The following is an 88109-nucleotide window of genomic DNA, read 5'->3' as shown; positions in this document are numbered from 1 at the left end:
AACTTGGACGCCAGAACGGTCGTGATCGCCGCCGTCAGCGTCGTCTTGCCATGGTCCACGTGGCCGATCGTGCCTACGTTGACGTGCGGCTTGGTCCGCTCAAATTTGCCTTTTGCCATTTTTCTCTCCAGATAAAGAACATGCCCGTGTACGGTTTAACGTCTGCACTGTATTGCTGATTCCCTCACCACGGGCAGTGAGGGGCACACAATCGCAGACAAGAAAGGATGGTGCCGGGCCCTTGCGGAACCGGCACCGTTTTTTTACTTGGCGCGCGAAGCCATGATGGCTTCCGACACGTTGCGCGGGGCTTCAGAGTAGTGCTTGAACTCCATGGAGTACGTTGCACGGCCCTGCGACATCGAACGCAGCGTCGTCGAATAGCCGAACATTTCAGACAGGGGCACTTCAGCCTTGATGGCCTTGCCGCCACCGACCATGTCTTCCATGCCCTGCACCATGCCGCGGCGTGAGGACAGATCGCCCATCACGTTGCCGGCGTAGTCTTCAGGCGTTTCCACTTCAACGGCCATCATGGGCTCCAGAATCACGGGGCCGGCCTTGCGGCAGCCTTCCTTGAAACCGAAGATGGCAGCCATCTTGAAGGCCAGCTCGTTCGAGTCCACATCGTGGTACGAACCGAAGTGCAGCGTGACCTTGACGTCGACCACCGGGTAGCCSGCCAGCACGCCGGACGTGACGGCTTCGTTGATGCCCTTTTCGACCGCGGGGATGTATTCGCGAGGAACCACACCACCCTTGATGGCGTCGATGAACTCGATGCCCTTGCCGGCTTCGTTGGGTTCGATCTTGAGCACGACGTGGCCGTACTGGCCCTTGCCGCCGGACTGGCGCACGAACTTGCCTTCAGCGTCTTCCACCGTCTTGCGGATGGTTTCGCGGTAAGCCACTTGCGGCTTGCCCACGTTGGCTTCCACGCCGAATTCGCGCTTCATGCGGTCGACAATAATTTCCAGATGCAGCTCGCCCATACCAGCGATCAGGGTCTGGCCGGACTCTTCGTCGGTCTTGACGCGGAAMGAAGGATCTTCCTGKGCCATRCGCTGCAGWGCGATRCCCATTTTTTCCTGGTCGGCCTTGGTCTTGGGTTCCACGGCCTGGGTAATCACAGGCTCAGGGAACACCATGCGCTCGAGCATGACGATGGCATCGGGATCGCACAGGGTTTCGCCGGTGGTCACATCTTTGAGGCCCACGCAGGCCGCAATGTCGCCGGCGCGGATTTCGCTSACTTCTTCRCGSTTGTTGGCGTGCATGTGCACAATACGGCCGATACGCTCTTTCTTGCCCTTGATCGGGTTGTAAACGCTGTCGCCTTTTTTCAGGACGCCGGAGTAAACGCGCACGAAAGTCAGCTGACCCACAAACGGGTCGGTCATCAGCTTGAACGCCAGCGCGGAGAACTTCTCTTCGTCGTCGGCCTTGCGGGTGACGGGCGCTTCGTCTTCGTCCATGCCCTTGACGGGTGGAATGTCGATAGGCGACGGCATGAATTCAATCACAGCGTCCAGCATGCGCTGCACGCCCTTGTTCTTGAAGGCGGAACCGCAGTACATCGGCTGGATTTCGCTGGCGATGGTACGCGTGCGGATGCCCAGCTTGATTTCGGCTTCGGTCAGGTCGCCTTCTTCAAGGTACTTGTTCATGAGTTCTTCGGAAGACTCAGCAGCGGCTTCGACCATTTTCTCGCGCCATTCCTTGGCCAACTCGACGAGCTCGGCGGGGATGTCGCTGTAGGTGAACTTCATGCCTTGCGAAGCTTCGTCCCAGATGATGGCCTTCATTTTCAGCAGATCGACCACGCCGGTGAAGTTTTCTTCGGCGCCGATGGGGATCACCATGGGCACGGGGCTGGCCTTCAGGCGCAGCTTCATCTGCTCGACGACCTTGAAAAAGTTCGCGCCGGTGCGGTCCATCTTGTTGACGAACGCGAGGCGGGGAACCTTGTACTTGTTGGCCTGGCGCCAGACGGTTTCGGACTGGGGCTGGACGCCGCCCACGGCGCAATACACCATGCAGGCGCCGTCAAGCACGCGCATGGAACGCTCCACCTCGATGGTGAAGTCCACGTGGCCCGGGGTGTCGATGATGTTGATGCGGTGCTCGGGCAGGGACGTGTCCATGCCTTTCCAGAAGCAGGTCGTGGCGGCGGAGGTGATCGTGATGCCGCGCTCCTGCTCTTGCTCCATCCAGTCCATGGTGGCCGCGCCGTCGTGCACTTCACCAATCTTGTGGTTCACGCCGGTGTAAAAAAGGATCCGCTCGGTGGTGGTCGTCTTGCCGGCATCAATGTGCGCGGAAATGYCGATGTTGCGGTATTGTGAAATGGGGGTAGCGCGGGACATAAATTACTTTCAGTTCGGGGTTACGAACAAAGACTCGTTGAAAGACTGCCCGGCACCCGGGCATCTTTCATTTTTTCTACGCGTCTGCCGGCCGGAAGTGATGTTGTGCACGACACCCGGCTGGCAGAAACTGGGGTTGAACCGTCGGCAATCAAGATGACATCACCTTGAAGCCGCCCGGCAACCCGTCAATTCAGCGCAGCAAATACTGCAATCGAAAATTAGAAGCGGAAGTGGCTGAACGCCTTGTTGGCTTCTGCCATGCGGTGAACTTCGTCACGCTTTTTCATGGCACCGCCGCGGCCTTCGGTTGCTTCCATCAGCTCATTGGCCAGGCGCAGGGACATGGACTTCTCGCCACGCTTCTTGGCGGCTTCCTTCAACCAGCGCATGGCGAGAGCCATACGGCGGACGGGACGCACTTCAACCGGCACCTGGTAGTTGGCGCCGCCGACGCGGCGGGACTTCACTTCAACCATGGGCTTGATGTTGCCGATGGCCATGTGGAAGGCCTCGAGCGGATCTTTGCCGGGGTTCTTTTTCTCGATAAAGTCGAGCGCGCCATAAATGATGCGCTCTGCGACGGCCTTTTTGCCGCCTTGCATGATCACGTTCATGAACTTGGCGAGATCAACATCACCAAATTTCGGATCAGGAAGAATTTCACGTTTAGGGACTTCGCGACGACGTGGCATTTTTTCACCTCTTTGCTTCAGTTGGCATTGCCTTTGGCAACACCGCGAGAGTTATCAAAACCCTCACTTACTCGACCGGCACAACTATTTGCGCTTGGGTCACTTCGTTTCAAACACCTGCCAGGGCGAGTGAAACACCTGCTTTTGAAGAACTATCACAGACTTCCGTGACAACTTCTTCTGGCGCGAGCTCTCAGTGAAGAGAAAACCCCGAGCCGGTTTGGCTTATTTGGCCTTTGGCTTCTTCGCACCGTACTTGGAGCGCGACTGCTTGCGGTCTTTCACGCCTTGCAAATCGAGCGAACCACGGACGATGTGGTAACGCACACCGGGCAAGTCCTTGACACGACCGCCACGAACCAGCACCACGCTGTGTTCCTGCAGGTTGTGGCCTTCGCCGCCGATGTAGGAAATGATTTCAAAACCGTTGGTCAGGCGCACTTTGGCGACCTTACGCAGAGCGGAATTGGGCTTTTTAGGCGTCGTGGTGTACACACGGGTGCACACACCGCGGCGCTGCGGAGAATTCTCCATCGCAGGGCTCTTGGACTTGATCTTTTCGACCTCGCGCCCCTGACGGACTAACTGATTAATGGTTGGCATTGAAAACGTCCCTAAACGTCTGAAAACTGATTTACCGTGTTGATACGGCCACAAATATTTCCCGCCATGAAAGCGGAAAAGCCTTCTAGTATAAACCGGTTAGGGAAAACGCTCAAGCAAAAGGCGACGAGTGCCAAGCCTGTCCGTAGACAGAGCCTCGCAAACCCAACGCTTTTCCCGGGTTTTGCAGCCCTTACGAGCTCAGCCCCAATGAATGTTAGCGCACACTCCGGTTAAATCGCCGCAGAAGCTATTTAATCCAGAGCCGGATGGCATCCCAGGCGCGGCCCAGAATGCCGGCCTCTTCCACCGTTTCCAGAGCGACCAGCGGCACTTCGGCCACCGGCGCCGGGTTGTCGCCCAGCATCACCTTGAGCGTGCCGAGCGCCTGCCCTTTGGTGAATGGAGCGACCAGCGGGTCGGGTCGGGCCACCTGGGTTTTGACCTTGGGCGCGCTACCGGCCGCGACGGCCACCACGATGGCCTGGGGGCGGCCCAGCTTCACGGTGGACGACTTGCCCTTCCAGACGGACGGCGTAACTACGGCCTGACCGGCGTCAAACAGCTTCACGGCTTCATAGGCGGTATAGCCCCAGTTCAGCAGTTTCTGCGATTCGTTGGCGCGCGCGCTGTCGCTGGACGTGCCCAGCACGATGGCCAGCAGGCGCCGGCCGCCCGGCGCGCCGGCCGCGCCCAGGTTGGGAAAGTCGCGCTTGGCCGTGGCGATCATGCAGTAGCCGGCGGCGTCGGTATGGCCGGTTTTGAGGCCGTCCACGGTCGGGTCGCGGAACAGCAGGGTATTGCGGTTGGTGTCATTGGCCGCCGGCGTGCCGGGATAGCGGTATTTCTTGATAGCCGAATAGCCGATGTAATCGGGGAAATCCGTCATCAGGCGCGTGGCCAGGATGCTCAAGTCGCGCGCCGTGGTGGTGTGGCCGGGTTCTGTCAGGCCTTCGGGGTTCTTGTAGGAAGTCGATTTCATGCCCAGGGCCTTGGCCTGCTCGTTCATGAGCTGCACGAAATGCTCGGCCGTGCCGCCCACGCCTTCAGCCAGCGCCATGGTGGCGTCATTGCCCGACTGCACCACCATGCCCTTGATGAGGTCCTCGACGGGCACCTGCATTTTCGGGTCGATAAACATGCGCGAGCCCGGCATTTTCCAGGCGCGTTCGCTGACGCCAAAGGTCTGCTTGAGGTTGATCTTCTTGGACTTGAGCGCGTCGAACACCAGGTATTCGGTCATCAGCTTGGTCAGCGAAGCCGGTTCGACCGGGGAGTCGATGTCCTTGGCGGCCAGTATCTGGTTGGCGGTCACATCCAGCAGCAAATAGGAGCGCGCGGCGATTTCCGGCGCTTGCGGCACCTGGGCGTGCGCCAGCGGCAGCACCGCGGAGAAAACCAGGAAAACGGCGGCGGTGAAGGCGCGCAGGCCCTGGATGGGTCGGAGAGCCTTGAGGGAAGCTTGCATTGGAGGTATCGCTGAAAAGTAGGAATTGAACGAAAGGTCTGGCGGCGCGGGTCAGGCTGGGGGCGAAGACAGGTGGCGAACCACGAGATTTTTCAACAGGGGCAATTGTCCATGAAAGAAATGGCCGCCCCCGGGGACAACCGTAACAGGCAGCGCCTGCGGGCGCGCCCAGTCGAGCACGGCGGAGAGCAGAACGGTGTCGTCCTGCTCTCCGTGCACGACCAGGGTCTTGAGGTGCGCAGTCTCGTCAATCGGCGCGGCCGGCGCACGGGTCACGCTGGTACCGACCAGCACCAGCTTTTCGATGTCGCGGCTGGCGGCCAGGCGCTGGAATGCATGCGTGGTGACGAAGGCGCCGAAGGAAAATCCGGCAAGCGCCAGCGGCTGCGCGGCGCTTGCCGGCGCGGCGTGCTCCACCACCGCCAGCAAATCCYCGAGCTCGCCCCGCCCTTCGTCGTGGCTGCCGGCGCTGCCGCCCACGCCGCGAAAGTTAAAGCGCACCGCCGTCCATCCGCAGTGCACAAAGGCTCGCGCCAGCGTCTGCACCACCTTGTTGTCCATGGTGCCGGCAAACAGCGGATGCGGATGTGCGATGACCGCCACGCCGCGCGAAGCGCCGGCGGGAAGGTCCAGTGCGACCTCAAGCGCGCCCACCGGGCCCTCGATGATGGATTTTTGGGTTTGGGAGTTCACGGAAACACTTTCGATCGAGAGGCCTAGCGCCCCAGGTGCGCGGGTGTGAGCAGGCGCTCAACCACCTTGCCGTTCTTGAGATGCGACTCGACGATTTCATCGATGTCGCTGGCGTCCACATAGGTGTACCAGACTGCTTCCGGGTAGACCACGGCCACCGGGCCGGCAGCGCAGCGGTCCAGGCAGCCGGCCTTGTTGACCCGCACCTTGCCCGGCCCGGCGAGCCCGGCGGCCTTGACCTGCGACTTGCAGCGATCAAAGCCTTCCTGCGCGCGGTGGTCGGCGCAGCAGTCTTCACCGTTGGCACGCTGGTTCAGGCAAAAGAAGATATGGCGTTCGTAATAGGAATTTTGTTCAGGCATGCAGTGACTTTAGAGGATGTTGTGTTCGATATGTTCCGCAGGCTCAGGCGGCCTCGACGACGAAGGCCGTCGCCTTCTTAACCAGCGGGAGAAGCAGCAGCAAGGTCGGGAAAGCAATGACCCAGGAGATAGCCCAGGCGCCCAGCCAGGTGCGCAGGACACCGGGCGCGATGCCCACGCCCTTGAGCGTGCTGATGAGGGAGACGATGCAAGTCATGAAAAGCGATAGCAGCAAAGGTGTGACCCAGCGCGCGCTGCGTGCGGGGAGCTTGGCTAAACCGAAAAGGGTGCGCGACGAAGATTTCGAAGAGTTCATAGATGTTTCCATAAGCCGTCCAGTCAAGGCGCCTTTCCCGCAGCCGGAAGGCCGAAGGGAAAACACACGCCCGGCATGGCCGGCGGTGGTAGGCGCGTTGATTGACGTAAACGCTTACGGCAACTCTTGAGGGAGATCGCGCTGCGATAGTAGCAGAAGACGGCGATTGCGGCATCAAGCCCGCGGTTCGCGGCCCGACAGCCGCACCAGCACGTAGAGCAAGGCCGCATACGGCCAGAGCCAGCCCAGCCACTGCACCACCCCGTGAAAACGGATGAAGCGGCCTTGCTCCCAGGTCTGCAGCGTCTGCGCGAAGTAGGGGTCCGCGGGCGCCTGGTTGAGCAGCCCCAGATGGATGGCCAGCGCCAGCAGCGCGAGCGCCGCCGCGGCCCGGCGCGGCACCGCCAGCAGCAGCAGCGCCAACACGGCCGCCAGGCCAATGCCAGCCTGCACCGGGATGTCCAGCCAGGCCCAGGCGTGGTCAGGCCCGTAACTCAGGGCGGCGGACAGCGCCGACGCGCCAATACCCACCGCAATCGCCGCCGCCGAAAACGCCGCCCGTTGCCAGAGCGTGCGGATCACGCAATAGCCAAGCAGGCAGGGAATCAGCGCACCCAGCGCCACGCAGATCAGCTCGGCGATAGGCACCAGGGGCTGCAGCTCCACATCGCGCACCGGCATCCACTGCAGGAAAGGGGTGTCCGTCAGAACATCGGCCAGGGCCGCCTCCAGCCGCTCGAAGACCTGCCCCAGGCCCATGGGCACGGACGCCGGAAACAGCAGGGCCAGCGGCCAGAGCAGCAGCAGCACCAGCGCACCCCGCGCGTCGTGGGCAAACCAGCGCGCCCGAAAGCGGCCCCAGCGGTCCACCACGCCGGCTTTCTCCAGGGTCCAGGCAAAACACGCGCCCAGCCAGGCGCCCAGCGTATTGAGCAGCAGGTCGACATTGGAGGGGATACGCGACGGCAGATAGCTTTGCAGCGTCTCCATCGCCAGCGACAGCAGGCCGCAGGCCAGCACCGCCACCGTCACCGCCCAGGACACGCGCCGGCTGCGCAAGGCCGACAGCGCCAGTAAAAAACCCAGCGGCGCGTAACCCAGCAGGTTGGCGCCCACGTCAAAACCCGTCCAGTACTGCGGCAGCGGCGCCGTCAGGAAGCGAAAGGGAGAAATGCCCTGGTCGCGCCAGTCCGCGAAGGGATAAAGGCTGGCGTAAACAATCAGGCAGATGGCGGCCAATGCGAGCGGCCAAGCAGCCGTTCTGTGCACACCCCCTGGATGTGGCGCACCCCCGTCGTTCTCACTTCGCTGCGCTTCGTGTAGTTCCTTCCCCCCTTGCAGGGGGCGACGCAAGGCGCCCGGCGAAGCCGGTTCGCCCGCGTCTGCTGGGTTGGGGGGGGCCTTCTTCACTGTGATGCCCGGTTGGTGATCCTAAAAGGGCTTCACAACGACCAGGATGACTGCCGCTAATAACAACAGCACCGGCACTTCATTGAACCAGCGAAACCACTTGTGGCTGCGCGTATTGCGGTTGGCGACGAACTTTGCCAGCAGGCGGCCGCAGGCGTGGTGGTAGCCGATCACCAGCGCCACCACAGCCAGCTTGGCATGCATCCAGCCGTTGCCCGGTCCGCGGCCTATGCCGTAACCCAGGTACAGCCACAGGCCAAAAACCAGCGCCGGCACGGCCAGGATGGTCGTGAATCGCATCAGCTTGCGCGCCATCAGGACCAGCCGCTCACGCTCCGCCACACTTTCCGGTGGCACCATCGCTAGGTTCACAAAAATGCGCGGCAAATAAAACAGCCCGGCAAACCAGCTGGCGATAAAAACGATATGGAGTGATTTGACCCAGAGCATGAAGCTAGTTTAGTCCGCATACCCGTCAGCACCCGGTCTCGCTGCAGGATTGGCGAAGGACGCTACGGCGCGTTCAGAAATCCGTTTACCGGGATGAAGCGCAAGGCGCCCGGAGCACAGCAACCGGAATGGACTCAAGTCCATGAGGATTGCGAGCACCGCGGCAACGCAGCGATTCGCCCGGCAAACGGATTTATGAATGCGCCGGGCAAAAAAATGCCCGGGGCACTGGGCCACCGGGCTGGCAAGCCTTTTTGCTGTCACACGCAAAGGCCCCGCTCAGGGAGGAAAAGCGGGATGTAGCTGCCAAATTGGTAACCACACGTATTAATTCTAACCACCGCCGTCGGCCCTTGGCAATGATTTAATAAGTAACCTAAGAAACTTTCATGTAAAGCTGGACAAGCGCAACCCAGGCAGGACCGCGCGCCAGGTGCTTCATGGCGTTCGTAAAAGCCCTTCCCGGTTTCAGCGGGCCGCGTTTAAACAGTGAACAGCTTGCTAAAGCTTTGGCACAATTTGCCCATGACTTTCCACGCCTCCAACTTCGCCCCCTTTCCGGCGGGCCGCCCCCGTCGCCTGCGCCGCGATGCCTTTACCCGCAATCTGGTGCGCGAGCACACACTTACCTCAAGCGACCTGATTTATCCGGTATTTGTGGTGGACGGCAAACAGCAGCGCCAGCCGGTGGCCTCCATGCCCGGGGTTGAACGCTTGAGCCTGGACTTGTTGCTGCCGATGGCCGAAGAGTGCGTGAAGCTGGGCATCCCGGTGATGGCGCTGTTCCCGGTGGTAGACGCCTCGCTCAAGACCTACGACGGCAAGGAGGCCACCAACCCAGACGGCTTGATTCCGCGCGTGGTGCGCGAACTCAAGAAGAATTTCCCCGGCCTGGGCGTGATGACCGATGTCGCACTGGACCCTTTCACCACGCACGGCCAGGACGGCCTGCCTGACGAAAATGGTTACATCCTGAATGAAGAGACAGTGGCGATGCTGGTCAGGCAGGCGATGTGCCAGGCCGAGGCCGGCGTCGACATGGTCGCGCCCAGCGACATGATGGACGGCCGCATCGGCGCCATCCGCCAGGCGCTGGAAGCAAAAAAGCTGATCCACACCCGCATCATGGCCTACAGCGCCAAATACGCGAGCGCCTTCTACGGTCCCTTTCGCGATGCGGTCGGCTCGGCCGGCAACCTCGGCAAGGCCGACAAAAAGGTCTACCAGATGGACCCGGGCAACAGCGACGAAGCCTTGCGCGAGGTGGCCATGGACATCGCCGAAGGCGCCGACATGGTGATGGTCAAGCCCGGCATGCCCTACCTGGACATCGTGCGCCGCGTGAAGGACGAGTTCAAGGTGCCCACCTTCGCCTACCAGGTCAGCGGCGAATACGCCATGATGAAAGCCGCCGCGCAGAACGGCTGGCTGGACCACGATGCCGTCATGATGGAAAGTCTGCTGGCCTTCAAGCGCGCCGGCGCCGACGGTGTGCTGACTTATTTCGCCATCGACGCCGCCCGCAAGCTGCAGCAAGGCTGAGCGGTGCGCGTTTTCACCATCAGCGCCGGCGGCAGCCCTGGGGTCACCGAGACAGACGCCCTGCCGACCCAACTGCCCGCCCAGGGCTTTGTCTGGGTCGCCTGCGCCCGCCGCGAGTTCGAGGTGCTGCAGGCCCAGATCCAGGCCAGCCTGCAACTGCTGTGCGGCACCCAGCTGGTGGACCTGCATGTCTCCGACCTGCTGAACAACCAATTGCCCTCGCACTACGACTACACCTCGCAGTACGACATCCTGGTGTTCCGCCGCCTGGCGGCCGGCCAGACCGAGACCGATCCCGGTCGGCCCGGCGAACCGCTGCAGGAGCGCATGAAACGCGGCGGGCCGCCGGTGCTCAAGCGCATAGACACCAGCCCCGTCGGCTTCGCTGTGTTCGACAAGTTGCTGCTGACGGTGCATCCCGCCGATTGCGTGGTACGCGATGCCTACGCGTCACGGCTGCTGAACGCCACCACGGCCGAGTCGCGCTCCAGCGGCGTCAAGCTGCCCGCCAGCCCCGCCGACATGATGCTGCGCATCGTCAACCAGATCGTGGACGGCTACCTGGAACTCAGGCGCGAACTCACACGCCAGCTCGACCACTGGCAGTCCGAACTGCTCCGGCCCGGCACGCGCTTTACCAACTGGAGCTCGGTGCTCGACGCGCGGCTGGCCATGCACCAACTGGACGAAATCTGCGAGGACCAGCGTTCGGCCGTGCAGGACTGGATCGACTCCGTGGAAACCTGGCCCGAGGGTGTGACGCCCGCCGCGGTGCGCGAACGCGAACTGTTGAAAGTGCGCTCGCGCGACGTTCTGGAGCACATCGAGCGCGTGGTCCACCATGTGCGCCGCATGGAGCAAAGCGCCGAGACCGCCGTGCAGATGCATTTTTCGGCGCAAAGCAATCGCACCAACGACATCATGCGCACGCTCACGGCGCTGACCGCCATCTTCCTGCCGCTGAACCTGATCACCGGTTTCTTCGGCATGAATTTCGAGTTCATGCCATTTCTCCACACCAGCAAGGGTTTCTGGTGGACCTTCGGCTTCATGGTCCTGATCGTCGCCGTGGTCGGGACAGTGTTCTGGCGCAAGCAATACATAGCCCGCACCCGCGGATAGGCGCGCCGCAATCCCCAGTCCATTCGCAGGAGACACCGCCATGCCCGCTGCCTTCACCCGCCTCTTCTTCGCTGGCGCTTCCCTGCCGCGAGCGGCCTGGCCGGTCGTGCTGGCGGTCTCGGCGCTGCTGGCCGGCTGCGAAAGCCTGAGCCCCGCCGAATGCGCCACCGCCGACTGGCGCCAGCTCGGCGTGCAGGACGRCAGCCGCGGCCGCACCGACCGCGCCGCCGACTACTACGAGTCCTGCAGCAAGGCCGGCGTGCCCGTGAATGTGGCCGTTTACCGCGCGGGCCGCACGCAGGGCCTGCAAAGCTACTGCCAGCCGGCCAATGCCCTCAACGAAGGCCTGGCCGGCAACAGTTACGAGGGTGTGTGCCCCGCGCCCATGGACCAGAACTTCCGCAACATCCACGGCATCGCCTGGCGCGACCAGGAGGCTCGCAAAAACCTGGCGCGGCTGCAGCGCGAACAGGACCAGATGGAGGCGGAGCTGCGTGACAGCAAAACCGCCGATGACCGCAAGCGCACGCTGCGCGAGCAGCTTTCGCGCTCGGACCGCCGCATTGAAGAAGCCCGCTACGCGGTGCGCGACGCCGGCTACCAGCTCGACCGCCTGCGCAGCGACATGCGCCAGCGCGGCCAGTACTGACACAAGAGTCCCCCATGCAGCCCGGCACCCGGCCCAGCGCAATCGCAGGCGTGCGGGTAGGCTGCGCAGGCTGGAGCCTGCCGCGCGAAACCTGGCCGGAATTTCCAGAGGGCGGCAGCCATCTGCAGCGCTATGCCGCGCGCTTTAACGCGGTGGAGATCAACTCCTCCTTTTACCGCCCGCACCAGCCGGCCACCTACGCACGCTGGGCCGGCAGCGTTCCCGAGGATTTCCGCTTTTCCGTCAAGCTGCCCAAGACCCTCACCCATGAAAAACGCCTGCGCGGCGGCGAAAGCCTGCTGGACGCCTTCCTTGAGCAGGTCAATTGCCTTGGCGAAAAGCTCGGCTGCCTGCTGGTGCAACTACCGCCCAGCCTGGCTTTCGACGCGGCCTCGGCCGGCGATTTTCTGGCCGGGCTGCGTCGGCGCCACGCCGGCGACGTCGCGCTGGAGCCACGCCACGCGAGCTGGTTCACGGCGCCGGCCGACAACCTGCTGAAAGAACTGAAGATCGGCCGCGTGCTGGCCGACCCGGTGCTGTTCGACGCGGGCCGCGCGCCCGGCGGCGACCCGGCCCTGGTCTATGTGCGCTTGCACGGCTCACCGCGCATGTATTACTCGGCCTATGCGCCGGACGTGCTCGATGCGCTGCTTGTCCGGCTCAAACGCGCGGCGGCGTCTGACGCCTCGGTCTGGTGCGTCTTCGACAATACAGCCAGCGGCGCCGCAGTGCCTGACGCCCTGTACCTCGCGCGAGGGCTGGCACAGCGCTGATCCCCCGCCCGCGCCGCCCTGCGAAAGGAGGACACATGAAAAACCGCTTCAGCGGGAAGACCCCGCCCAAGGTCTGCGCGGACGACCTCACCCGTGAAAACGTTCAGTCCATGCGGCGCGTGGAAGAAATGGCGATGGCCAACCGCAGCCGCGCCGACCGCATGGCCGCCTTTATCGCCGGCTTCTGCGGCTCCATGCCTTTTGTCTGGCTGCATGTGGCCGCCTTCACATGCTGGATTGCCTTCAACACCTGGCCGGGGTTGGCGCATTGGGACCCCTACCCCTTCACCTTCCTCACGCTGGTGGTGTCGCTCGAAGCGATTTTCCTGTCGTCCTTCATCCTGATCAGCCAGAACTACGAACTGCGCGTTAGCGACAGGCGCAACCAACTCGACCTGCAGATCAACCTGCTGACGGAGCAGGAAAACACCAAGATGATCCAGATGCTGGAACGCATCGCCAAAAAAGTGGGCGCCGACACCCCCGACCCGGACGTTCGCATCCTCAAGGAAGACACCGACCCGGAAAAGCTGGTGGCCCAGATCGAGCAGGCACAGAACGAGAACCCGCCGAAGTAGACTCCCCACTCCCAAGAGCCGCTTACAAAATCCAGCGAAGCGGTCCTGGCTAGGCGCGTCGCCGCAGACAGTACACCAGTACGGCAAGGCGGCGCAACAACGCCAGGAGGGTTTTGTGAGTGGCTCCGCCTCAGACCCAGGGCTGGGCCAGCCCTTCGGCCTCAAAAGCCTTGATCACCGCGGGGCGTGCCAGCGCACGCTTCAAGTAAGTGCCGAGATATGCGCGGTCACGCGCCGGCTTGGAGGCGAAGTTGCGCGTCCAGCGGCACAAGGTCAGCGTGTAGATGTCCACCGCAGAATAGTTCGCGCCCAGCAGCCAGGGCTGGTCCTGCGTTTTTTCCAGCCGGGCGAGCTCCGCGTCCAGCTGGTCCAGCATCAGGCCGACCTTGGCCTCGGCATGCGACTTCAGTTCGGCCACGCCCGCGCTGTTGCCCGCATCCATCCATCGGTCGGTGTAGAAATAAATGATCAGGGTGGACTGCACGGTATTGGTCAGCCAGACCAGCCACTTGTAGAAATGCGCGCGCTCCGCTGTGCCCAGCGCCGGGGCCAGGCCGGCCTCGGGGTGCCTGTCGCACAGGTGCATGCAGATCGCGGCGGTTTCGTAGAGCACCAGATCGCCATCGACCAGCGTCGGGATCAGGCCGTTGGGGTTGAGCTTGCGGTAGGCCTCCGAGCGGTGCGCGCCCGTGCTGGTGTCGACCAGGATTTTTTCAAACGGAACACCCAGCTCCTGGAGCAGGATGTGGGGGGCCATGGCGGCAGAGCTTGGAGAAAAATGGAGTTGATACATCAAGCTATTGTGCCGTGACACCAAAGATACCGGCCGCATTGCCCCAGGCTATTTTTCGCGCCACATCAGCGGGCAAATCGCCCAGCCAGGCCCGGTAGCCCTTCATGAGTTCGTCGTAATACAGCCACCGCTGGTTGACCCAGGTGTCGGAGCCGACCATGAAACGGCCCGGATACTTGAGCAGCAGCGCGCGCCATTCGGGACACAGCTTTCCAGCGTCACAGGTCAGGCCCGGACGGTAAGACAGCTCGCCCATAAGCTGCGGGTATTTGCCCAGCAGCGCATCAACCCGCGCCACCGGCGCGCCGCCTATGCCGGTGTGCGCCCACACCAGCCGCGCATCGGGCGCGTGGGCCATCAACAGGTCGATGGCCGTGTCGTCCACATGCGCCAGCACCGCGAGTTTGTTCTTCGCGGCAAACTGCATCAGCTTGCGTGCCACCGGGCCGTTGGCGTTGGCGCTGTCGTAGAGGTGGAATTCGCCTATGCCTTTGTACGGCCCGGCCTGGTCGCCGGCCACGCCGCGCGCGAACTCGGCCTGCACCATTTCGTAGATGGACTCATCGCGAAACCAGTTGTCGTAGTCGGCGCGGTTGCGGTACAGCCGGATGAAAGGCACAACGGTGACGCCGGCCTTGCGCGTCTCGGGCATGGCGGCCAGCGACTTGGTGCCGTCGTTGGGCCGCGAATTGGCGACGATGGCCTTGACACCGTTGCGCTGCATGCGCGCCAGCACGTCGGCCGGCGAATGTGGACCACTGTTGCCGTTCCACGCCTCCTCGTTGTAATGCAGGTGCGTGTCAAACAGCGGCCCGGCATAGTCGGCCGCGAAGCCCGGCATGGCGCATGCCGCCAGGACGAGGGCTGCTGCAAACGCGCCACGCATATTCAGGCCAGCTTCGCGGCGAAGAAGGCCAGCGAACGCTCACGCGCCAGCTTGGCCGCCGCCTCGTTGTAGGAGCCGCGCTGGTCGCAGTTAAAGCCGTGGTTGGCCGGGTAGACATGCACCTCGACCTCGGGATGCGCCTTGGTGAAAGCCTCAATGCCTTCCATGGGAATCCAGTGATCCTGGTCGCCGAAGTGGGCCATGACGGGGCACTTGGGCTGGCGCTCGATCTCTTCCTCGGCCGTGATGCCGCCGCCGTAATAGGGGATCGCCGCCGAGAGCCCGTCCAGCAGGCAGGCCGCGCGCCAGGTCAGCAGGCCGCCCCAGCAAAAGCCGATGATGCCGACCTTGCCGCCGCCGGCCTTGGCCGCATGGTCGATCGCCGCCTGCAGGTCTTGCAACACGCCGGCGCCGGGCAAGGCGCTGACGGCGGTTTTGAGCTCGAAACCGGCTTTCATGTCTTCTTCGCTGTAGCCCATGTCGACGCCGGGCTTGACGCGCTCAAAGGTGGCGGGCGCAACCGCCAGGTAGCCCTGTTCCGCGAAACGGTCGGTGACGGCGCGGATGTGCGAATTGACGCCGAAGATTTCCTGCACCACCACAACACCGCCGCGCGGCTTGCCTTCGGGTTTGGCGACATAGGCCGGCACGGAAAAACCGTCGGCCGCGGTGAGTTGGATGAATTGGCCCATGGTGTGATGCTCCTTCAAGAATGGATGTGCGATGGATGACTGAATCAACCGGCGAACCGCTACGCGCCCGCCATCAGTTTGCGCTCGACGAAATCAAGCCGGTCCTGGCCCCAGAACAGTTCGCCGTTCACGACATAGCTGGGCGCGCCGAACACGCCGGCGTCAATCGCCTGCTGGGTGTTGGCCTCATAGCGCTCCTGTACCGCCTGGCTGAAGGACTGCTCCAGCCGCTCGGCGGGCATGCCGCATTCGGCGAGCAGCTCGGCCAGCACCTTTTCGTCGGCGATGTGGCGTTCACGCACCCATACGGCGCTGAAGATCGCGCCGCCGATTTTCATCGCGGCCTCGCTGCCGTCATGCATGTCCACCGCGATGATGAGGCGTGAGGCATCGTCGCCGGAGACCGGGAAGTACTTGGGCTTGAGGTTCAGCGGCGCATGCAGGTAGTCCGAATAGCGCTGCAGCTCCAGCAGCCGGTAGGCCTGGCGCTGCGGCGCGCGCTGGCCCAGCGGCAACCCGCCGGAGATCGGGAACACCTTGCCGCCCAGGTCTATGGGCAACACCCGCACGGTGGCGCCCGCCGCGCGGGCAATTTGCGCAAAGCGCTCGTGGCCCAGGTAGGTCCAGGGGCTTTGCGGGGTGAAATAGTAATCAATGGTGGTGCTCAAGTTTGTCTCCGTCAGGGTCTCTGGATGGGGCTACGCGCCGCCGGGCGGCCGGGCGTTGCACAAGGTACGGCTTAGGGTACATTGATCCGCCAAGCCCCTGTTTTTAACCGGGATTGCCATTTTTTGCTGGAGGTGTGGTTTGTCAAAAGTTGTTCTGATCACGGGCGGTTCGCGCGGCATAGGCGCGGCGTCGGCCCTGCTGGCGGCGCGCCAGGGCTGGGCGGTGGCTGTCAACTACGCCAGCAATTCGCTGGCGGCCGATGAAGTGGTGCGGCAGATCCGCCAGGCCGGCGGCCAGGCCATCACGGTCCAGGCCGACGTGGCCGATGAGGCGCAGGTGCTGGCGATGTTCGAGAAAGTGGATGCCAAGCTCGGCCGGCTGGACGGCCTGGTCAACAACGCCGGCGTGGTGGACCGCACCACTCGCGTCGACGCCATGACCCTGGCGCGGCTGCGGCGTATGTTCGAGATCAATGTGTTCGGCTCCTTCCTCTGCGCGCGCGAAGCCGTCAAGCGCATGAGCACCCGCCACGGCGGCGCGGGCGGCTCCATCGTCAACGTCTCCAGCGCGGCGGCGCGGCTGGGCGCCCCGGGCCAGTATGTGGACTACGCGTCCGCCAAGGGCGCCATCGACACCTTCACCGTCGGGCTGGCCAAGGAAGTCGCCACCGAGGGCATACGCGTGAACGCCGTGCGCCCCGGCATCATTGACACCGACATCCACGCCTCGGGCGGCCTGCCCGACCGCGCCCGCGACCTGGCGCCCCAGGTGCCCATGCAGCGTCCAGGTACCGCCAACGAGGTCGCCGCCTCGATTGTCTGGTTGCTGGGGGACAATGCGGGCTACACAACCGGCGCATTGCTGGATGTAGCAGGAGGCCGCTAGATGGATTTCAAACCGCTTGTCACGCTGCTGGCCATCGTCAACCCGCTGGCCATCGTGCCCTTCTTCATCCACTACACGCAGGATTTTTCCGACGAGCAGCGCCGCCGAACCGTGCTGGTGGCCTCTTTCACGGCCTTTGTCGTGATTGCGATCAGCGCGCTGCTGGGGCTGCAGATCCTCGACTTCTTCAGTATTTCGCTGGCCAGCTTCCAGGTGGGCGGCGGCATGCTGCTGCTGATCAGCTCCATGAACATGCTGAACGCCCAGCCGGCCGAAGCCAAGCCCCAGACCAACGAAATGGAAGACGGCGCGGCCAAGGCGGCGCGCGGCGCCAGCATCGCCGTGGTGCCGCTGACCATCCCGCTGCTGACCGGTCCAGCCACCATGTCCACGGTCGTGATCTATGCCGAAAAAGCCAAGACCGCCCTGCAGCTGTCCATGCTGGTCGGCTACGGCATCGTGATCGCCCTGGCCACCGCGATCTGCTTTTCGCTGGCAGAGCCGATTGCCCGCGTGCTGGGCAAAACCGGCATCAACGTGATGACGCGGCTGATGGGCCTGATCCTGGCCGCGCTGTCCGTCGAGGTGATGGCCGACGGCCTGGGTAAGCTGTTCCCTATTCTCAGGTCCTGAACACAGATGGCCGGTGCGCGCATCCTGCTGGTGGAAGACGACCCGGCGATTGCCCGCTCCATCATCTACACGCTGGAGCGCGACGGCCTCAGCGTCACCCATAGCCTGCTGCTCAGCGATGCCCGCGCCCAGATCAGCCGGCAGCCGCCCGACGCCGTGATCCTCGACGTGGGCCTGCCCGACGGCAGCGGCCTGGACTTGTGCCGCGAGCTGCGCGCCGCCGGCAGCCTGCCGGTGCTGATTCTGAGCGCACAGGGCGAGGAGATTGACCGCGTGCTGGGGCTGGAGCTGGGCGCCGACGACTACGTGAGCAAGCCCTTCAGCCCGCGCGAACTGCTGGCGCGCGTGCGCAGCCTGCTGCGGCGCGCGCGCATGCCGGCCCCCGCGCCAGCGCTTGCGGGCAACCCTTTCGAGATCGACCCCGCGGGCCAGCGCGTGAGCCTGCACGGCCGCCCGCTTAACCTGACGCGCCGCGAGTTCGGCCTGCTGGCCGACCTGCTGCGGCATCGCGACCGCATCCGCTCGCGCGACGACTTGCTGGGCGCGGTCTGGGGAACGGACTCGGACAGCACGGACCGCACGGTGGACACCCACATCAAGACCTTGCGCGCCAAACTGCAGGAAATAGCGCCAGAGCACGACTACATCGTGACTCACCGGGGTATGGGCTACTGCCTCGATCTAAACCGCGTCAAAGGCGGCTGACATGCGCCTGGGCATACGCCTGCTGTTCGGATTTTTCCTGGTCACCGGGCTGGCGGCGGTTTTCACGCTGCGCGTCTTTGTGGCTGAAGTGAAACCCAGCGTCCGCGAAGTCATGGAAGACATGATGGTGGACACCGCCAACATCCTGGCCGAGCTGGCCGGCGACGACCTGGCGGCCGGCGCCATTGCCGAAGGCCGCTTTGCCGGTCATGTGCGCAACTACGCCAGGCGGCCGATCGACGCGCAGATCTGGGGCCTGGCCAAGCAGTCGCTGGACTTCCGCGTCTACATCACCGACGCGGGCGGCAAGGTGGTGTTCGACTCGGAGAACGTGGCGACCGGCCAGGACTATTCACGCTGGCGCGACGTGGCCCTGACCCTGCGCGGCGAATACGGCGCGCGCGCCACCCGCGAGGTGCAGCAGGACGACCGCACCTCGGTGATGTACGTGGCCGCGCCGGTGCAGCGGGACGGAAAGATCATCGGCGTGCTGACCGTCGCCAAGCCGATGTCCACCATCCAGGCCTTCATCGACCGGGCTGAGCGGAAAATCCTACTAAGCGGCGCGCTGTTGCTGGTGCTGTCGCTGGCCATCGGTGTGGCCGTGACGCTGTGGGTGGTGTGGAGCATTCGCAAGCTGCGCCGCTATGCCAACGCCGTCGGCCAGGGCGGCAAACCCGCGGTTCCGCAGATATCGGGCGAGCTTGGCGAGCTGGCCATGGCAGTCGATGCCATGCGCCTGAAGCTCGAGGGCCACGAGTACATAGAAGATTACGTGCGCGCGCTGACGCACGAGCTCAAGAGCCCGATCGCCGCGATTCGCGGCGCGGGCGAGCTGCTGCAGGACGAGCTTCCCGAAGACGCGCGCCGCGAGTTTTCGGGGCAGGTACTGGCCCAGTCCGCCCGCATGCAGGCGCTGGTGGACCGCATGCTCGAGCTGACGAAGCTGGAGCAGCGCCATGCACAGGTAGAGCGCGAGCGCCTTTTGTGGGCCGGCGTCCTCCACCCCTTTGAGGCGGCGGCCGGCGGCCGGGCCCAGCATGTCGTCAAAATCGTAATCAGCCCGGAACATGCCGGCGTGCATGCGGAGCCCGGCCTGCTGGGCCTGGCGCTGAGCAACCTGCTCGAAAACGCGCGCTCGTTCGCGCCCCAGGGCTCGACCATCACGCTGGAGGCCGGGCCGGACCGCATCGCCGTGCAGGACAACGGTCCCGGCGTGGCCGACTACGCCCTGCCCCGGCTGGGCGAACGCTTCTTCTCGACGGTACGCCCCGACGGCCACACCAAGGGTTCGGGCCTGGGGCTGGCCATCGTGCGGCAGATCATGCAGCTGCATGGCGGCCGCATGGTAGTGAGCAACACCCGGCCCGGCCTGCGGGTCGAGCTGTACTTCTAGCCTGGCCGCGCCCATCACACTGCCGCCTTCGCAGGCTCAGGTTTGGCCGGGTCGGCCTGCTTGAAGCGCGCGTACCAGTCGACACGGCGCGTCAGCATCATGATGGCGGCGAGCACGGCGAACAGGGCCACGGCGCCGAGCAGCAAAGCGGTTTGCTCCATCCGTAACAACACAAACAGCATGCCGTACAGGGTGGCGATGCCCAGGCCGAAGGGCAAGCCGCGCGACCAGCGCCCCAGCATGTGGCTGGCGTAAAAGGTGAGCAGCAGCACGCAGGCCGTCGAAGCAATGGCGTAGGCGGTTTCAAAAGGCATGTGCTCCGAGAGGCTCACCAGCAGCAGGAAAAACATGCTCATCGCGGCGCCGACCAGCAGGTACTGGATGGGATGCACGCGCAGCGATTTCATGAACTCGAACAGCCCCACCGCTAAAAAGGTGAGGCCGATGAACAACAGGCCGTACTTGGTGGCCCGGTCACTGAGCGCATAGGTGTTGGAAGGGTCGACAAAGGTCACGTTGAAAGCCTCGACGCAGCCGTTGGTGGCCGAGCCGTCGCTGTAAGACGGGCAAACGGCCTTGCGCTTGCCCGCATCCACCTGCGTCACGTCCTGCTGCGCGGTGCTGGCCAGGGAGCTGACGCGCCAACTGGCCTCAAAGCCGTCGTCCGTGACTTTGCGGTCCACCGGCAAAAACTGCCCGCCGAAACTCGGGTGCGGCCAGTTGGAAGTGAGTTGCACCCGGGTGTCGCCACCCAGCGGCACGACTGAGATGCTTTCGGTGCCCACCAGCTCCAGCGTCAGTTGTGCCTGCAGCGGCGCCGCGCCCACCATGGTGATGGGCAACGGCGCGTGCACGCCGCGCGGGTAGCTGCCGTAAAAAGTACCCGGTTTGAGCGCCAACACCTGCTCGCCGATTTTCACGCTGGCATGCCGGATGCCGCGCGAGTCGGACACAGCCATCATCAGCAGCGGCTGGCCGCAATTCATGCGTGAGCCGGCATGCTCGGCCACGGGCTTGAGCGCTTCGGTGTCGGCCCATTCGGCCACGATGTCGGCTTTGAGGTTAAACACCTGCGTCGCATGCAGGCCGCGGGCGCGCGCCTCGAGCTTGCTGYCGCCCTTGAGCGTGAGGGAGGCCGGTGCAGCCACCAGCAGGAATTCACGGCGCTCGGTCTGCACCTTCTTGCCCTCATACTTGACGTCCCATTCCTCGGTACAAGCCCGATGGATCAGCGGGCCCGTCAAAGTCTGCGGGCCGGCCAGGCTCTGAGCCACGCTCTGGATGGCGATCTGCCGGTAGGTCTGGCGGTCGTGCACCACGCCGCTGATCTGGAACAAGGCGAGGACCAGCAAGACCAGCACCAGGGCCAGCGCGAGGAGTTTTTGTTTCATGGCTTCCTTTCGTTTGAACAACGAAGGGAAGTGTGCAAAGCGTGTGTGAGGTCAGGATGAGCTACAAGGCGCTTGTGTGAACTGTGTGTGAAGTGGGATATTTACCAACGGGCAGCCGCGGAACCGGCTTTGCCGGGCCGCAGGCGCCGCCCCCTGGAAGGGGGGTACGGGCTACACGAAGTGAGCCTGGGCGGGGGTCAGCGCCTTAATAGTTTCACCAGCTGGTTGCTGGTGTTGCGCAGGCGCTGCGCCATCATCTGCGTGATCTTGACCAACAGCTTGGCGCCCACGCCGGGATGGTCGCGGATCAGCAGGGCGATTTCGTGGCGGCCCCAGACGCCGGCCTCGACCGCCTCGATGGCGGTGCAGGTGGCGTAGCGCGGCTCGCTGTCGAGCATGGACATATCGCCGATCGCCGCCCCGCCCCGCACCACCGCCACGCGCGACACCGCCGCTTCGCCACCGCCACCGCCACCGCCACCGCCACCGCCACCGCCATCGGCCTCGGCCTGGGCTGCATCGGCCGCAGACTCCAGGCGCTTGGTGACGTCGACCGTGCCCTTGAGGATCAGCATCATCCAGTCGCCGGCCTCACCCTCGCGGATCATCACCTGGCCCGGCTCGGCGCGCACCAGCAGCATGGAGGCGCCCAGGATGTCGGCCTCCGCGGGCGTGAAGTCCTGCAGCAGCTGCGAGGTCTGCAGCAGGTCGGGGCCGTAGGCGCTCAGGCGTTCGCAGCAGCCGAAGACGTGCAGCCCGGCGGCGTCCAGCTGTTCTTCCAGCGTTTTCATGGCGCAGGGCGCGTCAGCGCGCGGGGGTTTGTTGCAGCCACTGGTCTATCTCCTCGATGGCCGCGTCGGTGGCGGCCGTCAGGGCCTGGACGCCGCCGGGCGCGTCGCTGCTGGGTGCGGGCCGCTGCACGATGACGTTGCGCTGGCCGACCAGCTTGTCGCCGGCCGGCGTGACTTCCACCAGCGTGGCGCGCAGGCGGATCAGGCCGACGCTGGTATTGGGCGCGGTGAACAGGTGGCTGAATTCCTCGAGGTCCAGGCGCAGCATCAGCGGCAGCACTGCGTTCTGGCTGCGGTTCAGCGCCACGCTGGCCCCGGCGTCGAACACGGCGCGGCGCTGGCCCAGTTGCAGGCGCACGCGCTGGCGCACCAGTTGCGCGGGCGGCATGCTCCAGCGCGCCTGCGAGTAGGGACGTAGCTGCTGCGCGTCGGCATAACCCAGGCGGTACAGCACGGCCATGTTGTCCAGTGCGCCGCCCGGGGTCGAGATGTCGTCCAGGGCCAATGCGGGCAGCGGTGCCTGGCGCGTCGTGGGAGGTGTCGCGAGCGGACCCGGCCCGAAATCGTACATGGTGGCGCGCGTGGGCTTGTCGGGCAGGCCGGAGCAGGCGCCCAGCGCCAGGGCGGCCAGCAACGCACACAGCAGACCGGCGGCCCGCGATGATGGTTTGGAAAAAGCGCTCATCATTTTTTCACTCCAGAAGCGGAAAAGCCGGGTTCGCCCGGCCCGGGCACAGGCGGGCCGTTGCCGAAGATCAGCGACTGCGGGTTGTCGTCGACCGCGCTCACGGTGCGGCGCAGCTGGCGCATGGCGCGCGCGGTTTCGTCGGCGACCTCCCCGAGCTTGGGCAGCGTGCCGGCACTGAAGGTCTCCACGCCGGTGGCCAGGGCGGTTCCGCCTTCGGACAGCTTGTCGAGCGGCCCGCCTTTTTCATTGAGGCGCGTGGCGGTCACACTGATGTCGTCCGCGGCAGTCTTGACGGAGTTCAGCGTGGCCGTGGTGTTGCGGGACAGGGCCGGCAAGGACGCCACCGTCGGCTCCAGGCCTTTGGCGACACGGTCTATGCTGCCGGCGGCATCGCCGAGCTGCTTGACGGCCGCCGTCAGGGCCTGCTGGTTGTCGTCGGACAGCAGCTTGTTCAGCCGAGTGCTGGCTTCCTCGACCTGGTTGAAGATCACTTCGCTTTGTTTGAGCAGCTTGTCCAGGCCGCCGGGTTTGAGCGGGATGCGCGGCGGGTCGTCGTCGTTGACCGCCAGCCGTTCAGCCGACTTGCCGTCGTCGTCGAGCTGGATGAAACCCAGCCCGGTGACGCCCTGCGAGGCCACGGTGGCGAAGGTGGACTTGGTGACGGGCGCGCCGCGGTCTATGGAGACGCGGATCAGCACATTGCCCTTGACCTTGGTATCGAAGCCTATGAGCTCGACCTTGCCCACCGGCACGCCGCGAAAGCGCACCGCCGCCTGCGGCTGCAGGCCGGACACGGTTTCGCCGGTGCTCATGTCGTAGAGGTCGCGCTGGGTGTTGTCGCGCGTGAGCCAGACAGCCAGCAGGGCCAGCAGGGCGGTGACCACCAGTACAAACGCACCGGCGGCCATGGCATGGGCTTTGTTTTCCATAGTGATGCCTTTCTATACCGTAAAAGGGTACTCGCGTAATAGCTCCATTGCGCGCTGTCCCCTTTCACCGAGGAAAAATTCGTGGATGAAGGGGTGCGGGAAAGCCACCACCTCCTTGGGCACGTCGTTGACAATGACCTTCTGCTCGGCCAGCACCGCGATGCGCGTGCTGAGCTCGAACAACGTGTCCAGGTCGTGCGTCACCATCACCACCGTGAGTTCCATGTCACGGTGCAGCGAGCGCAGCAGCGAGACGAAGCTGTCGGAGCTTTCCGGGTCCAGGCCGGCGGTGGGCTCGTCAAGCAGCAGCAGCGGCGGGTCCATGATCAGGGCGCGCGCCAGCGCCACCCGCTTGACCATGCCGCCCGAGAGGTCGCTGGGCAGCTTGTCGGCCGCGTCAGGGCCCAGCCCCACCATCTGCAGCTTGACCATGGCCGCCTCGTAGACCAGCGCGCGCGGCAAAGTCTTGAGTTCGCGCAGCGGAAAGGCGATGTTCTCCAGCACGGTGAAGGCCGAGAACAGCGCCCCCTGCTGAAACAGCATGCCGACGCGGCTGGCCGCGCCCTGCTTGCCGAGCTCGGCCGCCGGCCGGCCCAGCACGGTGATCTCGCCTTGGGTCGGCTTCTCCAGCCCCAGCATCTGGCGCAGCAGCACGGTCTTGCCGGTTCCCGAACCGCCGACCAGGGACAGCACCTCGCCGCGCTGCACGCTGAGGTCCAGGTCCTTGTGCACCACGGCCTTCTTCTCGCCGTTGGGGAACACGGTCCAGAGCTTTTTGATGTCGACGATGGGATCAGTCATGGAAAACCGCCCCAGAAACGATGCGAAGCGAGTCGGCAGAAGGCCAGCATGAGCCGCGGAACTGGCTTTGCCAGGCCGCAGGCGGGCGGCCCCCTCGGGGGGCAGAGAGCCACACGCAGTGGGCGAACGTGGGGGCTCCAGTCATATGCCGACACTTTTAAAGAGAACGGCGAACAGAGCATCGACCAGGATCACGACGGTGATGGAAGTCACCACTGAGGCCGTGGTCCCCTGCCCCAGACTTTCGGTATTGGGCTTGACGCGCAGGCCGTAGTGACAGCCGATCAGCGCGATCAGCACGCCGAACACCACCGACTTGGCCGTGGCCAGCGAAAGGTTGGCCACGTCGACCGCGGCCGGCAGCGAATTGATGAAGTAGGCCGGTGTGACATCCATCGAAATGTCGGCCGCCAGCATGCCGCCCAGCAAGGCGGCGATGGTGGTCCAGACGCTGATCAGCGGCATCACCACCGCCAATGCCAGCGCGCGCGGCATGACCAGGCGAAAGCCGCGCGGGATGCCCATGACGCGCATGGCATCGAGCTCCTCGGTGACGCGCATCACGCCGATCTGCGCGGTGATGGCCGAGCCGCTGCGACCGGCGATCAGGATGGCGGCCAGCACCGGACCGAGTTCGCGGATCAGCGAGATGCCCAGGATGTTGACGATAAAGGCGTCGGCGCCGAACTGGCGCAATTGCTGCGAGATCAGGTAGGCCAGCACCACACCGATCAGGAAGCCCACCAGCGCGGTGATCGGCAGCGCGGTGGCGCCGATATGGAACAAGTGACCCGAGAGGTCGCGCCAGGGGCCTTCATGCGGGCGCCGCACCAGGCGAATGATGTCCAGCAGCAGCTGCCCGATCAGGCGCACCAGGCCCTTGAGGTGATCCAGCAGCCGCAGCACGCGGATGCCCAGCAGGATGAAGGGTTCGCTCCAGTCGGTTTTTCGGGGTTTGGGCGGGTCGGTGCTGAATTTGGCGACCGTCTCCAGCACGGCTCGCTGGTTGGGCTCAACCTGCAGCTGCGCCGGCCAGTTGCGGCCCCAGTGGTTCCAGAGCACCTGCGCGCCCAGGTGGTCGAGTTTGCCGACCTGTTCAAGATTCCAGCCGGACTGAGAAGAGGAGGCGTCACCGAATCCCTGGAGCTGCACGGTCAGCGCTTCCCACACGTGCTCACCGGTGAGGCCGGCGGCCGTCCACGCACCTTGCACGACAAACAGCCGGCCTTGCGGCGTGTCCTGCTGTTCGATGCGGGGCGTAGAGTCTTCCATAAGCATTCAGTCAAGCCAGGCGCGAACCGGCAGTTTGCAATGTACGAAACACAAAGTTGCATGGTAACTGCTGAAAACACCATTGCCGACCGCGCTCCTTGCGCTGTCGCCCTGGTCCTACACCAGACCTGGAGGGCGGCCAGAATCCCACGCCGTGCGGCCTGCAGCGGGTAATCCCCTCCGCGCCGCAGCCCGGCTTTTGCCACAATCGGCCATGCTGCGGCGGTCAGCCCCGCGTTAGGCTGGGCTGGCAGGATGGGGCCACGCAGCGTGTTTCGGCCGCTGCCGCCAACCCGGCTTCCGCGAAAAACACCGCCTAGAACAAAGAGACAAGACACCCATGCAAGACGAAAGCCAGGTTTTTGACTACATCATCATCGGCGCCGGCACGGCGGGCTGCCTGCTGGCCAACCGCCTGAGTGCCGACGCGTCCAAGCGGGTGCTGCTGATCGAGGCAGGCCGCAAGGACGACTACCACTGGATTCACATCCCGGTGGGCTACCTGTACTGCATAGGCAACCCGCGCACCGACTGGCTTTACAACACCGAGCCCGACGCCGGCCTCAACGGCCGGGCGCTGCGCTACCCGCGCGGCAAGACCCTGGGCGGCTGCTCCAGCATCAACGGCATGATCTACATGCGCGGCCAGGCGCGCGACTACGACCAGTGGGCGCAGCTGACCGGAGACATGGCCTGGCGCTGGGAAAACTCCCTGCCGCATTTCAAGCTGCACGAAGACCACCACAAGGGCGCCGACGCGATGCACGGCGCGCGCGGAACGGCGCCCGAGCTGATGCAGGACAAGAGCCAGCCCTACCAGAAGCTGCTGCGCCATCACAACTCCGGCGGCGAGTGGCGCGTGGAAAAGCAGCGCCTGCGCTGGGACATCCTGGACGCATTCGCCGAAGCCGCGCAGCAGGCCGGCATACCGGCCACCAGCGACTTCAACCGCGGCGACAACGAAGGCGTGGGCTACTTTGAAGTCAACCAGAAGAACGGCTGGCGCTGGAACACCGCCAAAGCCTTTTTGCGGCCCGCCTGTTATGCACGCCCCAACTTTGAACTCTGGAACAACGCCCAGGTCTGCAAGCTGGTGGTCACGCCGCAGCCGGACGGCAGCCAGCGCTGCACAGGCGTTGAAGTGTGGGCGGGCGATGAGCGCGTAACCGCGCATTCGACGCGCGACTCCGGCCACATGGGAGAGGTCATCCTGTGCGCGGGCAGCATAGGCTCGCCGCAAATCCTGCAGCTCTCGGGCATAGGCCCGGCCGCCCTGCTGCAGCAGCACGGCATCCCGGTGCTGCAGGACCTGCCCGGCGTGGGCGCCAACCTGCAGGACCACCTGCAGATCCGCTCGGTCTACAAGGTGCAGGGCGACAAACGCTGGGGCCTGTCGCTCAACACCATGGCCAATTCGCTCTGGGGCAAGGCTCGCATCGGGCTGGAGTACGCACTGCGCCAGACCGGGCCCATGAGCATGGCGCCGTCGCAGCTGGGTGCGTTCACGCGCAGCTCACCCGACCAGCCCTATCCCAACATCGAGTACCACGTGCAGCCGCTGTCGCTGGAAGCTTTCGGCGAGCCGCTGCACGGCTTCAACGCCTTCACCGCCAGCGTCTGCAACCTCAACCCGACCAGCCGGGGCACGGTGCACATCAAGAGCGGCCGCTTCGAGGATGCGCCGGCGATTGCGCCCAACTACCTGAGCACGGCGGAAGACCGCAAGGTGGCGGCCGATTCGCTACGCGTGACGCGCAAGATCGTGGGCCAGAGCGCACTGGCCAAATACCAGCCCGAGGAGTACAAACCCGGTGTGCAGTTCCAGACCGACGAGGAACTCACGCGGCTGGCGGGCGACATCGCCACCACCATCTTCCACCCGGTGGGCACGACGAAGATGGGACGCGACGATGACCCGATGGCGGTGGTGGATTCGCACCTCAGGGTGCGCGGCATTCGCGGCCTGCGCGTGGTCGATGCCGGCGTGATGCCGCTGATCACAAGCGGTAACACCAACTCGCCGACGCTGATGATCGCCGAGAAAGCGGCGGCCTGGATCCAGGCCGGAATCTGAGCAAGAGCTGCCGGTGCCCGATGCGGTTCAGCGGTAGATTTTTTGCAGAAGGCGCATCAGCGTCTTCTTTTCCGCCGGGCTCAGGCGCTGGGTCGCCTCTGTTTCAAGGCTGACGGCGGTGCCTTCCGCATCCCGCATCAAGGCCTGGCCCGCATCGGTCAGGTAAAGCCCCACGGCGCGGCCGTCCTGTGGGTGCGGCCTGCGGTGCACCAGCTCGCGCTTTTCCAGCGCGACGATTTTCCCGACGAGGTTGGGCGGCAGGATGCTCAGCGCGCCGCACAGCTGGCGCGAGGTGATGCCGGGGTTGTGCATGATCAGCGACAGGATCGAGAAATCCACATGCCTGAGGTCGTAGACCGCCATGCGCCGGCTGAACAATTCAATGACCTTGAGGGAGGCGCGCGTGGCGTTGTAGCCCATCAAGGTTTCGAGATAGGAGGTATCAACCTCCTCTACCGCGGGAGCGGGTTTGGGCGACGCGGGCATAAGGGATCAGGGCGCTTTCGTTATCTGGCAACGCTGCTGGCACAGGCATGCGGCCAGACTAGGAGCCTGGGCGGCAGAAGGAGCATCGGCTGCAAAGCGAGCGCAGCGGTCCATTTTTCACCGGCTTTTTGCCCCACAGCTACGGCTATGAGTCTGCAAATCCGGCAAAAACTGTCCTCGCTGGGCCCGCTTTTCGCTTTGATGCCTTCTACCGCCCAGGCTCCTAACCCCGATTATGCCAATGCCGCCCGGACCGGCCCGCCAGGGCCGGCCCTCCATCTCTGCATCAGGATTCCGCGGTGAAGCCGACTTTTTTGATCAGCGGGCCCCAGCGATCGAACTCGCGCTTCTGGCTGAACGCCATGTCGTCCGCGGTGCCGCCGTAGGGAATCAGCCCGACTACCGTGAGCGAATCGATGACGGATTTGTCGCGGATGGCGGCATTGATGGCGGCGTTGGCCGCGGCCACCATGTCGGCCGGCGTTTTGGCGGGTGCGTAGAAACCGAACCACTCCTCCACCGTCAGGTCGGCAAAACCTTGCTCGGCGAAGGTCGGCACTTCAGGCACGAAGGGCGAGCGCTGCTTCCCCGAGGTGGCCAGGATGCGCAGCTTGCCGGCCTTGTGGTTGGGGATGAAATCGCCGTGGGGCGTGACCATCGCGGCGAGCTGGCCGCCGACCACGTCGGTCACGCCGGGCACCGAGCCGCGGTAGGGCACATGCTTGAGCTCCACCTGATTGTTCAGGCCCAGCAAGGCGCCGATGAAGTGCGGGGTCGACCCGGCGGCGGGCGAGCCGTAGCTGGCATCCTTTGGATTGGCCCGGGCCCAGCCGAGAAAGTCATGCACGGTCTTGACCGAGGCCGGCACCAGCGGGCCGACGGCCAGCCCGTGGTGGATCATGGAGGCGGTCCCCACCGCGACGAAATCCGAGGGGTCGTAGGACAGCTTTTTGTAGATGTGCGGGTACAGCGACAGGCAGGAGAACGGCGTCATCGCCAGCACAGAGCCGTCCGCCGGCGCCGTCTTGAGCAACTCCAGCGCGATACGCCCGCCGGCGCCGGTCTTGGTTTCGACGATGCCGTTGTTTTTGGAATAGGCGGTGCCGCCGAAACGGTCGCCCACACGGCGCGCGCAGATGTCGCCGGCGCTGCCGGCCGGAAAGCCATAGAGGATCTTGACCTGCTCGAGCGCCCGCGCCAGGGCCGGGAAAGGCGCGAGGGCGGCCGCCGAGAGCGCCGCGGCGGCCTGTACGAAATGACGACGTGTTTGCATGAGATGTCTCCTTGTAGTAGTTAAGTCCACGGGTCGAAAAGCAAAATCCGCGAAAAAGCGCCGGGCAGCCCGGGCGCGTCAGCTGCGCCCGCTCAACTGCATTGGCTGCGGATGTCGGGGGGCACGGCAATGGCCTTCATGCGTTCGGGTTTGTCGGGGTGGCGTATGCAGAAGGCGCGGGTTTCCAGGCCCTCGCAGATCAGGTCCTCACCGCGCCGGATCACGTGTTTCTGCAAAAAGACCTTGTCCCGCCACTCCTGCACGCTGGTGTGGATGCTCAGGGTTTCGCCGTAGGTGGCGGGCAGGCTGAAGCGGGTGTTGATCTCCAGCAGGGGCGTACCGATGATGCCGGTGGTCTTGACCAGTTCCCGCCAGGGCGGCACGCCGCAGGCGGCGAAAAAATTCAGCGAGGCGGCGTCCATCCAGCGCGAGAAGTTGGGGAAAAACACGATCCCCGCGGGATCGCAGTCGCCGAACGCGACCTTCACTTCATAGACCACGGTTTTTTCCATGCGGCTCACCTCGGCGCCATGCGCAGCGCACCGTCCAGGCGGATCACTTCGCCGTTCAGGTGGTCGTTGTTGACGATGTGCACGGCGAGCTGCGCGAACTCTTCGGGCTTGCCCAGGCGCGGCGGAAAGGGAATGCTGGCGGCCAGCGAAGCCTGCACCGCTTCGGGCAATTGCGCCATCAAGGGCGTGGCGAACAGCCCGGGCGCCACCGTGCAGACGCGGATGCCGTGCTGCGCGAGGTCGCGCGCCATGGGCAGCGTCATGCCGGCCAGCCCGGCCTTGGAAGCGCTGTAGGCCTGCTGCCCGACCTGGCCGTCGAAGGCGGCGACCGACGCGGTAAACATCATGACGCCGCGCTGGCCGTCCTCCAGCGGGGGCAGTTTGGCGCAAGCGGCTGCGAACAGGCGGCTCGCGTTGTAGCTGCCGACCAGGTTGATGTTGACCACCCTGGCAAAGTCCTCTAGCGGCGCAGGGCTGCCGTCCTTGGCCACGATGCGCTTGGCGGAGCCTATGCCGGCAATGTTCATCAGGATGCGCGCCGGGCCGTGCGCGGCGGCGGCCTTGTCCAGCGCGGCCTGCATGCTGGCGCTGTCGGTGATGTCGCAGTGGCAGGCCAGCGCGGCGTCGGCGCCATGGGCCGCGCGAATGCTGTCGGCGACTTTTTCCGCATTGGCCAGGTTGATGTCCAGCACGGCGACCTTGCCGCCCAGGCGTGCCAATTCCCGGGCGGTAGCTTCGCCCAGCCCCGAGCCGCCGCCTGTCACCAATGCCGCGAGTCCTTGAATGTTCATGTCAGGGTTCCAGAAATCTGTCGGGGAAGGCTCATGCCGCCTCCGGGTTTTCAAGCAGCAGGGCAATGCCCTGGCCGCCGCCCACGCAGGCGGATGCGATGCCGTAGCGCACGCCCGCCCGCTGCATTTCCCGCGCGACGGTGATGGTGAGGCGCACACCGGTGACCGCTAGCGGATGGCCCATGGCGATGGCGCCGCCGTTGACGTTGAGCTTGCCCAGGTCCAGTTCCAGCTCGCGGGCCACCGCCAGTGTCTGCGCGCCCTGGGCTTCGTTGATTTCAAAACGGCCGATCTGGTCCAGCGTCAGGCCGCAGCGCTCCAGCAGCAGGCGGATCGCGGGGGCCGGGCCTATGCCCATGATCTCGGGCGGCACACCGACCACCGCTGCGGCCACCACACGCGCCAACGGTTTGCCGCCCTGCGCTTTCACATAGGCGCCGGAGGCCACCACGGCGGCCGCGGCCGCGTCCACCAGCGCCGCGCTGTTGCCGCCGGTCTGCACCCCGCCGGCATGGACCGCCCTGAGTTTGGCCAGTACCTCGACGGGGGACAGCCGCGCGTGGGTGTCCTGCGCGACTTCCATGACCTTGCCCTGCAGGCGTATGCCGCGCGCGGCATAGCCGGGAAGCTCGAACGCCTCGGTGACCACCGGCACAATTTCACCGGCGTGAAACCCTGCCTCCCGAGCCGCCACCGCTTTCGCAAACGAGCTGGAGGCAAATTCATCGACCGCTTCTCGCGTGATGCCGTATTTCTTCGCAAGGTTTTCCGCGGTCTGGATCATGTCGATGCCGGCGGCCGAGTCCTTGAGGGCTTCCCACATGAAGTCCTTGAAGCCGACCGGCGCGCCCAGCTTGAAGCCGGTGCGGTGCTCGAAGGCGGCGATCGGGTTGCGCGTCATGCTTTCGGCGCCGACGACCAGCGCCACGCTGGCCGCGCCGCTCTGGATCTGCTCGCCGGCTTGCCTGAACAGTTCGAAACCGGTGCCGCAGATGCGCTGCACCATGATGGCCGGCACCTCCACGGGCACCCCGGCGTACAGGCCGATGTGGCGCGGCAGCATGAATTGTTCGAAGTCGCCCGGGGCCATGTTGCCGGCGATCACCGAGTCGATGTGGCCGGCGCTGACGCCCGAGCGCTGCAGCACGGCGCGCGCGGCCTTGATGCCGAGGTCGGTGGGCGACACGTGGCCGATGGCACCGCAGTAGTCGACCATGGGCGTTCTGACGCCGTCAAGCATCCAGACGTCCTGGAAGGCGGAGAAAAATCCTTTGTGCTGCATGCAAATCCTGCTGTGTCTAGGGAGGTGTGGGGTGTCCGCGGGCCTGGCGTCAGCGCGCGCGCGGTTTCAGGACGGGATGGGCGGTGTCGCCGTGCAAGGCCTCCACCAGCGCCGCGCGCTGCGTGAGGACGGCTCGCTGGTTGATGGAGCCTTTGTCGGTGACCTCGCCCTTGTCGAAGGAGGGCGGCTCATGCATCAGGTGCAGGCGCGCGATGCAGCTGGCGCTGCCGGTGGCGCAGAGCGCGAGCTGGTCCAGCATCTCCTGGAAATGCGCCAGCACCGGCGCGCTGTCGAGCACTTCCCGCCAGGGTGCATCGGGCGGCAACCCGGCCAGCGCGCGCACGGCCTGCGTCGGGAATACCAGCGCACCGACTTCCTTGAGGTTGATGCCGGTGAGCACCGCATCCTGCACATAGGGCGTACCGGCCGCGACAATCTTCGCGCGCAGGGGCCCGACGCTGACGAAGGTTCCGGTGGCGAGCTTGAAGTCCTCGGCGATGCGGCCGTCGAACTTCAGGCCCCGGTGGATGTCCGCGTCGTCTATCCACTTCACGGCGTCGCCGGTGCAAAAGAAACCCTCTTCATCGTAGGCCTGCGCCGTGTCCTGCGGCGCGCGCCAGTAGCCGGGAGAGACGTTGGGGCCTTTGTAGCGCACCTCGGTTTTGCCCTGCATGTCGACCAGCTTGAGCTCCATGCCGGGTGTGGGCACGCCCAGGTCGCCGGACTTCACCTCGGGGCTGGTCACGAAGATGGCAAAGGGCGCGGACTCGGTCATGCCCAGGCCGGTCACCATGACGATGCGCTCCCCGATTTCCTTTTCCTGCGACTCGTAGAGGCTGTCCCAGACAGACTGCGCCAGCGCGGCGCCGGCGTAGAAAAACATCTTCACGCGCGACAGCAGCTGGCGCCGCAGCTGCGCGTCCGTCTTCATGGCCAAGGCGATGGCCTCAAAGCCGGTCGGCACGTTGAAGTACACCGTGGGAGCGATCTCGCGCAGGTTGCGCAGGGTCTCGTGCATCAGCGCTGGCGTGGGCTTGCCGTCGTCGATGTAAAGCGTTCCGCCGTGGAACAGCACCATGCCGAAGTTGTGGTTGCCGCCGAAGGTGTGGTTCCACGGCAGCCAGTCGACCAGCACCAGCGGTTCTTCCTGCAGCACCGGCATGGACTGCGCCATCTGCTGCTGGTTGGCGCACCACATGCGCTGGGTGTTGATCACCGCCTTGGGCATCTTGGTCGAGCCGCTGGTGAACAGGAATTTCACGATGGTGTCCGGCCCGGTGGCCTGCATGGCGCGGTCCACTGCGGCCGTCGCCAGTGTGGCGGCCAGGTCCGCGAACCGCGTGCTGGCGCGCCCCTCCATCTGCCCGGCGGCCAGCACCACCTCGACGCCGGGCTCCACCGCGGCCTGGATGGCCTTGGCATAACGTTCGGCGTCGGCGGCAAACACCAGGCCCGGCGTCACGGTCTTGAGCACATGGCGCAGCTTGTCGTAATCCTGGCTGACCAGCGAATACGGCGGCGACACCGGCACGAAGGGCACGCCGGCCACGAGGCAGCCCAGGGCCAGCTGCGCGTGCTCCAGGCCGTTTTCGGAAAGTATCACCACGGGCCGCTCGGCGCTCAGGCCTCGGTCCAGCAATCCCTGGGCGATGCTGCGGGCCGCCGCCCAGGCCTGGGCGTAGCTGAGGTGCCGCCATTCGCCCGTCGTGCCGTCCGCGAGCTTTTCGCGCCGCGCCATGAAGCTGCGTTCGGGTGCGACTTGTGCCCAATGCTGCAGCCGGTCGGTGATGCGGGCGGGGTAGTCTTTCAGGTCCTGGTCGGCACGCAGGTAGCCGACGCCGGGTGCGCCTTCGCGCAGGACGGCACGGGTCACGCCAAAGCGCAGGGGGCGGAATTTGAGGGCGCTCATGATGGTGTTGTCTCTTCTGTCTCTTTGTCTTTTCGGCTCTTTGGCTCTTGGCTCTTTGGCTTTTCGTCTCTTTCGCGCCGGACCCTCACGCGGGCCCACCGGCGCCGCTCAGTCTTTTTTCACCTTGGCGGCCTTGCCGTCCAGGAAATCCCTCACGCGACCCTTGGCCTCGGGCGCGCTTTGCGCGATCGCCGCCATCAGCGCTTCGGTAAAGAAGCCCTGGTCCGCGGGCTGTTCCGCAATGCGCGGCAAGGCATGCATCAGGGCATAGTTGGTCAGGGGCGCATTGGTCGCCACGCGGGTCGCCAGTTCGAGCGCCTTGTCGAACGCCTGCCCCTGCGGCACCAGGTACTGCGCCAGGCCTATGCGCTCGCCGTCCTGGGCGTTGTAGACGCGGCCGGTCAGCATCATGTCGGTCATGCGGGCAGTGCCTATCAGGCGCGGGATGCGCACCGCGCCGCCGCCGCCGACGAAGATGCCGCGCGATCCTTCGGGCAACGCGTAAAAAGTGCTCTCGTCGGCCACCCGGATGTGGCAGGCACTCGCCAGCTCCAGGCCGCCGCCGACCACGGCGCCGTGCAGGGCCGCAATCACCGGCACGGGCCCGTACTGCAGGCGGTCCAGCGCGGCGTGCCACATGCGCGAATGGTGCAGGCCCTGGCTGGCGTCGCGTTCCTGGAGTTCTCCCAGGTCGAGCCCCGCGCAGAAGTGCTCTCCTTCGCCGTGCAGCACGGCGGCGCGGGCGCCGGCGGGCAGGTTTTCAAACAGGTCGCGCAGGGCCAGCACCTGGGCGTCGCCCAGCGCATTGCGTTTGGCGGGGCGTGCCAGGCGGATCACGGCAACGTCGCCGCGCATTTCGAGTTGGAGGTGTTTTTGGGTCATTTGGAGGTTTTCAGTGAGGTCGATTATGGTTATGAATGATAACTAATGCAACGAAGCGAGACTGCTTTTTTTCAGTGAAAACCCTAGGGTTTGGGCGGGCTCGGCCAGCCGCCCGCCTGACGCCGGCACGCGGCGCAGGGTGTTGACGAGGGAAGGCGGCGGCCCGTGCCGGACCAGGAAGACAGCAGCGGCAACTGGGTGCCGCGCCGGAAACTGGACCTGGCTAGGCTAAATGTTCAGCCACTTGAGCAGATCGCGCATGCGAGCTTCGGACGTGGTGTCGAACTGTTCGACCCCGATGCGTTTGAGCACGTCCTTGCCGGCATCGCTGCCGGGCAGGGCCAGCAACTCCTCCTGGATGGCCTTGAGCTGCTCGGGCTTGATGCGCTTATGGGCCACCATCGGAAAGTAGGGCTGCGCCACGCTCTTGTGCAGGATGCGGCCGCCTTCTTTTTCCCACTTCTTGGCGATGCCTGAATAAGAGGCCACGCCGCCCACGTCGGCGAACTTGTTGTCCAGGTAGAAGCCGACGGCGGCCTGTTCGCGCACGAACTGCACGTTTTCCTTGTCTACCAGGATGCCCTTGTCGCGCAGCTCGGCGGCGCAGAAGCGGGACATGTAGGCGATCTGCTCGGGCAGGGCGATGCGCTTGCCCTTGACGTCGTTGATCGTCTTCAGCTCGGATCCCTTGGGCGCGATGATGAAACACTGCCCGTCGGGCTTGGTGCTGGCGATGTAGCTGTAGCCGTAGTCGCGCATGCCGCGCGCCGGGTAGTCGCTGGGGCGGGCCATCACCAGGTCGAAGCGGCCGGTCTGCATGCCTTCTTCAAGCTGCTTGAATTCGCGCGCGAACACCACGCTGACCTTGGCTTTCATGGCCCGGCCTATCACCTCGGCCAGGCCCTGGTATTTGGCGATCACCTGGGCATGGTCCAGGCCGCCCGAAGTGCCTTCGCTGATGCCCAGCACCAGTTGCTGAGCCGGGGCCTGGGCCTGGGCCTGGGCCTGGGCCTGGGCCTGGGCCTGGGCTTGCGCGGGACTGGATCCCAGCAGGCTTGACGCCAAGGCCAAGGTCAATGCCGTGGATGTCATTGCAGTGCGCGCCATAAGCTCCCCCTTGGTTATTGAGTTGCATGCTAAGGCTTGCGTTTGCAGCAGGCCAGTTGTGCTTACCCTTAATCGATTTTCCTTACATCCCCGCGGCGTGGCACCTGCCGCCTGGGTTCATGCGCCGATGACACAATGCGACGCATGAAGCCGCTTCCCTCTTGCTTTCCGCTGATCACCGCCCTGCTCCTGGCCCTGCCCGCCTGCGGCTCTGCGCCCAAGGCCAGCCATGACCCGCTGTCGATCGCCCGCGCGCCGGTGGCGACGGCCATCAACGACTACCAGCGCTGCGCGGACAAGGCCCTGCTGCCGCTGAAGGACGATGCGGCCCGGTCTGTCTTTGTGCTCGCCGACACGGCCCTGGCCGCCTGCGATGCCGGCCTGGAACAGGTGCGGCGCAGCATCCTGGCGGACAACGTCGGCCACCCCTATGTGGCGGCCTTCGCGGACGAAGCCAGCGCCAATATCCGCGCGCGCACCCGCAACATGCTGGCGCACAGCCTGAACCGCACACGGGAAGCACAGCCGGCGCAATAAGCCGGCCGGGCCGGCGGCAAGTTCAGCGCAGGCCCTTCACATAACGCGGCGCGTTCGGGTCGCGGTGCCTGCGCTCGCGCTGGCCCTCTTCGCCGAAGATCGCGCCAAAGGTGGATTCGATAAAACCGGACTCCGGGTAGATCTCTTCCTCGGTGTCTATCGAGCGCGCGCTCTGGCGGTCCGGCTGGGGCGGCGGCGCCATGACGGGCGCGGCGCGCTCCTTCACCGCCTCCGACACCATCTGGACCAGCGGCAGGCGCGGCTTGGGGTCGGGCACGGCCATGATCTCCTCGAGCCTGTCGGCCCAGACAGCCAGGTCGGGGTGCCCCTCCTCGGCCGCCTTCTCGCGCGCAAAACGGGCGATCTCGGCCGCGTATTCAAGGTTGCCGGCCATCCACTCGGTGTCGGTCACCCGGCCGGTCTTTCGGCGCAGCAACACGTGGAGATGGGCGGCGATGGCGATTTTTTCGCTGGAAGGCATGGTCTGTGTCCTTCAAAGTGAATGCCGGCACATCAGGTGCCAAGGCGTTCGGCATGCTGGGTGATGTCCAGGCCGTCGCTCTCCGAGGCCTCGCTGACGCGCAGGCTGACGATCAGCGAGGTGATCCACAAGGCCAGCGCCGTCATGAACAGGCTGTACAGCATGACCGCGCCCGCGCCTATGGCCTGCGTCAGCACACTGCCTTCCGCGCCCGAAATCGCCTTGCTGGCGAACACGCCCGTGAGCAGCGAGCCCACGATGCCGCCCACCCCATGCACGCCGAACACGTCCAGCGAGTCGTCGGCGTTGAGCAGGCGCTTCAGGCCGGTGGCGCCCCAGTAGCAGGCCAGCCCCGCGGCCACGCCGAACACCAGCGCCGCGCGCGGCGAGACAAAACCGGCCGCCGGCGTGATCGCAACCAGGCCGGCCACCAGGCCCGAGCACAGGCCCAGCAGCGAGGGCCGGCCGCGCACCGCCCACTCGGCCGCCATCCACGACAGCGCGCCGGCCGCGGCCGCGATGTGCGTGACCGCCATGGCCAGGCCCGCCCGGCCGTCGGAAGCCACCGCGGAACCGGCGTTGAAGCCGAACCAGCCCACCCACAGCATGCCGGCGCCGGCCATGGTCAGGCCCAGGTTGAAGGGCGTGAAGGGCTCACGGCCGTAGCCGTGGCGCGGGCCGAGCACGTAGGCGCAGACCAGTCCGGCGATGCCGGCATTGATGTGTACCACGGAGCCGCCGGCGAAATCCAGCGCGCCCATGCGGGCCAGCCAGCCGTTGGGCTCCCAGACCCAATGGGCGATGGGGGCATACACAATGACCGTCCACAGCGACATGAAGATCAGCATGGCGGAAAAGCGCATGCGTTCGACAAAGGAGCCGACCACCAGCGCCGCCGTGATGATGGCGAAGGTCAACTGGAACATCGCATAGACCGATTCCGGGATGTTGGGCGCGACGTGGCTGACCGCGACCTTCTGCGCGTCCTTCACGTAATCCAGCCCGGCGAACCAGAAGCGCTCGGTGCCGCCGAAGTAATGGCCCCAGGCGCTGCTGCCGGGCGTAAAGGCGATCGAATACCCCACGGCGAACCACAGGAGACTCACCACCGCGCAAATGGCGACGACGCAGGCCATGACGTTGAGCACGCTCTTCTTGCGCACCATGCCGCCGTAAAAGAGGGCGATGCCCGGCAGCGTCATGAGCAGCACCAGTGCGGTGGAGGTCATCATCCAGGCGGTGTCGGCGCCGTTGAGGGTCTCCGCCCCCACCAGGCCGGGACGGGTCAAGGCTGCGGGCGGCGGCGCGGATGCCGGCGCGGCAGGGGCGAGTGCCGCAGCCACAGACGCGAGAGCCGCCGGCGGTGGCGCGGGAGCGGCGACGGGCGCCGCAACTTCGGTAACGACGCCGGAAGCCGCCGCCGAGGGAGCGGCAGCCGGCGCGGCAGGCGCCTGCGCCATGGCCTGCTGGCAGGCCATGGCCATCCAGATCGACAAGCCCCACGCCATAACGCTCTTCAGGTGCATACATGCCCGCCTTTCTTGCAGTCAGCCAACAATTGGTAACAACCGGAAGGCAGCAGGCATAAGTCATGCCAGCGCTTTATAGGGAAGATTTGGGCACTTTTCAGTGCAAATGCGTACACGCGGTGCACGCCGGGCGCCATGCTGTGGCACGCCGCACCAGGGGCCGCAGCCGCCCATCCGCGGAATCCGGGGGCGGGAAACCCCCAATGCACTATGTCAGTGCGCGGGCTACATTGGACGACTTGCTGACGAGCCTTGCTGCTCGCAACGCGAGGAGCCGAGGAGACACGAGAGAGCCATTAGAAGTACACATAGGCAGCAAGGCATTCCACAAGATGCCCTGCTGCAAAAAGCGCTGGTAACCCCAGCGCTTTTTTTATGCCTGTCGTTTTCCAGGGGAGAGCCAGGGCTCAGTCGGGATTGATGCCGGCCGCAGCCATGGGCGGGACCAGCTTGCTGAGCGCTTCGGCGATGGCCGCCGCCTTGGCCTTGGCGGCCGCCGCTGCGGCGGCGGTGGTGGGCCCGGAGGTCGGGGCTGAAAGCAGGCTGGCCATCTCGGCCGCCTGGCGCGGCTTGCCGACGGGCGCGGCGGCCAGGCCTTTTTGCACCGCCACCATGTCTTCTTCGCTGGGGTACTGGCCCAGCAGCACGTAGTCAAATACCCGGCGCGCGATGGGCGCGGCCACGCCGGCGCCCCAGCCGGCGTTTTCCACGATCACGGCCAGCGCGATCTTGGGATCTTCGGCCGGCGCGAAGGCCATGTACACCGCATGGTCGCGCTGGTGCTCTTCCATCTTGGCGCCGTTGTACTTGTCTTTCTGGCCTATGGTGACCGCCTGGGCGGTGCCGGTCTTGCCGCCCGAGAGGTAGCCCGCGCCGGCAAACACCCGCGCCGAGGTGCCCTCCTGCGTGACACCGACCAGCGCCTTACGCACGATGGCCACGTTCTCCGGCTTGTAGCCAAGGTCCTCGGGCGGGCTGGCCTGCAGCGGGTGCATCACCCGCGTGACTGGGTCCTGCGTGCCGATGACCAGGCGCGGCTTGTGCTTGACGCCGCCGTTGGCCAGCGCCGCCGTGGCCTGCGCCAGCTGCAGCATGGTGAAGGTGTTGTAGCCCTGCCCTATGCCCAGGGAAATCGTTTCGCCGGGATACCACCTTTGCTGCTCGGGCCGCTTGTAGGCCTTGCGCTTCCATTCCTGGCTGGGCAGCACGCCGCGCACCTCGCCGTTGATGTCGATACCCGTGATCTGGCCGAAGCCCAGCGGCTTCATGAAGTCGTGCATGGCGTCCACACCGAGCTCATTGGCCAGCGAGTAGTAATACACATTGCTGGACTTGACGATGGACCGGTACATGTCGACCGCGCCCAGCGCGATGTCGCCGTGGCTGCGGAAGGTGTGGCCGCCGAAGGTCCAGGAAGCGTTGTCGTTGACGATGAAGGTCGGCGAGCGCTTGCCGGTCTGCAGCGCGGCCATGGCCATGAAGGGCTTGTAGGTCGAGCCCGGCGGGTAGGTGCCGCGCAGCGCGCGGTTGAGCAGCGGCTTGTCGATGGACTCGTTGAGCGCCTGCCAGCTCTCGGTGTCTATGCCGTCGACGAAGAGGTTGGGATCGAAGGTCGGCTTGCTGACAAAAGCCAGCACGTCGCCGGTTTTCGGGTCCAGCGCCACCAGCGCGCCGCGCCGGTCGCCGAACATGTCTTCCACCAGCTTCTGCAGGCGGATATCGAGCGACAGCATCACCGTGTTGCCGGGCGTGGCCGGGTTGCTGGCCAGCTTGCGCACGGCGCGCCCGCCGGCCGAGGTCTCCACCTGTTCGACGCCGGTGGTGCCGTGCAGCTGCTGCTCGAAGCTTTGCTCGACACCGAGCTTGCCGATGTAGTCGGTGCCGCGGTAGTTGCCCTCGTCGTCGCTGCCCTCGATGTTTTCCTTCTCGGCCTGGTTGATGCGGCCTATGTAGCCGACCACATGGCTGCCGAGTTCGCCGTAGGGATAGCTGCGAAACAGCCTGGCCTTGATGTCGACGCCGGGAAAGCGAAAGCGCTGCGCCGCGAAACGCGCCACTTCCTCGTCCGTCAGCCGGGTGCGTATGGGCAGGGACTCGAAATTCTTGGACTCCTCGCGCAGGCGCTTGAAGCGCCGCTTGTCGCGCAGCTGGATATCGACCACCTTTTCCAGCGCGGCAATGGTTTCCTCGAGGTTCGCGACCTTGGACGGCGTGATCTCCAGCGTGTAGGCCGAATAGTTGGTCGCCAGCACGATGCCGTTGCGGTCCAGGATCAGGCCGCGATTCGGCACGATGGGCACGATGGCCGTGCGGTTGCTCTCGGCCTGCTCGTTCAGGTCGGCGTGGCGATACACCTGCAGGTACACCAGCCGCGCCGCCAGCAAGGCAAACGCGCACAACACCACCAAGCTGGCCACCAGCACCCGCGCGCGGAACCGCGACAAATCCGCTTCAACATTCCGCAGTTCAGTCATGGTGATGCGACTCTACAACCGCCACAAAGTGCCCGCAAGACGCGCGATTAACCCCGGAACAGCAAAGGCGATGCGAAGCGAGCCGCCCAGGCCAGCAGGGGCCGCGGGACTGGCTTTGCCAGACCGCAGGCGCAGCGGCCCCCGAGGGGCTGGAGCCCGCGGCTCCAAGCCTGCCTGCGCAGGCTTGGACGGGCGACAGAGGCGAAGCGTCCCGCGAGCCGCGGCCTGCAAGGCCTCGGGAGCACGCGAAGTGAGCGACCGTGGGGGCCATATCTACAGTGGTCTGTTCTGATCAGGGTCGGGCGCTCGCCGCTGCGGCACCAGCAGCAGCACACTGACGACGGGCCACAGCAGCGCCTCGATCAAGGGCGCCAGCAGCATGACCCATCCGGGGAAAATTCCGCCGCCTATCATGCGGATCACGAGCTCCACGCCATGTGCCATGGCGAACAGCGGCAGCACCTGCAGGGCCTGCGAAGGCACGGTGAACCAGAGCAGGCGGCGGTGGATCATGGTGGCGAAAAAGCTCAGCGCCGTGTACGACAGCGCATGCTGGCCCAGCAGCGAGGACTGGTGCACGTCCATGCCCAGGCCGAACATGAAGGCCACGCCTATGCCCACACGCAGCGGCTGGTGCACGTTCCAGAACACCAGCACCAGCGCCAGGAAGTCGGGCATCCAGGGCACGCGGCCCAGGGGCAGCATGTCCAGCAGCAGCGCCGCGATGAGGCTGCACCAGATGAACACCGGGTTGGCGGGCAGCAGCAGCTGCTGGCCGGAGCGCATGATCATTTAGCGGCCCCTTTCTTCTTGGGCGCGGCTTCAGGCGCGTCGGGCTCGGGCCGCGGCGGGATCAGGCCCGTGCCGGGCTTGACCACCATGACGTGCCGCGCGCCGGTCACCAGCGCTTGCGGCGTGCAGAAAATCTTGGCGAAAGCCGACTCGGCGCGCCGCTCGATGCGGCTGATCTTGGCCACCGGCAGGCCGGCCGGGTAGACGCCGTCCACGCCGCTGGTGGTCAGCAGGTCGCCCTGCTGCACGTCCGAATTGCTGCCCATGAAACGCAGCTCCAGGCCGCTGCCGGAAACCGTGGGGTCGCCATAGGCCACGCTGCGCGCGCCGGTGCGCACGTTGAGCACGGGAATGGCCAGGTCGCGGTCCACCAGCAGGGTGACTTCGCTGACCAGGGGGTGTACGCGCGTGACCTGCCCCAGCACGCCGGACTCGTCCAGCACCGGCGAGCCCAGGTCCACGCCCTGCGCCATGCCTTTGTCGATGATCACCTTGCGCGTGTAGGGGTCGGCCGCGTCATACAGCACCTCGGCGGCCATGACCGGTGTGTTGAGCTGCTCGCGCAGGCCCAGCAGCTTGCGCAGGCGGTTGTTTTCCTGGAGGAGCTGCTCGACCTGGCCGGCGCGCAGCGATTGAAGCGCCAGCTTCTTGCCGGCTTCGTCGCTGGCGGTTTTGGCCTGGTTCAGGGTGGTGAAGTACTCGCCGCTGCCGCGGACGGCGCGCACCGGCTGCAGCGCCAGCCATTGCACCGGGTACAGCGCGGTGGCCAGCACGGCGCGCACCGGCTGGGTGATGCGAAAACGGGTGTCAGCGACCATCAGGAACAACGACAAGGCGCTGAAGAACATCAGCTTGGACAGCGCCGACGGCCCCTGCTTGAAAAAGGGCGGCGGGGATCTGTCAAGGGTTCCTAAGGGCATGGTTCGCTGTCAAGCTGGCCCCGCTTCACGCCGGCGCGCGGCATGAGATACGGCGTTGCGCTTATTCCGAAGTGAAGATGGAACCCAGGCGATCCATGCGCTCCAGCGCGATGCCGCAACCGCGCACGACGCAGGTCAGCGGGTCTTCGGCCACCAGCACAGGCAGGCCGGTTTCCTCGGCCAGCAGGCGGTCCAGGTCGCGCAGCAAGGCGCCGCCGCCGGTCAGCATCATGCCGCGCTCGGCGATGTCCGCGCCCAGTTCGGGGGGAGTCTGCTCGAGCGCGTTCTTCACGGCGCTGACGATGTTGTTAAGCGGGTCGGTCAGGGCTTCGAGGATTTCGTTGCTGGAAATCGTGAAGCTGCGCGGCACGCCTTCGGAGAGGTTGCGGCCCTTGACTTCCATTTCCTTGACTTCGGAGCCGGGGAAAGCCGAGCCTATGCTCTTCTTGATGGCCTCGGCCGTCGGTTCGCCGATCAGCATGCCGTAGTTGCGGCGGATGTAGTTGATGATGGCTTCGTCGAAGCGGTCACCGCCGACGCGCACGCTGCCCTTGTAGACCATGCCGCCCAGSGAGATCACGCCGACTTCGGTGGTGCCGCCGCCGATGTCGACGACCATGGAGCCGCTGGCCTCCGACACCGGCAGGCCGGCGCCGATCGCGGCAGCCATCGGCTCTTCAATCAGGTAGACGTCGCTGGCGCCGGCGCCCAGGGCGCTTTCGCGGATCGCGCGCCGCTCGACCTGGGTGGAGCCGCAGGGCACGCAGATGATGATGCGMGGGCTGGGCTTGARCASGCYRCGSGGGTGCACCATCTTGATGAAYTGCTTGAGCATCTGCTCGGTCACGGTGAAGTCGGCGATCACGCCGTCCTTCATCGGGCGGATGGCTTCGATGTTGCCGGGCACCTTGCCGAGCATGGCCTTGGCTTCATGGCCGACGGCCTGGATGGTCTTCTTGCCTTGGGGGCCGCCTTCGTGGCGGATGGCGACGACGGAGGGCTCATCGAGCACAATGCCGCGGTCGCGTACGAAAATCAGGGTGTTGGCGGTGCCAAGGTCAATGGCCAGGTCGGTGGAAAAATACCGACGGAATGCTTCAAACATATGCAGGGGTCCAGTTGGGGCATGAGCGAACTTCGTTGCTCCATCGCCTTTTTATTGATCAGCAATTATGGGGAAGTTGGGCCAGAGGCGCTCTGAAATCTGCTTCTGGCACCTAAAAAGCACCTAAAGCCCGCATCCAACCCTGATTTCACACCAAAGGCGGGATAATAACGCATCCCCTATAGATCAATAGCTTTAGCAGGCCCGTTTTTTCAGCTTTACACCTCGTTTCAGCCCCTGTTTTCTGGTTTATTTTTCCTGTATTTCCTTCACCCCTATCCCATGGCATTGACACCCCAAGACATCGCCCGCGTCGCCAACCTGGCGCGGCTGGAATTGCGTCCCGACGAAACCGAGCACACCCTGGCCCAACTCAACGGCTTTTTCGCCTTGGTCGAGCAGATGGAAGCCATCAATACCGACGGAGTGGAGCCGCTGGCCCATCCGGCGGCCGTGATCGGCGAAGTCGCCCTGCGCCTGCGCGAGGACGTCGCCAGCGAACCCAACCAGCGCGAGGCCAGCCAGGTGAGCGCGCCCGCCGTGGAAATGGGCCTGTTTCTCGTCCCCAAGGTGATCGAATGAGCACGGCCACGAACAACACCGCCCTGCACGACCTGGGCGTCGCGCAGCTGGCCGCGAAACTGGCCGCGCGCGAAGTCTCCAGCGTGGAAGCCACGCAGCATTTCCTGGCCCGCATCCAGCACGAAAACCTGGGCGCCTTCCTGGCCACCGACGCGGACGTCTCGCTGGTGCAGGCCAGGGCCGCCGACGCACGCCTGGCCGCCGGCGAACGCACGCCGCTGCTGGGCGTGCCGCTGGCGCACAAGGACGTGTTCGTCACACGCGACTTCCCCACGACGGCCGGCTCGAAGATCCTGGAAAATTACCGCAGCCCGTTTGACGCCACGGTGGTGAGCAAGCTGGGGCCGCAGGGCGCCGGCATGGTCACGCTGGGCAAGCTCAACTGCGATGAATTCGCCATGGGTTCGGGCAATGACAACAGTGCCTACAAGCCCGTGAAGAATCCCTGGGACAGCAGCCGCATTCCCGGCGGCTCCTCGGGCGGCTCGGCCGCCGCCGTGGCGGCGCGCCTGGTGCCCGCCGCCACCGGCACCGACACCGGTGGCTCGATACGCCAGCCGGCCTCACTGACCGGCATCACCGGCATCAAGCCCACTTACGGCCGCTGCTCGCGCTACGGCATGGTGGCCTTCGCCTCCAGCCTGGACCAGGCCGGCCCGATGGCGCGCAGCGCGCTTGATTGCGCGCTGCTGCTGTCGGCTATGGCCGGGCCCGACCCGGATCGCGATTCGACCTCGCTGGACCTGCCCGCCACCGACTACGCGGCGGACCTGCTCGCCGCGCGCCCCGCCACCGCCGGCGACAAGCCGCTCAAGGGCCTGCGCATAGGCCTGCCCACGCAATTCTTCGGCGCCGGCTGCGCGCCCGACGTGCTGGCCGCCGTGCGCGGCGCGCTGGCTGAATACGAAAAGCTGGGCGCCACGCTGGTGGACGTGAGCCTGCCGCTGACCGAGCTGTCGATCCCGGTGTATTACGTCATCGCGCCGGCCGAGGCCAGCAGCAACCTGAGCCGTTTCGACGGTGTGCGCTACGGGCACCGCGCGGCGCACTACACCAACCTCGACGACATGTACAAGAAGTCGCGCAGCGAAGGCTTCGGCGACGAGGCCACGCGCCGCATCATGATCGGCACCTATGTGCTGTCGCACGGCTACTACGACGCCTACTACCTCAAGGCGCAGAAAATCCGCCGCCTGATCGCGCAGGATTTCCAGACCGCCTTCACGCAGTGCGACATCATTGCCGGCCCGGTGTCGCCCACCGTCGCCTGGAAGATCGGCGAGAAATCCGACGACCCGGTGGCCAACTACCTGGCCGACATCTACACCCTGTCGTCCAGCCTCGCCGGCCTGCCCGGCATGAGCGTGCCGGCGGGATTCGGCGCCGGCGGCATGCCCGTGGGCCTGCAGTTGATCGGCAACTACTTCAAGGAAGCGCAACTGCTGGGCGCGGCCCACCAGTTCCAGTTGGCGACCGACTGGCATCTGCGCCAACCCCCAAGCCTTTAAGTGATTTGACATGAGCCAGACCCAACCCACCGTCAACCCCTTCGCCGAAATGCAGGCCGGCCGCCCCACGGGGCCGCTGGTGCAGGGCTACGAAGTCATCATCGGCTTTGAGACCCACACGCAGCTCACCACACAATCGAAAATTTTCAGCCGCGCCTCCACCGCTTTCGGCGCCGAGCCGAACACGCAGGCCTCCGCCGTGGACTTCGCCCTGCCCGGCGCGCTACCGGTGATGAACAAGGCCGCGGTGCAACGCGCCATCGAGTTCGGCCTGGCCGTCAACGCGCACATCGCCGAGCACAGCGTGTTCGCGCGTAAAAATTATTTTTACCCCGACCTACCCAAGGGCTACCAGATCAGCCAGTTCGAAATCCCCGTGGTGCAAGGCGGCACGGTCGAGTTTTTCCTGGACGGGGAAAAACGCTCGGTGCGCCTGGTGCGCGCCCACCTCGAAGAAGACGCCGGCAAGTCGCTGCACGAGGATTTCATCGGCATGAGCGGCATAGACCTGAACCGCGCCGGCACGCCGCTGCTGGAGATCGTGACCGAGCCCGACATGCGCTCCACGGCCGAGGCCGTGGCCTATGCCAAAGAGCTGCACAAGATCGTCACCTGGATCGGCATCTGCGACGGCAACATGCAGGAAGGCAGCTTCCGCTGCGACGCCAACGTGTCGGTGCGCAAGCCGGGCGAGCCGTTGGGCACGCGACGCGAAATCAAGAACCTGAACAGCTTCAAGTTCATGCAGCAGGCCATCGACTACGAGTTGCGCTGGCAGATTGAGGAAATTGAAAGCGGCAGGGCCATCAGGCAGGCCACCGTGCTGTTCGATTCAGCCACCGGCAAAACAGAATCCATGCGGGAAAAGGAAGATGCGGCCGACTACCGCTATTTCCCCGACCCCGATTTGCCGCCGCTGGTGATCGCGCGCGACTGGGTGGAAAAAACACGTTCGGAAATGTCCGAGCTGCCGCGCGTGATGGCGGCGCGTTTCGTCAAGGACTACGGGTTGCCCGAATACGACGCCGGCCAACTCACGCAAAGCAAGGCGACCGCCGCGTTTTTTGAGGCGGTGGCCGAGGCCAGCCAGCAAGCCAAGCTGGCCAGCAACTGGGTCATGGGCGAGCTGTCGCGGCGCCTGAACATCGAGGAAAAATCGATCGAGGCGTCGACCGTCAGCGCTGGTCAGTTGGCCGCACTGATAGGCCGCATCGCCGACGGCACGATCTCCAACAACGCCGCGAAACAGGTGTTCGATGCGCTGTGGACCGGTGAAGGCTCGGACGTTGACGCTCTCATCGAGGCCAAGGGTCTCAAGCAGATGAGCGACACCGGCGAACTGGAAAAGATCATCGACGACGTGCTGGCCGCCAACGCCAAGAATGTGGAAGAGGTCAAAGCCGGCAACGCCAAGGCCATGAACGCGCTGGTCGGCCAGGCCATGAAAGCCACCAAGGGCAAGGCCAACCCGGCGCAGGTCAACGAGTTGCTGAAGAAAAAACTGGGCTGATGGTTTGAGATAAAGCCGGGCGGCCCGCCCGGCTGCTCAGTTTTTGGCCGTGGGCGCCGAGCCCGCGGGGGCTTCTCTCATGGCCCACACCTGCTTGAGCTTGGCCAGTTCTTCGTCAAAGCGCTGGTTCACACGCTTTTTCTCCTGTTCCTGGTCCTGGATGAACTTTTTCTGCACCGCCGAGCTGTGGTCGTTTTCCTCGAGCTTGCGCTTGAGCGAAGGCGGCACCTTGCTGGGGTCTTTGGCGTAGAACTCGAGTTCGGCTTGGATGACCTTGCGCTGCTCAGCCAGTTCCGCCGTCCGCTTGTTGGAAGCCTTGATGACTTCGTCGACCTGGGCCAGCGCGGTGACGCGCTCCTGGTCGTGCACGGCACGGTTGGGGTAACGCAGCAGCAGGGCGCGGTCCCGGCGCTTGTCCTCGGCCTCGCGAGCACGCGCTTCGGCGGCAAGCTTGTCCTTTTCTTCCTGCACCGCGCGCTCCTGCGCGGTCAGGGAAGGGCCCACCACGCGCCTGACCGTACCCGAGCGGTTCAGTTCCTGCTGCGTGCGGTCCGTGCACTCGGCGATGGGACGGTCGGCCGTGAGCTTGCGGCCTTTGCCGTCGACACAGGTGTAGATGTTCTGGGCCGCGGCATGGTTCGCCGCAAAAGCGGCTGACATCGCGATGACCGTAAGTGCTGTTCGCAAGAGCAAATCGACTCCTTAATCCACGCCGTAGCGGTCCCGGTAGGCCAGCACGGCTTGGTAGTGCGTTTTCAGTGACATCGCATCGGCACCATTGGGGCCCGGCGCGTCGCCTTGTGTGGAGAGATATTGCAGCAAGTCGGTCAGCCGCGCAATCGCGCAAACCTGCAAGCCCAGCTGTTTCGTAACATATTGCACGGCACTATGGCTCACATCCACGCCGTTTTCCGTGGCCTTCTCCTGGCGGTCCAGGGCCAGTGCCACCGCGTGGGGAACGGCGCCCGCGGCCTGGATGATGGCGATAGACTCGCGCGCCGCAGTGCCGGCGGACATCACGTCGTCGATGATGAGCACGCGGCCCTTGACGGGCGCGCCGACCAGCGTGCCGCCTTCACCGTGATCCTTGGCTTCCTTGCGGTTGTAGGCGAAGGGGTAGTTGCGCCCCAGCCGCGCGAGTTCGATGGCCACCGCCGCGGCCAGCGGAATGCCCTTGTAGGCCGGCCCGAAAATCATGTCGAAAGCCAGGCCCGTGCGCTTTTCCTCGGCCAGCAGGTGGCGCGCATAGAATTGCGCCAGCCGTCCCAGCTTGGCGCCGTCGTCGAACAGGCCGGCGTTGAAAAAATACGGGCTCATGCGCCCGGCCTTGGTCTTGAATTGCCCGAAGCGCAGCACCCCCGCCTCCACGGCGAACTGCACGAATTCCTGTGCCAGCGCGCCGTCCGCGGAAACTGCCCCGTCCCTGTTGTCCTGTTGTTGCCCTGCCGTGCTCATTGGAAGTCCCATGTTTAAATTGACCAGCCTCAACCTCAACGGTATCCGCTCCGCAGCCAGCAAAGGCCTGCAGGACTGGGTTTTGCAGTCCATGCCGGATTGTATTTGCGTGCAGGAGCTCAAGGCGCAGGCGGCCGACATGAGCGGGCGCTTCGAGGAAATCGCCGGCCTCAAGGGCCACTTTCATTTTGCCGAGAAAAAAGGCTACTCCGGCGTGGGCGTCTATACGCGCCACGAACCCAGCGACGTGATCGTGGGCTACGGCTCGACCGAATTCGACGCCGAAGGGCGCTATGTGGAGCTGCGCTTCGACAGGCCCGGCCGCAAGCAAAGCCCCAAGCTCTCCATCATCAGCTGCTACTTTCCCAGCGGCTCCTCGGGCGAGGAACGCCAGGCCGCCAAGTTCCGTTTCCTGGCCGAGTTCTACCCGCGCCTGCTGGCCCTGAAGGAGACACGCGACTTCGTGCTGTGCGGCGACGTCAACATCGCGCACCAGGAAATCGACCTGAAGAATTTCAAGGGCAACCGGAAGAACAGCGGCTTCCTGCCGGAGGAGCGAGCCTGGATGACCGAATTGCTGCGCGACGCGGAACTCGCCAATGAAGCGGCAGATGAGCTGACGGAACGCACCAGCCCCTCGGTCAGAGGCGGCGGCATGGTCGACGTCTACCGCAAGCTGCAGCCCACGGCGACCGACGCGGCCTACACCTGGTGGAGCAACCGCGGCCAGGCCTATGCGAAAAACGTGGGCTGGCGCCTGGACTACCACCTGGCCACGCCGGCCTTCGCGGCACTGGCCCGCAGCGAACACATCTACAAGGACCAGCGCTTCTCAGACCACGCACCCATGAGCGTGGACTACGAGTTCAAGCTCTGACAACCTCCCCCGTTCAGGCTCACTTCGTGTAGCCTGCTCCCCCCTCCGGGGGCGGCGCCTGGGGCCGGCAAAGCCGGACCCTCGGCCCCCACTGGTGAAATCAACACCCCCCTGGTTACGCCACTGAACTCTTAAACCCAGCCGGGGCCGCGGGACTGGCTTTGCCAGACCGCAGGCGCAGCGGCCCCCTCGGGGGGCAGGGAGCTACACGAAGTGAGCGACCGTGGGGGCGTTATCTCTGTGCCCAGATCCGCTGGATCTGCGTGGAGAGCTCCATCGGGTCGAAGGGCTTGGGAATCACCTCCAGCGCGCCCAGCCCCTTGTACACCGCCACCTCGGCGGCCTGCACCTTGGCGGTCATGAAGATCACCGGGGTGTCGGCGGTGGCCGGCAATTGGCGCAGGCCCTTGAGCGTGGTCGGCCCGTCCATGCCGGGCATCATGACGTCCAGCAGCAGCAGGTCGGCGCCGGCGCCCGGCGCGGCGTCCAGCGCTTCCTGGCCGGAGGCGCAGGCGATCACCGTGAAGCCGCCCACGGCTTGCAGCGCCATCTGCGCCACCATGCGGATATCGGGCTCGTCTTCAACATAGAGGATGCGGTTCAGTGGTGTGGTCATGATGGTTCAGTTCAAGGTTGGGGAACGGGTGGGGCCCGGGTCGCCGGGAATCTGCAGGACTCGCTGGATTGTATTGAGCAGTTCGGTGTTTGAAGTATGGGCCTTGACCAGGACAGCGTCGGCCTGCCTGCCGTCCGCCGGGTCCACGTCGCCGGCCGAGAACACGATCACCGGCGGGCGCGGGTCCAGCGCGTCGATGTCCTCGAACAGGTCCCAGCCCGAATGGCTGCCCAGCGCCAGGTCCAGCAGCACCAGGTCAAAGGGGTGCTCGCGCAGGCGGTCGCGGGCTTCGTCCAGCGTGGCGGCGAATTCAAAGCTTGCGAAGTCCTGGGCGATGGCGGCGGTGATGCGCTGGATGTCCAGGTCGTCCTCCACATGCAGGATGCGCGGTTTGCCGGAGTCCAGGCTGGCGACGGCGCGGCGCAGGCTGTGCACCAGCAGGTTTTCGTCGATGGGTTTTTTGAGCCAGTCCGACACCGTGTGCGGCTTGCGGTTGAACTGCAGCTGGCCCTGCTCGGCCATGGCCGAGATGACCACGACGGGCAGGTTGCGCGTCCCCTCGTCCTCGCGCAGCTGGCCGATGAAGGACACGCCGTTCTGGCCGGGGAGCTTGAGGTCCACCGTCACCGCATCGTAGGTATTGGAGGCCAGGCAGGCCAGCGCCTGCTCGGCGCTGAAGGTCATGTCGGAATCAAAGCCGGCCTTGCCCAGCATCATGCTGATCAGCTTGGCCACGTCGGGATCGCCTTCGCAGATCAGGATGCGCGGGCGCGAGGAAATCGCGGGCGGCCTCAGCGGCTTGAGCAGCGGCACCGGGTTGGTCCATTCGGGCATTTCAAAAAAGAAGGTCGTGCCCGCACCGAGCTTGCTGGAGAAGCCGATGGTGCCGCCCATTTTTTCGACCAGGGCGCGGGAAATATTCAAGCCCAGGCCGGTTCCGCCTTTCTGGCGGGTGTCGGACGAATCGGCCTGCGAGAACTTCTGGAAGATGCGGCTGCTGAATTCCTCCGGAATGCCAGGACCGACGTCGACCACCTCGGTCCGCACCTTTTGCCCCGTGCGCGAGAGCCTGACTTCCACCGGGCTGCCCTTGGGCGAAAACTTCACGGCGTTGGACAGCAGGTTGGTCAGCACCTGGGTCATGCGATCACTGTCGATGCGCACGTGCAGCGCCGTGTCGGGCGCCCGCATCACCAGACTCACGCCGTGCTGGCTGGCAAAGCCCTCATTGGAGACCAGCGTCTGCTGCACCAGTTGTTTGAGGTCCACCACCTGCATGTCCAGGCGCAGCTTGCCGGACTCGATTTTTTCGCTGTCCAGGATGTCGTTGATCAGCCGGATCAGGCGCTCGCAGTTGTTTTGCGCAATGCCCACCAGGCTCTTGACGGCTTCGGGCAACTGGCCGGCCACACCGCCCGAAATCAGCCCCAGCGAGCCTCGTATCGAAGTCAGCGGCGTGCGCAGCTCGTGGCTGACGGTGGAGACGAACTCGGTCTTCATGCGGTCTATGCGCTTGAGCTCGGTGATGTCGGTGCCCAGCGAGAAAAAGCCGATCACCTTGTCCGCGCTGGCGCCTTCGCCGTAACGCGGAAAGTACTGCATCGCGTAGTGCCTGCGCTCGCCCTGGGGCGTGATCTGCGTCCGCTCATAACGCACCATATGCCCGCTCAGGACCTCATCCACCTTTTCCCGCACCGTTTCATAGACCTGCGGGCCCAGCACGTCGGCCAGCGGCTTTCCGTCGATCTGCTCGTAGCTCAGGCCGAAGTTGTCCTCATAGGCCCGGTTGTGGAAGCGAAAGCGCTGGTCGGTGTCCAGATAGGCGATCAGGGCCGGCACGGTGTCGGTGACCTGGCGCAGCTGCGACTCGCTGGCCCGCAAGGCTTCGGTGGTGCGTTTGCTTTCTGTGATGTCATGCATCACGGCGGTGAACAGACGCCTGCCGCCCACCTCCACGTCGCCGAAGGACACGCTGACCAGGAATTCGCTGCCGTCCCTGCGCAGGGCGCGCACCTCGCGCCCGGCGATCCGGAAGGCTTCAGGCCGCGCGCGCATCATGCCGGTGAATTCCTTGTACTGGCGGCGCAGGCGTTCCGGCACCAGTTCCGAAACATCGCGCCCCACCAGTTCGTCGCGCGCATAGCCAAAGAGCTGCAAAGCGGCGGTATTGGCCTCCAGGACGATATCGTCGGAGGAGGTGGTGATCACGGCCTCCACCATGCCTTCGGTGATGCTGCGGCTCATGGCCTCGCTGTCGCGCAACTGGGCCTCGCCGCGTTTTCGCACCTGCTCGTAATGCTTGACCACATAGCCCACCCAGCCCAGCATGGCGAAAAACAGCAGGCTGCCGGCGACGATGAAGCCCTGCGCCCACTGGGCGCTGCGCTCGGCCACGGCCTGCGCGTCGCGCCACCTGTAGACCTCGCGGTTGCGCGCATTTTCCAGCAGGCCATTGGTGCGCAGCCTCAATTGCCGGCTGGCGTCGCTGCTGAGAACGGCCGCCGCCGCTTCCGGGCCGGCCGCCTTGCGCGCCGCGATGGACTGGTTGGCGATCAGGGCGCGGTGGTTGATCAATTCGTCGAACTCCGCCGCCTCCTGGAGCACATTGGCGCTGCGCGTGCGGGCCCGGATGCCGCGCAGCTCAACCCGGGCGGCCTGGAAGGCTTCCAGGTCGTCGGCGTTGCCGCTCAGCAGATACTGCCGCAGCGCTGATTCGGTCGACCGCAGGCTGGAATCCACGCGCTCCAGCATCACCAGCGTGTCTTCGGTGCGCACGCGGGACTGGGCTGTTTCAAGCAGGCGGCTGATGGTCAGGTAGGACGCCGCGCCCACCACCGTCATCAGCACCACGCCGGCCGCCACCGCGAGTTTGATCTTGGACAGGAAGGCGGCGGAGGCAGGCATGGGCAATCCGTTCGGGCGATGTCAGCTTGCGCCGTGAAAGCGCTGCTGCAGTTCTTCGACGGCCTTGCCGAGCTCGGCACAAGCCTCGGGCGCCAGCGCCTGGTCCTTGCCGACATGAGGTTCCAGGGCCAGCTCCAGCGCCTGCGCGGCCAGCCCGAGTTCCGCCCAGCCGAAGGTGGCCGCGGAGCCCGCCAGGCTGTGCGCATGGCGCTCCAGGGTTGGCAGGGCCTGGGCCAGGTCCTCGCCCCTCAAGATTTGCTGCCAGAGCAGACCGACCTGTTCCAGGCGGCGCGGCAGGGAACGGGTGTAATCGGCGCGCTGCTCCTCCAGGAATGCGAGCAGGGCCGGGTCGGTGCTCTTCATGGCTTGGGGATGGAGGGCACCCGCCCTGGACCCATGCCCCGCGGCCGCGAGGAAAGGGCAGCTTGTCCTGGAGGATAGGGAAGGCTCATGCGGCCCATCTTAAGGCGCAAGTATCAAAAAACAGCGTAGGACAAGTACGAGTAGTCACCGCACGCCACGCTGATTCGGCATGCGCCACCAGATGGGAAATCCGCCTCGGCCTTGCTTGCTAGGTCTTATGGCTTTATTCGAAACGAAGAATACGAAAAATCCGCCCGCACATGAGTACCTTTGACCTCATGCTTGGAGCATCCAGCCGCGTGTCAGGCGGCCGGGTCGGCGGCGCGTCCCAGTGCGGCGACCAGATCCGACTGGGTAATAATTCCGACCAGCCGCTCACCCTCCCCGATGATGGGAATGTGGTGGTGGCCCGTGCTGCCGAACAGCGGCACCAGCTCCACCAGCCGGCGCTGCCGGCCGGCCACGCGCACATTGCGGGTCATGATCTGCCCCACGACCTCCGGCTTTTCCGAATACACGCTGCGCGTGCTGCGCACCAACTGCCTGAGCTTGGCGTCAAAGCCGTCGTACAGGTCCAGGTCGGCGGCCCGCATGAAATCGGCGACCGTGATAATGCCGGCGATGCGAAAGCCGCGATCCACCACCGGCAACGCCTTGATGCGGCGTTCCCTCAGCAAGGCCCAGGCGTCCTCCAGCGGCGTGCCGAACTCCACCGTCACCAGGTCGCGCGACATGATGTCTTCACAGCGCACCTCGGCCAGCTTGCGCTCGTAGGCGCGCAGCCGGGTTTCGGCCAGCAGGGCCTTGAGGTCGTCGCGGCTCACGTCCAGCACCTGGTTGTAGCGCGCCAGCACGGCGTCCAGGTCAGCGTCGAGCTGCCGGTCTTCGGCCGAAGGCACTGCGCCCGGCGGCGGCAGCTGCGTGTGCGGGTAGGCCCGGCGCGTCGCGTTGTTGTAGAGAATGCCGACAGCCACCAGCAGCACCGAGTTGAGCATCACCGGATAAAAGGCGAACACCGGGCTGGAAATGCCGCCCAGCACCATCATGAGCGCCGTGGCGCCGCCCGGCGGGTGCAGGCAACGCAAAGCCAACATCAGCGCGATGGCGGTGGCCACCGCCAGGGCCGCGGCCAGTTCAGGTGAGCCCAGCAGGTGCACCCCGTGCACCCCGGCGATGCCGGCCAGCGCCGACAGCGTGTTGCCGCCCACCACGGGCCAGGGCTGTGCCATCGGGCTCGCCGGCACGGCAAAGACAAGCACCGCACTGGCCCCCAGCGGCGCTACCAGCCAGGGCAGGCCGGGCACTACCCGGCCTGCCAGGTGGCACAACAAACCCGTCAGAAAAATTCCCAGCAGCGAACCCGCCACCAGGCGCAGGCGCTCGCGTGTGTTGATGCGGGTACGCGCGGGGCGAAAGGACCGCCACCAGGCGCGCGAGAAGAATGCGGCGCGCTGCGTCAAACCAGGCACCAGGGGCGGCCAGCCAGCTTAGCCGCGGGCGCGCTGATACAAGCCCTGGACCTTGGGCACGTTGGCCTGCAGCTGCTGGATGCGCTCGGGGCCCGAGGGATGGGTGGACAGAAAATTGGGGCCACCGGCGCCGCCGCCGGCCTGCCCCATTTTTTCCCAGAGGCTGACGGCCGCCTGCGGGTTGTAGCCGCCGCGCGCGGCCAGTTCCAGGCCCACCAGGTCGGCGTCGGTTTCGTCCTCGCGGCTGAAGCGTAGCGTCAGCAGCTGCGTGCCTATGCTGGCGGCCAGGTCGCCCATCTGGCCCCAACCCAGCAGTTGCGCGCCCAGCGACAGCAGTGTGCCGGTGCCCTGGCTTTTGGCGATGCGCGCGCGGGCGTGTTCGCGTAGCGCGTGGGCCATCTCATGGCCCATGATCATGGCCGCCTCGTCGTCGGTCAGCTTGAGCTGGTCGAGGATGCCGGTATAGAAGGCGATCTTGCCGCCCGGCATGCAGAACGCGTTGATCTCCTTGCTGCCGAGCAGGTTGACTTCCCAGCGCCACTGCTTGGCACGGTCGTTCCATTGGGCGGTCTGCGGCACCAGTTTCGCGGCGATGGTGCGCAGCCGCTGCAGCTGCGCGTTGCCTTGCGGCGCCAGCGCGCCCTTGGCGCGGGCCTCGGCAAGCAGCTTGCTGTATTCCTGGGTGGCGGCGGTTTCAATCTCGTCGGCGGGCACGAGGTTGCGCAGCTGGGATGAGGGCCCGACATCCACCTGCGCGCGCAGCGGCAGGGTGGCAGCCGTCGCCGCGGTGCCGGCGGCAGCCAGCAGGAATGCCCGGCGGCCGGGCCAGGCGGAATGTTTTGCGTCGCATAAAAAGCACATGGGTGAATAATAGTCACAAATCGAAATGGCCATGTCAGACAAAACCCCCTCATCCGCCCTGGCACCGGGCGCCGCCTCCTCCCTCCCCGAATCCACCAGCACCGCACCGGTATCGTGGGCCAGCGTCTGGCGCGTGTACGCCGAGCGCGCCACGCTGCGCATGCTGCTGCTCGGGTTCTCGGCGGGCCTGCCGCTGTTGCTGGTTTTCGGCACGCTGAGCTTCTGGCTGCGCGAAGCGGGCATCGACCGCACCACCATCGGGTTTTTGAGCTGGATCGGCCTGGCCTACGGCTTCAAATGGGTGTGGGCGCCGCTGGTGGATCGCCTGCCGATACCGGTGCTCACACGCCTGCTGGGCCGCCGCCGCAGCTGGTTGCTGCTGGCGCAGTTCACCATCATCGGCGCGTTGTGCGGCATGGCGCTGAACGACCCGAAGCTGTCTCTGCAGCCCATGGTGTGGTGCGCGCTGGCCGTGGCGTTTGCGTCAGCGACGCAAGACATCGCGCTTGATGCCTTCCGCATCGAGTCCGCGGATGCCAAACGCCAGGCGGCGCTGGCGGCGGCCTACCAGACCGGCTACCGCATCGCGATGATCTGGGCCGGCGCCGGCGTGCTGTGGATCGCCGCGCGCGCCGAAGTCCCCAACGCCGCGGCCTACCAGCCTGGAGCGTGGCAAGCCGCCTACCTGGTGATGGCCTTCTCCATGCTGCCGGGAATCATCACCGTGCTGTTTTCAGCGGAGCCTGCCGAGCGCGCCCGCGCCGAAAGCGATGCTGAAACCGCGGCGACCCGCGCGCGCTTTGCCGCCACCGGCATTCCCCTGTATGGCGCGGTGCTGTTCGCGACGCTCGCGCTCCTCGTGTTGTTGCTGCTGATCGCACCCGGCATGGTCTTGCTGGGCTACTACCTGGCCCTCAGCGCCTACCTGTTGCCGGCGCTCATCTACGTGCTGGCCATCATCGGCCTGGCCAAAACCGGTATTCGTGTCGCGCTACCCGCGCGGCTGGTGCCGGCCGCCGTCTGGTTCGACCATGCCTTTTACCTGCCCTTCGCCGAGTTCCTCAAGCGCTACGGCAAGCAGGCCATCGTGATCCTCGCGCTGATCGCCATCTACCGCATCAGCGACGTTGTCATGGGCATCATGGCCAACCCGTTTTACGTGGACATGGGCTACACCAAGGACGAAGTGGCGGCCGTCACCAAAATCTACGGCGTCATCATGACGCTGGTGGGCGCCTTCATCGGCGGTGCCATGGCCATGCGCCTGGGCGTGATGCGCGTGCTGATGCTGGGCGCTGTGCTGAGCGCCGGCAGCAACCTGCTGTTCGCCTGGCTGGGCACACGCGGCCATGACGTCAATGCGCTGGTCTTCGTGATTTCGGCAGACAACCTCTCCAGCGGCATCGCCTCGGCGGCCTTCATCGCCTACCTCTCCAGCCTGACCAACGTCAACTACTCGGCTACCCAGTACGCACTTTTCAGTTCCATGATGCTGCTGTTGCCCAAGTTCCTGGCCGGCTATTCGGGCAAATACGTGGATGCCTTCGGTTACAGCCATTTCTTCACCGCGACCGCCTTGCTGGGCCTGCCGGTACTGGTACTGGTCGCGCTGGCCTCGCGGATGCAGACCCCGAAATCCCAATAGGGACAGCGACCTAGTGCTATCAAATCGATAGCTCCAAAACAACTACCGGACGTACGCGCGGCGGAGTATGCTGGTGGGCCGCCGCCCGGTTTACCGTAACTTTACGATGGCTTCAAGTGCGATTGTTGCGTGCGGCGCAGCATAAACCCATTGTGATCCACCCCGGGGGACACACCCTGCAACCGAGGACCCATCCATGACCCAACAACTCCTGATGATCGAAGACGACGCCCGCCTGGCCAACATGGTGGGCGAGTACCTGCGCCAGTCGGGCTATGGCTTCACCCACGCGGCCGACGGCGCGAGCGGGCTGGCCGCACTGGAGGGCAACACGCCCGACCTGGTCATCCTGGACCTGATGCTGCCCGACATGGACGGCTTGGAAGTGTGCCGGCGCATCAAGGGCCAGGGCAGCGAAACCGCCAACACTGCCGTGCTGATGCTCACCGCCAAGGGCGACCCCATGGACCGCATCGTCGGCCTGGAAATCGGCGCCGACGACTACCTGCCCAAGCCCTTTGAACCCCGCGAGCTGCTGGCGCGCATACGCGCCGTGCTGCGCCGCGGCGGCGAAACCGGCAATGCCGCGGCCAACGGCAGCCACAAGGTCATGCGCTTCGGCTCGCTGGAAATCGACCGCGATGCGCGCACTGTCTCGGTGTCGGGCACCCCCTGCGAACTCACCTCCTACCAGTTCGACCTGCTGGTGGCGCTGGCCGAACGCGCCGGTCGCGTGCTGAGCCGCGACCAGATCATGGAAGCCGTGCGCGGCCGCGAACTCGAAGCCTTCGACCGCTCCATCGACGTGCACATGGGCCGAATCCGCAGCGCCATCGAGGCCGACGCCAAGGACCCCAAACGCATACTCACCGTGCGCGGCGTGGGTTATGTGTTCGCCAAGCAGCAGGACTGAGTTTTTATGTGGACCAGGTTTACATCTCACTTGTATGTGCGCATCTGGCTGGCCGTTGTCGCGACGGTCGTGGTGTTGACCTTCCTGGTCGGCGCGGCCTGGCGCCTGAGCGCCGACCCGCCTCAACTGCCGATACGCGAAGTGCTGGTGCACAACGACAAGGGCGAAGTCATAGGCACGGCGCAGACCCGTCCCGACCGCAAGCTCGGCGACGACCTGGAGTTTGACGTCACAACCAAAGACGGCCAGACGCTGAACCTGCTGCTGCCCCGGCCCAAGCGCCCGCCCGGCAGCAATCCCTGGATGCGCCCGCCTTTCGGCTTCGGCTTCGGCTGGATGCTGGGCCTGGTCGGCCTGGCCGTGGCGCTGGGGGCCTACCCCGTCATGCGCCGGCTGACGCAGCGGCTCGAAGCCCTGCAGCGCGGCGTGGAACGCTGGGGCGCCGGCGACCTGTCGGCCCGCGTCAATGCCGAAGGCACGGACGAAGTGGCCTTCCTGGCCCGGCGCTTCAACCACGCAGCCGAGCGCATCGAGACCCTGATGGAATCGCACAAGTCGCTGCTGGCCAATGCCTCGCATGAACTGCGCTCGCCGCTGGCACGCATCCGCATGGGGCTGGAATTGATGGGCACCGACGCCGCCTCGCCGCAGCGCAAGGAGATCTCACGCAGCATCACCGAACTCGACCAGCTGATCGACGAAATCCTGCTGGCCAGCCGCCTGGACGCCAAGCAGGCCGATGCCGAGCCCTTTGAAACCCTGGACCTCACGGGCCTGGCGGCCGAGGAATGCGCGCGTGTCAATGCCGAACTGAGCGCCGAACTGGACAAGGCACCCAACGCCGGGCTGGGACTGGACGCCACCAGCCACAGCCTGACCGTGCAGGGTTCGCCGCGCCTGCTGCGCCGGCTCATCCGCAACCTGCTGGAAAACGCGCGACGTTACAGCACCGGCGACATCAACCTCGAACTCGCGCAGACCCGCGTCGGCGCCAGGCAGCTGGCCGTGGTCAAGGTGCACGACCGCGGCCCGGGCGTTCCTGCCGGCCAGCGTGAGCGCATCTTCGAGCCCTTTTACCGCCTGCCCGGCGCCAGCGAGCGCGAAGGCGGCGTGGGCCTGGGCCTGGCGCTGGTCAAGTCCATCAGCCAGCGGCATGGCGGCAGCGTGCGCTGCGAGGCACGGCCCGGCGGCGGCGCCTCCTTCATCGTGGAACTGCCCGTGGCCCATGCGCTGGCCCCAGCGGCAGTGTGAAATAAGTCACGAAATCCCGGCCGATTCAGCAAAAAACCCACGTCCTCCTCTATTTGGAGAATGGTCAAAGCGGGTGCAATCGGCGACAGTTCCCGGCGTTGCTGTCACAACACCCGCAATTGAGGGAAACAGGGAAATAAAACAGACGTCGGTGAAGCATTTATTGATCTCCCAACGACGTTCTCCCACCCAGGAGAACCTTCAAAAGGCCACCGCGAGGTGGCCTTTTTTTTGTCCCGGCACCGGGCAGCGCGGGCTTTGATACCCTAGGGAATCTCTCCCACCACAGGACGCCAAGCCATGAGCACCTCCTCCCAGCCCGCCAACATTCCCCAGGGCTTTTTCCCTTCGACTGCGGACCGCATGCCGCTGATGCCGCGCGAGGCCATGTCGCCGGCGCAGCGAGAAGCCGCCGACGCCATCATCGCCGGGCCGCGCAAGGCCGTGTTCGGCCCCTTCATCCCCCTGCTGCGCAGCCCGCAGCTCATGGGCCGCGTCGGCGACGTGGGGGCTTACCTGCGCTTTGAGAGCACGCTGGACGCGCGCATCCGCGAACTCGCGACCTGTGTCGCCGCGCGCCACACCGCCAACCAGTTCGAGTGGCTGATGCACGCCCCGCTGGCGGTGGCCGCTGGCGTGGCCCAGGCCACCGTGGACGCTATCGCCGACGGCAGGCAGCCCACGGGCATGGCCGCCGATGAAGCGGTTGCGCTGGACCTGGTTTTTGAGGTGCTCCGGCAGCACGGCTGCTGCGACGCCACCTATGCCGCGGCCGTCAAGACCTTTGGCGAGCAAGGTGTGGTCGAGCTCGTGAGCCTGGTCGGCTACTTCGTGATGGTGTGCTGGGTGATGAACGTGGCGCGCACGCCGGCGCAGGGCAAGCCGGGCGTCGAGCCCCTGTCGCCCTTCCCTGCTTAGGGCTTTGGCGCCAGCGCCGCCAGCACGCGGTCGGCGCCGATGTCGTTCAGGCAGCGCGTATGACCCAGCGGGCATTCGCGCTCAAAGCAGGGCGCGCAGTCCAGCGGCGGCTGGTAATCCGCGTCGGCTTTGAGCCAAAGCACTGCCGCCTTGTCGCTCAACGGCGGCGTGTGCAGCGGGCTGGACGAGCCGAAAATCGCGACCTGCGGCACGCCGAAGGCCGCGGCCACGTGCATCAGGCCCGAATCGTTGCTGATGGTGGATTTGCAGGCAGCGATCAGGCACAGGGCCTGCACCAGCGAGGTCTTGCCCGCGAAGTTCAGGCATTTGCCGGGCTGCACCGCGTTCACGGGCGCGGCGATTTCCTCGCACAGCGCCGCCTCCTTACCCGAACCCAGCAACACCACCGGCAGGTCCAGCCGCGCGGCCAGTTCCGAAAAATGGCGGGCCGGCCAGCGCTTGGCGGGACCATATTCGGCGCCGGGCGCGAACACATGGAAGCCGCCGCGTTGCAAGCCGAGTTCCGCCAGCGCCTGGTCGATATCAGCGGGCGCCATCTGCAGCCGCGGCCGGTCTTTCTCCAGGTCGGCGCCACCGCTCAAGGCCGAATAAAACGCCACCATCGGCGGTTTGTTCTTGGGGTTCTTGAGCCGGTGCGTGAGCAGGCCCACACGCGCCTCGCCGAAATAGCCGATGCGCTCCGGGATGCTGGCCAAGAAGGGCAGCAACGCGCTTTTCAGCGAATTCGGCAGCACGTAGGCCTTGTCGAACCGGCCTTCAATGCGCTTGGCGATCGCGCGGCGTTCGCGGAACTGCAGGCCGCCGTGCGCAAAAGGAAATTCAATGACCTCGGCCACCTGCGGCATGGCGCGATACACCGGCGCCACCCAGGGCAGGGCCCCCACCGTGAGGCGCTCGCCGCGCGCATGCAAGCGGCGCAACAAGGGCTCCGTCATCACCGCGTCGCCTATCCACTGCGGCGCAACTATCAGTGACTCCCCCCCGATGCGGCCTTCGGCCGCCTCCCCCTCAAAGGGGCGCCGCTTGCGGCCCGGCAAAGCCGGTTCCGCGGCGGCCGCTGGAAGGGAACGAGGCACGCTAGTGACCGGCGCCGAAATGCTCGCCGGCTTTGAGCTGGTACACCGTGCCGCAGTAAGGGCACTTGGCACTACCGGTGCGTGCCACGTCCAGGTAGACCTTGGGATGGCTGTTCCAGATTTTCATGTCGGCCTTGGGGCTGGGGCAGTAGACGCCGCCTTGCGCATTGAGGTCCGAAGCCAGCAGTTCAACGGAAGAAGAGGTAGTGGTGGTCATGGTGCGGACTCAAACCTTGGCGAGCCAGTGGGCGTATTTCGGATTGCGGCCATTGACGATGTCAAAGAAGGCGCTCTGGATTTTTTCGGTGATGGGGCCGCGCGAGCCGGCGCCGATTTCGATGCGGTCGAGTTCGCGGATAGGCGTGACTTCAGCGGCCGTGCCGGTAAAGAATGCCTCGTCGGAGATGTACACCTCGTCGCGCGTGATGCGCTTTTGTACCAGTTCCAGGCCCAGGTCCTTGCAGATGTGCAGGATGGTGTTGCGSGTGATGCCGTTSAGSGCRCCGGCCGACAGGTCGGGCGTGTAGACCACGCCGCCCTTGACCACGAAGATGTTCTCGCCCGCGCCTTCGCTGACGAAACCCGAGGCGTCCAGCAGCAGCGCTTCGTCGTAGCCGTCGTCCAGCGCTTCCATATTGGCCAGGATGGAGTTGGTGTAATTGCTGACCGCCTTGGCCTGCGTCATCGTGATGTTGACGTGGTGGCGCGTGTAGCTGGAAGTCTTGACGCGGATGCCGCGCTTCATGCCCTCTTCACCGAGGTARGCGCCCCAGGCCCAGGCSGCSACCATCAGGTGGATCTGGTTGCCCTTGGGGCTGACGCCCAGTTTCTGCGAACCAATCCAGGTCAGCGGGCGGATGTAGCAGGACTCCAGCTTGTTCTCGCGCACGACGGCTTTGGTGGCTTCGTTGACTTCAGCCTGGGTGAAGGGAATCTTCATGCGCAGGATCTTGGCGCTGTTGAAGAGGCGCTCGGTGTGCTCTTCGAGGCGGAAGACCGCCGTGCCGCCGGCCGCGTTGTAGGCGCGCACRCCYTCRAAGGCGCCGCAGCCGTARTGCAGSGTGTGGCTCAGCACGTGGATCTTGGCGTCACGCCAGTCGACCATCTGGCCGTCCATCCAGATTTTGCCGTCGCGGTCTGCCATGGAGGGTGCTACTGGGGACATGATGGGATCCTTGTTCTGAGTGGGGTGATGCGGGCCCCCGGGTGCGCCGCGGGGGCGCGCCCGGAAAACCTGAAATACGGATTTTACGGGGCGGGCGGCGCCGCGTCCTGCGCCGGCCTGAAAAGCTCGTGGTGCGCCAGTTTGCCGCCCACGAAGGTGCAGGTGACATGCGACTCGCCGGCGTCGGCCCAGCGGAAGATCTCGGGCTGCGCGTCCTCGGCGGAAACCCGCTCGCCCAGGGCTCGCGTCATGGCCACGACATGCAGCAGCGTCATGCCGGGCTTGAGCTTGGCGTTGAGCATGACCGCGCTGTCGACATAGCCGATGGGGCGGTTGGCCGCGCGTTTCAGGACCTGCATCATGCGGGTGAAATGCAGCAGCACCCACATGACCGCGCCGCCGGCGACCGCGGCCACACCGGCCCAGCCGTAAAAGCGATAGCCCAGCACAATAGCCGCGACACCGGCCACGGGAACAAAGATTTTCTGGAAGTTCATGGCGCTATTTTCGCAGCCCTGGCGGGCCACCGGACTGCGGGGAGTGCGTAGGCCACTGAAACCCGCTTTTCAGGCCGCCCGCGCGGCCCAGCCCGTGGCCAGCGCATGCGCCCAGTCGGCGCGTCCGCGGCCCGCCGCCACCCGCGATTGCGCTTCGTGGCCGTAAGGCACGGCGCGCAAATCGACCCGCCAGCCCGCGGCGGTTTTTTCGGCGATGGCGTAGCGCGCGTGCGGCGCACCGTTTTCCACCACATGGGGATGCGGGTGTTCGTCGTCATAGGCCTGCAGGCCGACACTGCCGGGGTTCAACACCAGCACCTTGCCGCACTGCACCAGGCGCGGCACATGGGTGTGGCCGCACAGGACCAGCGAATGCCCGCCCTGCGCCGCGCCGCCCAGCCGCTCCATCACTTCATCCTCCGTGGCCGGCCGTATGCCGGTGGGGTGGCCCCCGCCTCCACGGCCAAACCCCGCAACCGTGGTTTCCAGCCAATAGACCAGGTCGCTGCCCGGCGTGCCGTGGCACAGCAGGATGTCACCGCCGGCAAGTTCCAGGCTCTCGGGCAGCCCGCGTATCCAGGCCACATGCGCCGCCGTCAACTGGGCGGCCGTGTAGCCGTCGGTGCCCAGCGGATCCAGGTACTGGCCCTGGTCTATCAGCTCCAGCACCTGGCGCTCGTGGTTGCCGCGAATCGTGGTGAAGCCGCGCGCCATCAACAGGTCGGCGGTTTCGGCCGGCTGTAGCGGCCCGCTCAGGATGTCGCCGAGGTTCACGGTCTGGTCCACACCCTGCTGTTCGATATCGGCCAGCACGGCCTCAAGCGCCGGCAGGTTGCCGTGGATGTCGGAAATGGCGGCGAGTTTCATGGGTTTGTCCTTCGAGTCGATTTTTAACTCAGGCTACGCACCACTTCCATGGCCTCTTCCACCCGCTCGACGGCGTGGATGGCCAGGCCCTCGATGGGCTTTTTGGGCGCATTGGCCTTGGGCACCACGGCCACGCTGAAACCCAGCTTGGCCGCTTCCTTGAGGCGCTCCTGGCCGCGCGGCGCCGGGCGCACCTCGCCGGCCAGGCCGACCTCGCCAAAGGCGATAAAGCCCTTGGGCAGCGGCTTGCCGCGCAGGGACGAGGTAATGGCCAGCATCACGGCCAGGTCGGCCGCCGGCTCGCTGATGCGCACACCGCCCACGGCGTTGACGAACACGTCCTGGTCCATGCAGGCCACGCCCGCATGGCGGTGCAGCACGGCCAGCAGCATGGCCAGGCGGTCGCGGTCCAGGCCCACCGACAGGCGCCGCGGGCTGGGCCCGCCGTTGTCGACCAGCGCCTGGATTTCCACCAGCATGGGCCGCGTGCCTTCCAGCGTCACCAKCACGCAGCTGCCGGGCACCGGCTCRSYGTGCTGGCTCAAAAAGATGGCGCTCGGATTTGCGACGCCCTTGAGGCCTTTTTCCGTCATCGCGAACACACCGATTTCGTTGACTGCGCCGAAGCGGTTCTTGATGGCGCGCACCAGGCGAAAGCTCGAATGTGTGTCGCCTTCAAAATAAAGCACGGTGTCCACCATGTGTTCCAGCACGCGCGGGCCGGCCAGCGCGCCCTCTTTGGTCACGTGGCCTACCAGCACGATGCACACACCGCTGGACTTGGCCGCGCGCGTGAGGTGGGCCGCGCACTCGCGCACCTGCGCCACCGAGCCGGGCGCCGAGGTGAGCTGGTCGGAATAGACGGTCTGGATGGAGTCGATCACCGCGATCGCGGGCTGCGTGGCTTCCAGCGTGGCGAGGATTTTTTCAAGCTGGATTTCCGCCAGCACCTTGACCTGCGAACCGTCCAGCCCCAAGCGGCGCGAGCGCAACGCCACCTGCGCGCCGCTTTCTTCACCGGTGACGTAAAGCGTGCTGAGGCCGGCGCGCTGCAGCGAATCCAGCGCCTGCAGCAGCAGGGTCGATTTGCCGATGCCGGGGTCGCCGCCTATCAGCACCACGCCGCCCTCGACGATGCCGCCGCCCAGCACGCGGTCCAGCTCCTCATTGCCGGTGGGCGTGCGCTCCATGTCGGTGGCTTCGATATCGGACAGCGCGGTGACTTCCGAAGCCTTGGCCAGCGACTGGAACTGGCTGCTGTAGCGGTTCTTGGCCGGCGCGTTGCTTTCGGCGGCCGATTCGATCAGCGTGTTCCAGGCGTTGCAGTGCGGGCACTTGCCCAGCCATTTGGGGCTGCTGCCGCCGCATTCGGTGCAGGTGTAAATCGTTTTGTCTTTGGCCATGCGTGATGTTACTGTACAAATAACCAGGCTTTGGGTTTTGGTCATGATGCGGGAATTCCGCCATCCCCGCATTCCCACACCTTGCCATGCCGCACCTGAACATTCAATACACCGCCAACCTCGACGCACTCACCGACATGGGCCAACTCTGCAACACCCTGGCCGCCACTCTGGTGGCGCTGCGCGCTGAAGACGGCGCCTCGCCGCTGTTCCCGGTCGCCGGCACGCGGGTCATGGCCTGGCCGGCGCCGCACTTCGCGGTGGCCGACGGCCAGCTCGGCCGCACTTTTATCTATATGAATCTGCTGATCACGCCGGGCCGAAGCGAAGCGCTCAAAAAGCGCGCCGGCGATGCCCTGCTGGCCGCCGCAAGCGCGCACCTGGACCCGGTGTTCGCCCAGCACGCCGTCGGCCTGACGCTGCACATCGACGAAGGCACGCCGGTCTACGAAGGCAAGCGCAACAACTTGGCCGCGTACCTCAACTGAATCCCGCCTGGCGTGCATGAAGGCGCGCTTTTACAGACAATAGCTTTTCCGCATTCCCACCGACTCCCCAAAGCCCCCCGAGGACACACCATGAACATCTCGCGCCGCCAGCTCATCCAGTCTTCCAGCGCCGCCGCCCTGCTGGCTGGCATAGGCCGGCAAGCCTGGGCCCAGGCCCTTGACAGCACCAAGGTCATCGCCGGCTTCGCACCCGGCGGCACCGCCGATATCGTCTCGCGCCGCGTAGCCGACAAGCTGCACCCCGGCTACGCCAAAAGCGCTGTGGTCGAGAACAAAACCGGCGCGGGCGGCCAGATCGCCGTGCAGTTCGTCAAGACGGCCGCGCCCGATGGCGCCACGGTGCTGCTCACGCCCATGTCCATGCTGGGCATCTATCCCCACACCTACAAAAAACTGCCCTACGACCCGGTGGCCGACCTGACCCCGGTGTCGGCTGCGGCGATTTTTGACTACGGCTTCGCCGTCGGCCCCATGGTGCCGGCCAGCGTGAAGAACGTGCCCGACTTCCTCGCCTGGTGCAAGGCCAACCCCGGCCAGGCCAACTTCGGCTCGCCGGCCGCCGGCTCCTCGCCGCACTTCATAGGCGCGCTGTTGGGCCGCGCCGGCAACGTGGACCTGCGCCACGTCGCTTTCCGCGGCACCCAGCCCGCGGTGCTGGACATGGTGGGCGGGCAGATCGCCGCCGTGTCCGGCCCCACCGGCGAATTCACCCAGCACGTGGCGTCCGGCAAATGCCGCTTGCTGGGCACCAGCGGCCCCAAACGCAGCCGCTTCACGCCCAACACGCCCACACTCGTGGAGCAGGGCTTCAAGGACATGGCCTTTACCGAATGGTTCGGCTTCTTCCTGCCCGCCAAGGCGCCGCAGGACGTGGTGCAGCGCCTGAATGCCGGCATCCGCTCCGCGCTGGCCTCGCAAGAGGTGATCGACGGGCTGGCCGTGTCCTTCCTGGAGCCGGCGCCCACCTCGCCGGCCCAGCTGGCCGCCATGCTCAAGGCTGACACCGAGCTTTGGGGCCCGCTCGTCAAGGCCGTGGGCTTCACACCAGAAGGCTAGCCCGCCGCGACCCCGCTGAGCAGGCACCGCCCTCTTCCCCCGGGCGGACGGTTTTGTGATCAAGAGAACGATGGACCACAGCATGAAGGTATGTATTTACGGCGCCGGCGCCATAGGCGGCTGGATAGGTATGGGGCTGGCGCGCGCCGGCTGCAGCGTCAGCGTGGTGGCGCGCGGCGCCACCTTGCAGGCCCTGCAACTGCACGGCCTTCGCCTGAACCAGGGCGGGCAGATCACCTCGCAGGCCGTGGCCTCCAGTGCCGTGCCGGCCGAACTCGGTGTGCAGGACCTCGTGGTGCTGGCCGTCAAGGCGCCCTCGCTGCCTGAGGTCGCGCGCCACATCGCGCCATTGCTGGGCCCCGACACCCTGGTGCTGACCGCCATGAACGGCGTGCCCTGGTGGTTTCTGCAGGGCTTTGGCGGCGCGCTCGCGGGCCAGCGTTTAAGTTCGGTCGACCCCAGTGGTGAACTGGCCAAAGCCATCCCCGCCCGGCACATCGTCGGCTGCGTGGTGCATGCGAGTTGCTCACTCGACGAACCCGGCCAGGTGCACCATCATTTCGGCAACAAACTCATCATCGGCGAGCCTTCGGGCGACAAGACGGCGCGCGTGCTGCAGCTCGCCGCGCTGCTCGAAAAAGCCGGCTTCGAGGCCCCGGTGTCCGACCAGATCCAGAAGGACATCTGGTTCAAGCTCTGGGGCAATATGACCGCCAACCCCATCAGCGCGCTGACCGGCGCGACCATGGACCGCGTTCTCGACGATGAGCTGGTGACCGCCTTTACCCACAGCATCATGCTGGAAGCCAAGGAAATCGGCGCGCGCATCGGCATCCCCATCAACCAGACTCCCGAAGAGCGCCACGTCATCACGCGCAAGCTGGGCGCCTTCAAGACCTCCATGCTGCAGGACGTGGAGGCCGGCAAACCGGTGGAGCTCGACGCGCTGGTGACGGCCGTGCGCGAACTGGGCCAGCTCACAGGCGTGCCCACGCCCTGCACCGACGCCTTGCTGGGCCTGGCGCGGCTGCAGGCGCGGGTCAAGGGCCTGTACTGAATCCCCGCCTCTCTACTCAATTTTCACCACCACTTCTTTCAGGAGACAGCATGAAACACATAGGCGTCATAGGCGCATCGGGCCTGATGGGCCACGGCATTGCGCGCAACCTGCTGGCCAAGGGCTTCACCCTGAGCCTCACCGTTCACCGCAACACCGAGCGTGTAGCCGACCTGCTGGCCGCCGGCGCGAAACAGGCCGCCAGCCCTGCCGAACTCGGCACCTGCGATGCCGTGGTGATCTGCGTGACAGGTTCGCCGCAGGTCGAAGAAACCTTGCTGGGCGCGAACGGTGTGCTCTCCAAAGCCAAGGCCGGCCTCATCGTGATCGACACCTCGACCAGCGAGCCCGAATCCACGCGCCGCCTGGCCGCCTTGTGCTCCGAGCGTGGCGCCACCCTGGTCGACGCGCCGCTGGCGCGCACGCCGGTGGAAGCCGAACTCGGCAAGCTCAACACCATGGTGGGCGCCGAACAGGCGGTGTTCGACAAGATCCGCCCGGTGCTGGCGGCCTATTGCGAAAACATCTTCCACGTCGGCGGCCCCAGCGCCGGCCACGTCGTCAAGCTGCTCAACAACTTCATAGGCCAGGCCATCTGCACGGCCACGGCCGAAGCCTTCGCCGTGGGCGCGCTGGCCGGCATCGAGCCGCAAAAGCTGGTCGACGTGGTGTCCGCCGGCGCCGTCAACTCGGGCCTGTTCCAGGCCATGGCCAAGACCCTGGGCGGCGACTTCACCGGCCTCAAGTTCGAACTCGACAACGCGCGCAAGGATTTGCGCTACTACACCCACCTGGCCGAGATGGTCAAAGTGCCATCCCTGGTCGGCGAAGCCGTGCACCAGAGCCTGGTGACGGCCAGCGCGCTGGGCCACGGCAAGGAATTCGTTCCGGCGCTGGTGAAGGCGCAGGAAAAACTCACGGGCGCAAAGATCGCGCCGCAATAAATCCGCTCAGCCCTTTTTGAATCCCATCATGACGACGACGTTAATCCTTGGCCGGCCGTCGTCGCCGATTCGCATGACATAGGTCGAGGCCTCCGACTCCGGCCGCGCCTGGCCCTTGGCGTCGAGGTAAGGCCAACGCACATGGACGGAGGCCAGCTTGTCCGTCAGCCAGGTGACCGACTGGACTTCGGGCCGCGTGTCGGTGATGTCCATGTCCTTGTATTGTTTGGCGGCGCCGCCATAGAACTCTTCCACCTCCCGCAGCGTGGCGACGGCCTTGGTGCCCTGGTCCGCGACGATCAGCGCGGGGACTTCCCAGCAAGTCGCGGCGGTCTTGCCGTCGCCGCGGGTAAAAGCTTTGGCGAATGTTTCGAGCATGGACTGCAGGTCCTGCTCTTTTTTGGTTTCAGACTGGCTCATGGGCACTCCTTGGCGCCGGCATCCCGAACGGCTGCAAGGCTTCACCGGCATGGCATCACAGCGGGCGGCGCGTGGGTTTCGAGCGGCCCTGATTAAAAATTAGCGGGTCGCGACAAGGGCTGGCGTCCGCCAAAACCTACACCGCGTGTGGGCCGGCGCGAAGGTCTCGAAAGGGAGTGGTGGTTACAGCGCCTTGGCGTAAACCACAAAGCCGGATTTCTCCGCCACCTGGTCGTACAGCCGCATGGCCGTGGCATTGGTTTCGTGGGTTTGCCAGTACACCCGGTCGCAGCCCGCCGTCCTGGCCTGTTCATAGACAGCCTCGATCAAGGCTTTGCCGACACCGCGGCCGCGCACCGATTCGGCCGTGAACAAATCCTGCAGGTAGCAGACCGGAACGATGCGGGTGCTGCTGCGATGGAACAGGTAGTGCGTAAGCCCCACGAGTTCGCCGCCGGCTTCGGCTACCAGCGCGTGAATCGGCTCATAGGCATCAAAGAAACGCGACCAGGTCATGGCGGTGACCTCGTCCGCCAGCGCCGTGGGGCCGGAACGGCCGTAAAAACGGTTGTAGCCGGCCCAGAGCGGGAGCCAGGCGGCGAAGTCCGATTTGCGGATGGGGCGGATGGTGAGGGAAGAAGTATTCGTCATGAAGGCGGGATCTCAGGCAGTAAATTCCACGGGTCGGGTGGTGCCGGATTTTTTGCGCACCACCACCGTGCCGGCCATCTTGTCGTGCCAGCCCTGCTTGCGCGCATCAAACGCCACCCAGAAGAGGCCCAGGCCGAAAGGGATGGAAGAAACAAAGTAACCGAGGTAGCGGATCAGCAGCTGGCCGGTGCTGGGCTTGTTGCCGGTTTTGGCATCCACGATGCGCGCGGCAATCGCCATTTTGCCGGGCGTGGCCTGCCGCGTCAGCCAGAACAGCAGCACTGCGACGGCCGGCAGCACCCAGGAGATCAGGAAATCCAGGGGGCCGTGGACGAAGTCCGTTCCTCCCCAGTAGGCGTCGCCGTAAATCGCCGTCAGCAGCGGGTAGACCAGCACACAGATAAGCAGGGTGTCGATGATGGACGCCCAGACGCGAATCCAGAAGCCTGCGTATTCCAGTTCCGATGTATCCATGAAATCCGTCCCTTCCGTGATTGAGCGCGCAATGCACCATTCCATCAGGAGCGGCTCTACTCCACAGCGACCGGCACACGCTGAGCGAGTGCGCACATCAGTTCATAGCCCACCGTGCCGCCGGCCTGCGCCACTTCGTCGATCGGCAGCTCAGCGCCCTTGGCCGCGCGGCCCCACAAGATCACCTCGCTGCCCATGCCGGCGCCGGGCACGGGCGTGAGGTCCACCGTGATCATGTCCATGCTGACACGGCCCACCATGCGGGTGCGCACGCCGTCCACCAGCATGGGTGTGCCGGTGCTGCAGTGGCGCGGGTAACCGTCGGCATAACCGCAGGCGACGATGCCTATGCGCAGCGGGGCGTCGGCTGTGAAGCTGGAGCCGTAGCCCACGGTGTCGCCGGCCTTGAGCTCCTGCACGCCGATGATTCTGGACGACAGCGTCATCGTCGGCTGCAGGCCCCAGCCGGCGGCCGTGTGTTCGGGGAAGTCGGGCGCGCTGCCGTAGACCAGGATGCCCGGCCGCACCCAGTCGGAACGCCCAGCCAGCGCGTCGCCGTGGCGCAACGTGGCGGCGCTGTTGCTCAAGGTGCGCTCGCCGGGCAGGTCGTGCGTGACGGCGTCGAAGGCCTGCAGCGCCGCGGCTATGCCTTTGGGGCCGTCGGCGTCGGAGAAGTGCGTCATCAGCGTGATCTCCTCGACCTGCGGCAGCGCGTTCAGGCGCGTCCAGGCGGCGCGGAAGCGCTCGGGCGGAAAGCCCAGGCGGTTCATGCCCGAGTTCATTTTGAGAAACACGCGGTGCGGCAGCTGCGTCTTGTGGGCGGCCAGCATGTCGATCTGCTCGTTGCAATGGATGGCATGCCACAGGCCCAGGCGCGAGCACAGCTCCAGGTCGCGCGCGTCAAAACAGCCTTCAAGCAGCAGGATGGGGCCGCGCCAGTCGAGCGCGCGCAGGCGCTGCGCCTCGGCCAGGTCCAGCAACGCGAAGCCGTCGGCGCTGCGCAGCGCGTCAAAAACACGCTCGATGCCGTGGCCGTAGGCATTGGCCTTGACGATGGCCCAGACCTTGGCATCGGGCGCGGCCTCGCGCGCGCGGCCCAGGTTGTGGGCCAGTGCGGCGGTGTGGATGGTGGCGAGAATGGGACGTGGCATGGCGCGGTGATGTGTGGTTGGTGTGGGATAGCGGGATCGGCGGGCCGGAACGTATTCGAGGGCTTTTCTCATTCTGGCACCGCCCCCCATGCTATAAACCGGAATCGTCTGGAGACATTCACCCTTATCTTGCAGCATCAGATCGGCTGATGCAGTGCCGCAATGACCACAACAGTTTAATGAAGCGCGGTTTTTACACCATCATGGCGGCCCAGTTCTTCAGCTCGCTGGCTGATAACGCGCTGTTTGTGGCCGCCGTGGAGCTGCTCAAGACCAGCGGGGCGCCCAAGTGGCAGCCGGCGGCGCTGGTTCCCATGTTTGCCCTGTTTTACGTCGTGCTGGCCCCTTTTGTGGGTGCTTTCGCCGACGCGCGGCCCAAGGGCAACGTCATGTTCGTGAGCAACGCGATCAAGGTGATCGGCTGCCTCATGATGCTGTTCGGCTCGCATCCGCTGCTGGCCTACGCCATCGTCGGGCTGGGCGCCGCCGCTTATTCGCCCGCCAAATACGGCATCCTGACCGAACTGCTGCCGGCTTCGCAGCTGGTCAAGGCCAACGGCTGGATCGARGGGCTGACGATTTCCTCCATCATYCTGGGCGTGCTGCTGGGCGGSCAGCTGGTCGGCCATACCGTGTCCAACCTGCTGCTGTCCTTTGACTTCCCCATTTTCGAGACCGGCATAGACACCGCGCCCGAAGCGGCGATCTCCGTGCTGATCCTGCTGTACATCATCGCGGCCTGGTTCAACACCCGCATCCCCGACACCGGTGTCGAGATGCGGCCCATGCCCCGCAACAAGCTCGAACTGCTGCCCGACTTCTGGAACTGCAACTCGGCGCTGTGGCGCGACAAGCTGGGCCAGATTTCCCTGTCCACCACCACCCTGTTCTGGGGCGTGTCGGGCAACCTGCGCTACATCGTGCTGGCCTGGAGCGCCGCGGCCCTGGGCTACAGCACCTCGCAGGCCTCCTCGCTGGTCGGCGTGGTGGCCATAGGCACGGCCGTGGGCGCCGTGCTGGCCTCCATGCGCATGCGCCTGGACCAGGCCACCAGCGTGATGCCGCTGGGCATCGCCATGGGCCTGCTGGTCATCCTGATGAATTTCATCGGCAACGTCTGGGTAGCCGCGCCCTTCCTGATCCTGCTGGGCGGCCTGGGCGGCTTCCTGGTGGTGCCCATGAACGCGCTGCTGCAGCACCGCGGCCACAACCTCATGGGCGCGGGACGCTCCATCGCGGTGCAGAATTTCAACGAGCAGGCCTGCATCCTGAGCCTGGGCGCTTTCTACAGCCTGTCCACCGGCCTGGGCCTGTCGGCCTTCGGCGCCATCACCGCCTTCGGCGTCGTGGTGGCCGGCTTCATGTGGCTGATCCAGCGCTGGCACAAAAGCAACACCGTCAAATACAAAGAGCAGGTCGACCACCTGCTGAGCATCGCCCGCAGCGATAAATCGCACTGATGCAAGTTGATGCGTCTCACGGTGTTGCTGCAGGCAACACCTCCAAAGCCGTTCTTGCCCTCACCCTCAACGCCTTCATCTGGGGAGTGTCCTGGTGGCCGCTGCGCCAGCTGCAAGGCCACGGGCTGCACCCGCTGTGGACCACGGCCCTGGTCTACGCGGTCGTGGTCACCGGCCTGCTGACTTTGCGCCCGCAAGCCTGGCGCGGCTTCCTGGCCCATCCACAGCTGTGGTTCCTGGCGGCCGCCTCCGGCCTGACCAACGTCGGCTTCAACTGGGCCGTGACTGTGGGCGACGTAGTGCGCGTGGTGCTGCTGTTTTACATGATGCCGGCCTGGTCGGTGCTGGTGGCCTGGGTCATGCTGGGCGAAAAACCCACGCCAGCCTCACTGCTGCGCCTGCTGCTGGCCATGGCCGGCGTGCTTATCGTGCTGAAGACGCCCGAATCTCCCTGGCCCGTGCCGCAAAGCGGCGCCGACTGGCTGGCCATCATGGGCGGCTTCAGCTTCGCGGTGACCAATGCCGTGCTGCGCAAATACAAACACACGCCGAGCGAATCGCGCATGCTGGCGATGTTCGGCGGCAGCGGCCTGATGGCGGCCTGCGCCGCGTTGGCGGGCATGTCGCAGGCCCTGGTGCCCGCGCCGGCACTGGCGTCGGCCGGCATCCCGGTGGTGCTGGGGCTGGCGCTGGCCTTCATGGCCAGCAATGCCGGCCTGCAATACGGCGCGGCACGCCTGGCCGCCGGCACCACGGCCATCGTGATGCTGACCGAAATCCTGTTCGCCAGCCTGTCCTCGGCCGCGCTGGGCGCTGCCGAGCTCACGCCGCGCGTGCTGCTGGGCGGCTGCCTGATCGTGCTGGCCGCCGTACTGGCGGCCATGGCGCCATCGGCGACACCCCAAACCGCGCCCGGCGGTGCAGAATCGCACTAGAGCAATAGCCCCCACGCTTTTCGCTTACGAGCCTACGGCGATGCGCTGCCCCTTGCACAAGAAGAGGGGGGAGCTAATTTCCCTTGGGGCGGCCCGGCGGGAAATTGCATCTTTTCGATAGCAGCTCACACAGGAGACAACCATGGGCGCAGCAAAAACGGTTTACGACTTCCAGGCCAAGGACATCACCGGCAAAGACGTCCCGCTGGAAGCTTTCAAGGGCAAGGTCATGCTCATCGTCAACACCGCCAGCAAATGCGGCTTCACGCCGCAGTTCGCCGGGCTGGAAGAACTGTACAAACAATATTCCGGCAAAGGCCTGGCGGTCCTGGGTTTTCCCAGCAACCAGTTTCTTTCGCAAGACCCCGGTAGCGACGACCAGATCGCCGAGTTTTGCCAGGTCAACTACGGCGTGAGTTTCCCCATGATGTCCAAGATTGACGTCAACGGCCCCGGCGCCCACCCGCTGTACCAGTGGCTGTCGGCCGAGGCACCCGGCCTGCTCGGCATCAAGTCCATCAAATGGAACTTCACCAAGTTCCTGGTCGGCAAGGACGGGAAGGTCATACGGCGTTATGCGCCTTCGGACAAGCCTGCTGACCTTGGCAAAGACATCGAGGCGGCGCTGGCGGCCTGAGACGCCTGGCGAATCAGGCTGGTTTGGCGTTGGCCTTCTTCACCGAGCGCAAATAATCCGCCAGCGTGCGGCCGGCTTCATGCCCCACACGCTCCTCGAGCACGTCGACCTCGGCCATGCGGTCCACGCGAAAGCTGCGAAAGTCCTGCCGGGCTTCGCACCAGGCGCCCAGCGTCCAGACGCTGCCCCAGTAAAAGCAGCCCAGCGGCCAGAGCACGCGCCGGCTTTCCCGCCCTGCCCCGTCAAGGTAGCGCACATCCACCTTGCACCGCGCATGCACCGCCTCGCGCAAGCGCTGCAGGCTGTGCTGCGTGGCCTCATCGGGGTTGATCACCACCGCATACAGCGGCACGCCCTCGGCCGCCGTGCGCGCCGCGGGTGGCAGCACCGAAAAAATCTTGCTCCAGGCCGCTTCCGCATCACCGGCCATGGCCGGGTCCAGCCAGGCCTGGGCCAGACGCACCGAAGCGGCCAGCGCATTGGCCTCTTTTTGCGTGAACATCAGCGGCGGCAGATCAAAACCCGCGCCCAACCGGTAGCCCACGCCGGCCTCCCCCTCGATAGGCACGCCCTGGTGCTGCAGGTCGGCCACGTCGCGGTAAATCGTGCGCTCCGACACCTCGAGGCGTTTGGCCAGGAATTCAGCGGTGCTCAGGCGGCGGCCGCGGATCAGCTGGACGAGWTGGAAGAGGCGGTCGGCGCGGCGCATGTGAGTTAAGGGATTTGAAAAGATTGGAGCTTACCGCGTGGGGCCAATTGCTGAGCGCGGCTATAGTTCCTCCAGACTGGATTGCAACCGCCAAGTTAGACGCCCGCAAACCAACCCACCCAATAAATAAATATGCCCTCCATTCATAACGGCTCCGGCACCATGTACTACGGCAAGCGAGATGTCGATATCGGCGGATCGTACGTTACGACCGAGTGGATCGTGTTTTTCTGGCTTCCAATACTGCCTCTCAGTTCCTGGCGCGTCTTCCCACTTACAGACGAACTTGTGACCAGCTATGGAACCCGGCAAGCCTATCAAGCAAGACCCGTCTCTCTAAACTGGGCCCAGGTGCTGAATGTCTACCTTCTCACGGCCGGCTGCCTTGCTGGCGCCTGGTACGTCTTTAGTCACTACATCTTTTGAGGAAAGCACATGCCCTTCACAATGAGCGGAACCGGAACACGCTACTACGGGGAGCGAGAACACGACATCGGCGGGCAGTACATCACCACGCTGTGGGTGGTGATCATCGGAGTGCCCCTCTTGCCACTGTCGTCATGGCGGGTGTACCCGCTCAGCGATGAGCAATTTGTCGACCACTCATATCTTCATGGCAGAGAAGTGCATCACACGGAGCAAACCTTCCAGGCCAAGCGTGTGCCACTGAACTGGAAGCAGGTGCTGAACATCTATGCCGTCACCGCCGCGGGTGTCGGGCTGGTGCTATGGGCGCTGCACCGTGCATTCGGGGGACGGGGCGCCTAGCTTTTTATTGGGACATGAAAATAGCTTAGCCCTTCGACCAAGCGGGCGCTGAGCCCATCTGAGCCGGATCCGGTCAGACCATACATAAGGTAAATCGCTGACGCCGTACGAGCTGGCTTTCACCAGGGGGATCTCAATCGCTGATCGTAACCAATACTTCAACGAATGTTGTGTTGATGGTGATGTCGCAATGGGTCAACTGCTTCCCCTTACTCCACGCGAGATATTCCCCCCGGCACGGGCAGCCAGGCCTTCAGATCACCCGCTATAGTGCAAGCCGTGACCCTACAACTACTTCTTGAAGTACTCACCGCCGTCGTATTTTTGGCAACGATTTTTATTGCGCCCATTGCGTGGTTTCGCATGGTGCGGGCGCAGACGCGATCAGCCTACTGGAAGAACATCGCGCTCTTCGCGACGCCGATTCTGCTGACCCTGGCGCTCGGCAAGGCTAGCGGTCTCATGACGGAACCCGTGGGGCYGCCGCCCGTGCTGCCACCGCCTGGGGATGTCTTCGCCGGAATGCCGACAGGTCAATTGATCCTGCTTTCACTGGCAGCGATGCTCTGGATCGGCGGTGGGAATGTATTGCTCTACCGGCACCGCCGGCGGCTCGGGAAGAAATGGTGGCAGGCCCTGAACCCATTCGATCCTCCGTTCAAGGATTTCAACACCGCGGAGTGGCTGACGCTGGGAGGTCTTGTCGCCGGCTCATTTGCTCTTGGAACGCTTGCTCTTTCGTATGGTCGTGGGGCTTGGTAGCCGGGCCCTCCATGCACCAACTCGCGTGTCTGATCGCCACAATGCTGGCCGCCCTGTCCGCCCAAGCCCTTGCCGCCGACAGCCAGTGCTTCGGCACGGTCAGCAAGGGCCGCATCGAAGGCAGCGTCAAGCTGCCCGCCAGCGGCCCCAACTTCACGGCCTACAGCAGCCTGGCGGCCACGGCAGGCCGCACGCATGTGCATGCCAAGGTCGCGGACATCATCACCGCGTCCTATGCGGCGCTGCACGCCGCAAGCCCTTCCACCATTTATATTTACGGCGAAACGGGCTGGCCTTCGGGCGGTCGCTTCCGGCCGCACCGCACGCACCAGAACGGCCTGTCCGTGGACTTCTTTGTGCCGGTCCGCGATGCGCAGGGAAAGTCCGTTCCGCTACCGGGCAGCGTCAGCAACCGGTTCGGTTATGACATTGAATTCAATGCCGACGCGCAATACGGCGAATACGCCATCGATTTCCCCGCCATCGCCGAGCACCTGTACCAATTGCACCTGGCCGCGAAGGCGCGCGGCGTCGGCATTGCCCTGGTCATCCTCGACGCGCCGTTTTTGCCCCGGCTGTTCGCCACGCCGCGCGGCACCTACCTGAAGCAGAACCTGAACTTCATGAAGGGCAAGCCCTGGGTTCGCCACGACGAGCACTACCACGTGGACTTCGCTGTCCCCTGCAAAGCCAACACAGACTAGCGCTTGCGGCCGGCGGCGCTTTGGCTATAGTGCCAATACCGGTTCGCCCTTCCCGCCCCATGAAGCTCACCGTCCGCCCCCTCACGCCCGAGCGCTGGCCCGATCTTGAAGCGCTGTTTTATGCCAAAGGCTGTTCGGTCGCGCGTGGCTGCTGGTGCATGTATTACCGGCGCAGCGGCGCACGCGAACCGCTGCCTGCGGGCACCACCGCAGCCCAGGCCAATCGCGCAGACCTGAAGAAACTGACCCACTCTGAAACACCGCCCGGCCTGATCGGCTATCGCGGCAAGGTCCCGGTCGGCTGGGTGTCGCTGGGGCCGCGTGAAGACTACGCCAAGCTCCAGCGCTCACCGGTGATGAAACCGGTCGACGAACAGCCTGTCTGGCCGATCATCTGTTTTGTCGTGCCATCGGAATATCGCGGCGAGGGTGTCGCGCGGGCACTGCTGGACGGGGCCATCACCTACGCCAAAAAGCAGGGTGCCACGCTGCTCGAGGCCTATCCCGTGGACAAACCCGGCCGCTCGCATGACGACTTTATGTGGTTCGGCGCCAAGTCCATGTATGACGACGCCGGCTTCCAGGAGGTCGCGCGCCGCAAGCCGCAGCGGCCTGTCGTGCGGCTCAAGCCTGTCTGAGTCCTGTATGGCCTATAGCTACCTCTTCTTCGAGCCCACGCGGTTGCCGCTGACCCCTGATGAACTCGACGACAGCACGGTGCGCCCGCTGGACGACGCCGACGCGGTGCGGGCCGCACTCTCGCGCATGCTTCCCGCAATCGCCTGGGATGATGACGACCAGACCGGCCGCATGCAGGCCGACGAAGGCTGGATCGAATTTCAGTTGCCGGCCTCGGAGGACACCTTGAGCATGCGCTGCTCGCTGCGGGCCGACTATTCGGCCCTGGTGCAAAGCCTGTGCGACCGGTCAGGCTGGCTGGCGTTCGACGAGCGGCCGATGTGCTTTCAACCTGGCCAGGCGCCCATGCCTGCCTAGCTGCCCACACGCTGGACATAACATCCAATATGGTGGAAAATAAATTCCATCATGACAGAACCCGCTTCCGACCTCAACCAGCGCATCGCCGAGCGCGTGCGCGAACTGCGCGCCGCCAAAAACCTGTCGCTCGACGCGCTGGCCGCCAGAAGCGGCGTGAGCCGTTCCATGATTTCATTGATAGAGCGCGGCGAGAGCAGCCCCACCGCCGTGGTACTGGAGCGGCTGGCCACCGGCCTGGGCGTGATGCTGGCCTCGCTGTTCGATGCGCCCCCCGCCCAGGCGCCCGCCAGCCCGGTGGCGCGCCACGCGGAGCAGCTGCAGTGGCAGGACCCGGCTTCCGGCTACCTGCGGCGCAACATCTCGCCGCCCGGCGTGCCGCAGCCCATGCAGATCGTTGAAGTGCACTTCCCCCCGGGCGGGCGGGTGGCCTTTGAAACCGGCGCGCGCGATGCGCGTGTGCACCAGCAGGTGTGGGTGCTCGAAGGYGCCATCGACATCACGCTGGGCAACGCGCGCCACGCTCTGCGCGAGGGCGACTGCCTGGCCATGCAGCTGGACCGTCCCACGATGTTCCACAACCCCACGCGAAAGCCCGCGCGCTATGCGGTGGTGATCGCCACCGAACCGGCTTGAACCCATGATGAACACGACACCCTGGTCGCTGCGGCGCCTGCCCGCCGTCACTGACACCCAGATCGCCGGACTCGCCGATGTGCTCATCGATTGCGTCGAAGGCGACGCCTCGGTGAGTTTTATGCACCCGCTGTCGCACGAACGCGCCGCGGCATTCTGGCGCGGCGTGGCGCAGGGTGTGGCTGCGGGCGAGCGCGCGCTGCTGGTCGCCGAGGACGCGCAAGGCATTTGCGGCACGGTGCAGCTGGTGCTTGCCCAGGCCGAGAACCAGCCGCACCGCGCCGACCTGGCCAAGATGCTGGTGCACCGCCGCTGCCGGCGCCAGGGCCTGGGCGAAGCCTTGATGCGCGCCGCCGAAAACATGGCACGCGACTGCGGCAAGACGCTGCTGGTGCTGGACACGGTGACCGGCGACAGCGGCGAGCGCCTGTACCAGCGCCTGGGCTGGCAGCGCGTGGGCGTGATTCCCGGCTACGCGCTGTTGCCGCGCGGCGGGCTGGTGGGCACGACGGTGTTCTACCGCGAACTGGCCTGGTAGTTACCTACAAGTCCGGGAACAGCGCCATGGGGCGCGGAGGCGCGACTGTGGCTGTGCCAGCTCCCTCAAAGCCCAGCGCCGCCAGGTCGGCCCGCATGGCCCTTGCGACCAGCCGCATGTCGTGGTCGCTGACCTCGAACAGGCCGAAGCGAAACTTGTAGCCCCAGTGCTGGCGGTTTTCCACAAACTCGAACTCGTCAAGCCAGGGCAGTATGGACACCTCGCGCGTGGCCACATAAGCCACGTCGCGGCGAAAGGGCACAAAGCCGCCGCCCATGTCAAAGGCATAGGGCTCGCCGGCCTGCACCACGCCTATGGAAACAAAGCGCTGGAATTTGTCTTTGCCGCCCATGGTCAGCGCGGGCGAGTAATAGGCCACCCGGTCCCCAGCGGCCATACGCTTGAGCGGCGCGCACTTGCCGTGGCACACCTGCATGTAGCCGGCGCCCGGCGTCTCGCAGCCATGCCGCGCATGCTCGGCGCTGGCGACGGCGATCCAGTTCTTGCGGCCCATCGCAGCTCAAGCCAGCGCGTGCAAGCCGATGCGGTTGCCGTCCAGGTCGGTGATGTGCGCAAAAAATCCCAGGCCGGGCGGCAGCGCCTGGCGCGGCAAGGCGACCTTGCCGCCGGCCTTGACGGCGCGTGCCAGGGCGGCATCGAGCGACGGCGAGGCATCGAGGTAAATCAAAGTACCGGCGGACGCCGGCGCGGGCGCTGTGGGTCCGGCCAGGATCGCGCCACCCACGCCCTCCTCCGCGTCATAGGGAAACACCGCGCCTTGGGACGGGCCCATGGGCTCGCGGCGCATCTTGCACTCGAGCACGGCTTCGTAAAAGGCCTGGGCCTTGTTCAATTCGGTGCTGGGGATTTCAAACCAGGTAATGGCGTTTTTCATGGAAGGCTCCTTTGTTGAAGAAGCCTTGATGGTGCGGACCTGCTACTGACAACGTAGTGTCAGTAGGATGTTGGCCCCCACGCTTTTCACTTCGTGTAATGCGCTGCCCCCCGAGGGGGCGCTGCGCCTGCGGCCCGGCAAAGCCGGTTCCGCGGCCCCGGCTTGCCTGGGATGTTCCCTCCCTTCAGGGCGTCAGTGCTGCGTCCAGCACTTCCACCCAGTGCCGCACCGGCGTCGCCGTACCGCTTTGCAGGTGCGTAATGCAACCGATATTGGCGGAGATGATGGTCTCGGGCGCCGAGACGTGCAGGTTGACTAGCTTGCGGTCGCGCAACTGGTAAGCGATGTCCGGGTTGAGCACCGAGTAAGTGCCCGCCGAGCCGCAGCACAGGTGCGATTCGGCGCTGGCCAGCGTCACTGTGAAACCCAGCGCGCCCATCAGCGTCTCGACCCCGCCGCGCAACTGCTGGCCGTGCTGCAGAGTGCAGGGCGGGTGGAACACCAATGCGCCGGCCCGGGCCTTGACCTTGCCTTGCAGCTCGCCGACCAGTTCGGGCATCAGTTCGCTGAGGTCGCGCGTAAGTTCGCTGATGCGCGCCGCCTTGGTCGCATAGGCCGGGTCGTCCTTGAGCATGTGGCCGTATTCCTTGACGGTGACACCACAGCCCGAAGCGTTCATGACGATAGCCTCCACGCCGCCACCTTCGGAGATATGCGGCCACCATGCGTCGATGTTGCGCCGCATCTGGTCCTTGCCGCCTTCGTGGTCGTTGAGGTGGAATTTGACGGCACCGCAACAGCCGGCCTTGGGCGCCAGCACGGTTTCGATGCCGGCCGCGTCCAGCACACGCGCGGTGGCGGCATTGATGTTGGGCATCATGGCCGGCTGCACGCAGCCTTCGAGCATCAGCATCTTGCGCGCACGCGTGCGCCGCGGCCAGGCGCCTGCGTCCTGCTTGGGCGGCACCTTGTTTTTCAGGGCCGCGGGCAGCAGGCCGCGCACGGCTTGGCCGGCCTTCATCGCGGGCGCGAACAGCGGCGAAGGCAGGCCTTCCTTCAGCGCCCAGCGCAAGGCTTTCTCGCCGGCCGGGCGAGGCACGCGCTCGTCGACCAGCTTGCGGCCTATGTCGACCAGGTGGCCGTATTCGACGCCGCTGGGGCAGGTGCTTTCGCAGTTGCGGCAGGTCAGGCAGCGGTCCAGATGCAGCTGCGTTTTGCGTGTGGGCGCCTCGCCTTCGAGCACCTGCTTGATCAGGTAGATACGGCCGCGCGGGCCGTCGAGCTCATCGCCCAGCAGCTGGTAGGTCGGGCAGGTCGCGGTGCAGAAGCCACAGTGCACGCATTTGCGCAAAATGGCTTCGGCTTCGCGGCCTTCGGCGCTGTTCTTGAATTCGGGGGCGAGATGGGTTTGCATAAAGTCAGGGCGCCTCTTTCAGGGCCACGGCAAGGGCCTTGCGCCGGGCGGCGCGCCGGAAGTCCGCATACAGGGGCGGCAAGGACAAGGCCAGCAGCATGAGCGCCAGCGGCACAACCCAGACAAAGCCGACGTACTTGAACCCGGCCGCGCCGATCACACCGCCGGTGACGAACATCGCCAGCAAGGTGCCGAAAAGACGCAGCTTGATGCGGTTGGCGCGCACACGCGACTCGGGCGGGCCGCCGGTGCGGTTCCAGTAAAACATCTTGCCGAACTCGATGCCCAGGTCGGTGATCACGCCGGTCATGTGGGTGGTGCGGATCTGCGAGGAAGAGATTTTGCTGACCAGGGCGTTCTGCAGGCCCATGGTGAAGGCCAGCACCAGCACGGTCAGCGGCACGGCAAACGGGGTCTGGCGGTTCAGCGTCGCGCCCAGCAGCCCGAACAACAGCATCAGCACGGCTTCCAGCAGCAGGGGCAAAGCGTATTCGCTGCGCAGATGATGCTGGCGCGCCCAGTTCACCAGCACGGCCGTCACGGCGGCGCCGGTGACAAAGGCCAGCAGTGCGCCGATGGCGCCCAGCGCCAATGTCATGTGGCCCAGGACAAGGTTGTCGGCCAGCAGGGAGGCGAATCCCGTCATGTGCGAGGTGTACATGCCGACCACCAGAAAGCCGCCCGCATTGATGGCGCCGGCGTTAAAGGCCAGCAAACCACCCAGCAGGCGATTGATGGAGGGTGTCCGGTGCTGCCCGGTCAGGTGGCGAAGGCGTCGCATGTTCTGCCTACCAGTCCGCGTACAGGCGGCCGGGGTTGAAGATGCCCGCCGGGTCGAACTGTTTTTTGAGTTCGCGGTGTATGCGGTCCAGCGGCGGTTTCAGCGCGGAGAATACCGGCACGATTTTGCCGGCCGAGCGGAACAGCGTGGCATGCCCACTGGCCTGGGCCGCCGCCTGGCGGACCRGTGCCGCGTTGCCGTCGGGCCGCTTGAGCCAGCGCTGCGCGCCGCCCCACTCCACCAGAGTCTCGCCGAGATTCAGCGGTGCAGCGGTGTCGGGCAGGCTGAGGCGCCACAGCGACTCGTCACCTTGCAGGGCGAAGAAGGGCTGGGCCTGCTCACGCAAGGCCGTCCAGTGGCGCGCCGCGTCGCTGTCCAGAACTTCCCCACCCATGGAGGTTTGCGCGGCGGCGACAGCCGCTTTCGCCCCGCGCAGCCGCACCCACAAGCGGCCTTCCCGCCAGCAGGAAGCGTTGACAGGCAGGGGCATGGCGCCCCAGCGGTTGAGCTGTTGCAGGGCGGCGGCTTCATCCATATCGAAGACCAGCGTGGCCTCCTGCGGCGCCACCGGCAGGACCTTGAGCGAGACTTCCAGCAGCACGCCCAGCGTGCCCAGCGAGCCGGCCATCAGGCGCGAGACGTCGTAGCCGGCCACGTTCTTCATGACCTGGCCGCCGAAAACCAGGCGCTCACCCTTGCCGTTGAGCAGCACCACGCCCAGCATGTAGTCGCGCACGGCACCCACGCTGGCACGGGCCGGGCCGCTCAGGCCGCTGGCGACCATGCCGCCCACAGTGGCTTTGGCTTGCGCGCCGTCGAAATGCGGCGGCTCAAAGGGCAGGCACTGCCCCTGCGCGGCCAGCAGCGCCTCGAGTTCGGCCAGCGGGGTGCCGGCGCGCGCGGTGACCACCAGCTCGCTGGGTTCATAGCTGGTGATGCCGCTGTGCGGCCGGACGTCGAGGACGTCGCCCGCCAGGGCCTGGCCGTAAAAGTCCTTGCTGCCGCCGCCGCGCAGGCGCAGCGGTGTGCGCGCGGCAGCGGCGGCGCGCACGCGCTCGGCCAGCGCGGCGCTGATGTCGGTATCTGGAGCCATGGCCACGATGGTAAGCGGCGGCCGCGGGTGGCGGTTTGATTTTTTTGAACGCGGCTTGTTCGGATTTTTCGGCCGCCGGCAGGGAATCAGTCCTGGAAGAAGTTCACGGGCAGGCCGGGAACGTCGACCTGCATGGAAAACACACAGCCCGAATCGGGAAAGTCCTGCAACTCCTGCGCGGGCCGGTTGTAGCGTGCGGTCGTGAGGTACAGGGTCTTGAGGTCGTCGCCGCCGAAGCAGGGCATGGTGGGGCAGCGCGCTGGCACGGCAATCTCGGCCAGCAACGTACCGGCGGGGGACAGCTTGAGCAGCCGCCCGCCTTCAAACATGGCGACGTAGTAATTGCCCTGGATGTCGACCGCCGCGCCGTCGGGCCGGCCGCCGTAGCCGGCCATGCCGGGCAACCAGCCTTCGGGCTTGCCGGGCCACTGCGCGAACACGCGGGGCTGCGTCATCGCGTTGCTGGCGCTGTCCCAATTCCAGGCCCGGATGATGTGGCGCGGCGTATCGGACCAGTAGACGGTGGCGGCATCGGGCGACCAGGCGAGGCCGTTGGCGATGACGGCGTCACCGGCCTTGCGCTCGAGCACCGGCGCGCGGCCGCCGCGGCAGTCCAGCGAGAACAGCGCGGCCGTGGCTTTGTCGCGCGGCTCGTACATGGTGCCGGCCCAGAAGCGGCCCAGCGGGTCGGCCTTGCCGTCGTTGAAGCGTGTGGTCGCCGTGTCGTGGTCGGCTTGCATCAGCTGACGGAGTTCGCCGCCCCATTCCCTGGCGCGGTAGATGCCGTCGCGCAGCGCGACCACCAGGCCGCTGTTGCTGCCGTTCGTGCGCGCTGGCGCGATGCTGCCGGGCTCCGAGGGCATGGCCCAGCTCTCGACCGTGCCCATAAAAACGTTGCAGCGGTGGATCTGCCGGCCGGGGATGTCGATCCAGTAGAGCATCTGCTCGTCGGGATGCCAGAACGGCGACTCGCCGAGCCCGCTGGGCGGTGCAACAAGGGTTTGCCAGGTCATGACGGTGCCTTCGTTTTGTGTGAACAGCCGCCACTTTAACGCCCCCCAAAAAAAACAGCCCACCGGCTTGCGCCGGCGGGCTGAACATCCAAAGGAGACTCTCAGTAAAAATTCAATATCGGAAGGGTCAGGGCCGCCTCTGAGGGCTGCCCTGCCCGTCGCGTTATCAGCGGTTGTAAGCCGTTTCGCCGTGGGACGTGATGTCCAGGCCTTCGCGCTCGTCTTCTTCGCTGACACGCAGGCCGATGGTCAGGTCAACCACCTTGTAGGCGATGAAGGAGACCACACCGGACCAGACGATGGTGATCAGCACGGCCTTGGCCTGGATCCAGACCTGGCCGGCGATGGTGTAAGCGTCAGGCGTTACGGCCGTGGCGGTGACCCAGTCGCCCACAAAGCTCGGGCCGCCCAGGGCCGGCGAGTTGAACACGCCGGTCAGCAGCGCRCCCAGRATACCGCCCACACCGTGCACGCCGAACACGTCCAGCGAGTCGTCGGCGCCCAGCAGTTTCTTCAGGCCGTTCACGCCCCAGAGGCAGGCGAAGCCGGCGACCAGGCCGATGATCAGGCCACCGCCGATGCCGACGTTGCCGGCTGCGGGGGTGATGGCCACCAGGCCGGCGACGGCGCCGGATGCGGCGCCCAGCATGGAAGCCTTGCCGCGCATCAGCGCTTCACCGACGCACCAGGCCAGCACGGCGGCTGCCGTTGCACCGAGGGTGTTGATGAAGGCCAGGGCGGCGAAGCCGTTGGCTTCCAGGGCGGAGCCGGCGTTGAAGCCGAACCAGCCGACCCACAGCAGTGCGGCGCCGACCATGGTCAGGGTCAGGCTGTGAGGCGCCATGGCTTCCTTGCCGTAGCCGATGCGTTTGCCGATGCAGAAGGCGCCAACCAGGCCGGCGACAGCGGCGTTGATGTGCACCACGGTGCCGCCCGCGAAGTCCAGGGCGCCCATTTGCCAGATGTAGCCGCCCTTGGCGCTCATGGCGTCGGCGACTTCCTTGCCGGTGTAGGCGTCAGGGCCCATCCAGAACCAGACCATGTGCGCGATAGGCGCATAGCTGAAGGTGAACCAGATAGCCATGAACAACAGCACGGCGGAGAACTTGATGCGTTCGGCGAAGGCGCCGACGATCAGCGCGCAGGTGATACCGGCGAAGGTGGCCTGGAAGGCGGCGAACACGATCTCGGGGATCACGACACCCTTGCTGAAGGTCGCGCCGTTGGCGAAGGTGCCCGCGACGTTGTCCCAGATGCCCTTCATGAAGAGCCGGTCGAAGCCGCCAAAGAAGGCGTTGCCTTCAGTGAAAGCCAGGCTGTAGCCGTAGATGAACCACAGCACGACGATCATCGAGAAGGTCACCATGACCTGCATCAACACCGACAGCATGTTCTTGCTGCGKACCAGGCCGCCGTAGAACAGCGCCAGGCCGGGCACGGTCATCATGATGACCAGCAGCGTGGAAACCATCATCCAGGCGGTGTCGCCTTTGTTGGGAACGGGTGCGGGCGCGGAGGCCGCTGCGGCGGCTGCCGGAGCTGCGGCTGCCGGGGCGGCCGCAGCCGCTGCTGCGGGCGCTGCAGGCGCTGCGGCTTCAGCCGGTTTGGCTTCCGCGGCCGAAGCGGCGGGCGCGGCGGCCGGGGCTTGCGCCATGACGGCGCCGGTGGTCAGCAGGCTCAGTCCCAGTACAAGGGAAGCGAGTATTTTTTTCATGTCTATGTTCTCTTTATATTTGGGTTGAGCGCTTACAGCGCTTCCTTGCCGGTTTCACCGGTGCGGATGCGCACGACCTGCTCGAGGTTGTAGACAAAGACCTTGCCGTCGCCGATCTTGCCGGTGCGGGCGGCGCCCTCCACCGCTTCGATCACGCGGTCGACCAGGTCGTCGGACACAGCCGCCTCGATCTTGACCTTGGGCAGGAAGTCGACGACATATTCCGCGCCGCGGTACAGCTCGGTATGCCCTTTCTGGCGGCCGAAGCCCTTGACTTCGGTCACGGTGATGCCTTGAACGCCAATGCCGGACAGCGCCTCGCGCACTTCGTCCAGCTTGAACGGTTTGATGATGGCCGTTACGAGTTTCATTTCAGGTTTCCTCCAAGGATGAATAAGGAAGCGGCCCCTCGGTGCACCGCCCCGGCTGCTCTACAGGTTTTCTGGGCGCATGAAGATCGGAGCGCTCCGGTTCAGGGATTCCGAGGGTTGCCACAACAGGTCTTCAGATTCCGCAGGGTTCAATAGCACGTACCGTGCCAAAGCAGCCTGCCTTATGGACCGTAAGCCAGCCTGTTTTCCACCCGAGGCAGTGGGCGTTCTAGAATCCAGTCAAACAATGAGCACCAAATTGGGGCGCATGTCGCGCACAACTTTGGGGCAAAACAGGGGAGTTGCTTCATGAGCTTGTCTTTAGTGCACAGCCGCGCCTTGTTGGGGCTGGAGGCGCGGCCGGTCTGCGTCGAGGTCCACCTGGCCAACGGCCTGCCCAGCTTCACGCTGGTCGGCCTGGCGGAGACCGAGGTCAAGGAGGCCCGGGAGCGCGTGCGTTCGGCTATCCAGAACACCGGCCTGGAGTTTCCGGCCAATAAAAGAATCACCGTCAACCTCGCGCCGGCCGACCTGCCCAAGGATTCCGGCCGCTTCGACCTGGCCATCGCACTGGGCATACTCGCGGCCAGCGGCCAGGTCGACGCCCGCAAGCTCGAAGGGTATGAATTCGCCGGCGAGCTCTCCCTGGGCGGCGACCTGCGGCCGGTGCGCGGCGCGCTCGCCATGAGCCTGGCGCTGGCGCGCACCGAGCGCGCCGCCGCGGGCGCCTTACCCAAGCGCGGCGCGCTCGCCATGAGCCTGGCGCTGGCGCGCACCGAGCGCGCCGCCGCGGGCGCCTTACCCAAGC

At 65.5% G+C, this 88109-nt stretch carries 96 protein-coding genes; 36 read left to right on the top strand and 60 right to left on the bottom strand.

What is annotated here, in order from left to right:
• From AC1D1Y_RS10465 to AC1D1Y_RS10430, 8 genes are all read right to left on the bottom strand, one after another.
• Window positions 1-119: GTP-binding protein (locus tag AC1D1Y_RS10465; protein WP_332776921.1), on the bottom strand; the 119-nt coding region annotated here is incomplete at its 3' end.
• A 144-nt stretch (window positions 120-263) separates the two neighbouring features.
• A complete protein-coding gene (fusA, locus tag AC1D1Y_RS10460; RefSeq protein ID WP_477682277.1) occupies window positions 264-2366 on the bottom strand; it encodes an elongation factor G in 2103 nt (700 codons plus the stop codon).
• A 221-nt stretch (window positions 2367-2587) separates the two neighbouring features.
• Window positions 2588-3061: a 30S ribosomal protein S7 gene (rpsG, locus tag AC1D1Y_RS10455; protein WP_011481226.1), complete on the bottom strand. Its 474-nt coding sequence runs from the start codon at window positions 3059-3061 to the stop codon at window positions 2588-2590.
• Between the two features lie 225 nt (window positions 3062-3286).
• The gene (gene rpsL / locus AC1D1Y_RS10450; protein WP_092130055.1) at window positions 3287-3664 is read right to left on the bottom strand and encodes a 30S ribosomal protein S12; all 378 of its coding nucleotides are present in this window, start codon (window positions 3662-3664) and stop codon (window positions 3287-3289) included.
• 250 nt (window positions 3665-3914) lie between these two features.
• Window positions 3915-5132, bottom strand: coding sequence for a D-alanyl-D-alanine carboxypeptidase family protein (locus AC1D1Y_RS10445; RefSeq protein ID WP_477682276.1), 1218 nt, complete (start codon window positions 5130-5132; stop codon window positions 3915-3917).
• 51 nt (window positions 5133-5183) lie between these two features.
• Window positions 5184-5825, bottom strand: coding sequence for an alpha/beta hydrolase (locus AC1D1Y_RS10440; RefSeq protein ID WP_477682275.1), 642 nt, complete (start codon window positions 5823-5825; stop codon window positions 5184-5186).
• Between the two features lie 23 nt (window positions 5826-5848).
• Window positions 5849-6187, bottom strand: a complete 339-nt coding sequence (locus AC1D1Y_RS10435; RefSeq protein ID WP_477654288.1) for a (2Fe-2S) ferredoxin domain-containing protein — start codon at window positions 6185-6187, stop codon at window positions 5849-5851.
• Between the two features lie 43 nt (window positions 6188-6230).
• Window positions 6231-6404, bottom strand: a complete 174-nt coding sequence (locus AC1D1Y_RS10430; protein ID WP_477682274.1) for a DUF2798 domain-containing protein — start codon at window positions 6402-6404, stop codon at window positions 6231-6233.
• Between AC1D1Y_RS10430 and AC1D1Y_RS10425 the strand changes: the two genes are divergently transcribed.
• Entirely contained in the window at window positions 6394-6633 is a 240-nt protein-coding gene (locus tag AC1D1Y_RS10425) for a hypothetical protein (protein ID WP_477682273.1), read from the top strand. The two genes, AC1D1Y_RS10430 and AC1D1Y_RS10425, sit on opposite strands and share 11 nt — an antisense overlap.
• A gap of 44 nt (window positions 6634-6677) precedes the next feature.
• On the opposite strand, the gene AC1D1Y_RS10420 is transcribed toward AC1D1Y_RS10425, so the two are convergent.
• Window positions 6678-7772 carry a VanZ family protein gene (locus tag AC1D1Y_RS10420; RefSeq protein WP_477682272.1) on the bottom strand — a complete coding sequence of 365 codons (1095 nt, stop codon included), beginning with the start codon at window positions 7770-7772 and terminating at the stop codon, window positions 6678-6680.
• 162 nt (window positions 7773-7934) lie between these two features.
• Window positions 7935-8363 (bottom strand): CopD family protein, encoded by a 429-nt coding sequence (locus AC1D1Y_RS10415; protein WP_477682271.1) that lies wholly within the window; start codon window positions 8361-8363, stop codon window positions 7935-7937.
• 525 nt (window positions 8364-8888) lie between these two features.
• On the opposite strand from AC1D1Y_RS10415, the gene hemB reads away from it, so the two are divergent.
• From hemB to AC1D1Y_RS10390, 5 genes are read left to right on the top strand one after another with little or no spacing between them, the layout of a single operon-like run.
• Window positions 8889-9905 (top strand): porphobilinogen synthase, encoded by a 1017-nt coding sequence (hemB, locus tag AC1D1Y_RS10410; RefSeq protein ID WP_477682270.1) that lies wholly within the window; start codon window positions 8889-8891, stop codon window positions 9903-9905.
• 3 nt (window positions 9906-9908) lie between these two features.
• Window positions 9909-11027, top strand: a complete 1119-nt coding sequence (locus AC1D1Y_RS10405) for a magnesium transporter CorA family protein (RefSeq protein WP_477682269.1) — start codon at window positions 9909-9911, stop codon at window positions 11025-11027.
• A gap of 40 nt (window positions 11028-11067) precedes the next feature.
• Window positions 11068-11676: a DUF2799 domain-containing protein gene (locus AC1D1Y_RS10400; RefSeq protein WP_477682268.1), complete on the top strand. Its 609-nt coding sequence runs from the start codon at window positions 11068-11070 to the stop codon at window positions 11674-11676.
• A gap of 14 nt (window positions 11677-11690) precedes the next feature.
• Entirely contained in the window at window positions 11691-12449 is a 759-nt protein-coding gene (locus AC1D1Y_RS10395; protein WP_477682267.1) for a DUF72 domain-containing protein, read from the top strand.
• Between the two features lie 35 nt (window positions 12450-12484).
• Window positions 12485-13027, top strand: a complete 543-nt coding sequence (locus AC1D1Y_RS10390) for a DUF1003 domain-containing protein (RefSeq protein WP_477682266.1) — start codon at window positions 12485-12487, stop codon at window positions 13025-13027.
• A 130-nt stretch (window positions 13028-13157) separates the two neighbouring features.
• Here AC1D1Y_RS10390 and AC1D1Y_RS10385 read toward each other — a convergent pair whose 3' ends face one another.
• From AC1D1Y_RS10385 to AC1D1Y_RS10370, 4 genes are read right to left on the bottom strand one after another with little or no spacing between them, the layout of a single operon-like run.
• Window positions 13158-13820 (bottom strand): glutathione S-transferase family protein, encoded by a 663-nt coding sequence (locus AC1D1Y_RS10385; RefSeq protein ID WP_477682265.1) that lies wholly within the window; start codon window positions 13818-13820, stop codon window positions 13158-13160.
• Between the two features lie 4 nt (window positions 13821-13824).
• A complete protein-coding gene (locus AC1D1Y_RS10380) occupies window positions 13825-14706 on the bottom strand; it encodes an amidohydrolase family protein (protein ID WP_477682264.1) in 882 nt (293 codons plus the stop codon).
• A 2-nt stretch (window positions 14707-14708) separates the two neighbouring features.
• Window positions 14709-15398: a dienelactone hydrolase family protein gene (locus AC1D1Y_RS10375; RefSeq protein ID WP_477682263.1), complete on the bottom strand. Its 690-nt coding sequence runs from the start codon at window positions 15396-15398 to the stop codon at window positions 14709-14711.
• Between the two features lie 59 nt (window positions 15399-15457).
• Window positions 15458-16066 (bottom strand): DsbA family protein, encoded by a 609-nt coding sequence (locus AC1D1Y_RS10370; protein ID WP_477682262.1) that lies wholly within the window; start codon window positions 16064-16066, stop codon window positions 15458-15460.
• 139 nt (window positions 16067-16205) lie between these two features.
• Between AC1D1Y_RS10370 and AC1D1Y_RS10365 the strand changes: the two genes are divergently transcribed.
• From AC1D1Y_RS10365 to creC, 4 genes are read left to right on the top strand one after another with little or no spacing between them, the layout of a single operon-like run.
• On the top strand, window positions 16206-16952 hold the full coding sequence (locus AC1D1Y_RS10365) for an SDR family oxidoreductase (protein WP_477682261.1): 747 nt from the start codon (window positions 16206-16208) through the stop codon (window positions 16950-16952).
• Window positions 16953-17585 carry a MarC family protein gene (locus AC1D1Y_RS10360; RefSeq protein ID WP_436155785.1) on the top strand — a complete coding sequence of 211 codons (633 nt, stop codon included), beginning with the start codon at window positions 16953-16955 and terminating at the stop codon, window positions 17583-17585. It abuts the gene before it with no gap.
• Window positions 17586-17591: 6 nt separating this feature from the next.
• Window positions 17592-18290, top strand: a complete 699-nt coding sequence (gene creB / locus AC1D1Y_RS10355; protein WP_477682260.1) for a two-component system response regulator CreB — start codon at window positions 17592-17594, stop codon at window positions 18288-18290.
• A 1-nt stretch (window position 18291) separates the two neighbouring features.
• The gene (gene creC, locus AC1D1Y_RS10350; RefSeq protein ID WP_477682259.1) at window positions 18292-19686 is read left to right on the top strand and encodes a two-component system sensor histidine kinase CreC; all 1395 of its coding nucleotides are present in this window, start codon (window positions 18292-18294) and stop codon (window positions 19684-19686) included.
• Window positions 19687-19700: 14 nt separating this feature from the next.
• Here the strand turns inward: creC and creD are convergent, their stop codons facing one another.
• The 6 genes from creD to AC1D1Y_RS10320 form a co-directional block, all read right to left on the bottom strand.
• Window positions 19701-21077, bottom strand: a complete 1377-nt coding sequence (gene creD / locus AC1D1Y_RS10345; protein WP_477682258.1) for a cell envelope integrity protein CreD — start codon at window positions 21075-21077, stop codon at window positions 19701-19703.
• A gap of 197 nt (window positions 21078-21274) precedes the next feature.
• A complete protein-coding gene (locus tag AC1D1Y_RS10340) occupies window positions 21275-21868 on the bottom strand; it encodes a Crp/Fnr family transcriptional regulator (RefSeq protein ID WP_477682257.1) in 594 nt (197 codons plus the stop codon).
• 13 nt (window positions 21869-21881) lie between these two features.
• Window positions 21882-22556 carry an ABC-type transport auxiliary lipoprotein family protein gene (locus AC1D1Y_RS10335; protein ID WP_477682256.1) on the bottom strand — a complete coding sequence of 225 codons (675 nt, stop codon included), beginning with the start codon at window positions 22554-22556 and terminating at the stop codon, window positions 21882-21884.
• Entirely contained in the window at window positions 22553-23485 is a 933-nt protein-coding gene (locus AC1D1Y_RS10330) for an MlaD family protein (protein WP_477682255.1), read from the bottom strand. Before AC1D1Y_RS10330 ends, AC1D1Y_RS10335 begins: the two co-directional genes overlap by 4 nt.
• Window positions 23486-23497: 12 nt before the next feature.
• Window positions 23498-24286: an ABC transporter ATP-binding protein gene (locus AC1D1Y_RS10325; protein ID WP_477682254.1), complete on the bottom strand. Its 789-nt coding sequence runs from the start codon at window positions 24284-24286 to the stop codon at window positions 23498-23500.
• 141 nt (window positions 24287-24427) lie between these two features.
• A complete protein-coding gene (locus AC1D1Y_RS10320) occupies window positions 24428-25558 on the bottom strand; it encodes an MlaE family ABC transporter permease (protein WP_477682253.1) in 1131 nt (376 codons plus the stop codon).
• A 340-nt stretch (window positions 25559-25898) separates the two neighbouring features.
• Between AC1D1Y_RS10320 and AC1D1Y_RS10315 the strand changes: the two genes are divergently transcribed.
• Window positions 25899-27632 (top strand): GMC family oxidoreductase, encoded by a 1734-nt coding sequence (locus AC1D1Y_RS10315; protein WP_477654311.1) that lies wholly within the window; start codon window positions 25899-25901, stop codon window positions 27630-27632.
• A gap of 27 nt (window positions 27633-27659) precedes the next feature.
• On the opposite strand, the gene AC1D1Y_RS10310 is transcribed toward AC1D1Y_RS10315, so the two are convergent.
• The 8 genes from AC1D1Y_RS10310 to AC1D1Y_RS10275 all read right to left on the bottom strand — a co-directional run bounded on the left by AC1D1Y_RS10310 (window position 27660) and on the right by AC1D1Y_RS10275 (window position 35838).
• Complete coding sequence (locus tag AC1D1Y_RS10310; protein WP_477682252.1) at window positions 27660-28118, bottom strand: MarR family winged helix-turn-helix transcriptional regulator; 459 nt, start codon at window positions 28116-28118, stop codon at window positions 27660-27662.
• 286 nt (window positions 28119-28404) lie between these two features.
• On the bottom strand, window positions 28405-29391 hold the full coding sequence (locus AC1D1Y_RS10305) for a Bug family tripartite tricarboxylate transporter substrate binding protein (RefSeq protein WP_477682251.1): 987 nt from the start codon (window positions 29389-29391) through the stop codon (window positions 28405-28407).
• Between the two features lie 92 nt (window positions 29392-29483).
• Window positions 29484-29903: an acyl-CoA thioesterase gene (locus AC1D1Y_RS10300; protein ID WP_436155774.1), complete on the bottom strand. Its 420-nt coding sequence runs from the start codon at window positions 29901-29903 to the stop codon at window positions 29484-29486.
• Window positions 29904-29908: 5 nt separating this feature from the next.
• Window positions 29909-30694, bottom strand: coding sequence for an SDR family NAD(P)-dependent oxidoreductase (locus AC1D1Y_RS10295; protein WP_477682250.1), 786 nt, complete (start codon window positions 30692-30694; stop codon window positions 29909-29911).
• A gap of 31 nt (window positions 30695-30725) precedes the next feature.
• Complete coding sequence (locus AC1D1Y_RS10290; RefSeq protein ID WP_477682249.1) at window positions 30726-31976, bottom strand: thiolase family protein; 1251 nt, start codon at window positions 31974-31976, stop codon at window positions 30726-30728.
• 49 nt (window positions 31977-32025) lie between these two features.
• The gene (locus AC1D1Y_RS10285) at window positions 32026-33885 is read right to left on the bottom strand and encodes a feruloyl-CoA synthase (protein ID WP_477682248.1); all 1860 of its coding nucleotides are present in this window, start codon (window positions 33883-33885) and stop codon (window positions 32026-32028) included.
• Between the two features lie 108 nt (window positions 33886-33993).
• Complete coding sequence (locus tag AC1D1Y_RS10280) at window positions 33994-34767, bottom strand: crotonase/enoyl-CoA hydratase family protein (RefSeq protein WP_477682247.1); 774 nt, start codon at window positions 34765-34767, stop codon at window positions 33994-33996.
• 228 nt (window positions 34768-34995) lie between these two features.
• Window positions 34996-35838 carry a phosphate/phosphite/phosphonate ABC transporter substrate-binding protein gene (locus tag AC1D1Y_RS10275; protein ID WP_477682246.1) on the bottom strand — a complete coding sequence of 281 codons (843 nt, stop codon included), beginning with the start codon at window positions 35836-35838 and terminating at the stop codon, window positions 34996-34998.
• A 180-nt stretch (window positions 35839-36018) separates the two neighbouring features.
• On the opposite strand from AC1D1Y_RS10275, the gene AC1D1Y_RS10270 reads away from it, so the two are divergent.
• Window positions 36019-36411, top strand: a complete 393-nt coding sequence (locus tag AC1D1Y_RS10270; protein ID WP_477682245.1) for a hypothetical protein — start codon at window positions 36019-36021, stop codon at window positions 36409-36411.
• Window positions 36412-36433: 22 nt separating this feature from the next.
• Here the strand turns inward: AC1D1Y_RS10270 and AC1D1Y_RS10265 are convergent, their stop codons facing one another.
• The 6 genes from AC1D1Y_RS10265 to AC1D1Y_RS10240 form a co-directional block, all read right to left on the bottom strand.
• The gene (locus AC1D1Y_RS10265; protein ID WP_477682244.1) at window positions 36434-36892 is read right to left on the bottom strand and encodes a hypothetical protein; all 459 of its coding nucleotides are present in this window, start codon (window positions 36890-36892) and stop codon (window positions 36434-36436) included.
• 32 nt (window positions 36893-36924) lie between these two features.
• Entirely contained in the window at window positions 36925-38400 is a 1476-nt protein-coding gene (locus AC1D1Y_RS10260; RefSeq protein ID WP_477682243.1) for an ammonium transporter, read from the bottom strand.
• Window positions 38401-38828: 428 nt separating this feature from the next.
• Window positions 38829-40895, bottom strand: a complete 2067-nt coding sequence (mrdA, locus tag AC1D1Y_RS10255; protein ID WP_477682242.1) for a penicillin-binding protein 2 — start codon at window positions 40893-40895, stop codon at window positions 38829-38831.
• A gap of 273 nt (window positions 40896-41168) precedes the next feature.
• On the bottom strand, window positions 41169-41687 hold the full coding sequence (gene mreD / locus AC1D1Y_RS10250) for a rod shape-determining protein MreD (protein WP_436155764.1): 519 nt from the start codon (window positions 41685-41687) through the stop codon (window positions 41169-41171).
• On the bottom strand, window positions 41684-42607 hold the full coding sequence (mreC, locus tag AC1D1Y_RS10245) for a rod shape-determining protein MreC (RefSeq protein WP_477654324.1): 924 nt from the start codon (window positions 42605-42607) through the stop codon (window positions 41684-41686). The genes mreD and mreC overlap by 4 nt, the downstream gene beginning before the upstream one ends.
• Window positions 42608-42668: 61 nt before the next feature.
• Complete coding sequence (locus tag AC1D1Y_RS10240; protein WP_477682241.1) at window positions 42669-43712, bottom strand: rod shape-determining protein; 1044 nt, start codon at window positions 43710-43712, stop codon at window positions 42669-42671.
• Between the two features lie 282 nt (window positions 43713-43994).
• On the opposite strand from AC1D1Y_RS10240, the gene gatC reads away from it, so the two are divergent.
• From gatC to gatB, 3 genes are read left to right on the top strand one after another with little or no spacing between them, the layout of a single operon-like run.
• Window positions 43995-44294 (top strand): Asp-tRNA(Asn)/Glu-tRNA(Gln) amidotransferase subunit GatC, encoded by a 300-nt coding sequence (gene gatC / locus AC1D1Y_RS10235; RefSeq protein ID WP_477682240.1) that lies wholly within the window; start codon window positions 43995-43997, stop codon window positions 44292-44294.
• A complete protein-coding gene (gene gatA, locus AC1D1Y_RS10230) occupies window positions 44291-45802 on the top strand; it encodes an Asp-tRNA(Asn)/Glu-tRNA(Gln) amidotransferase subunit GatA (RefSeq protein ID WP_477682239.1) in 1512 nt (503 codons plus the stop codon). The genes gatC and gatA overlap by 4 nt, the downstream gene beginning before the upstream one ends.
• A 49-nt stretch (window positions 45803-45851) precedes the next feature.
• Window positions 45852-47312, top strand: a complete 1461-nt coding sequence (gene gatB, locus AC1D1Y_RS10225) for an Asp-tRNA(Asn)/Glu-tRNA(Gln) amidotransferase subunit GatB (RefSeq protein WP_477682281.1) — start codon at window positions 45852-45854, stop codon at window positions 47310-47312.
• A 36-nt stretch (window positions 47313-47348) separates the two neighbouring features.
• Here the strand turns inward: gatB and AC1D1Y_RS10220 are convergent, their stop codons facing one another.
• Together AC1D1Y_RS10220 and pyrE are read right to left on the bottom strand one after the other, a co-directional pair.
• Window positions 47349-48005 (bottom strand): DUF4124 domain-containing protein, encoded by a 657-nt coding sequence (locus tag AC1D1Y_RS10220; RefSeq protein ID WP_477682238.1) that lies wholly within the window; start codon window positions 48003-48005, stop codon window positions 47349-47351.
• Between the two features lie 9 nt (window positions 48006-48014).
• Window positions 48015-48767, bottom strand: coding sequence for an orotate phosphoribosyltransferase (gene pyrE / locus AC1D1Y_RS10215; protein ID WP_477682280.1), 753 nt, complete (start codon window positions 48765-48767; stop codon window positions 48015-48017).
• 10 nt (window positions 48768-48777) lie between these two features.
• Here pyrE and AC1D1Y_RS10210 point away from each other — a divergent pair, with 10 nt between their 5' ends.
• Window positions 48778-49644, top strand: coding sequence for an exodeoxyribonuclease III (locus AC1D1Y_RS10210; protein WP_477682237.1), 867 nt, complete (start codon window positions 48778-48780; stop codon window positions 49642-49644).
• Window positions 49645-49876: 232 nt separating this feature from the next.
• Here the strand turns inward: AC1D1Y_RS10210 and AC1D1Y_RS10205 are convergent, their stop codons facing one another.
• From AC1D1Y_RS10205 to AC1D1Y_RS10185, 5 genes are all read right to left on the bottom strand, one after another.
• Complete coding sequence (locus AC1D1Y_RS10205) at window positions 49877-50260, bottom strand: response regulator (RefSeq protein WP_477654330.1); 384 nt, start codon at window positions 50258-50260, stop codon at window positions 49877-49879.
• 6 nt (window positions 50261-50266) lie between these two features.
• Entirely contained in the window at window positions 50267-53164 is a 2898-nt protein-coding gene (locus AC1D1Y_RS10200) for a PAS domain S-box protein (RefSeq protein ID WP_477682236.1), read from the bottom strand.
• 21 nt (window positions 53165-53185) lie between these two features.
• Window positions 53186-53527, bottom strand: coding sequence for an Hpt domain-containing protein (locus AC1D1Y_RS10195; protein ID WP_477682235.1), 342 nt, complete (start codon window positions 53525-53527; stop codon window positions 53186-53188).
• Window positions 53528-53829: 302 nt separating this feature from the next.
• The gene (locus AC1D1Y_RS10190; protein ID WP_477682279.1) at window positions 53830-54987 is read right to left on the bottom strand and encodes an HPP family protein; all 1158 of its coding nucleotides are present in this window, start codon (window positions 54985-54987) and stop codon (window positions 53830-53832) included.
• 27 nt (window positions 54988-55014) lie between these two features.
• The gene (locus AC1D1Y_RS10185) at window positions 55015-55857 is read right to left on the bottom strand and encodes a M48 family metallopeptidase (protein ID WP_477654333.1); all 843 of its coding nucleotides are present in this window, start codon (window positions 55855-55857) and stop codon (window positions 55015-55017) included.
• 25 nt (window positions 55858-55882) lie between these two features.
• Between AC1D1Y_RS10185 and AC1D1Y_RS10180 the strand changes: the two genes are divergently transcribed.
• The 4 genes from AC1D1Y_RS10180 (at window position 55883) to AC1D1Y_RS10165 (ending at window position 60584) form a co-directional block, all read left to right on the top strand.
• Window positions 55883-57502, top strand: coding sequence for an AmpG family muropeptide MFS transporter (locus tag AC1D1Y_RS10180; protein WP_477682234.1), 1620 nt, complete (start codon window positions 55883-55885; stop codon window positions 57500-57502).
• Window positions 57503-57698: 196 nt separating this feature from the next.
• Window positions 57699-58415 carry a response regulator gene (locus AC1D1Y_RS10175; protein ID WP_477654335.1) on the top strand — a complete coding sequence of 239 codons (717 nt, stop codon included), beginning with the start codon at window positions 57699-57701 and terminating at the stop codon, window positions 58413-58415.
• Between the two features lie 6 nt (window positions 58416-58421).
• Complete coding sequence (locus tag AC1D1Y_RS10170; protein ID WP_477682233.1) at window positions 58422-59666, top strand: ATP-binding protein; 1245 nt, start codon at window positions 58422-58424, stop codon at window positions 59664-59666.
• Between the two features lie 300 nt (window positions 59667-59966).
• Window positions 59967-60584: a carboxymuconolactone decarboxylase family protein gene (locus tag AC1D1Y_RS10165; protein ID WP_477682232.1), complete on the top strand. Its 618-nt coding sequence runs from the start codon at window positions 59967-59969 to the stop codon at window positions 60582-60584.
• On the opposite strand, the gene waaF is transcribed toward AC1D1Y_RS10165, so the two are convergent.
• The 6 genes from waaF to radA all read right to left on the bottom strand — a co-directional run bounded on the left by waaF (window position 60581) and on the right by radA (window position 65613).
• Window positions 60581-61591 carry a lipopolysaccharide heptosyltransferase II gene (waaF, locus tag AC1D1Y_RS10160; RefSeq protein ID WP_477682278.1) on the bottom strand — a complete coding sequence of 337 codons (1011 nt, stop codon included), beginning with the start codon at window positions 61589-61591 and terminating at the stop codon, window positions 60581-60583. The genes AC1D1Y_RS10165 and waaF overlap by 4 nt on opposite strands.
• Window positions 61592-61682: 91 nt before the next feature.
• Window positions 61683-61898, bottom strand: a complete 216-nt coding sequence (locus tag AC1D1Y_RS10155) for a zinc-finger domain-containing protein (protein WP_477682231.1) — start codon at window positions 61896-61898, stop codon at window positions 61683-61685.
• Between the two features lie 9 nt (window positions 61899-61907).
• Window positions 61908-62846, bottom strand: a complete 939-nt coding sequence (locus tag AC1D1Y_RS10150; protein ID WP_477682230.1) for a branched-chain amino acid transaminase — start codon at window positions 62844-62846, stop codon at window positions 61908-61910.
• An 83-nt stretch (window positions 62847-62929) separates the two neighbouring features.
• Window positions 62930-63343 (bottom strand): glycerate kinase, encoded by a 414-nt coding sequence (locus AC1D1Y_RS10145; protein WP_477682229.1) that lies wholly within the window; start codon window positions 63341-63343, stop codon window positions 62930-62932.
• Between the two features lie 69 nt (window positions 63344-63412).
• Window positions 63413-64210 (bottom strand): metallophosphoesterase family protein, encoded by a 798-nt coding sequence (locus AC1D1Y_RS10140; protein WP_477682228.1) that lies wholly within the window; start codon window positions 64208-64210, stop codon window positions 63413-63415.
• 23 nt (window positions 64211-64233) lie between these two features.
• The gene (gene radA / locus AC1D1Y_RS10135) at window positions 64234-65613 is read right to left on the bottom strand and encodes a DNA repair protein RadA (RefSeq protein ID WP_477682227.1); all 1380 of its coding nucleotides are present in this window, start codon (window positions 65611-65613) and stop codon (window positions 64234-64236) included.
• Between the two features lie 86 nt (window positions 65614-65699).
• Here radA and AC1D1Y_RS10130 point away from each other — a divergent pair, with 86 nt between their 5' ends.
• From AC1D1Y_RS10130 to AC1D1Y_RS10115, 4 genes are all read left to right on the top strand, one after another.
• Window positions 65700-66101 (top strand): 5-carboxymethyl-2-hydroxymuconate isomerase, encoded by a 402-nt coding sequence (locus tag AC1D1Y_RS10130; protein ID WP_477682226.1) that lies wholly within the window; start codon window positions 65700-65702, stop codon window positions 66099-66101.
• A 90-nt stretch (window positions 66102-66191) separates the two neighbouring features.
• The gene (locus tag AC1D1Y_RS10125) at window positions 66192-67178 is read left to right on the top strand and encodes a Bug family tripartite tricarboxylate transporter substrate binding protein (RefSeq protein WP_477682225.1); all 987 of its coding nucleotides are present in this window, start codon (window positions 66192-66194) and stop codon (window positions 67176-67178) included.
• Window positions 67179-67260: 82 nt separating this feature from the next.
• Entirely contained in the window at window positions 67261-68235 is a 975-nt protein-coding gene (locus AC1D1Y_RS10120; RefSeq protein ID WP_477682224.1) for a 2-dehydropantoate 2-reductase, read from the top strand.
• Window positions 68236-68285: 50 nt separating this feature from the next.
• Window positions 68286-69179: an NAD(P)-dependent oxidoreductase gene (locus tag AC1D1Y_RS10115; protein WP_477682223.1), complete on the top strand. Its 894-nt coding sequence runs from the start codon at window positions 68286-68288 to the stop codon at window positions 69177-69179.
• Window positions 69180-69185: 6 nt separating this feature from the next.
• Here the strand turns inward: AC1D1Y_RS10115 and AC1D1Y_RS10110 are convergent, their stop codons facing one another.
• The 4 genes from AC1D1Y_RS10110 to alr form a co-directional block, all read right to left on the bottom strand.
• Window positions 69186-69599: a Cif family virulence factor gene (locus AC1D1Y_RS10110; protein WP_477682222.1), complete on the bottom strand. Its 414-nt coding sequence runs from the start codon at window positions 69597-69599 to the stop codon at window positions 69186-69188.
• A gap of 183 nt (window positions 69600-69782) precedes the next feature.
• Complete coding sequence (locus AC1D1Y_RS10105; RefSeq protein WP_477682221.1) at window positions 69783-70250, bottom strand: N-acetyltransferase family protein; 468 nt, start codon at window positions 70248-70250, stop codon at window positions 69783-69785.
• 12 nt (window positions 70251-70262) lie between these two features.
• The gene (locus AC1D1Y_RS10100) at window positions 70263-70724 is read right to left on the bottom strand and encodes an RDD family protein (protein WP_477682220.1); all 462 of its coding nucleotides are present in this window, start codon (window positions 70722-70724) and stop codon (window positions 70263-70265) included.
• A gap of 56 nt (window positions 70725-70780) precedes the next feature.
• Window positions 70781-71875, bottom strand: a complete 1095-nt coding sequence (alr, locus tag AC1D1Y_RS10095; RefSeq protein WP_477682219.1) for an alanine racemase — start codon at window positions 71873-71875, stop codon at window positions 70781-70783.
• 179 nt (window positions 71876-72054) lie between these two features.
• Between alr and lplT the strand changes: the two genes are divergently transcribed.
• From lplT to AC1D1Y_RS10080, 3 genes are all read left to right on the top strand, one after another.
• Entirely contained in the window at window positions 72055-73335 is a 1281-nt protein-coding gene (gene lplT / locus AC1D1Y_RS10090) for a lysophospholipid transporter LplT (RefSeq protein WP_477682218.1), read from the top strand.
• On the top strand, window positions 73335-74270 hold the full coding sequence (locus AC1D1Y_RS10085; protein WP_477682217.1) for a DMT family transporter: 936 nt from the start codon (window positions 73335-73337) through the stop codon (window positions 74268-74270). Before lplT ends, AC1D1Y_RS10085 begins: the two co-directional genes overlap by 1 nt.
• A gap of 142 nt (window positions 74271-74412) precedes the next feature.
• Complete coding sequence (locus AC1D1Y_RS10080) at window positions 74413-74907, top strand: glutathione peroxidase (protein ID WP_477682216.1); 495 nt, start codon at window positions 74413-74415, stop codon at window positions 74905-74907.
• A 13-nt stretch (window positions 74908-74920) separates the two neighbouring features.
• Here AC1D1Y_RS10080 and AC1D1Y_RS10075 read toward each other — a convergent pair whose 3' ends face one another.
• The gene (locus tag AC1D1Y_RS10075) at window positions 74921-75616 is read right to left on the bottom strand and encodes a helix-turn-helix transcriptional regulator (protein ID WP_477682215.1); all 696 of its coding nucleotides are present in this window, start codon (window positions 75614-75616) and stop codon (window positions 74921-74923) included.
• Between the two features lie 132 nt (window positions 75617-75748).
• On the opposite strand from AC1D1Y_RS10075, the gene AC1D1Y_RS10070 reads away from it, so the two are divergent.
• The 8 genes from AC1D1Y_RS10070 to AC1D1Y_RS10035 all read left to right on the top strand — a co-directional run bounded on the left by AC1D1Y_RS10070 (window position 75749) and on the right by AC1D1Y_RS10035 (window position 80020).
• On the top strand, window positions 75749-76042 hold the full coding sequence (locus AC1D1Y_RS10070) for a hypothetical protein (RefSeq protein ID WP_477674996.1): 294 nt from the start codon (window positions 75749-75751) through the stop codon (window positions 76040-76042).
• A 9-nt stretch (window positions 76043-76051) separates the two neighbouring features.
• Window positions 76052-76384, top strand: coding sequence for a hypothetical protein (locus AC1D1Y_RS10065; RefSeq protein WP_477682214.1), 333 nt, complete (start codon window positions 76052-76054; stop codon window positions 76382-76384).
• A gap of 279 nt (window positions 76385-76663) precedes the next feature.
• On the top strand, window positions 76664-77146 hold the full coding sequence (locus AC1D1Y_RS10060; RefSeq protein WP_477682213.1) for a hypothetical protein: 483 nt from the start codon (window positions 76664-76666) through the stop codon (window positions 77144-77146).
• A gap of 41 nt (window positions 77147-77187) precedes the next feature.
• Window positions 77188-77850, top strand: coding sequence for a penicillin-insensitive murein endopeptidase (locus AC1D1Y_RS10055; RefSeq protein ID WP_477682212.1), 663 nt, complete (start codon window positions 77188-77190; stop codon window positions 77848-77850).
• Window positions 77851-77909: 59 nt separating this feature from the next.
• Window positions 77910-78488: a GNAT family N-acetyltransferase gene (locus AC1D1Y_RS10050; RefSeq protein ID WP_477682211.1), complete on the top strand. Its 579-nt coding sequence runs from the start codon at window positions 77910-77912 to the stop codon at window positions 78486-78488.
• 7 nt (window positions 78489-78495) lie between these two features.
• The gene (locus tag AC1D1Y_RS10045) at window positions 78496-78846 is read left to right on the top strand and encodes a hypothetical protein (RefSeq protein WP_477682210.1); all 351 of its coding nucleotides are present in this window, start codon (window positions 78496-78498) and stop codon (window positions 78844-78846) included.
• Window positions 78847-78897: 51 nt separating this feature from the next.
• Window positions 78898-79482, top strand: coding sequence for a helix-turn-helix domain-containing protein (locus AC1D1Y_RS10040; RefSeq protein ID WP_477682209.1), 585 nt, complete (start codon window positions 78898-78900; stop codon window positions 79480-79482).
• Window positions 79483-79489: 7 nt separating this feature from the next.
• On the top strand, window positions 79490-80020 hold the full coding sequence (locus AC1D1Y_RS10035; RefSeq protein WP_477682208.1) for an N-acetyltransferase family protein: 531 nt from the start codon (window positions 79490-79492) through the stop codon (window positions 80018-80020).
• Window positions 80021-80024: 4 nt separating this feature from the next.
• Here AC1D1Y_RS10035 and AC1D1Y_RS10030 read toward each other — a convergent pair whose 3' ends face one another.
• The 8 genes from AC1D1Y_RS10030 to glnK form a co-directional block, all read right to left on the bottom strand.
• Window positions 80025-80534, bottom strand: a complete 510-nt coding sequence (locus AC1D1Y_RS10030) for an EVE domain-containing protein (protein WP_477682207.1) — start codon at window positions 80532-80534, stop codon at window positions 80025-80027.
• Window positions 80535-80540: 6 nt separating this feature from the next.
• The gene (locus AC1D1Y_RS10025; protein ID WP_477682206.1) at window positions 80541-80915 is read right to left on the bottom strand and encodes a VOC family protein; all 375 of its coding nucleotides are present in this window, start codon (window positions 80913-80915) and stop codon (window positions 80541-80543) included.
• A gap of 184 nt (window positions 80916-81099) precedes the next feature.
• Window positions 81100-82329, bottom strand: coding sequence for a glycolate oxidase subunit GlcF (gene glcF, locus AC1D1Y_RS10020; RefSeq protein WP_477682205.1), 1230 nt, complete (start codon window positions 82327-82329; stop codon window positions 81100-81102).
• Between the two features lie 4 nt (window positions 82330-82333).
• Window positions 82334-83110, bottom strand: a complete 777-nt coding sequence (locus AC1D1Y_RS10015) for a YoaK family protein (RefSeq protein ID WP_477682204.1) — start codon at window positions 83108-83110, stop codon at window positions 82334-82336.
• Window positions 83111-83117: 7 nt separating this feature from the next.
• Window positions 83118-84203 (bottom strand): glycolate oxidase subunit GlcE, encoded by a 1086-nt coding sequence (gene glcE, locus AC1D1Y_RS10010; RefSeq protein ID WP_477682203.1) that lies wholly within the window; start codon window positions 84201-84203, stop codon window positions 83118-83120.
• An 86-nt stretch (window positions 84204-84289) separates the two neighbouring features.
• The gene (locus AC1D1Y_RS10005; protein ID WP_477682202.1) at window positions 84290-85216 is read right to left on the bottom strand and encodes an SMP-30/gluconolactonase/LRE family protein; all 927 of its coding nucleotides are present in this window, start codon (window positions 85214-85216) and stop codon (window positions 84290-84292) included.
• 166 nt (window positions 85217-85382) lie between these two features.
• Window positions 85383-86930, bottom strand: coding sequence for an ammonium transporter (locus tag AC1D1Y_RS10000; protein ID WP_477682201.1), 1548 nt, complete (start codon window positions 86928-86930; stop codon window positions 85383-85385).
• A 32-nt stretch (window positions 86931-86962) separates the two neighbouring features.
• Window positions 86963-87301, bottom strand: coding sequence for a P-II family nitrogen regulator (gene glnK / locus AC1D1Y_RS09995; RefSeq protein WP_007873831.1), 339 nt, complete (start codon window positions 87299-87301; stop codon window positions 86963-86965).
• Window positions 87302-87610: 309 nt separating this feature from the next.
• Between glnK and AC1D1Y_RS09990 the strand changes: the two genes are divergently transcribed.
• A partial coding sequence (locus AC1D1Y_RS09990; protein ID WP_477682200.1) for a magnesium chelatase domain-containing protein occupies window positions 87611-88109 on the top strand: 499 nt, incomplete at its 3' end.

Source organism: Polaromonas sp. P1_G1 (genome assembly GCF_056405595.1).
Note: the sequence above shows the minus strand (reverse complement) of the source record. Positions and strands in the feature narration are given on the sequence as shown.

Coding starts and splice junctions, on each gene's coding strand:
- rpsG (WP_011481226.1), bottom strand. CDS start 3,061: ATGCCACGTCGTCGCGAAGTCCCTAAACGTGAAATTCTTCCTGATCCG.
- rpsL (WP_092130055.1), bottom strand. CDS start 3,664: ATGCCAACCATTAATCAGTTAGTCCGTCAGGGGCGCGAGGTCGAAAAG.
- AC1D1Y_RS10445 (WP_477682276.1), bottom strand. CDS start 5,132: ATGCAAGCTTCCCTCAAGGCTCTCCGACCCATCCAGGGCCTGCGCGCC.
- AC1D1Y_RS10435 (WP_477654288.1), bottom strand. CDS start 6,187: ATGCCTGAACAAAATTCCTATTACGAACGCCATATCTTCTTTTGCCTG.
- AC1D1Y_RS10425 (WP_477682273.1), top strand. CDS start 6,394: ATGCAAGTCATGAAAAGCGATAGCAGCAAAGGTGTGACCCAGCGCGCG.
- AC1D1Y_RS10430 (WP_477682274.1), bottom strand. CDS start 6,404: ATGACTTGCATCGTCTCCCTCATCAGCACGCTCAAGGGCGTGGGCATC.
- AC1D1Y_RS10415 (WP_477682271.1), bottom strand. CDS start 8,363: ATGCTCTGGGTCAAATCACTCCATATCGTTTTTATCGCCAGCTGGTTT.
- hemB (WP_477682270.1), top strand. CDS start 8,889: ATGACTTTCCACGCCTCCAACTTCGCCCCCTTTCCGGCGGGCCGCCCC.
- AC1D1Y_RS10395 (WP_477682267.1), top strand. CDS start 11,691: ATGCAGCCCGGCACCCGGCCCAGCGCAATCGCAGGCGTGCGGGTAGGC.
- AC1D1Y_RS10390 (WP_477682266.1), top strand. CDS start 12,485: ATGAAAAACCGCTTCAGCGGGAAGACCCCGCCCAAGGTCTGCGCGGAC.
- AC1D1Y_RS10385 (WP_477682265.1), bottom strand. CDS start 13,820: ATGTATCAACTCCATTTTTCTCCAAGCTCTGCCGCCATGGCCCCCCAC.
- AC1D1Y_RS10380 (WP_477682264.1), bottom strand. CDS start 14,706: ATGCGTGGCGCGTTTGCAGCAGCCCTCGTCCTGGCGGCATGCGCCATG.
- AC1D1Y_RS10375 (WP_477682263.1), bottom strand. CDS start 15,398: ATGGGCCAATTCATCCAACTCACCGCGGCCGACGGTTTTTCCGTGCCG.
- AC1D1Y_RS10360 (WP_436155785.1), top strand. CDS start 16,953: ATGGATTTCAAACCGCTTGTCACGCTGCTGGCCATCGTCAACCCGCTG.
- creB (WP_477682260.1), top strand. CDS start 17,592: ATGGCCGGTGCGCGCATCCTGCTGGTGGAAGACGACCCGGCGATTGCC.
- creC (WP_477682259.1), top strand. CDS start 18,292: ATGCGCCTGGGCATACGCCTGCTGTTCGGATTTTTCCTGGTCACCGGG.
- AC1D1Y_RS10340 (WP_477682257.1), bottom strand. CDS start 21,868: ATGAAAACGCTGGAAGAACAGCTGGACGCCGCCGGGCTGCACGTCTTC.
- AC1D1Y_RS10335 (WP_477682256.1), bottom strand. CDS start 22,556: ATGATGAGCGCTTTTTCCAAACCATCATCGCGGGCCGCCGGTCTGCTG.
- AC1D1Y_RS10330 (WP_477682255.1), bottom strand. CDS start 23,485: ATGGAAAACAAAGCCCATGCCATGGCCGCCGGTGCGTTTGTACTGGTG.
- AC1D1Y_RS10325 (WP_477682254.1), bottom strand. CDS start 24,286: ATGACTGATCCCATCGTCGACATCAAAAAGCTCTGGACCGTGTTCCCC.
- AC1D1Y_RS10320 (WP_477682253.1), bottom strand. CDS start 25,558: ATGGAAGACTCTACGCCCCGCATCGAACAGCAGGACACGCCGCAAGGC.
- AC1D1Y_RS10315 (WP_477654311.1), top strand. CDS start 25,899: ATGCAAGACGAAAGCCAGGTTTTTGACTACATCATCATCGGCGCCGGC.
- AC1D1Y_RS10310 (WP_477682252.1), bottom strand. CDS start 28,118: ATGCCCGCGTCGCCCAAACCCGCTCCCGCGGTAGAGGAGGTTGATACC.
- AC1D1Y_RS10305 (WP_477682251.1), bottom strand. CDS start 29,391: ATGCAAACACGTCGTCATTTCGTACAGGCCGCCGCGGCGCTCTCGGCG.
- AC1D1Y_RS10300 (WP_436155774.1), bottom strand. CDS start 29,903: ATGGAAAAAACCGTGGTCTATGAAGTGAAGGTCGCGTTCGGCGACTGC.
- AC1D1Y_RS10295 (WP_477682250.1), bottom strand. CDS start 30,694: ATGAACATTCAAGGACTCGCGGCATTGGTGACAGGCGGCGGCTCGGGG.
- AC1D1Y_RS10290 (WP_477682249.1), bottom strand. CDS start 31,976: ATGCAGCACAAAGGATTTTTCTCCGCCTTCCAGGACGTCTGGATGCTT.
- AC1D1Y_RS10285 (WP_477682248.1), bottom strand. CDS start 33,885: ATGAGCGCCCTCAAATTCCGCCCCCTGCGCTTTGGCGTGACCCGTGCC.
- AC1D1Y_RS10280 (WP_477682247.1), bottom strand. CDS start 34,767: ATGACCCAAAAACACCTCCAACTCGAAATGCGCGGCGACGTTGCCGTG.
- AC1D1Y_RS10270 (WP_477682245.1), top strand. CDS start 36,019: ATGAAGCCGCTTCCCTCTTGCTTTCCGCTGATCACCGCCCTGCTCCTG.
- AC1D1Y_RS10265 (WP_477682244.1), bottom strand. CDS start 36,892: ATGCCTTCCAGCGAAAAAATCGCCATCGCCGCCCATCTCCACGTGTTG.
- AC1D1Y_RS10260 (WP_477682243.1), bottom strand. CDS start 38,400: ATGGCGTGGGGCTTGTCGATCTGGATGGCCATGGCCTGCCAGCAGGCC.
- mrdA (WP_477682242.1), bottom strand. CDS start 40,895: ATGACTGAACTGCGGAATGTTGAAGCGGATTTGTCGCGGTTCCGCGCG.
- mreD (WP_436155764.1), bottom strand. CDS start 41,687: ATGATCATGCGCTCCGGCCAGCAGCTGCTGCTGCCCGCCAACCCGGTG.
- mreC (WP_477654324.1), bottom strand. CDS start 42,607: ATGCCCTTAGGAACCCTTGACAGATCCCCGCCGCCCTTTTTCAAGCAG.
- gatC (WP_477682240.1), top strand. CDS start 43,995: ATGGCATTGACACCCCAAGACATCGCCCGCGTCGCCAACCTGGCGCGG.
- gatA (WP_477682239.1), top strand. CDS start 44,291: ATGAGCACGGCCACGAACAACACCGCCCTGCACGACCTGGGCGTCGCG.
- gatB (WP_477682281.1), top strand. CDS start 45,852: ATGCAGGCCGGCCGCCCCACGGGGCCGCTGGTGCAGGGCTACGAAGTC.
- pyrE (WP_477682280.1), bottom strand. CDS start 48,767: ATGAGCACGGCAGGGCAACAACAGGACAACAGGGACGGGGCAGTTTCC.
- AC1D1Y_RS10210 (WP_477682237.1), top strand. CDS start 48,778: ATGTTTAAATTGACCAGCCTCAACCTCAACGGTATCCGCTCCGCAGCC.
- AC1D1Y_RS10205 (WP_477654330.1), bottom strand. CDS start 50,260: ATGACCACACCACTGAACCGCATCCTCTATGTTGAAGACGAGCCCGAT.
- AC1D1Y_RS10200 (WP_477682236.1), bottom strand. CDS start 53,164: ATGCCTGCCTCCGCCGCCTTCCTGTCCAAGATCAAACTCGCGGTGGCG.
- AC1D1Y_RS10195 (WP_477682235.1), bottom strand. CDS start 53,527: ATGAAGAGCACCGACCCGGCCCTGCTCGCATTCCTGGAGGAGCAGCGC.
- AC1D1Y_RS10185 (WP_477654333.1), bottom strand. CDS start 55,857: ATGTGCTTTTTATGCGACGCAAAACATTCCGCCTGGCCCGGCCGCCGG.
- AC1D1Y_RS10180 (WP_477682234.1), top strand. CDS start 55,883: ATGGCCATGTCAGACAAAACCCCCTCATCCGCCCTGGCACCGGGCGCC.
- AC1D1Y_RS10175 (WP_477654335.1), top strand. CDS start 57,699: ATGACCCAACAACTCCTGATGATCGAAGACGACGCCCGCCTGGCCAAC.
- AC1D1Y_RS10170 (WP_477682233.1), top strand. CDS start 58,422: ATGTGGACCAGGTTTACATCTCACTTGTATGTGCGCATCTGGCTGGCC.
- AC1D1Y_RS10165 (WP_477682232.1), top strand. CDS start 59,967: ATGAGCACCTCCTCCCAGCCCGCCAACATTCCCCAGGGCTTTTTCCCT.
- AC1D1Y_RS10155 (WP_477682231.1), bottom strand. CDS start 61,898: ATGACCACCACTACCTCTTCTTCCGTTGAACTGCTGGCTTCGGACCTC.
- AC1D1Y_RS10145 (WP_477682229.1), bottom strand. CDS start 63,343: ATGAACTTCCAGAAAATCTTTGTTCCCGTGGCCGGTGTCGCGGCTATT.
- AC1D1Y_RS10140 (WP_477682228.1), bottom strand. CDS start 64,210: ATGAAACTCGCCGCCATTTCCGACATCCACGGCAACCTGCCGGCGCTT.
- AC1D1Y_RS10130 (WP_477682226.1), top strand. CDS start 65,700: ATGCCGCACCTGAACATTCAATACACCGCCAACCTCGACGCACTCACC.
- AC1D1Y_RS10125 (WP_477682225.1), top strand. CDS start 66,192: ATGAACATCTCGCGCCGCCAGCTCATCCAGTCTTCCAGCGCCGCCGCC.
- AC1D1Y_RS10120 (WP_477682224.1), top strand. CDS start 67,261: ATGAAGGTATGTATTTACGGCGCCGGCGCCATAGGCGGCTGGATAGGT.
- AC1D1Y_RS10115 (WP_477682223.1), top strand. CDS start 68,286: ATGAAACACATAGGCGTCATAGGCGCATCGGGCCTGATGGGCCACGGC.
- AC1D1Y_RS10110 (WP_477682222.1), bottom strand. CDS start 69,599: ATGAGCCAGTCTGAAACCAAAAAAGAGCAGGACCTGCAGTCCATGCTC.
- AC1D1Y_RS10105 (WP_477682221.1), bottom strand. CDS start 70,250: ATGACGAATACTTCTTCCCTCACCATCCGCCCCATCCGCAAATCGGAC.
- AC1D1Y_RS10100 (WP_477682220.1), bottom strand. CDS start 70,724: ATGGATACATCGGAACTGGAATACGCAGGCTTCTGGATTCGCGTCTGG.
- alr (WP_477682219.1), bottom strand. CDS start 71,875: ATGCCACGTCCCATTCTCGCCACCATCCACACCGCCGCACTGGCCCAC.
- AC1D1Y_RS10085 (WP_477682217.1), top strand. CDS start 73,335: ATGCAAGTTGATGCGTCTCACGGTGTTGCTGCAGGCAACACCTCCAAA.
- AC1D1Y_RS10080 (WP_477682216.1), top strand. CDS start 74,413: ATGGGCGCAGCAAAAACGGTTTACGACTTCCAGGCCAAGGACATCACC.
- AC1D1Y_RS10070 (WP_477674996.1), top strand. CDS start 75,749: ATGCCCTCCATTCATAACGGCTCCGGCACCATGTACTACGGCAAGCGA.
- AC1D1Y_RS10065 (WP_477682214.1), top strand. CDS start 76,052: ATGCCCTTCACAATGAGCGGAACCGGAACACGCTACTACGGGGAGCGA.
- AC1D1Y_RS10055 (WP_477682212.1), top strand. CDS start 77,188: ATGCTGGCCGCCCTGTCCGCCCAAGCCCTTGCCGCCGACAGCCAGTGC.
- AC1D1Y_RS10050 (WP_477682211.1), top strand. CDS start 77,910: ATGAAGCTCACCGTCCGCCCCCTCACGCCCGAGCGCTGGCCCGATCTT.
- AC1D1Y_RS10045 (WP_477682210.1), top strand. CDS start 78,496: ATGGCCTATAGCTACCTCTTCTTCGAGCCCACGCGGTTGCCGCTGACC.
- AC1D1Y_RS10035 (WP_477682208.1), top strand. CDS start 79,490: ATGAACACGACACCCTGGTCGCTGCGGCGCCTGCCCGCCGTCACTGAC.
- AC1D1Y_RS10030 (WP_477682207.1), bottom strand. CDS start 80,534: ATGGGCCGCAAGAACTGGATCGCCGTCGCCAGCGCCGAGCATGCGCGG.
- AC1D1Y_RS10025 (WP_477682206.1), bottom strand. CDS start 80,915: ATGAAAAACGCCATTACCTGGTTTGAAATCCCCAGCACCGAATTGAAC.
- glcF (WP_477682205.1), bottom strand. CDS start 82,329: ATGCAAACCCATCTCGCCCCCGAATTCAAGAACAGCGCCGAAGGCCGC.
- AC1D1Y_RS10015 (WP_477682204.1), bottom strand. CDS start 83,110: ATGCGACGCCTTCGCCACCTGACCGGGCAGCACCGGACACCCTCCATC.
- AC1D1Y_RS10005 (WP_477682202.1), bottom strand. CDS start 85,216: ATGACCTGGCAAACCCTTGTTGCACCGCCCAGCGGGCTCGGCGAGTCG.
- glnK (WP_007873831.1), bottom strand. CDS start 87,301: ATGAAACTCGTAACGGCCATCATCAAACCGTTCAAGCTGGACGAAGTG.